The following is a 113,513-nucleotide window of genomic DNA, read 5'->3' as shown; positions in this document are numbered from 1 at the left end:
TGACGGGGGGTGACCCCGATGCCGATGCCGGGCGAGCCGAAACGGTGGGGGAAGAGGCCGTAGGTGGCACGACACCAACCCCAGAGCAAAATGATGTTGACGCCCTTGCTGACGCTGTGGGCATTAGCACTCAGCCCGAGCACCCCGTCGGTGTCCTCAACGAAATGAATCGGCGGGATGACCAGCGGTTTGAACTCGATCCAGACTCTAAGGATCCTGAGTCTTAATTAGCAGCTATGCCCTATCGTTTTTTCGCCGACAGCACCGTAGAGGCCAATGTTCAACGCATTCTCAACGAGCAGATCGAGAAAGCAATCCAAGAGCTGAGCGAAGGCCTGGAAGATGCCCCTGAGCAAGCGATCCACAATACTCGCAAGCGGCTAAAAAAGGGGCGATCGCTGCTGCGATTGGTACGAAAGTCCATCGGCGAAAAAACCTACCGACGAGAGAACGATCAGCTAAGACGTATTGGTCAAGCTCTTGCCCCAGCCCGCGATGGTGCTGTCTATCAAAAAACCTTGGCTGACTTAATCAACGTCTACGGCGTATCGCTTGAAAATAAGGGCATTTCTGAGCTGAAAGACAGCCTGACAAATCTCTATAAATCTGAACTCAAGGCACTGCTCGAGCGCGATAACGCGATCGCACCCATTCTGGTTGATTTAGAAGCGAGTCAGGCTCGGCTCAGCCAGCTTACCCTCCATCAGACAGGATGGAAAGCCATCTCAAAAAGTTTAGAACACATCTATCGTCAGGGCCAGGATCGATTCCATGCTGCCTACAAAGACGGCAGCGACGAAGCGTTTCACGACTGGCGTAAGCGGGCCAAAGATCTATGGTACAACTCCTGTTTGCTAAAGCAGATTTGGCCCCCCGTTATGGAGGCCTTGGGCTCAGAAGCGCAGTACCTCTCTGAACTGCTGGGCGACGGTCATGACATCGCCGTTCTAAAACACTTTTTACAGCATTGTCCTTCAGAAGTGGCGCTTAGCGATACTCCCTCGCAGGTGCTCGTGCCCCTGTTGGTTCATCGCCAAGACAAGCTGCACCGGCAGGCCAAGAATTTAGGCAACAAACTCTACAGCGAGAAGCCCAAAACATTCATCAAGCGTATTCACAGCTATTGGCAGAATGAGTTTTTGTGTTCGAGTTAGTCTTAGAAATACAGCGCTGGCTCCATAGAAGAACGAATGCTGTAGAAATACCCTTAATCGGTTTCTCCGACCCCAGCTTGGCCAGGTAGGCGAAAGATATCAGCAAATATCGCCTTGGGGCCGGGGCGGCGCGTATCGTCGGGCGAGTCGTAGACTATCATCAGCCCATCGTCGTAGCCTAGACAAGGCACCAGCGCCAAGCCTTCGGCATGGTCAGAGCCGATGGTAAACGGTAGGTCAAACAAAACCTTGAGCCGACCAGAGTCTTGGCTCCACAGCGTATCGTTGGTGTGCTCAAGCACGTCCTCAAGGCGGAACATCTGCATGGCACCCTCTAACTCCATCGTTGGGCCAGCTAGCAGCAGCAGATCGCCCTCATGCAGACACAGTTCGCGAATGCCCTGCCCGTTGAGGTCAAGAAAGTGTTTGCGGTAGAGACAACCCTCACCCAAATCTTTGAGCGTGAGCACACCGGGTTCGCCGTCCTCTACTTCAATTTCAAGAATAATGGCCCACCCGCGCAACACTGGGCCGCGCAGGCCCAAAAAGATTTTGCTGCCGCTAACGGCGAGGCCCTCGACATCAAAGCCGTTGTCTTTAGAGGGCAGCTGCATCTTGAGAAATAGCCCCAGATGTTCGTCTTCGGCGAGAGCCTCTAGCAGCAGATTGTGGCCACTCACATGCTTTAGGCTGGCTGCGGTCAAGGTATCGCCTTCGTTGTTACGGGCGTAGGTTTGCACAATTTCGCCGTTAAGAACGGGTAGACGAGCCAGCAGCGATCGGTTGGGGTCATGCTCAATTTCGGAGAGCCGCTGAATGTCTTTGTGCTGCTTTTTGCCCTTGGCCTGGGTGCGTTTAAAGCTGTGGGAACCCACTACCCAAAGATATCCGTCACAGTAGTCGAGGCCTTCAATGTCGATTTCAGACTCGTCATCAAAGAGCTGAATAAAGTCTTGGAGGTGAAAGGTTTTGTGGTTGCCATAGACCCCATTCCCCATGGGAGTCAGCCGCTCTAGGGTAGTGAATTCATCAGAACCGAGCCAGAGATGCCCATCGGGGGTGCGGGTCACAGCAGATAGCTCAGCTAGTAGATCGTCGTTGTCAGATTGAAACTTAAGTAGAGCGCGGCTGAGCAAAAAACCATTGGGCATAGTGACAAACCGATCGCTGATTTGAGACTCTCACTCTAAATAATTCGGCTGATAGCGCCCTCTTTCAAAGGAGGGAAAAGTGCAGTGTGTGGTTAACAGTCTATACCCAGATAGAGGACTAAAAAATTAACCCTGCGTAGGTTTGGGAAACGTAATTCTTTTAGGCAGGATTTGAGAGCAGTGGTAGGTCGCTTGATTGAGCCGACCAGTCTGTTGGCTTGGCAGCACGATAGCCGTAACAGTTACCTTGACGGCGCGGGATCTTATCGTACGCCAGGTCGCTTCCCTGTCTTTCTTGAACGCTAAATCTCAGGCCCAACCCCTAACTGGTTTAACCATCCTTCTTCTCCATGTTCAACTGGATCACGACCTGGATTGAGTCGCTTGGCTATGTCGGCATCTTCGGACTGATGGTGCTAGAGCATCTGTTTCCGCCCATTCCGTCGGAGTTGGTGATGCCGCTGGCGGGGTTCGTCAGCCGCAACAGCTCGAATATGAACCTGGTTGGGGTGATTTTATCGGGATCCCTTGGCTCTTTAATTGGGGCATCAGCGTGGTATGTGGCGGGTCAGTTGATCAGCCATGAGCAGATGATGGGCTGGGTAAGACGCTACGGTCGCTGGCTGACGCTCAAGCCGAGGGATATTGACAAGGCGATGGATTTTTTTCACAAGAGTGGCGGCGGCTGGATCGTAGGGGCAGGCCGCATGGTGCCGGGGGTGCGCACCTATGTGTCGGTGCCAGCGGGGCTGAGCCACATGCCGCTGCTGCCCTACCTGGGCTACTCTGCCCTGGGCACTCTGCTGTGGACAGGGGCACTGGCGGTGGCGGGCTACATTTTGGGCGCTCAGTTTGAGCGGGTGCAGGTGTTGCTTGGCCCAGTCAGTAAGATTGTGCTGATTAGCTGTGCGATCGCCCTGATTCTCTGGGTCGCTGCTCGCCGCCGCCGCCAGAGTTGATCTGGCGGCTCTATTGCCCCGGTAAACAGCATCGCCAGAGACAACCCTACTCCGCCTCACTGCGGCTGTAGAGAATCTGCATCACGCGCGAACCGGGTTCGCAGAGGGCGTCGCGGGCGACGACAGCGACTTCGCCAGCCACGCTAGCCCGATACTCGGCTACCACATCCCCAAAGGCGTTGCGCTGAATCGCTACGGATTGGTCAGGGATGACGCGATCGCGCAGATCTACCAGCAGCTCCAAAAAGCCGCCCGTGGTGGCGCGAATGGTTTCCAGCGCATCGCCATAGACCGTGCCTACGTCGGCGGCAGTGCGCCCCAGGGGGCCATCGACTAAGCCGTAGTGCTTGAGCACGTTGCAGGTACCCTCCACCGCCAAGGCAATTTTGCTGGCATCAAACCGTCTGGGGCCGCCAATTTCCACCGTCATGGCCGGAACGTCTGCCGCTACCAGGGCTGTTTCGAGGGTACCGACCAGCCCTGGATCATTTTGGATTTGCTCGACCGGAAACAGTTCGGCCATTTGCCGTACCGTGGGCTGCCGCAGGTCGGCAAACAGAAACAAGGTAAAGTCGCTGCCCGTCGTCACCGTGTGGTAGTCGATCACCATATCGACATTGGTAATCAGCAAGCGATTCCACAGCAGCCCGGCATGGCGGGTGGCGGCATTGACGCCGGTTTCATCCCCCGGCCAAACCCGATTCATATCGACCTGGGAGCCACCGCCCTGGGCCGTCAGCCAGTGCGATCGCGTATACTCCACCGCCGGGCGCGACACCCCTAGCACCGCCACCACACTGCCCGCCATCGCCGCTGGGTCGAGCTGAGCCATCACCCGCTGGGCTGCATCAATGCCGCTCACCTCGTCCCCATGGATGCCCGCCACCAGACCGACGCAGGGGCCGGGACGGCTGCCCTTGGCCACCACCACCGGCACATACCAGTGCTGGCCCGTCGCCATCTGCACTCCCTCAAAGAAAAACCGATGGCTGTGCCCTGGAGTCAGATCGCCCACCCCCAGGTGGCTAATCACCGGCACTCCCTGGAGGACATCGCCGGTATAGATGGTCTTAGCAACGTCGGAGACGGAACCTGGGTTGATGAGAGTCGTCATAATGGCTCAGCGGAATTTATGGACACCAGCGGTTGCATAACTGCCTTGACCTAACGCGCCTCGGCAGGGCCGGAAGCAGTGGGCAGCTTGTCAATTTTGAAGCCCGTAATGCTGTAGAACAGCGACGGAATGGGGCTGGCGATGTTAAAAACCGCAAAGGGAAAATACAAACGTAGAGACTCCCAGCGTCACCGCCATAAACGCACCGCAACAATTCCACGGTATCGGGGCTGAGGTAACAGTACCCGCTTCGGCGGCCAGACGCGACAGGTTTTGGGGCTGCACCCCCCGTTGAAACTCGATGCGAAACCTACGGGCGGGCAGAGCCAGGGCCATGTACTGGTCGCCCGCAGCCGCACTGGGTTAATCAGTTTGGTCAGCATCCCAAACCCTTCCATGATGGTGCCAAAGTTCACGGCCCTAATGATAGTCCACAGGGCGTGAAGCATGCTGTCTATGCCGTCACAAGACATCAGGCGACGACATCGGCAGTGCCAGAGTTTCCGCTAAACCTGCACTGGGCCATCGATGGTGCGAGTAACTACACGAGCGGAGTCTGGGTCTTAAGGTTATAGCGGTAGCCGTGGGGCAAAATGTGCAGCTTGACGTCACATAGGGCAATGGGTTCATCCTTGAGCAACCCTTCCAGGTTGTTGTGGGTGGCGGTGGTTTCATCGACCACGGTGATGGTGCCTGCCCCCACGACTTGAAACTCATCGCCAGTGACGATAATAGCCGTGTTCTCATCAATGCCCAGGCCGAGGACGGCGGGCTGCAGCACGAGGGCCGCCAACAGCCGACCCAGTCGTCCCCGTTGAGCAAAGTGCTGGTCGACCACAATACCCGGCAGGAAACCCATACCCGGCCCCATTTCCACCGCATCGACACTGGGGTTTGACACCGAAGCGCCTTCTATAATCATCTCGTCGGGCATCATCGCGGCCCCGGCGCTGGTGCCGCCGATCACGGCCCCTTCCCGATGGCGTTGGTGAATCGCGTCGTCTAGGGGGGTGCCTTTAATATATTCAACAATGCGAGACTGGTCACCGCCGGTAAAGAAGATGCCGGTGGCCGCTTTAACTTTTTCTAAATTGTCCTCGCGGTCAGAATCTTCGCGGCGATCGGTGTGCACTACATCGACGCGCTTAGCCCCCAGTCGCTCAAACACACGAATGTACTCATCGCCCACTTCTCCGGGCAGGCTGGTGGCGGCGGTCATCACGGCAATCTCGGCTTCAACCCCGCCAGCGGCCCGGATAAATTCCCGCAGGACGACGCAGTCGCCTTCTTTATCCTCTGCGCCGCCAATGATGACCAGTGCGCCCAGCTGTTGTTCGTTACCCATGGTGATAATTCCTTAAAGTGTCTGTTGTTACAGTATTTCAAGCATCTCAGATGGATGGGCTGGTCATGCTATACCCATTGGCTGAGTCTTACGAGAAAACGGTGACAAGGACTAGGGGGCTGGAGCTGGAATGATCCCCTCCAGGCACCGACGGGAGAACAGCGTTTAGTCGGATACGGCACTTCGTCGGGGACATAGCCAGGCCGTCGCTGGGAAAACACAATCACCAGCAGTTCGAGGGCTGAATTTCGGTCAGCTCCAACCCAAAGTTTTTGCCGTCAAAGGTCAGCGCTACATTGGCGTTACGGCCTCGGTTAAAGGCCGCCCCCTGGGCTACTCCCCGCCCCTGAAACACTGGGGTCGCAGCCGGGCGAGAGGGCGTAGGAATGGTGGGTTGAGCTATAGCCTGGGGCCACGCCAGACCGACAACGGTGACAACACCAATTAATCCAACAATCCAATCAGTAAATTTCTGTGCTTAAACATTGGGCTGACCGGTTTCTATCCTTGCGAGATGATTAACGATGAGATGCCGGGCAGTCAGCGAGGCGGCATCTCATCTGCTACAGAGGGGCTGTGCCGTTAAAGCTCAGCGCCAAAGTCTTCACGCAGTTTAGCCTCCTGCTCAGCGCTCAGGTTCGACTGAATCAATTCCCCCACCTCGTCGGGCGCAAAAGCCTCACTGACCTTATCCACCGTCACCTGGCCGGTGAGCAAAAACAGGGCCGAGGTGCCCTCAGTCACCTTGTCGCGCAGATCTTTAATAAAGTCGTCGTTGATGCCGTAGTCGGTAAATTTGCCCGACAGCGCCCCCGCCGCCGCGCCTACCAGCAGGCCAAACAGCGGCACCAAGAAAATCAGGCCAAACAACATGCCCCAAAACGCGCCGCCCAAGGCACCGACACCTACGGTGCTCACGGCCTGGTTCGTCTTTGGCTTGCTGCGCCCTACGGGCCAAGACACGATCGCTGCGTCTAGCACCTTAACAATTTCCTGCTTTTGCAGATCGCCCAGCTTGGCCAGTGCCTTTTCGGCCCCCTCAGGGGTGTTAAATTTCCAAACCGTCAATGTAGACATAGATATTCTCCTAAATACTGTTCATTGATTGGAAAAAAGTACGCAGAAATCCCCTTGACTCTTCTCAGTCAAGGGCTAACTAATCAGTAGTAAATGACAGACCTTTCAGTCAAAATCTAAAGTGAAATCCTGACACAGCAGATCAAGTATTAGGGTTTTCTGAGGCCGTGAGGCGATATACCTGAGATGACAGGATGGATGGGTTGAAAGGTTTGCTAATTGTTCCAGAAAATCCCATTTGATGAAACTCCTTTAGGGTGAACCAATTGGCCTTAGAGCTAATCAGCAAAAGAGATACTGATTGCCTTGAGGAATACTGCTTTAGCTGCTCAACCAGAAGTATCGAATCATTTTCAGAAATAGATGCGTCGATCAAAATTACATCTGGCCGTTTTTCCTCGCATAGTTTAATGCCTTCTTGAACAGACCCCGATAGCCTAATCTCCCAGCCACCCAGCTCCCTAAGGCAATCACCTAAAACGTCTCGAAGACTGGCTTCGTTCTCAATTAAAAGGATTGAATTGCTGGGCATAGCTCGCCCCTTTAGCTTCCCTAAGAAGGAACGCCCTACGCTTGGAATAGATTGCTTTCCAAGCATAGGAAATTGAGATGACTTGAAAATAAGAGTAAAAGAATCCTATAGGAAAGTTATAGGAGTAAACAGATGGTTTGTGTCTAGCCTCACTCGGGTTGAGTAGGCGATCGCGCCCTCCCAGTCACCATCCCAAAATAGGCACTAGCCCCTAAAATCAAGGGTGTCAAATTACCTCTGAGGAAGCGTTGTGGCCCCCAAACGACTGATTATTGAAATGGGTATGGGCGTCGATCAGCACGGTCAAGACCCTACCGTGGCGGCAGCGCGAGCCGTGCGCAATGCGATCGCCCACAACGCCCTCCCCGGCGTTTGGGAAGTCGCGGGACTCAGCCACCCCAACGAGATGCTGGTTGAAGTGCAGGTCGCCGTCCCCTTTCCCGACCAGGTGCGGCAAGAGGATGTGCTAGCCGTGCTGCCCTTTGGCCAAAAGACCCTGGTGCTCAAGGAAGGCGGCATGGTGGTGGCTGGGCGCGCTATTCCCGAATTCGATGATAAGAACGACGATATGTATGTTGCGATCGCCGCCGTCACGGTATCAATCCCTGTGAGTGAAGGGTGAGGGGTGAAGGGTAAGGGGTGAGGGGTGAGGAGTAAGGAAGCACCATCCGCCCCCTACCCCTTACCCCCTACCCCCTACCCATCCACTCCCTACCGCAGCCTCGCCCCCCGGTACCGCATCTCCTTCTTGATCGCGTTCTGCTGGGCAAAGTTGGGCATATCCCCCTGGTGACCCATCAGAATAATCGAGTCGCCCAGGGTCAGATAGGTCGCCCGACTGGGGTGAATGATCACCTCACCATCGGCTCGGCGCAGGGCCACGGTGATAAACGTGCCTTGGCCCTTGACCTCAATGTCGCCAATGGTGCCGCCAATGAGCGGTGAGGTGGCATCAATCACCAGTTCGTTGAGCTGAATATCTAGCTCCGCCAAAAACTCATTCAGCCCGTGCTGGCCGTCGGTCTGCGATAAAAAGTCCACCGCTGAGGGGTGGCTGATCAAGTGGGCCATCCGCAGGGCGCTAATGCTGGCGGGCAGCACCACATGGTTGGCCCCGGCCAGCCGCAGCTTTTTCTCGGTGGAGGGCATTTCACCCCGAGCCAAAATCATTAGGGCTGGGTTCATCTCCCGCGCTGTGAGGGTAATAAATACGTTGGCGGCGTCGTTGGGTAGCACCGTGGCCAGTGACTTGGCTCGGTGAATGCCTGCCGCTTCCAGGGCGGCTTCGTCGGTGGCGTTGCCCTGATACATTAAGTAGCCCTGCTCTTGGGCCAGGGCCACTCGCTCAGGGTCGTTGTCAACAATGATAAAGGGCTGGCGATCGCGCTTCAGCTTGCGGGCCACTAGCTGGCCGATGCGGCCAAAGCCGCAGATAATCACGTGGTCTTCCAGGCTGGCAATCTCGTTAGTCATACGCTTCACATTCAGGGCTCGATGAATCTCCCCTTCAGTAATCATCTGCACGAAGCCCGACACGGTGTAGGCCACCGACAAGGCTCCCGCGATAATCACAAAAATCGTAAATACCTTGAGCGGTGGTGAGCTTAGGGGCTGCACTTCTCCATAGCCCACCCCAAAGATAGTGATCACTACCATATAGATGGCGTCGAGGAAGTTCCAGCCCGCCACCATGTAGCCGATTACCGCCCCCACCACCGTCAGCGAGAAGAAGATAATTCCCGCAACAATCCGCCGAAACGAGCTATTTGGCATCAACACCTCAGACAGGGCTCAGGCCTCGACAGAAATCGGATCAGTTCTCAAATAAAGGCTATGGTAATTGACAGTCTGCCCCTCAAAGAGTGCGGCACATAGCAAACTGAGATACACTATAAAACAAACTCATAATGACTTCGACTAAACCCACTACCTACTAAAATGTTTGCCGTTTAAATGGCGGCCCTATGGGCTTTGGGGCGTTGGCAAAGCCTCTCCGGCGGAGAATCGTCCCGGCCCAGTCAGTTTTATCGTTTTTGTCCCTCCTACCTCCATTGATTCTGCGACTATGACAGCTACCGTCTTGCAAAACCCCCTGCTAATTGGTGCCGGTCTACCTCCCTTCGACAGCATCGACACTGCCCACATCGTGCCGGGCATCACTACCCTAATTGACGACCTCGCCGCCGCCCTAGAAACTTTAGAAGCCCAGGTCATCCCCACCTGGGACGGCCTGGTGGAGCCTCTCACCCGCATCGAAGAGCGTCTGGGCTGGAGCTGGGGCATCGTCAGCCACCTGATGGGGGTAAAAAATAGCCCCGAGCTGCGCGCTGCCTACGAAGAGGTGCAGCCGCCCTTGGTGCAGTTCGCCACCCGTCTGGGCCAGAGTAAGCCGATCTACGAAGCCTTCAAACAGCTCCGCGCCAGCGATCAGTGGGCCAGCTTTGACCCGGCCCAGCAGCGCATTGTCGAGTCTTCGATTCGCGAGGCCGAGCTGTCGGGGGTAGGCCTAGAGGGGGCCGAAAAAGACCGCTTCAACGAGATTCAGCAGTCTCTAGCTGAACTCACCAACAAGTTCTCCAACAACGTGCTAGACGCCACTAAGGCTTTTAGCCTCACCTTGACCACCGCTGAAGACATTGACGGGCTGCCCCCCAGCCTGCTGGCCCAAGCGGCTCAAGCCGCCCGTGACGCTGGCGACGAAAGCGCCACCGCCGCCGCTGGCCCCTGGCGAATTACGCTGGATTACCCCAGCTTTGGTCCGTTTATGCAGCACAGCCGCCGCCGCGACCTGCGTGAGCAGCTCTACCGCGCCTTTGTCACCCGCGCCTCTGAGGGCGATCTCGACAATAGCCCCAACATTGAGAAAATTCTTGAGCTGCGCCACGAAATGGCCAACCTGCTGGGTTATGCCACCTACGCTGACCTCAGCCTGGCCCGCAAGATGGCCCCTTCTGTAGAGGCGATCGAAAAGCTGATGGGTGAGCTGCGCGTCGCCAGCTACGACACCGCCGTGAAAGAGCTGGAAGAACTCAAAGCCTTTGCTCAAGCTAAGGGAGCTGCCGAGGCCGACAGCCTCACCCACTGGGATACCGCCTTTTGGGCCGAGCGCATTCGCGAAGAAAAGTACGGCCTCAACGACGAAGAGCTGCGCCCCTACTTTCCGCTGCCCCAGGTGCTCGACGGCCTGTTTGCCCTGGCCCACCGCATTTTTGACGTCACCATTGCCCCTGCCGACGGTGAGGCTCCGGTGTGGCACCCCGACGTGCGCTATTTCCAGGTGCTGAATGGCGCTGGCGACCCCATTGCCCACTTCTACCTTGACCCCTACAGCCGCCCTGCTGAAAAGCGCGGCGGCGCTTGGATGGATGACTGCATCAACCGGAGCAAGCGCAATGATCAGGTACGGCTACCTGTGGCCTACCTGGTCTGCAACCAGGCTTCCCCGGTGGATGGCAAGCCCAGCCTGATGACTTTCCGTGACGTGGAAACCCTGTTCCATGAGTTTGGCCATGGTCTTCAGCACATGCTGACCCAGGTTGACTTCACCGGAGCGGCAGGCATCAACAATGTGGAGTGGGACGCCGTCGAGCTGCCCAGCCAGTTTATGGAGAATTGGTGCTACCACCGCGACACGTTGCTCACCCTGGCTCGCCATGTCGATACGGGCGCGCCCCTACCCGAAGACCTGTACCAAAAGATTGTTGCGGCCCGCACCTTCATGACTGGCAGCGCTATTCTGCGTCAGGTGCGCTTTGGCTGGACTGATATTGAGCTGCACCACCGCTACCGCCCCAGCAGCGGCGAAACGGTGACCACCGTTAGCCAGCGGATTGCCGAGCAGTCTTCTATTCTCAAGCCCCTGCCTGAGGATGCCTTTCTCTGCGCCTTCACCCATATCTTTGCGGGGGGCTACGCGGCGGGCTACTACAGCTACTTCTGGGCCGAAGTGCTGAGCGCCGACGCCTTTGCCGCCTTTGAGGAGGCCGGGCTGAATGATGAGGGTGCGATCGCCGCCACCGGTCGCCGCTTCCGCGACACTGTGCTGGCCCTGGGCGGCAGTCGCCATCCGATGGAGGTGTTCAAAGCCTTCCGGGGTCGTGAACCCAGCACCCAAGCGCTGCTCCGCCATCGCGGCTTGATAGCTGCTTAGAGCCTGCCCCTAAACAGACTAGAACCCAGGGTTTTTGTAAAAACTCTGGGTTCTTTTTGAGCTTAAGGATTTTCGCTTGGGCGGTGGCGCTGGTGAAACCCATCGATCGCACTCGGCAGCGTAAAGAAAATATGCTCGGTACCGATCAGCTCTAGCAGCCCGCTGCGCTTAAGCTGGGCGTAGAGATCTTGTTTGACCCGCGCTAAGGCCAGGGTAATGCCTTGCTTCCTCAGCGTTTCGTACAGCTCCACCAGCATATCGGCAGCGGTAATGTCGATCTCGACCATGGCTTCGGTGTTGATCACAAACCACTCCACTGGCGCGGCTTCGGCCTCAATCACCGCTAGGGCGCGGCGCTGGAAATTTGCCGCATTGGCAAAAAACAGGGGGGCATCGTAGCGATAGATCACCAACCCTGGAATTGTGGTGGCTCCCGGCCAGTCCGTCACATCGTGCAGCCCAGCAATATTGGGTACCCTACCCATCACCGCATCGTGGGGGCGGGCAATGCGGGCAAAGAGTTCGATTACAGAGAGGCCAACGGCGATCGCTACTCCCATCAGCAGATCTGTTGCTAGTACCCCCACCGTTGTGGCCAGCGCCAGGGCAAAATCTCCCTGACGAAAAGCCCTCAGCCGCACAAACTCGGGAATATCCACCAGCTTAGTGGCGGCAAAGATCACCAGCGCCCCCAACGCCGCCGTCGGAAACATCGCCAACAGGGGCCGCAAAAACAACAGCACCCCCAGCACCACCCCAAAGGCCGCCAGCGAATAGACCTGGCTCTTGCTGCCCATGGAGTCGCCAATGGCCGCTCGGCTGGCGCTGCTGCTTACCGGAAAGCCCTGCATCAGCCCGCCGCCCAAGTTGGCCACCCCGAGAGCAAATAGCTCCTGGTTGGCGTCAATCGTCTGGTGTTGGCGGGCCGCCAACGCCCGCGCCGTCAGCACATTGTCTGAATAGCCCACGATCGCAATCCCCACCGCCGCCGTCAAAATCTGTAGCATCTCTTGGCGAGAGGCCAACGGCACCACAAACCGGGGCAGTCCCGCCGGAATTTCGCCCACCACCCTGACTCCCTGCTGGTCTAGCCCCAGCCATGCCACCAGGGCCGTGGCCAACAAGACCGCTAGCAGCGGCCCCGGCACCCGAGGAAACCAGGCCTGTACCGCAAACAAAAACACCAGAACAAAGCCCGCCACCGCCACCGTGGGCCCGTGGGCCAGACCCAGGTGACTTCCAAACTCCCCCAGCTGCCCCACCACCGACTCCGCTTCAACCGGCACCCCGCTCACGCGGCTGAGCTGCCCGGCAATCATAATGACGGCCACCCCAGCCATATAACCAATCAAAATTGGCTTAGAGAGCAAATCGGCCAAAAACCCCAGCCGGGCCGCATACCCCACCAGACACAATATCCCCACCGCACAGGCCAACAGTGAGGCCAACATGGGGTAGCTGGTGGCAGAGGTCGCGGCTAGGGGGGCGATCGCCACCGCTGTCATCACCGCCGTGCTCGACTCTGGCCCTACCGAAAGCTGGGGCGACGTGCCCACCAAGGTGTACAACAGCAGCGCCGGTAAAATTGCCCATAGCCCTTGCACTGGCCCCACCCCCGCCAATTCTCCGTAGGCCATGCACTGGGGAATGAGATAGGCGGCCACAGTGACCCCCGCCAGGCTGTCTTGGCGCAGCCAGGCATTCGGGTAATGACGCAGGCGCGCTAACCCAGGCATTAGAGCAGAGAGCGGAAAATACTTGGGTTTAACAGCCACCTTGGTTCTCAAATTAAAACAGACTCAGTAGCTTACCGCTTAACTCAGCACAGAACGAAAGCCCCTGGCAGGAATAGAGGAGCCATTGCTGAGGCGATCTCAAAGCTACAGACCTTCTGCCGCTGTTGATTTAGCAGCTGCCGAAAGATAAACCCCTGAATGGGGTGAGCTGCCAAAAACAGAAGAAGAAGTATGCCTATTGAGAATGCAAGCGTCTTTCCATTGACCGATAAGACAAATGAATCTGGGTTCTAGTATGACACCAAGACAAATTTTCAGGAGGACTTAAATATGGCTTTGTACCATCTCAAAGATTACTACCCGAACTACAAAGAAACCCTAGCTGACGGGCAAATGGGAGACATTGATTCCTACTCTGTTTATGCCCAGGGTGAAGACAAAGTTGGCACCGCAAAAGATCTGCTTGTAGACGAATCGGGTCGCTTTCGTTATCTAGTTGTTGACACCGGCCCGTGGATCTTTGGCAAAAATGTTTTAGTTCCCGTTGGTGTGGCCCGGTTTGATTACGATAAAAATCGCGTCTATGTGAATGGTCTGTCTAAAAGTCAGGTTGAAAACCTGCCTGAATATAAAGACGATACCGTAGTAGACGAGCGCTATGAAGAGCAAGTTCGCGGTCAGTATCGGCCCATGGCTCAGAGACGCTCTAGTCGTCAGTTTCTAGGTAACACCTATGTTGCGCCTAATGACGCCACCAACATGAATCCCCTAGATTCTGACCGCATGAATCCTCTAGAGGTAGACCAGCAGCGCACCAAAACCACTGTTGGCAACACCCAAGGAGTTAACAAGATTCGCGAAACCATGGCTAATCAGAACGTTGACCAGACAACGCCTACGCCGTACGATCGCGAACCCAGCTTCTATGGCTTAAGCGATGAAGACAACCACGGTCCGCTGCGGCTGTATGAAGAGCGCCTAGTTGCTCACCGCAACCGCGCCAAAGTGGGCGATGTAACCGTGGGCAAACGCGTTGAAACTCAAACTGCTGAAGTCTCTGAGCCGATTGAGAAAGAACGCGTTGTGATCGAAAGACGCGAAGTTACCGGTCAGCCCGCCGTAGGCACCGACCACGTTTTTGAGAACAAAGAAGTGGCTCGCATGGAAGTCTACGAAGAGCAGGTAAATGTCGAGAAAGAGGCCTTCGTTCGCGAAGAAGTCGACGTCCACAAGGAAACTGACCGTGAGCTCATCCGATCGCGTGAAGAGATCCGTCGTGAAGAGCTAGATATCAACACCGACGGTAACCCTAGAATCGATCGATAGGGTTTGAACTAGGAGATAAACGTTAGTATCTCCGTTTAACCTAAGAGGGCGTAGCTACGGCTGCGTCCTCTTAATATCTATGGCAAATATTAGTCATTAGCTTACCTGCGTCTCAAAATGTCTCAACAACACCTCATTAACAGTGACGTCTTCGATCGCTCAGGATATCTAATCGGCAATGTGGTTAGAGTTCAGCCTTCGACAGCCACCGATTTTTCTCTTATTGTGCAGCTCATAGGCCGTGATGGCGAAACTAGTCAAGCCACTATTCCCAGCGCCTCCATCTCAACTATAGATTCCGAAACGAAGACCATTTATATCGATCGGGATCAGCGTGAATTTTCCCCCAATGCTGGTCAGGCTATTCAGCTAGTTGAAGAGCGTTTAGTCGTCAACCGCAAGCGCGTCAAGGTAGGCGAGGTTAGCGTCCGCCGAGTAGTCGAAACCGAGATGGTAGAGATTCCCGTGCGGCGAGAAAAGCTCGTGATTGAAAATATTGGTAGCAACACTCCCCCCATTGAGGTGAGCCTAGGCGAAACTCAGATTCTAGGTCATGAAGTTGCGGTTCAGCCCGACGGCAATCGAGATGCAACTGCTAGCGGCATCTTCGAAACGATTCAAGACGCGATGTCTTTTCTTGGCATCACTGAACAAAGACCAGAACTCCACTGCGAGAAAATTAGAGTAGCGATTCTCCTCGACGGCAAAAATGGCCTTAAAGGAACTATCTACGAGTTTGAAACCCCCCAGACCGCTATTCAAAAGCTTTCTCGGTTAGACAAGGTGCTTTTCAACCAGTGCAGCCACGTTCGTTTAGAGCTGTTTCTGAGCGATCCCAACCTAGTACAAACCTATCAAAATTTAATTGCTGAACATACGGCTGCCTAAAACTTAGTCCAAAAAATCGGCGTTTTTCGGCATTTTAAGGAGTGAGTTAAGGAATAGACAGCTTAGCCGCCACTCAAATCTACGCTGTTGTAGAGACTCATGGCTTTTTCGACCCCGTCGGTGAGGGCTTTTTCAATTGTGCGCAGAGTCGTGTCAACCACCCCATCCAGCGTGCTGCGTTCAGCTTTAGAAAAGTTGCCCAGCACGTGGGAAACCACTGCCTGATCCCCAGTTCGGTCGCTCGCCCCAATACCAATCCGCAGCCGGGGAAACTCTTGGGTACCGAGGTGAGCGATCGCCGACTTCATCCCGTTGTGCCCCCCAGCAGAGCCCGACAGCCGCAGCCGCAGCCGCCCCACTGGCAAATCCATATCGTCGTAGACCACCAGCACCTGACTCGGCTCCAGCTTCAGCCAGTCGAGCACCGCCCGCATCGACTGACCTGAGCGGTTCATGTAGGTCAGCGGCTTGAGCAAATACACTTTCTGGCGAGTTGGCCCAAACCCTGCTCCATACTCGCCCTGAAACCGCCGCTCCTCTTTGAGAGAAACAGCCCAGGACTTAGAGAGGCGATCGATTACCTCAAAGCCAATGTTGTGGCGGGTGCCTGCATATTTGTCTCCTGGGTTGCCCAACCCCACAATCAAGCAGGGTAGTGCAGGTGATACTGCGTCAGCCATAGGTCAACAGCCCTATCACCTTAAGCAGGAGAATCGGTTTCAGCAGGCTCAGCCGCAGGGCCGCTGCCATTGGCACCACTGGATTCCAGCGACGCCATTTCGGGTTCAACCTCCGCGATGGCCTCAGGGGGTGTTAGCACTTTGGGCGCTTCAGGTTCTAGGGTCGCCTTCATCGGCGCAGCCACAGACTTTTCAATTTGTTGGGCTTCCTTCTTGAACTCCTCTTCAAACTCCCGAGAAGCCTCTTGAAAGCCCTTGATGGCTTTTCCCATGCTGCGGCCAATTTCGGGCAGCTTTTTTGGGCCAAAAACCAGCAGCGCTAGCACCATGATTAGCGCCATCTCTGGCAAACCCACACCAAATACGTTCATAGGTCAACTCCCGAGTAACGACGGCTGTGCAAACTACAGGCTGCGGTGCATCAACTATGCGTGCATCAAACGGCAAAAGAGGCTGGGTAGTCAAGGGTCTACCCAGCCTCAGATTAGTAAATTTTGGATGCCGTATCCAAACTTATGCTGGCCAAATTTGAAATCAACCTGTGATGGATTGATCCCAAAACTCCCTAGAGCCCTACGCTGCGCCAGTCCACATCAAAGCTTTCCAGCACGATGGAAGAATTATAAAGCTGCAAAATAATCAGCAGAAACACGAAGAACAGACCGATAAAGACCGCCATCACCGGGGTAGTGCCCCAGCCGGGAGCGACCTTACCGTACTCGGAGTTGAGGGGCTTTAACACGTCTCCTAACCTAGTCCGTTGTGCCATGGATCCTTCCACAATCAACACTTTATAGTTCGTAATATTATAGGATGGGGTGGTTTCCTATTCTCATAAACCCCATGGAACCTGCAACAGTTCTTATCATTTCCGTGGCTGCCGTGGTGGTAGCCGTGACTGGTTACTCAGTGTACATGTCCTTTGGCCCCCCGTCCAAGCAGTTGGCTGACCCCTTTGATGACCACGAAGACTAGGGTTTCTCAGGGCGATGCCCCAAGTTTTTAGAGACATCGCCCTAATAGCCTCAAGCTTTTGGGCCAAAATTATTGATTCCAAAGGTCTCTAGTGGTAGGATTAGAAACCTGTGGATTTATTCTGGCTGTCCTGCCGCAATCCGTACAGGTCTAAACCTTTCAACCTCAACGACGTTGCTCTAAACCCTATGATTAAGCTTCGACTCAAGCGTTTCGGCAAAAAGCGGGAAGTCAGCTACCGCATCGTAGCCATCAATAGCGATGCCCGTCGCGACGGCCGCCCTCTAGAAGAAGTTGGCTTCTACAACCCTCGCACCGACGAAACTCGACTCGACGTTGACGCCATTACGCGTCGCTTAGAACAGGGTGCGCAGCCTACCCAGACCGTGCGGCACATTCTCGAAAAAGCCAATCTGCTTGAAAAGCGTAAGACCAACTTCAAGACCGAAGTTAAGGCTGAAGCCTAGCTCACCCATTGCTTTTAGCCCTTGCCCCCACCATGAATAGCCCTGATTTCCCAGGACTGGTTCGGTTTTTGGTAGAGCCTTTCTTAGACTCGCCCGCTTCTTTGCGTATCGATTGCGAAGAGAATGCTGCGCTGTCTAAGGTTTGGATCCGAATTGCCTTTAAGGGTGATGAGCGGGGCAAGGTGTTTGGCCGGGGCGGGCGCAATATTCAAGCCATTCGCACTGTTGTGCGGGCTACGGCAGCGTTGTCGGGTTGGTCGGCCTATGTAGATGTCTACGGAGCCTCAGAGCAGGAAACTGGGACTGATCATAGGTCTCACAGTGGCCCTTCTCAGCGATCGTCGGGCAAGCCTAAGCCCCAGCTTCGGCCAAAAGTGTAGGGTTTAGGCATACGCACTCTAGGCCCGAATTATTCTGGCAATCTTTATAGATGGATTCTCCCCTGCGGATTGAACTGCCTACCTCAGAGGGCGCTGTGGCCCTGGCAGGCTACCGAGACGAAAATATTAAACTCCTGGCCAGCCAAACTGGAGCATCTCTAGTACTGCGCGGCCAGGAGTTGTTTATTTCGGGTACTGACAACGGTGCTGCTCTAGCCCAGCGGTTGGTTATGGCTCTAGAGCCTCTGTGGAGCCAAGGGCAGCCAGTCACTACCGCCGACATTATGACGGCTCGCCAAGCCCTCGACACCGATCGCATCGACGAGCTTCAAGCCATTCACCAGGATGTGGTGGCTCGCACTCGACGAGGTGAGGTGGTGCGGGCCAAAACCTTTCGCCAAAAGCAGTATGTCAAGGCCCTGCGCAGTCAGGACATGGTGTTTTGCATCGGCCCGGCGGGCACCGGCAAGACCTTTCTGGCGACCCTAGTAGGTATTCAGGCACTGCTCAACAACGAATTTGAACGCCTGATTCTGACTCGTCCGGCGGTCGAAGCGGGGGAACGGCTGGGCTTTTTGCCGGGGGATTTGCAGCAAAAGGTCAATCCCTACCTGCGGCCCCTCTACGATGCCCTCCACGAGTTGGTAGACCCGGAGAAAGTCGCCAACCTGATGGAGCGCAACATTATCGAGGTGGCCCCCCTGGCCTACATGCGGGGGCGCACCCTCAACAACGCCTTTGTGATTATGGATGAAGCCCAGAACACCACTCCGGCTCAGATGAAGATGGTGCTGACCCGCCTGGGCTTTAAGTCGCGCATGGTGGTAACGGGCGATGTTACCCAAACCGACTTGCCAGCCGACCAGACCTCGGGCCTGGCCGTAGCTCAGCAGATTCTCAAAGGGGTAAACGGAATTGCCTTTTGTCAGCTCAACCAGGCGGATGTGGTGCGTCATCCGCTGGTGCAGCGCATTGTAGCCGCCTATGAAACCTATGAGAGCCGGGTGACAAAGCGAGAGAATCGATCGCGATAGCCTCCTCGTTCTTCACTCACTCACTTGATGGATAAAGGCAGACAGCCAACAATCGAAAAGACAAGGATCAAAAAAACGTCAGTAGATGCCAGTACTCCAGCTCTTGAATGGGTTGTTGGTTGGCGATCGCCCCAAAAACCAAAGACTCTCCCTGCTCCAAAACCACTAGCAGGCGAGAGTCCTTGATTAGAAATGCTGGCCTAAGTAGCCCAAGCCATTAGACAGTAGCGAACTCTGGTGCAGCCGCAGCCACAGCATCATCTGTCGGCACCGAGGCATAAACTTCCGCAGAATTGTTGGGACTCTCGATCAGCTTGACCTTGTGAAGGCTGGCACCCAAGTCAGCGATCGGGCCTTGCAGCAGGTCGCGAATGTGGACAGCGATGTTCTCCGCCGTGGGCACTACTTCGGCAAAGTAGGGGATGTCTTTGTTGAGGAAGGTGTGGTCGAACGGTTCTACTACGTACTCGTCAATAACTGCCTGGAGCGCGGCTAAATCGACCAGCATGCCAGTGCGAGGATCGATTTCTCCTTTGACAGTGACTTCTAGGTGGTAGTTATGACCGTGGCCGTGAGGGCGGGCGCACTTGCCGTAAATTTCGCAGTTTTCTTCATAGCTGAGACGAGGTGAGGCCAAGCGGTGGGCGGCGCTAAAGTGAGTGCTGACGGTGAGAAAGGCTTCCATGGCGTTACCTGAGTAGTCGGACCAGAGTTCGGGATGTTCGAAAAGCTGAATGTTGACGATGGGCAGGTGGGGTGCGAGGCGATCCCAGATCACCTTGGCTACGTATTCGGTGGTGGGCAAGGTGTGCTGAAATTCGGGCCAGACTTCGTTGAGGTAAGCAAAGTCGAGCTGGGCGGTGACTTCTTGCTTAATCATGTGTTTCACATCGGACAGGTTGAGCACCATGCCGTACTCGTCTAGGTCACCTTCCATGGCTACGTAGAGCACGTAGTTGTGACCGTGACCGGGGAAGTTGATGCAGGGGCCAAACCGCTGGATGTTTTCGGCATCACTCAGCTCGCTCAGCCAGTAGCGGTGGCTGGCTGAAAACTGCGCCCGGCGATTGATAATGCATTTCATAGAGCTGCGAACCCCTGCGGGAGGCGATGGTTACGTTAAGCAACCGTTACATACTCAGCATAGTGTAAATTGCTTGCCGTTGCGGAGTCGGCACGGGCGGGCGATCGCTGCAAAGAAACAGTAAAGATTTGCGGTAACCCCATTGCCCTCCCAGTCCCTCAAATCCTTAGCTGGCAGGCTATTCCCTGAGATAGATCTTCCTTTAAATTAAATGACATGGCTTGTTGACATCGAAAGGATTTAGTAAAATTGAATACAGAAAGTACGTTGACGTTCATCTGAGGCACCCTGGAGACTACTCCACTACGCCCTAGACGGAAGTAAGGAGATTGGCTCCCGAAGGAACGCACCCTGCTTAGGCAGTTTGTTAAATCCTTTGTCAACAAGAGGCGTGACATGAAACTTTGCTATCGCGGCGTAGATTACGATTACAACCCGCCTTCTCTAGAAGTGCGTGAAAGTGAGCTGACCGGATGCTATCGGGGCCGTCCGATGAAATTTTCCTACGTTAGGCATCTACCGGTAACCCAGCCCATTGGCAACTACACCTATCGTGGAGTTAGCTATAGCACCAATTGCCATGGGCAAGTGCAGGCTTCGACTGTGGCTTCCGATCGCCAGCCTGTGCTTCAGTCTGAGCGAGTTGCGGTAGCTAAAGGGCTACCTGCCCGGCGGCACCTGCTGCAAGAAGCGGCTGAAGCTCATCGCACTAACATTCAGCAGTCGATTCAGCATCGCATTGAAGTGGCCCGTGCCCAAGGCAACGATCAACTGCTGAAGCAGCTTGAGGCCGAACTGCACCAAGTGGTCTAGGCTTTGCATTCGCAACTCCGCTTTTTGCTGTAGCTGGAGCAGTGAGGGACATCCCCAAGGGGGTGTCCTTTTCTTTGCGATCTTTTTGCAGCAGTGCCCAAAATCTGCCCTCTGTCTCGGTATGAGGGGCGATCGCCCCCATGGGCTGCTGCAAAATAATTTATTTAGGGACGTGATCGGAGGTTAAGTAGGGGATTCACGAGCTGAGTCCTGTTCACAGCTAGGCTAAGGCGTCGTTTTTTTGACCAAAGCCCCCAAGGTTCCCTGAGTCGCAGTCAGGTAATCGTTTGGGGCCAACCACAGCATCAGGCCCCGTTTGCCCGCCGATACGGCCACAGTTTCAAAGGTGAGGATCGATTCATCTACATAGACTGGATAGGCCTTTTTGGTGCCCAGGGCCGTGACGCCGCCGCGAATGTAGCCAGTGAGAGGCTGTACGTCTTTGAGGGGCACGGTGTCGGTTTTGCGATCGCCCGCCAGTACTGCCAAAGCCTTTAGATCGAGCTGGGCGCTGCCAGGAATGACGGCGAGGCAGATGCCCGTGCGATCGCCCTTGGCCACCAAAGTCTTAAACACCTGTTCGGGCGGCAGGCCCAGCTTCTCGGCGGTGCTCTCAGCGGCCAGGTCGTCGGGATCTACCTCGTACTCCAGAATTTGGTAGGGCAGCTTGAGGCGATCGAGAATGCGGGCGGCGTTGGTCTTGCTCACGGGATGACGGGAAGACTTTGAAACGTCAAATAAAAAAGGGCTTAAGGTAAAAGGTATCAGGTTCAGGGGGGTGTGCCCTAAACCGTAAACCTGATACCTTAAACCCTTTTCATTAACTTCTTTGCCCCTACTTGATGAACAGCATCTCCTGGTAGGTGGGCAGCGGCCAGAGGTCATCGGCCACTTCGCCCTCTAGGGCATCGGCATACTCGCGCACCTGATCCATTAGGGGGCGAATGGTTTGGGCACAGAACTGCATGTGCTCTTCCACCGACATGAAGTGCTTGGTTAGCATGTCGCTCAGCTCGCCCACTGAGGCCATCATTGCCTTGGTCAGCTCGGCCACTTTGACGACGCTGTCTTTGTCAAACTCAATGCCGATCTCATCGAGGCTGTCGATGGTCTTGGCCAGTTCGCCTAGGTAGCGCACGGCGGCGGGGTAAATGATGGTCTTGGCCATGCTGAGCACCAGCTTGGCTTCGACCTCAATGTGCTGGATGTACTGCTCAGAGTAGGCCTCAAAGCGGCTACCCAGCTCCACTGGGGTGAGTACATTCTCTTTGGCAAACAGGTCTTCGATGTACTGCTCGCGCAGCACGGGCAGAGCATCGGCGGTGGTGCGCAGGTTGAGCAGCCCCCGCTCGTTGACGGCCATTTCGTGCCACTCGGTGGAGTAGCCGTTGCCGTTAAACACCACGGCCCCGTGGTCGCGAATCACGTCGCGCAGAATGTCGTGGATGGCGACGTTGAGTTCGACGCCGCTGCCCAGTTTGGCCTCAAGCTGGTCAGCCATCCAGTCGAGGGAGTCGGCCAGAATCGTGTTCATCGCCACCAGCGGCCCCGAGACTGACTGGCCCGAGCCCACGGCGCGAAACTCAAAGCGGTTGCCGGTAAAGGCAAAGGGGGAGGTGCGGTTGCGATCGCCCGCATCCTTGGGGAACACTGGCAGGGTGGGCACGCCCAGATCCATATCGCCCTTTGACTGAGAGCCGGTCACCTCGCCCGAGGCAATTTGGTCAAACACATCCTGGAGCTGGCTGCCCAGGTAAATCGAGATAATGGCTGGCGGCGCTTCGTTGGCCCCCAGTCGGTGGTCGTTGCTGGCGCTGGCGATCACCGCCCGCATCAGCGGCCCATACTTGTGCACGCCGCGAATCACTGCACCGCAGAACACCAAAAACTGCGCGTTGGAGTGAGGTGTATCGCCGGGGTCAAGCAGGTTGCCCTGGGTGGCGTTGCCCACCGACCAGTTGACGTGTTTGCCCGAGCCATTGATGCCCGCGAAAGGCTTTTCGTGGAGCAGGCAGAGGAATCCGTGCTTTTTGGCGGTGTTGCGCAGCACCGTCATGATGAGCTGCTGGTGGTCGCTGGCGACGTTGGCCGCTTCAAAGAAGGGAGCGATCTCAAACTGGCCTGGGGCCACCTCGTTGTGGCGGGTTTTGGCCGGAATGCCAAGGCGGTAGAGCTTTTCCTCCACATCCTGCATGAAAATTTGGACTCGCTCGGGAATGGCCCCAAAGTAGTGGTCGTCGAACTGCTGGCCCTTGGCCGGAGCTTTGCCAAACAGGGTACGGCCCGCCAGCAGCAGGTCGGGACGGATGTTGGCAAAGCTAGCATCTACCAAGAAGTACTCTTGTTCAGCGCCGCAGCTAGAGTTGACCGGAGCGACCTCGCTATGGCCCAACAGCTTGAGCACGCGGGTGGCGGCTTTGCTCATGGCGGCGTTGGAGCGCAGCAGCGGGGTTTTTTTGTCGAGCGCTTCGCCAGTCCAAGAGACGAACACCGTGGGAATGCAGAGGGTAACGCCGTTCTCGGTTTCCATCACGAAGGCAGGGCTGGTTACATCCCAGGCGGTGTAGCCCCGGGCCTCAAAGGTGGAGCGAATGCCGCCGTTGGGAAAGGAGGAACCGTCGGGCTCGCCCTGCACCAGCACCTTGCCAGAAAATTCTGAAATCACCGACCCGTCGCTCTGCACCGAGATAAAACCATCGTGCTTTTCGGCGGTGGCGTTGGTCAGGGGGTAAAACATGTGGGAGTAATAGAGTGCTCCCTTAGAAGTAGCCCAGTCTTTCATGGCCACGGCCACGACATCGGCCACCGACACATCCAGCGGTGCGCCAGTGGTGATGGTTTTTTGCACCGATTTAAATACCGACTTGGGCAGGCACTCCTGCATCTTGCTGAGGCCAAAGACGTCTTTAGCCCATAGGTCTTCGAGCCGTCCGGGAGCGGTCACCGCCACCTTAGGACGACAGGCAATACTGGCGATCGCCTGGGCCCGCAATTCGTTTCCGCTCATAGAAGTCTCCTGGTTAAATGGGAAGTTAAGCAAAGCTGTCACTGGCACGGGGCAACTCTAAAGCCGCCAGCATCAGAAAGACCCGTAATGAATAAGATTAGCGCCTGGGGCGATCGCGATCGCCTTCCCCACGAGAAAAGCCTGGGAGACTTAGCTGTTAGACATGCTTAGAAAAACCCCATGGCTAAACCAAAAACCGGCAACCCCAAGCATAGGGAGTTTCTGTCTACAATACTTATCGTCTCAGTAGCCCAAAAAAATCTCTCAGACAATGATGAAGGCCTCAAAAGAAAAGTGCTGAGGGTAGATGGATCGTGGGCCTATATCTAATGCCTTTGAACCACGGCTAACGCTATCATCCTCAATCGGTTCTGAGGAATTAAAACCTGAATATTTAACTAGAATCTAACCAAACATATTCACCTTTCTAGCCCCGCTTAGCCTGGAGAATTGGTGCCCTGAGAGTAAGCCAAAAGACACCACTGCCACCCGTTAGCTTTTGCCAGCGATCAGTCCTAAGCACCCATAGAAATTTCCATTATGGATAGTAGAGGCAAAGTCAGGGGGCTTTTGTAGCTATCAATACTTTTACCCGCTAATTCAGATTCCCTAAGACTTGTTGTCTGATCGGGCCTAGCCCTCAAATTGGTTTAGAGGCAGCCGTTTTGTCGGTGCTGAGCCCCCTTTCAGGGCCGCTGTGGGTCAGAATAGTTAATATTCCGCATAAACCTACTACAGACTGAGCAGAGCTATGCCCCGCATTCGAGACATTCTGCACGCTGGCGAACCGGGCCAGAGCACCACCATCCAGGGCTGGGTGCGTACCAAGCGCGAGGCCAAGGGCATCACCTTTGTGGAGGTCAATGACGGCTCCTCGATGGCGGGCTTGCAGGTGGTACTGAGTGCCGACCTGGCGGGCTACGACGCAGTGGTTAAAGACCTAACCACCGGCTCATCGGTCGAGATTGGCGGCACCCTGGTGGAGTCACCCGGCAAAGGCCAGCGCGTAGAATTGCAGGGCGAATCCATTACGGTCTATGGCACGGCGGACGGCGAGACCTATCCGCTTCAGAAAAAACGGCATTCCTTTGAGTATCTGCGATCGCTGGGGCATCTCAGGTCGCGCACTAACACCCTCGGCGCGGTCTTTCGGGTACGCAACGCCTGCGCCCAGGCGATTCACCAGTTTTTTAATGAGCGCGGCTTTTTGTGGATGCACACCCCGATCATCACCGCCAGCGACTGTGAGGGGGCGGGGGAAATGTTTGCCGTTACGGGGTTAGATCTGGCCAACCCACCCAAGACCAAAGAGGGTGCGGTGGACTACAGCCAAGATTTCTTTGGCAAGCCCGCCTACCTTACCGTCAGCGGCCAGCTCGAAGCCGAGATCATGGCGATGGCCTTTAGCAATGTCTATACTTTTGGCCCCACCTTTCGGGCTGAGAACTCCAACACCTCCCGCCACCTGGCCGAGTTTTGGATGGTGGAACCGGAGATGGCCTTCTGCGATCTAACCGGCAACATGGATTTGGCCGAAGAATTTCTCAAATACATCTTCCACTCAGTGCTAGAGCATTGCCCGGAAGACATGGCCTTCTTTAACGATCGCATTGACAACTCGGTGCTGGCTACCGCCGACAACATTATCAACAACACCTTCGAGCGCATTACCTACACCGATGCGGTGAAGCTGCTAGAAAAGACAGACCGAAAGTTCGAATTTCCGGTCGAGTGGGGCATCGATCTGCAATCGGAGCACGAGCGCTACCTGGCGGAGGATCTGTTCAAAAAGCCGGTGATTGTCACCGACTATCCCACTGGCATCAAAGCCTTCTACATGCGCCTCAACGACGGCGGCGAGACGGTAGCGGCTATGGACGTGCTAGCCCCCAAGGTGGGCGAAATCATCGGCGGCTCCCAGCGGGAAGAGCGGCTAGATGTGCTGGAGCGCCGCATTCAGGAGGCCGGTTTGCCCTTAGAAGACTACTGGTGGTATCTCGATCTGCGCCGCTTTGGCACCGTGCCCCACGCGGGCTTTGGCCTCGGCTTTGAGCGCCTGGTGCAGTTTATGACCGGCATGGGCAACATCCGCGATGTCATCCCCTTCCCCCGCACCCCCGACAGCATCGAGTTTTAGTGCCTTGGAGGCTTTGATAAAACCGGCTGAGTCAGAGGATTCTTAAGGCAATTGGTCACCTTAAAACACCAAGACTAGCTCTATACACCAGTCCTTATCCTGTCTCACGATTTGGATGTCGCGGATGAATTCGCGGAAGAAAAAGCGCCGCTCGGCCTCAGACAGGTCGAGCCAAAATTGGGGAATTGACACCGACTGGGACAGCTCTTGCAGGTTCACCGGGGGTAGCTGAGCGAGCTGCTGGTGCAGGGCCGAGATTTCGCCCCTCAGCTTGTAGCGGCGTAGAGCGGCGGTTTCGGCATCGAGAATGCCAGAGTCTTCTAGGGTGGGGAGCTGGGCGATCGCGGCTTCTTTGGCGGCGATCGCACCCTGCAAACCGGCGGCGGGAGTAGGGGCACCGGGGGGGATTTTCGCTGTGAATTGAGCCACCGCCGGGGGCAACTCCTGACAAATCTGACTCACAATGCGATGTAGCGCGTCGTCGTAGGGAATGGCGGGGCAGCGGGGAGCTTTAGGGCAGCCGCTAGGCCGCAGGTAAAGATAGCTTTTGGCCTGACCCCGAGGGGCGGTTTTTGAGATGGTTAGGGGTTGAGAGCACGCCTGACAGGTGACGAGACCGGCTAGCGATCGCGGTGCTCCCGCTGTTCTGGGCGGCAGGGGCCGATTGCGGCGCAGCAGGCGATCGATTTGAGCAGCCTCATCGCGGCTGATGATAGCGGCATGGGTGTCGCGCAGAACGTTGCCATCCTGGTATTGCAGGTCGCCCCGATACACCGGGTGGGTGAGCCAGCGCCGCCCGGTAGACACCGAAATTCGCTTGCCCAGTTTGCCCTCGATGAACCGCACCGCCCCCCGCAGCGAGCCGTAGAGCAAAAATTCGTTGACAAAGGCGGTGACGACTGGGGCCGTGGCGCGATCGATCAAGTAGCGGCCCTGTCCTCGCCGGTAGCCATAGGGGGGCTTGCCGGGGGGCGGTAGCGCCTGCAAGCGGCTGCGGGCGTGGCCCTCGCGCAGGCGGCGGCGACGCTGATCGTTAGCCAGGTCAGCACCCTGCAAAATGCTGTCTAAGTCAATCGCGTCATTCGTTAGAGCGACTACTTCAACCCCAACCGATGCGAACGCCTGTACCCAGTGGCGAATATCTTCGGAGTCGTTGCCCAAGGTAGCGAGGCTATCCACCAAAACCCGATCGGCGGGATGGGTTCGTAGGTCGGCTAGTAGGCGATCGCGCTCTGGCCGATACCCCGGCTCCGTCGGCAGGGCGACATCGGTGTAGACCCGTTCCACCGCTGCCAGCATCTCCTCCCCCAATGCGTCAGGGGCAGGGGTGGTGGAGCCATTGACCTCTCGGTAGCGGTAGGCGACGATGCGCATGGCCTAGAATGCCTGCTTCAGCGCTTCCCGCAGGGCCAAGGCCTGTTCGTCGTCGTCACTGGCTACGACCACCATCACCGTGGTGGTGGCGGGTTGGCTCTCGAGACACACAAACATCGCTGTCACTGTCTCAGAGCGCCCGGCCACGCTGGTGGCATCGTTTTGCATCGGCTCTAGCCCCTGGGACTCTAGCGCCTGACGGGCCTGGCCTAGGCATTGGGCGGTATTGATGCCCAAAACTTGCCAGGCGTAGTGCACGCCGGGCGGAGCCGCCTGGGCAACGGAAGTTGTTGCCATCAGCCCCAGCCCGGTCAGCAACGCCGTCAGCAAGTAGGTCATTGAGATCATTGGTGTTTCCTCATCGCTGCGGCTGTGGTGGATGGCTTGGAGCAGAGATCATCGCCCTGTGTCGATGATACTGCGTGGCTTTAGTTTCTATCGTTGGCTCCGGCTATTGGCTCTGAGGCGTGGCAAGATAGGTGGGTAGGCTTGGGGCTGTGGCTTGCCCCCTGGCTCGTTGCGTTTCCCAGAGGCGGTTTCTTTGCAGATTACATTTTTGGGTACCAGTTCTGGCGTGCCAACCCGCGCCCGCAATGTGTCGAGTGTGGCTCTACGGCTGCCCCAACGAGCTGAGGTGTGGCTGTTCGACTGCGGTGAGGGCACCCAGCACCAGTTTTTGCGCAGCGAGTTTAAGTCGAGCCAGATTCGCCGCATCTTCATTACCCACATGCACGGCGACCACATTTTTGGTCTGATGGGGCTGCTGGCTAGCTGTGGCCTGGCGGGCAATCGGCAGCAGCGCATCGATATCTATGGCCCGAAGCCCCTCAACGACTACCTGCAAGCCAGCCGCCGCTACTCCCAAACCCATTTTTCGCTGCCAATTAAAATTCACACCGTCGAGCCGGGACTGGTGTTTGAAGATGACGACTTTCGCGTGTTTTGCGATCTGCTAGAGCACCGAGTGCCCGCCTACGGCTATCGCATTGAGGAGCGCGATCGCCCCGGCCATTTCGACGTGAAGCGCGCCCAAGCCCTAGGCATTCCCTCTGGCCCCATCTACGGGCGGCTGAAGCAGGGGCAGCGGGTCAAGCTCGATGACGGTCGCACGATTAATGGGGCCGACCTCTGCGGGCCAGACCTGGTGGGGCGCAAGCTGGTGTATTGCACCGATACGATCTACTGCGATCGCGCCGTAGACCTCGCCGCCAATGCCGACGTGCTGATCCACGAGGCCACCTTTTCCCACCGCGATGCCGATCTGGCCTACCAACGGCTGCACTCCACCTCGACCATGGCGGCCCAGGTAGCCCTCAGCGCCCAGGCCAAGCAGCTAATCATGACCCACTTTAGCCCTCGCTACGCTCCCGGCAACGACATTCAGCTAAGCGATCTGCTGGCCGAGGCTCGGGCCATTTTCCCGAATACCGCTATGGCCCACGACTTTATGATCTACGACATTCCGCGCCAAGACGATAAGGTGCTGGCATCTGCTTCGGTTTAGGTCTAACGAGGGGTAGGTCTAGCGGTTAGCGGCGGGTTTGCCTGGTGCCATGGTTAACCGCTGCCTTAGCTCTGTCAAATGGTGCTGGTTATCCACAGCTGTGCGGGGCATAGGTACCTCTGTGCTAGGCCAGGTAGCTAGGTCATTGCAGGGGCAGAGCTCCGTCATCGTACCGGCGGTGGGAATGACGATGGGCATGTCACAGCGGGCGCAGGGGGCCACATCCCAGGCGGGCGACAGCATTACAGCAATGCTCTGGCTGGTGCCTTTGAGATGGCAGTCTTGGCCGCTGGTCACCATAATGCGGTGCCAGCAGTCTTCAAAAGCTGGGCTATAGCGCCCGTTTTGAAAAATTGGGTCAGGCAGACATTCGCCTCGCCCTTCGGCCAGCACTACTGGTTTGCCTAGCTGAAACCAGTGGGCTAAAAAATTTCTAACTTGGTCTTGGGATGCCATAGCGGGGAGATTCCTAATGATGTTGGCGGGGGCTTTTTGGGGTCTAACCCGGCATTGATCACCTGGCACAGCGTGCTCTGCCAAGGGGATGAAGCGTTGCCAATGCTCCTGATAATCAGCCCCAGCGTGATGGCTTTATCCTAGCGGCTGCCTGGTTTGGGCCACCGGTATCTACCGATATTCTTCGGAAATTGAATCTGACAAATCTGCTCTGGGGTAGGTTATTGTCCCTATCCCCGGCAAGGAACCCTCTTTGTCTACCGCCTCTGGAATGTCGCCCACAGTCCGCTCGATACGGTTTTGCACGTAGCGGCCAGAAAAATTGAGCCAGGCTGAGCCAGACCGGGAGGATGAGTGGCGATCGCCATCCCCTACCGCTGCCCATCCCTTAGGCGATGGCCCTTTGCCCTGCTTAACGAAAGTTTGCAGGGTGCCCTTGCCAGCGCTAAAAGTGCCGCGTAACCGGATAAAGTAGCCCTATGTATGACGACGATCTCTCCACCCTAAACCCCGACCTGGAGTTTGCCGACCCCCTCGATGCCCTGGGCCCCGTAGACGAGGAACAAGCTCCCCAGTTCGACCCCGAGGCGATGCTGCCCCTGCTAACCTCCGCTGACCCGCAGCATCGCATGCTGGCGGCGCGGGCCTTTTGTGAGGTAGAAGACGAGCGGGCGGTGGTTCCCCTGACGGCGCTGCTCAGCGATCCCTGCCCCCTGGTGCGGGTCAGCGCCGCCTACGCCCTGGGCCGCAACCCCGATCGCTCGGCGGTAGAACCGATCATTGCCCAGCTAGACACCGACTGGAATGGCTACGTGCGCAAGGGCCTGGTGTGGGCTTTGGGCAACGCCCACGATGCGCGATCGCTGCTGCCCCTAATCGAAGCCCTGCGTACCGATATCGCCGCTGTGCGGTTATGGGCGGCCAGCGCCCTAGCCCAAATGGCCCAGGTTAACTACGAGTCGGTGATTGCCGCCATTCCCCCCCTGATCGAAGGGCTGCGCCGCGACCCAGTGCCAGCGGTGCGCAGCAACTGCGCCTGGACTGTAGGGCAGCTCTGCCGCGAGCTGCCCTCTAACGTGGTCTATCACACGGCGATCGATGCCCTAATCGAAAGCTTCGCCGAAGAGGACGATCTCGGCGTGCGTGAAGACGCCCGCACCGCCCTACTCAAGGTGGGTGATACCCGAGGCCTGCAAACCATCGAAGAAATCGAGCAGGACGGGTTTTTCTTCTAGGTTCTGTAGACCCTTGCGTTAGCCATCAACTCCGTAGGGGCACAGCATGCTGTGCCCCTACCATCCCTATTTAGACGCCCGAAACAGTAGATATAGGCCAATCGCCAACCCCAGCAGTGTCGGTAGCCAGGCCGACATAAACGGCGACAGCACCCCTACCTCGCCCATGGCGTTGGTGATAAACGACAGCAGGTAATAGCCAAAAATAATCACAATGCTGATGCCAAAGCTGGTAGCGCGGCTAGTGCGCTGGGGCAGCACGCCAATGGAGGCTCCCACCAGGCCAAACACCACGCACACGAAGGGCAGCGCGTACTTCTGCATGATGCGAATTTGCCAGCGGCGAATCATCTTTTCGTCGCCGCTCTGGCGCACCAGCTCTAGCTGCTGGGTGGCCTCGGCAATGTTCATCTCGGTGTCGTTTTTGGTGCGGCTCGCTAGGTCGAGGGGGGTGCGAGGCAGCTGTAACTCCTGGGTTTCAAAGGTGATGATATTGCGGAAGGAGCCGTCGGGGGCCACCACGTAGATAGTGCCGTTGTAAAACGTCCAGGCGTTGCTCTCCACGTCCCAATTGGCTGACTCGGCGCTGACCACCTGGTTGAGCCCCTTCTGGGAAAAGTCGAGGATTGTCAGCCCGTGCATGGTAGTGCCGTCGAAGCGGCGAGCATAGAACTGGCGCTTCAGCTCCTGAGCGGCGGGGTCGTCGCTGGCGGGCTGAAATTCTTGGTAAAAGATGTTGCGCTCCTGAAACGGGGGCCGCTCCGACTTTAGCGCCTGCTCTAGGGTAATGGCGGCCCGGTAGTTGGCGGCGGGGGTAATCAGCTCGTTAAACACAAAGGTCAGCCCCGTCACCAGCAGACTGAGCACCACGGCGGGGGTAATGATGCGGCGAATGCTCACCCCCACCCCCCGCAGGGCAATCAGCTCACTGTCGCTGGAGAAGCGGCTGTAGGTCATCATGGTGGCTAGCAGGGTGGACATGGGAAAGGCCAGCACGATGAACTCGGGCAACTTGAGCAGAAAGATCTGCGCCGCCAGGGTAATGGCCAACCCCGACTCGGTGATGCGGCGAATCAGCTCAAACAGCGCCCCAATCGATATCCCAATGGAGGAGAAGGCCCCTACCCCAAACAAAAAGGGCATGGTCAGCTCTTTGGCAATGTAGCGATCCATCACCGTTAGCAGTGGGGTACCGAGGCGAGGGCGAACGGGAGTGGTGGAGGCTGAGGCCATGGGGTGGGGGTGTGGAGGGGTAGGGGCGTTAGGGGAGATGGGGAAGGCTGGGGAAGATGTTGGTGGCTGCAACGCTGGGAGAGTTGGCCCCAGGATAGCTAGATGGCGAAGTCTTTGCCCAGGTAGTGCTCGCGCACTAGCGGATTGCTGGAGAGATCGTCAGCGTTGCCCGAGGCGAGAATTTGACCGTCGCTCATGATGTAGGCGCGATCGATAATCCGCAGGGTTTCGCGGACATTGTGGTCGGTGATCAGGATGCCCATGTCGCGATCGCGCAGCTTAGCCACAATTTCCTGAATTTCGTTGACGGCGATCGGGTCTACCCCGGCAAAGGGTTCATCCAAAAATAAAAAGCTGGGGCCTTCGGGCCCAGAGGCCAGGGAGCGGGCCAGTTCGGTGCGCCGCCGCTCTCCTCCTGACACCTGAATGCCCAGGGTGTTGGCTACTTTCTCTAGGCGAAATTCTTTTAGCAAGTCTTGGAGGCGATCGCCGTATTCGTCGGGGGGCACCCGCGTCTGCTGCATCACCAGCAAAATGTTGTCAGCCACCGACAGATTGCGAAAAATGCTCGGCTCCTGGGCCAAGTAGCCAATGCCCAGCCGCGCTCGCTGGTGCATGGGCAGATCGGTAATGTCAATCTGGTCGAGGCAAACCTTGCCTGCGTCGGGTCGCTCTAGGCCGGTCGCCATATAAAAGGTAGTGGTTTTGCCTGCGCCGTTGGGGCCCAGCAGGCCAACGATTTCGCCCTGGGCCACTGACAAGCTCACCCGGTTTACCACCTGGCGTTTGCCGTAGGTCTTTTGAACGTTGTCAAGTACGATTTTCAAGGGCGCGCCTGGGCCGAGGTAGTGCTACTGAGCTTAGCAAATTGTATCAAAGCTCTTACTCAGTCTAGAGGTCAGCGCTGCTCAGCCGGGGCACTCAGGTTGACTTCACAGAGACCTGTCGCCGCTGCATCAGGAGGGTGGCCCAAGACCTCTGGCGGGGCTGGCTGAGGCGTTGGGAGTGGCCACTGGCGGCGAACAGCCGGGCTAGACTATGCGCCTCACGGTCAGCACTGTGCTGCTGGGCCACTTTTTTAAGCCCTGCCTGCCCCATAGCCTCAAGGGAAGGCGCTGTCGTGGTCAGGGCCGCGCCCATGGCCTCAACTAGAGACTCTACCGAGCCGGGCACCACTAGCCAGCCGTTTACTCCGGTCTCCACCAACTCAGGAATGCCGGCAATGGTGGTCGTGATCACCGGTCTGCCCAGAGCTAGCGCCTCCATGATCACCACCGGCAGACCCTCGGCAAAACTGGGCAGCACTAGCGCTTGAGCCCGCAGTAGCTCAGCCTTAACCGCATCACTAGAGGCCCACCCAGTAATCGAGACGCAGTTTTGCAGCTCGTAGGTGGTTACAATCTGCTCAATTTGCGATCGCATCTCGCCATCGCCCACCAGCGCCACCGTAAAGTTGTACCCCTTCTGCAACAACTGCCGGACGGCCTCTAGCAACAGCAAGTGACCCTTTTGCTCGCTGAGTCGTGCCACGCAGACAAAGTGAGATTTTTTGGGGATGGGCCTAAACTCTTGGGCCAGATAGGTCTGATCTAGCCCGCAGCGCACCACGTGAATTTTGGGCCAGTCTTCTAGCGCAGACCAGCGATAGAGCTGACTTTTCCCAAAGGAGCTAATGGCCACCACAAACTCGGCCCGCTTGATTTTTTCAGTTAAGGAGATGGCGCGTACCCGATCAAACTCCTCAGGGCCGTGGACGGTAAAGCTGTAGGGCGGGCCACCCAGGGCTTGGCACAGCATCGCCACCGTCGTTGAATTGGTACCAAAGTGGGCATGTACATGGTCGATGCCGGCTGACTCAAACCAGCCCAGCAGCACGCAGGCTTCGGCCAGGTAAGCCAGGTGATAAACCGTCCCATTTTCGTTTTTAAAGCCGAGCCTCAAGGCCAAACCGAGAGCCATCAAAAAGGCTAGCGGTCGCTGCACCACAACGCGCCCAGCCCCAGCCAGCAAATTGATCCAGCGCTGGTCTAAAACAACTTGAGTTTTGTCTAGCTCGTCAATATCGTCGGCATCTACTAGCTCATGGGCACAGGAGCGAATCGAAAACCGAGCGACCGTTATCCCCTGGGCCTCTAGGGCCGCAATTTCACGGCGAATAAAACTATGGCTAACCTTAGGGTACTGATTAGTCAGGTAGGCTATTGTTTTAGGCACCTGCTCAGTAGCGTCAAGTTGAGCGATCGACATTTCTATTTATTCCTAGCAGATACGCCTTGAACAGGGCGGGTAAACAGGGTGTAGCCAACTCCATTTTTTGAAGGCCCGTATTCTGAATATGGGTTGGGAATACAATGGGCCAGGCTTCTACGAACAAAATTGCTTAAGCGTTCAAACATTACAAATCCTAGAAATACCAAACCCGATAGGGGGTAATGCCAAATTCTAGCTGTAGGAGCAATCGAGCCTGGTTGGTAGGTACAGTGCCTTTGTGTAGGCAGTACGGATCGCCTGCAAACCCTAGTCCGGCGGCACCGGTAACCACCTGAACGCGATCGCGGCCATAGGTTTGTACCAGGGTTTCGTCGGCGATCGCCGCGCAGCCCTGACCCATGCGCTGGTGATCAAATGTTCGCGTGCGGTGGGTGCCCCTCATATAGACGTGGGGGCCTTCGCCCTCACCCACTTCGGTAAGGTAAAAGAAAAATTTGATCGTTTTGAAATCGTTGATATCGCAGTGATAGACCCGCGCCGTTTTGATTTTGTCATCCAGGGTATTAGGCGCAGGAAATCCCCAGGCTAGCTCGCCCCGCAGGTACACCGCCGGGTGGTTGAGGTACTGACTTGCGATCGCTAACAGGTAAGGATCATGCTTAATATGTTGATAGGCTCGGCACGATTCATGGTCGTCTAAATAGCCAGCCACCAGCAGCGGAGTGCCCAACTCTTGCTCTAGTTTGTCTTTGTGCTGGATGTAAAACGGCTGAGAGGGGTTGCGGTTGGCATAGCAAGGCGTTGTCTTGGCAAAGGTCAACAACTCTTGCAAAATACTGGGCCGAAGCGAAAACCCAACATAGTAGCCGTTGGCATGCATGAGCCGCGCTACCTGATCTGGGCTCATCAGGGGACAGGTCCCCTCCGTTTCGTGAATAACTGTTGAATCAATTACTGCTGGAGAAATATAGTTGCCGCGACAGGCGACCCACTCCCGAATTGGAATAAATCGAGCCAGCCAGCTCATGACTAAAAACCGAGGATCGCCCCACAGGAGCCGCAGCATAGACCCTATTTTTTTAGTCGATCGTTGCACTAACTTAACGGCAGGAGTCTCTTCTGACAAAAAAGGAACGCGAGAAAAATGGGTAAGCATGTTGATTTAACTAAAAAATGCTATTCGCAACGTTTCCTGGGAGTAAGGCAAACCCCTAACCACTGACAAACAACAAAGTCGCCTCCAGGACATCTATAAAGACCTAGAGAAATAAGACTGCATTATTCTTAAAAAAGTGTCGAGACACCGCAAGCCAGCCGACACTAAAGGTAGATTTAGCGTCGAGATAGTATTGCAATCTCAGGAACCCAAAGGTCTAGAAATCACAACCATTTGTTAACCCACAAAACCTAGTCAGCGGTTTATTCTGGAGGAAGCAACACGGCTTTGTTAATTGTCGAGCAGTCTCTAGTCATACAGGGAACATCCAACGCGTAGCCAACTTTGAATATCAATACCGATCTGTAATACCGCTTTGCTACTGCGTGTGCTCAACCTATGCTAGCTAGACTTGGGACAATAACTTGCGATCGCAGGAAAAGACTTCTTAAACCATCCTTGATTCATAAGAACTTGATAAAGTGCAGCCCCAAAAAACGCTCTGCGATAGTAAGTCGTTGGTAGTTAAAACCAACTTTAAACAGCCTATCGAGCGTAACATTATGCTTGTTTGCGTCAAGTGGGTCAGACCCCTCACCCACCTAGACATAACTTTTCAGTAGCGCTTTATACTTTCTAAAAAGTTGTTTGGGCGTTGAGAAACAGCCTTTATCGACTGGGGTTGGCAGGCTGAGTCTCGCCGTCAACGGGGCTGACATCTAGCACCACTGGGGGTCGTGGGGCCGGAGCGCGATCGCCCGTTCCACCGCTAGATGTCGGCGCAGGCGGCGACTCCGGCAGAATATAAACCGCTTCCACCTGGTCATTGGGGCGAGGGGTAGCCACAAAGCGATCTTCTTCAATCAGGTAAGTGACGACCTCGGCCCGCAGCGTGTTGCCCTGCTGAGTGACAACAACGTTGCCGCTGAGCACAATGCGATCTTCATTGCTGAAATAATCGGCCTGGGCCGACGTAGCTTGAATGCCGCGAGATGGGTAATCGATCTGCACATTGCCCCGAGCGGTAATGATACCCGTAGCCGCATTGGCTTCTTGGATGTCTGAGCGCAGGGTAATGGTGCCGCCATCCTGGGCCTGGGCCGGTGCTCCTCCCAACGGAGCCAGTGCACCCCCATCTAGGGCTACCGAGGCCCCAGCCACCGCTGCTACTATCCAAATCCAGCGAGACCTACGCACCATAGCCCAATACCCAGTTCTGTTGCGGTTTAATGCTTCCATAGCCCCCAATCTTACTGCATCCCCTTTCTTCTCACGTCCCTCCCCTAGTCCACTCCCCTCGCTGTCTACCCCATCGCCCCCCACGCTACCCTCAAAACACCCCACCCCCCGCCATGTTCACCGCCCCACCACCCACCCGCCCCCTCCAGTTCGCCAGCGACAACTACTCCGGCATCTGTCCCGAGGCCCTAGATTATTTCCTCAAAGCCAATCAGGGAGATGTGCCTGCCTACGGCGACGATGAATGGACTCAAAAGGCTTCAGATGCCTTTCGCAATATCTTTGAAATCGACTGCGAAGTATTTTTTGTCTTCAACGGCACCGCAGCCAACTCCTTGACCCTGGCGTCGCTGTGCCAGTCGTACCACAGCGTGATTTGCCATGAGCTGGCCCATGTAGAAACCGATGAGTGCGGTGCCCCTGAGTTTGCCAGCAATGGCTCTAAGCTGTTGCTAGCCCAGGGCGACAACGGCAAACTCGATCCCGCCGATGTGGAGCGCCTGATTACCAAGCGCACCGATATTCACTACCCCAAACCCAAGGTGATTAGCCTGACCCAGGCAACGGAGGTGGGTACGCTCTACACCACCGACGAGCTAGCGGCCCTCAGTGGTCTGGCGCGCCACCACGGGCTCAAGGTGCATATGGATGGGGCTCGCTTTGCCAATGCCCTGGTGGCCTCTGGCAAAACCCCCGCCGAGCTGACCTGGCAAGCAGGCGTTGACGTGCTGTGCTGCTGTGGCACTAAAAACGGCATGGGCATTGGTGAGGCGATTCTCTTTTTTGACAAAGCCCTGGCCGCAGACTTTGCCTACCGCTGTAAGCAGGCGGGGCAGCTGTGCTCAAAGATGCGCTTTATCTCGGCCCCGTGGCTGGGGTTGCTCGAAACGGGCGCGTGGCTACGCAACGCGGAGCACGCCAACCGCATGGCTGCCTATCTAGAGCAGCAGCTAGGGCAAATTCCTGAGCTGAAGATTTTGTTTCCGCGCCAGGCCAATGGGGTGTTTGTGCAAATGCCGCAGCTCCTGATTGATGAGCTTTACCGTCGGGGCTGGAAGTTTTACACCTTCATCGGCAGTGACGGGGCGCGGTTAATGTGTGGCTGGAACACGACCATTGAAGCGATTGATGAGCTAGTTGCAGACATCCGGGATGCAGTGTGCTGATTCCGCTAAAGCCTGCAATCGCCGGTTGGCGGCGGCTAAATCAAACCGTTCGGGGTCGAAATCGTAGCCGACTTTTTGCCAGAGAGCATCGATTTCCTCAGGGTCATCGCCATCGCCCAGGCGATCGATCAGGTCAACGTAGTCCCACACGCCGTTGCAAAACTCTGGTGGGCATTGCCGTTCCCCGGCAGTGCAGTGGGGTAGGGGATGGTCAACGGGGGCGATCGCCTCTAGCGTGATTTTGTGCAGCCAACCCTGGTCAGGAGCATAGTTGTAAATCAGCGCTTCGCCGGGCTGGGTGAGGAGGGCAGAGAGCACCCGTTCTTCCCCAGCCTGTAAAACTTCACCCTGTCCCTTAAACACATGGTCAGCCTCCCCCGACCATCCCATCACCGCCGCCAACACGCGGTGGAACTCCGCCAGGGATATATTGCCCCGCACACAAACCTGTCGCCAGATGTAGGGGTCGCTGTCGAGCAGTTCGACATATAGGTGGTAGGTTTCAGCAGTCAAGTCAGTTTCCATGGTGTCCATTGGTTTCCTTACTGCCCTCGACTCGATAATCCGTCTCCGGCCAAGCGGCCTGAATCTCCTCAGCCTGGTGGCGGGCGGCGAAGCGCTCCCAGGTAATACCGTTAACGTCCACCTCGGTGGTAAATGTCTCGGCCTCGTTGTCTTCCCAGCCCAGGTGGCGCAGCTGCCCTGGTGCCACTTCAGGGGCGTGGCGAATGGAAAGATTTAGCGTCTCCGTACGCCACAGGGCATAGGCACCCTCAATCACCAGCGCTGGACTGCATCCCAACCGGGCAGAATAATCGGCTACGGAGGCAGCAATATCACTAGATGAGAGCGCTAGGTGGAGCTTTTTCATCGTGGTCTTTTCTGACGGTCTTTCGTCAAACCTGTAAACTAGGGTCAACCTTACCACGATGATTTCTAAACCCATCCATGACCCACGTCACCGACATTCACACCCTGGCCCGCTGGATGGCGGCAGACTTTAGCAACCAGCAGCAGGCTTTCGAAAACCCGCCGCTGTTTGCCCACATTCGCGTCTGCATGCGCCCCCTGCCCACCGAAACCCTTGGTGGCCTAGGGTTTTACATTGAGCAGGCCTACGACTTTATGATCCAGCAGCCCTACCGCGCCCGAGGCATGAAGCTTATTCCCCAAGGCGATCACATTTTGATTGAGAACTACACCCTCAAGGACGCTGAAGCCTTTTACGGAGCCTCTCGCAACCTCGACCAGCTCTCAAAACTCACCGCTGACCATTTTGAAAAAACCCCCGGCTGCGACATGATCGTCCACTGGACAGGCCACAGCTTTAAAGGAGCCGTCGAACCCGGCAAAGCCTGCATGGTCGAGCGCAACGGCAAGACCACCTATCTAGACAGCGAGTTTGAAATCGACGCTGACCAATTCGTTAGCTGGGACCGGGGCCGCGACCCAGAGACCCACGAGCACCTGTGGGGGTCGCTGGCGGGGCCGTTTGAGTTTAAGCGGCGAGCGAGCTTTGCCGATGAAGTGAAGGGATAGCAATGGGAAGTTTTGAGTTTTGAGTGCTTAGCTCTGAGTGTTTGCGGCAGAGCAATAATTCAAAACTCAAAATTCAACATTCAAAACTCTCCACTCCCTTACTCCCTACTCCATCACGCCAACTTGCCTCCCCGCCGCCACTGATCGCTATGATGGGGAACATCGCACCAGTGCAGCATTAGGAGTCAAGGACGTGGAGTCCAAATACAACCCCGCAGACATCGAGAAGAAGTGGCAGCAGACTTGGGCCGAGCAAGGGCTAGATCGGGCGATCGAGAACCCCGACCAGCCTAAGTTCTATGCGCTGTCGATGTTTCCGTACCCGTCGGGGAACCTGCACATGGGCCATGTGCGTAACTACACCATTACCGACGTGGTGGCGCGGGTGCGGCGCATGCAGGGCTATCGGGTGCTGCACCCCATGGGCTGGGATGCCTTTGGCCTACCGGCGGAAAATGCGGCGATCGATCGCGGCGTTCACCCCGCCCAGTGGACCTACGCCAACATTGACCAGATGCGCGCCCAGCTGCAAGAACTGGGCCTCTCCTACGACTGGGAGCGGGAGGTGGCGACCTGCGCCCCCGACTACTACCGCTGGACCCAGTGGATTTTCATCCAGATGCTGCAAATGGGGCTGGCCTACCAAAAAGAGGCGGCGGTTAACTGGGATCCCATCGACCAGACGGTGCTGGCCAACGAGCAGGTCGATAGCGAGGGGAAATCCTGGCGATCGGGGGCGATCGTCGAGAAAAAGCTGCTGCGTCAGTGGTTCCTCAAAATTACCGACTACGCCGAGGAACTGCTACAAGACTTGGATAAGCTGCCCGGCTGGCCCGAGCGGGTGCGCACCATGCAGGCCAACTGGATTGGCAAATCCACCGGGGCTCAAGTCGTATTTAAGACCGAGGCGGGGGATGCGCTACCGGTGTTTACTACCCGGCCCGACACCCTGTGGGGAGCCACCTTCATGGTGCTGTCGCCGGAGCATCCCCTGGTGGAAAAGCTGACTGCGCCCGATCGCGTCGCAGCTATAGACGACTACCGCAAGGCCGCCGCCGCTAAAAGCGAGATCGATCGCACCGCCGAAGACCGCGAAAAAACGGGGGTGTGGACGGGCAGCTACGCCCTGAACCCGGTGAACGATGCAAAAATCCCGATCTGGATCGCTGACTATGTGCTGATGGGCTACGGCACCGGGGCGATCATGGCCGTACCAGCCCACGACCAGCGTGACTTTGAGTTTGCCCGCAAGTTTGGCCTGCCCGTCAAAGTGGTGGTACAGCCCGAGGAAGAATCCTTCGATGGCGATACCTTGACTAAAGCCTGGCCTGGAGAAGGCGTCATGGTCAACTCTGGCCCGCTGAATGATATTCCAGCAGGTAAGGGCGAGGCCGAGAGCGTCCCAGCAGCCATTCACTGGCTTGAAACCAACCAAAAGGGCAAAGGTGAGTCAAACTACCGCCTGCGCGACTGGCTAATTTCCCGCCAGCGCTACTGGGGTGTGCCGATTCCGGTGGTGCACTGCCCCGAGTGCGGCATTGTGCCGGTGCCCGACGAGCAACTGCCGGTGACGCTACCCGAGGATGTGGAGTTCTCCGGTCGCGGCGCGTCGCCCCTGGCGCAGCTAGAGCACTGGGTGAATGTGCCCTGCCCCACCTGCAACCGCCCCGCCCGGCGCGAAACCGACACCATGGACACCTTTATCGATTCGTCCTGGTACTTTTTGCGCTACACCGATGCGAAAAACCCCGCATCGGCCTTTGCCCAGGCCCAGGCTAACGGCTGGATGCCGGTGGATCAGTACGTGGGTGGTATTGAGCACGCCATTTTGCACCTGCTGTACTCACGCTTTATTACCAAGGTGCTGCGCGATCGCGGCCTAGTCTCCTGCGATGAACCCTTTGAGCGGCTGCTGACCCAGGGCATGGTGCAAAACACCGCCTATAAGAATCCCAAAACTGGCAAGTACGTCGCCCCTGAGGAGGTGGCCGATCCGGCAAACCCCGTCGATCCTCAAACGGGCGAGCCCCTGGAGGTGTTCTACGAAAAAATGTCGAAGTCGAAGTACAACGGCGTAGACCCCAAATCGGTGCTGGCGAAGTACGGGGCCGACACCGCTCGCATGTTTATTCTCTTCAAAGCACCCCCCGAAAAAGACCTAGAGTGGGATGACGCCGATGTAGAAGGCCAGTTCCGCTTTCTCAACCGCGTCTGGCGACTGGTCACCGAATATATCACCACTGTAGGGGCGAACGGTGGTTCGCCCTCCGGAGACACCGCCGCCGATCTCTCCAAAGATGAGAAAACCCTGCGCCGCGCTATCCACACCGCCATTCAGGCGATCACCGAAGACATCGACGGCGACTACCAGTTCAACACCGCCGTGTCAGAACTGATGAAGCTCAGCAACGCGCTCACTGATTCTGCCGCTAAAGATTCCCCCGTTTATGCCGAGGGTGTGCGCGCCCTGGTGCTGCTGCTGGCCCCCTTTGCCCCCCACATGGCCGATGAGCTGTGGCACCAGTTGGGTAACCCCGACTCGGTTCACCGCGCCCCTTGGCCAGTGTTTGACCCCACTGCCCTGGTAGTGGATGAGATCACGCTCGTTATTCAAATTATGGGCAAAACGCGCGGCACCCTGGAGGTGCCCGCCGACTCCGACAAAGCCGCCCTGGAGCGGTACGCCCGTGAGTCGGAAGCGGCCCAGCGCTACCTGGAAGGCAAGGAGATCAAGAAGGTGATTGTGGTGCCGGGCAAGCTGGTCAACTTTGTGGTGGCGGGGTAGCGGGCCATGCCAAGGGCATAAAAAGTTAGGGATTCCATCTGGCTAACCCAATTGGTAGGAGCATTGCATGTAATGCCCCTACGAGGTGCCTACTTTGAATTAGGGGTTTCACATCAAAACGGCTGACATCCGACAAACCCGCTTCTATCAAGAGATCTTAGCCGAAGGCCGTGAGGGGCATTATCGCTGGTGCAGCTAGACCAGCTATCTGACGAGTTTTTTGATTGGGTTGATTTGGATGACTCAAACAGATGGTGGCGAGCTATCCGGCAGTGCCCGCTCAGGCGATCGCCCCAGAAGAGGCTATAGAGGGCTAGACAGCCACTCGCATCTAAAGAATGGTTACTGAGTATAGCCATGCATCTTCTGGCGCACGGTCAAACTGGGTTGTAGGCCTGGGTAACTAAGTGTGTGGATGTGCAATTTTCATGAAACCAGCGGGCACAATGAGCACAATGGCGGAGGTGCTAGAACGATAGATCAGTACGCACTCTCTGCTTGGCCTGTGCCCGATTGTGGTTTAAATCTTTGCCCCCACCATGTCATCTTCCCCTAGCGTTGTTTCAAACTCGCCTCCCTCCTGCTTTGCCCAGCTAAAAAATCGCATCACCACCCACACCGCTCAAGTCGCCGTGGTGGGTCTGGGCTATGTCGGTCTGCCCTTTGCGGTTGAAAAAGCCAAAGTAGGTTTTCAGGTGATTGGCATTGAGCAAAACCCCAAGCGGGCCGATCGCGTCAACCGTGCCGACAACTACATCAGCGATGTGGACGACACGGAGCTGAAGGCGCTGGTGGAGGCGGGCAACATCCGGGCATTCACCGGCTTTGATCGCATCATTGACGCCGACGTGGTAGTGATCTGCGTGCCCACGCCCCTGACTAAAAACCTCACTCCCGACCTGTCTTATATTGAGGGCGTGACCACCGCCATTGCCCACCACCTGCGCCCCGGCCAGCTAATTTCCCTAGAGTCCACCACCTATCCGGGCACGACTGACGAGGTGATGCGGCCCATTCTGGAGAGCATCAGCGGCCTGAAGCAGGGGCGCGATTTTTTCCTGTCGCACTCGCCGGAGCGGGTGGATCCTGGCAACCAGCGCTACACCACGAAGAACACCAATAAGGTGGTGGGGGCGTCGGACACGCTGTCACTGGAGGTGGCCACGCTGTTTTACCAGCAGACCATTGACCACGTGGTACCGGTGAGCAGCGCCAAGGCGGCGGAGCTGGTGAAGATCTTTGAGAATACCTTTCGGGCAGTAAACATTGCCCTGGTGAATGAGCTGGCGCTGCTGTGCGATCGCATCGACATTGACGTGTGGGAGGTGCTCGACGCCGCCAACACCAAGCCCTTTGGCATCATGCCCTTCTACCCCGGCCCCGGCGTGGGCGGACACTGCATCCCCATCGACCCCCACTACCTGGAGTGGAAGGCCAAAGAGGTCAACTTCAACACCCGGTTCATTGCCCTGGCCGGGGAGATCAATCGCCGCATGCCGTCCTTTGTGCGCAGTAAGGCGTTTCGGGTGCTAAACCAGTTGGGTATTGCCCCCTCGCGATCGCAAATCCTCATCCTCGGCGTCACCTACAAAAAAGACCTGGCCGACTGGCGCGAGTCCCCCGCTCTAGCGGTGATGGAGTCGCTGGCGGCGGAAGGGGCCACCTTGCACTACCACGACCCCTACGTGCCTAGCCTCCAGGTGGGGGGCCACTGGTTAGAGAGCGTGGCCCTCACCGATGAAGTGTTAGCCAGCGCCGACCTGGTGATCGTCACCACCGAGCACAGTTCTATTGACTTCGAGCGAGTGCTGCACCAGGCCAAGGCCATTCTCGACACTCGAGGAGCCACCCGACGCCTGCCCGACCCCAACCATAAGGTGACCTTGTTATGAGCGATGTAATTGTGGTCGGCAGCGGTCACTGGGGCCAAAACCTGGTGCGCAACTTCGAGCAGCTTGGCCACCTCGCAGGGGTAGTGGAGGTCGATGCCGCCCTGCGCCAGCGCCTGCAAACCAACCACCCCAAGGCCACAGTCTACGATAGCTTTGATGCCGCCCTTGCCAGTGCTGCCCCCGCGATCGTATTGGCCACCCCAGCACCCACCCACTTTGAGCTGACCCTAGCGGCGCTGAAGGCGGGCAAGGACGTATTTGTAGAAAAACCCATGACCCTGCGGGCTGCCGAAGCGCGGCAGCTAGCGGAGTATGCTGACGCCCACGATCGCATTTTAATGGTGGGGCATCTGCTGCTATACCAGCCCGCCATTGCCTGGATGCGTCACTACCTGCGATCGGGGGAAGCTGGGGCTGTACACCACGTTGCCACCCAGCGCCTCAACCTCGGCAAAGTTCGCTCTACCGAAAATGTGTGGTGGTCGCTAGCCCCCCACGATATCTCTATTATTCTCGACTTGCTGGGGTCGCCTGCCCTTGAGGCGGTGCAGGCAGTAGGGCACGCCCGTCTACAGTCTGCGATCGCCGATGAGGTGCAGGTAGATCTTGCCTTTGCCACCGGGCAAACCGCCCATCTCCACTGCTCTTGGCAGTGGCCCCTCAAGCAGCGGGGCACTGTGGTGGTTGCCGACCGTAAAATGCTGGTATACGACGAAATTGAGCAGGTGGTCACGGTGCACCACAAGCAATTCGACAGCCATCTCAATGCTGTGGATGAGGGCACCCAAACCATTGATATTGCCGATGCCCAGCCCCTTAAACTGGAGTGCGAACACTTTTTAGCTTGTGTGGCTAGCCGTCAACGCCCTCACTCAGACGGGTGGAATGGGGTGGCGGTGGTGGAGATTTTAGAACGGGTGGAGGCAGCGATCCATGGATAACTTTTTTGCTCACCCCACTGCTGTTATCGACGCCGGGGCCAGTATCGGCGAGGGCACTAAAATTTGGCATTTTAGCCATGTCATGGCCAGGGCCACCATTGGCCAAAACTGTTCTCTGGGGCAAAACGTCTATGTGGCTAACCAGGTCACCATTGGGGATGGCTGCAAAATTCAAAACAATGTCTCCCTCTACGAGGGGGTGATCTTGGAGGACTATGTGTTTTGTGGCCCCAGCATGGTGTTTACCAATGTGAAAACTCCTCGTTGTGAGTTCCCGCGCAACACGTCAGATGCCTATCTCACTACATTGGTTAAGCGAGGCGCCAGCATTGGGGCCAATGCGACCATTGTCTGCGGGGTGACGCTGCACGAGTGCGCCTTTGTGGCGGCAGGGGCGGTGGTGACAAAGGATGTGCCCGCCTATGCGATGGTGGGGGGGGTGCCCGCTAGGCTCATCGGCTGGATGAGCGCCTACGGCGACGTGCTGGAGTTCGATGCTGAGGGTTTTGCCGTAGATTCAACTGGAACCCGATATCAGCAAATTGATGCCGTAACCGTGGAGATGCGCTGATATGGATTTGACAGGCAAGAAGATTTTAGTGATTGGCGGTGCGGGGTTTATTGGCAGCCATGTGGTTGCAGAACTACTAAAAACCAGCGTCGGGCAGGTGGTTGTTTATGACAACTTTACCCGAGGGAAATACAGCAATGTAGAACCCTACCTAAAGGATGATCGTTGCATGATTTATCCCAACGGTGGAGATATTCGAGACATCGACGTGCTCAACGACGCCATGCAGGGGGTCGATGGAGTTTGTCATCTCGCCGCCATGTGGCTACTCCACTGTAAGGATTTCCCCCGTACTGCTTTCCATGTAAATATCGAAGGCACCTTTAATGTCTTAGAAGCCTGCGTCAAAAATAATATTGAAAGGCTGGTCTATTCTTCCTCAGCCTCGGTCTATGGAGATGCTGTCGAGGTGCCGATGACAGAGGCACACCCCTTCAATAACCGCAACTTTTATGGGGCAACTAAAATTGCTGGGGAGGCTATGTGTCGAGCCTTTGCCGATCGCTACGGATTGAGCTACGTGGGTCTGCGCTACATGAATGTGTATGGCCCTCATCAAGATCAAACCGCTGCCTACACTGGGGTTATTCCCATCATGCTCAATAAAATCGATGCCCACGATGCACCCATCATCAACGGTGATGGTAGCCAGGCCTATGACTTTATTTCTGTGCAAGATGTGGCTCGCTGCAACGTCTTAGCCCTCAAAGCTGAAGTCACCGATGAGTTTTATAACGTTGGCACCGGTGTGCAAACAAGTATTCGCGATCTGTGCAATCTGATTTTGGAACTGAAGCAGTCAGATCTAGAGGTCACCTACCGTCCCTACAGCGAAGACGACGCGCGACGACTCGTACAAAATCGCATTGGCTGTCCTCAAAAAGCGACGCGCGATCTGGGGTTTACCTACCAAGACTCCCTCCGAGAGGGATTGCTAAGCTTAATCCACTGGCGTGACACCCACAGAGGGCAATACTGATGGATCAACCGGACTACGACTATGTGGTGAATAGCGTTGTGAGCCTAGCCTATCTATGTGTGGTGTAGCCGGTGTGATCAATCTGCGGGGAGAGCCTGTACCCTCTGGACTGGTGCAGGCCATGACTGATGCGATCGCCCATCGCGGCACTGATGGCGAGGGGCAGTGGGTGGAGGATAACGTGGGCCTTGGCCATCGCCGGTTGGCCATCATCGACCTGTCGGCGGCGGGGCAACAGCCTATGATCAGCGCCGACTACCGCTATGTGCTGAGCTACAACGGCGAGGTCTATAACTTCCTACAGCTGCGATCGGAGCTAGAGCGAGCGGGCTACTGGTTTCGTTCCAAGACTGATACTGAGGTGGTGCTGTACGCACTGATTGAATGGGGAGTCAAGGCATTTGACCGATTCAATGGCATGTTTGCCCTAGCCCTGTGGGATCGCAAAGAAAGAACGTTGCTGCTAGGGCGCGATCGCTATGGCATCAAACCTATCTACTACGCCACCTTTGGCAGCACGTTTCTCTTTGGGTCTGAGCAGAAGGCCATTCTTGCCCACCCCGATGCCGAACGGCAACTCGACAAAGCAGCACTGCTGGAATATTTCACCTTCCAAAATATCTTTACAGATAGCACCCTGCTCCAAAACGTCAAACTTTTACCTGCTGGGCACTACGGGGTGCTTAATCTCAACGCAGGTGCCGCCGCTACCCTAGACCTAACGCGCTATTGGGACTACCGCTTTCGCGAACCCGAGGGAAAAGTAGACGCCCAGGCCTATCGCGAAGAGCTAGACCGACTGCTGCAACAGGCGGTAAACCGACAGCTAGTGGCCGATGTGGAAATGGGTGCCTACCTCTCGGGGGGAATGGACTCGGGCACGCTGACGGCGCTGGCGGCCAGGGAAATGCCTTACATCAAAACCTTTACTTGTGGGTTTGATCTCAGTTCTGCATCGGGGATAGAGCTAGGCTTTGACGAACGGATCAAAGCTGAGGCCATGTCGGCCCGGTTCAAAACTGAGCACTACGAAATGGTGCTCAAGGCGGGAGATATGGAGCGCTGCCTGCCCAAGCTGGCCTGGCACCTGGAGGAACCCAGGGTTGGCCAGAGCTATCCCAACTACTATGTGGCCCAGTTGGCCAGCAAGTTTGTCAAGGTAGTGCTGTCGGGCAGCGGTGGGGATGAGCTATTTGGTGGCTATCCATGGCGATACTACCGGGCGGCGGTCAACCAAGATTTTGAGCACTACATCGACCAGTACTATCTATACTGGCAGCGCCTGGTTAACAACTCAGAGCTAAAACGCATGTTTGCCCCTGTCTGGCCTGAGGTGGAACATGTATGGACAAGGGATATTTTTCGCGATGTGTTTGCCACCCACGACAATGCCCTAGATCGCCCAGAGGACTACATTAACCACTCGCTATACTTGGAAGCTAAGACGTTTTTGCACGGGCTATTTGTAGTAGAAGACAAGTTGAGCATGGCTCACGGGCTAGAGAGTCGGGTGCCATTTATGGACAATGACCTGGTGGATTTTGCTATGCAGTGCCCGGTGGGGTTAAAGCTTAACAATCTGACAGAGGCAATCCGAATCAATGAAAATGAGCCGGGGGGCAAACGCGCCAAATATTTCCAAAAGACTAACGACGGCAAGCAAATTTTAAGAGATGTGATGAGTCGTTATGTGCCAAAGGAAATTATTAAAGCAACTAAGCAAGGGTTTTCTTCGCCCGACGCCAGTTGGTTCAAAGGCGAAAGCATCGAATTTGTCAAGCGAACGCTCTTAGATAACGAAGCCAGAATCTATCAGATAGTAGACAGAGAATCAGTCACCCGTTTGATTGACGATCATTTACAAGGCACGGAAAACAGAAGACTTCTGATCTGGTCTTTGCTAAATATAGAGCAGTGGTGCGAAAGCTTCCTTTTGTCATCAAATTCATGAAAAACCTGAATTGAATCACAAAATGCTTGAATGGCCAGCTCCGAAAAACTACTAGAAACGACAAGGCTTGATTGTGATTTTCTTTAAAGAGCTAGTAAAAACAACTCTCTACTTAATTATTATTGTGTTTTATCCTTTAACCGGATTTGTTGTTGCGTATTTTTCAGGATTCTCAAGAAAAAAAACTGATTTCTCTCTGGTTTGGGGTAGCACACCAATCCTTAACAACAGCTATTGGTCTCGGGCAATGCAGGCCACAGGCTATGACAGCCAAACCTTTACCCATGACTTTTATTCCGCCATCAATCGCAGAGAAGATTGGGATAGGGTGCTGACAGAGGAGTATAGATTTTTGCCTGATTTTGTGAAGCCCTTTCTGGCTTTTTTAGATGCTCTGCTCCGCTATGATGTTTTTTTTATCTCATTCGACGGCTTTTTCATTGGCAATACTCCTCTGTGGTGGATGCAGGCACCCTTTCTAAAGCTGGCGGGCAAGAAAATTGTGGTGATACCCTACGGCAGTGATGCCTACGTTTATCAACGCATCAAATCTACGGGGTTGCTGCATGGGCTGCTGATGTCATACCCCCTACCAGCCCGAGATCAGGAAAGGATAGCCAAGCGCGTAGACTACTGGTGCAAACACGCCGATGCGGTCATTACTGGTTTGATGGGGCCTGATGGGTTTGGCCGTTGGGATGTGCTTCTGCCTTCAAATCTCTATATCGATCTCGATCTGTGGCAAGCCTCAGATCGAGTGAATGATGCTGATGGCAAGATGGGTTGGGTGACAATTGTCCATGCGCCCAACCACAGAGGATTCAAAGGTACAGAATTTATTATTGATGCGGTTAACAGGCTCAAGCAAGAGGGATTACTTGTTAAGCTGATCTTGTTGGAAAAAGTTCAAAATTCTAAAATCCGCGAACAACTTAGGCATCATACGGATATTCTTGTCGATCAAGTTATAGCTACTGGACATGCCTTAAATGCCTTGGAAGGCTTGGCATCAGGTATACCTGTCATTTCTAACCTCGAAGACGAAGCCTACATCCTGCCGTTTCGCCGCTGGACTTATTTTGGTGAGTGTCCCATTGCCTCAGCAACTCCAGAAAACCTAACTGACGTACTTCGCAAACTGATAACTCGCCCAAAATTGCGGGCACAATTAGGACGAGCGGGGCGCGAATATGTAGAAAAATATCACGGTCTAGATTCAGCCCAATATCTTTTCAATAATGTCATCGATTATGTCTATGGCCGTAAAGAATCTTTGATGAATCTCTATCACCCACTACTAGGCGAATATCCTAAGCGAAAGCCCCCTATTCAGCATCCGTTAGTGAATAATCGGATCGTAGATTAATGATATTCCGCCAGCTTGCCAAAGACACAGCTATCTACGGGGGAGCAGATTTTGCAGGCAAGATTGTCAGCTTTATTTCCTTCCCCATCATTGCTGCAGTGCTCTCCCCCCTCGCCTTTGGCACCCTAGAGCTTATTGGCACTAGCACCACCCTTCTAGGGCTATTCATGAACTGCGGCCTCAACAACGCCATCCACCGCTACTACTGGGATCAAGACACCCCCGAAAACCAGCGCCCCACCCTAGTCTCCTCGGGTTTGACGGCCCAAATCGTCTTTGGCTTGGCCACCCTGGGTCTCGGACTCTCGCTCCTGCCCTGGGCTCTACAACAGGTTCACCAGGCAAGCCTGCCCCTCAGCTGGGTGGGGCTGGTAGCCGCCCTGCTGTTCATGGTGGCGTCTCAGTGGCTTCAGTTCAACCTCGATGTACTGCGCCTCCACTTCGCGGCTGTGCAGTTTCTCATCGTTACCTTCCTCAGCCGCATCTGTAGCGTTTTGTTGGCTCTGCTGGTAGTGGTCAAATGGCATGGCGGAGTGGACGGGCTGCTGATGGCCCAGGCCGTAGTGGCCTTTGCGGCGCTGCCCCTCGCTCTGTGGATGGTTCGCAAAGACATCACCCTAGCCATCGACCCCGTCTGGGTGCGAGAGCTGGTTCACTTCGGCTACCCCTTCATTTTTGCCAGCCTGGGCTACTGGCTGTTTGGTTCCATGGATCGCTGGATGTTAGCCTCCATGAGTTCCGTCACCGAGACAGGCATCTACTCCGTTGCCTTTCGATTTGCCTCCATGGTGTTGTTCATCTCCACTGCCTTTGGTCAGGCCTGGAGCCCCATAGCTATCAAAGTCCGCACCGATCACCCCGCCCAATATCGCACTATCTACGCCCAAACCCTATTGCTGCTGCTGGCAATCATGCTCGTTATTGGCGGTGGACTATCGCTCTTTGCCGGAGAAATTATTGTTGTATTGATGCCTCCGGAGTATGCCCATAGCGCCCTTCCCTTAGCCATCCTCTGCTTTGGCATCGTCCTTCAGTCCACCCAGCAGATCACGGCCATTGGTATTGCCCTAGAAAAGAAAACTTCTCTCTTTGCCAACCTCACCTGGCTAACCGCAGGTATCAACCTCGCCCTCAATTGGGTTTGGATTCCTCAGTACGGTGCTGCTGGTGCGGCCTGGGCCACCGCTATTTCCTATTTCACCTTGACAGGTAGCTACCTGCTGTTTACCCAGCGCCTACACCCCCTGCCAATTCAGTGGGGGAGGCTGGTGCTGCTAACCATGGTTGGCGTAGCCATAGCAGTAGTGTCTCTCTATTTCCTGGCCAGCGCCATCATCTGGACAACCATAGTATTCAAACTAATGATGTTGCTCACGAGTACTGTGCTTCTGTGGATGCTGCTCCCCACTAAAACCCTTAGCTATGGAGGTATGCCATAATATGCCATCCTCGCTATTGCTGACAGGCACAACCGGGCTGCTAGGTCGCCACCTCATTCGGCACCTCGCGGCTACGGGGGCAAACATTCATGGGATAGTGCGATCGCAGCCTAAGCATTTAAATCCCCAAGTCGCCTACCACACCATCGATTTGAGTATTGATTGGTCTCAGTCCACGCTGCCCAAGCAGGTAGATACCGTTATCCATTTGGCACAATCTGATCATTTCAGAGACTTTCCTGACAAAGCACCAGATATCTTTCAGGTCAATATCGCCTCCACCGCTCGTTTACTGGACTATGCTCGCAAATCAGGAGTAAAAACTTTCATATATGCTTCCTCTGGCGGCGTTTATAGCAACAGTCACCACCCCCTACACGAAAACTCACCCATCATTCCCCCTGGTCAACTCAGCTACTACCTGGGCAGCAAACTCTGTGGCGAAGTGCTCGTCCAGAGCTATGCCGCCTATTTTCAGGTGATTGTCCTCCGCTTCTTCTTTATGTATGGCCCTAGCCAAAAGCGTTCCATGCTCATCCCAAGACTGATGGACAGCGTTAAGCAGGGCCGTCCGGTCATCCTACAAGGCCCAGAGGGTCTGCACCTCAATCCCGTGCATGTCGAAGATGCTGCCGCTGCTACCGTCGCCGCCATGACCATCCCCGAGAGCGCAACGTTCAACATTGCAGGCCCTGACGTCCTCTCCCTGAGGCAAATTGTTGAAGCAATGGGAGAGTTTCTTAAAATGCCGCCCTGCTTTGACACCATCGATCAAGAACCCCATGACCTGATTGGGGATAATACAGCTATGAAAACTACCCTAGTAGCTCCCACTCGACACATGAAAGACTCCCTCACAGATGTCGAAGTATGATGGCACCGCTTGCAGCTCTAGCTATCTCTACTGATGTTGCCACCTGTACTCTCAAGCTCTAACTTGAGACAGCTACAGTACATCCATAAAGTATTCCTGAGCCATGAAGTTGACCCTGTAAATCTTGTGAGTACACCCAGCATGAAAGTGCTTCACTTACCAACCACCGTAGGCGGCAATCCTCAAGGGCTGAGTCGTCACCTGCAAGAGCTCGGGGTCGAGAGCGAAACGTGGACTCTCACTCAAAACACCTTCGGTTATCCTGCGGACAGAGTAATTCTACAGCCAACCGACTCTAGGGTTTTGTGCCGTCTAAAAAAGCTGTTAGCCCTTCGTTACATTTTTCAAGATTACGACGTCATTCACTTTAACTTTGGCCAAACTCTATTAAGTCCAGGCCTACCCCTACATCGCCAGAGTTCGTGGGTAGGGAGAATTCAATCCCTCTTAGCCAACGTGGCTCAGTGGCTAGAATTCAGCATCCTCAGATTTCGCAAAGTGCCAATTTTCGTCCATTATCAGGGAGACGACGCTCGACAGGGAGACTTTTGTCGCAAGCATTTTGACATTACTATTGCCAAGCAGGTCGATGAATCTTACTACAACCGCAGGTCAGATGACTACAAGCGCTGGCAGATTCAGCGACTCAGTCATTTTTGCAGCAAAATTTACGCCCTAAATCCAGATCTTCTATACGTGCTGCCCCCCCAAGCAGAGTTTATACCTTATTCTCACATTTCTCTCCAGGAGTGGATTCCTGTCTATAATCAGCTTGAGAACAGACCCCTGCGGATAGGTCACGCGCCTAGTCATCGCCAGGCTAAGGGTACAGATGTTTTAATCAACGCTCTGAATAATTTGAGCAATCAGGGCTATGACTTTGAACTTATATTAGTTGAGAATAAGCACCATGCTGAGGCCATGCGCTGCTACCAAGAGATCGATATTTTAGTCGATCAGCTATTTGCAGGCTGGTATGGCGGGTTGGCAGTTGAGGCCATGGCTCTTGGCAAACCAGTTTTAGTCTATATTCGTGACAACGATCTGAACTTCATTCCCCCAGATATGAGGCAAGAATTGCCCTTTATACAAGTTGACGCCAGCAGTCTAGAGTCGAGGCTAAAAATGGCACTCGAAATGCCTAGACAGGAGCTTTATGAGCTCGCTCAAAAAAGCCGTGCCTTTGTGGAAAAGTGGCATGACCCGATCGCTATTGCCCAGCGGATAAAAACAGACTATGAACAGGCTCTGATCCAGGGTGGCAAGCTCTAATGTGCGGCATTCTTGGCATCTATACGCCACCATCTGCTCCCGATGCATCAGGGCGTCTCGGTGCAGCTCTAGATGCCCTGGCCCATCGAGGGCCAGACGATCGCGGTCAACTTGTAGATGCTGTCGCCAATGGTACCCTCTGCCTGGGCCACACTCGCTTAGCCATTATTGACCTCTCTCCTAGGGGCCACCAGCCCATGCATGGGGCAGGCCAGCGATTCACAATTGTCTTCAATGGCGAGATCTACAACTATCGGGAGCTGCGCGACGAGCTCCAAGCATTGGGCTATTGCTTTAGCACCGACTCCGATACAGAAGTGCTGCTGACTTGTTGGGAAGCCTGGGGGGAGGACTGCCTGCCTCGTTTACAGGGCATGTTTGCCTTTGCCATTTTGGATCGCGATCGCCAAACCCTAACCTGCGTCCGCGATGCTTTTGGCATCAAGCCACTTTTTTACCAATGCGATGGAGATAGGTTTATCTTTGCCTCGGAGTTACCTGCTCTCTTTAAGCTGCTGGGGCAAGACCCAATACCCAATCTTCAAAAGGCTTATGAGTACTTGGTGTTTGGCTACTACGACGATCGAGAAACCACTTTTTTTCAGAACGTCTACGGGCTGATGCCGGGGCACAGCCTCACTATCTCCCTAGGCACAGACCGCTCTACCATCAAGCGCTGGTGGTGGCCCAGTATCGCCGAGCAGAGCAACTGGTCCTGTGAGGCAGCAGCCGAGCGCCTGCGGGAGATTTTCCTGCACAATATTAGCCTGCATCTGCGAAGCGATGTGGCTTTGGGGTTTGCTCTCTCCGGCGGCGTCGATTCTTCGGCGGTGGTGTGTGCCGCTCGATACCTGTATCCTGACCTCCCTATCCACACCTTTAGCTTTATTGCTCCTGGCACATCGGTCAGTGAAGAACCCTGGGTAGACTTGGTCAATGGTGCTGTCAATGCCACTGCCCACAAAATTGTGATTGACCCAGGGGAACTAGCTCTCGATCTCGACGACATGGTGCTCTCCCAAGGGGAACCCTTTGGTAGCACCAGCATCTATGCCCAATATCGAGTATTTCGCGCTGCCAGGGAGAAGGGTATCACAGTAATGCTAGATGGCCAGGGAGCGGACGAACTTTTAGCTGGATATCACGGATACCCCGCTGCTCGCATGCGGAGCCTGGTGGAGCAAGGATCAGCTGCCGAACTCACTGCCTTTATGTATCGTTGGCCTGCTTGGCCAGGTCGTTCTTATCGCCAGGCGATTGTCGCCCTCGGGTCGATACTCTTGCCTAGCCCGCTGCGCCGCTGGGCCCGTGGTTGGGTTGGGCAAGACTTCCACCCCCCTTGGCTTAGGCTAGATGTCTTAGCTAACCAGGGTGTTGGGTTGCGTGCACCGTCGATCGATCGCACCTCAGAGGGCAAGCGTCGCCGATTAGTGGAACAGTTGCGATCGGCGCTGACGGGGCAGGGGCTACAGCCGCTTCTACGCCATGGTGATCGCAACTCCATGCGCTGGTCTATCGAAAGCCGGGTTCCCTTTCTCACCACAGATCTAGCCGAGTTTGTGCTGACTTTACCAGAAGACTATCTACTCTCTAACCAGGGCGAAACCAAGCGCATCTTTAAGATGGCAATGCGAGGGATTGTTCCTAACACCATCTTAGATCGGCGTGACAAGATTGGGTTTCAAACCCCAGAACGACAGTGGTTAAATGCGCTGCGCCCTCACATTTCAGATTGGATGGCGATCGCCCCTTCTCTTCCTTTTCTTAACGCCGATCTGTGCCAGAAGCAGATCAACAGTATTTTGGATGGAGATGACGATCTGAATTGGCAGGCATGGCGGTTAATCAATTACTGTCGATGGGCGCAGATTTTCAATGTTCAATTTTCAAACTGTATTTAGACGTCTAGATGCCTTGAGATAGAATCATCAGCCATGAAAACAAGATGTTTGGTATTAACCCTAGCTGATCTCAGTAGCAACCCTCGCCCCCGAAGAGCTTTTGAGCTTTTAACATCTATGGGGTATATCGTAGACATAGCTAGCTTTTCTATGAAGGAGGACTTAAGCCCTCAGCGCTACTATGAAATATCAAAAGGATTGGCAGGATTTTTACATCGTTTTACCAAGCGCTGCTTGGCCGTCATCAACCTGGCGATTATTTATCTACCCATACCTATTAGTTACTTTGAGTCAATTCTATTACGACGCTTTAATTTAGTTACCTTAGATCGAGCACTGGCGATCGCTGACTATGATCTGATGGTAGTTGAGAATATAGAGATACTCCCACTGGCTCTAAGACGCAAAAAAAACGCTAAAGTCCTTTTGGATGCTCGCGAATACTATCCCCTAGAATTTGGTAACAGCCTAAAATTCAAGCTAATTAATGCACCTTTAATGAGATTTTTATGCGATCGCTATCTAAAAGCTTGCGATCAGGTCATTACTGTATCGCCTGGGATAGCCCAAGAGTATGACCGTAAATTTTGCATCTATCCAGCGTTGATTATGAGCACGCCTAAGGCTATAGACCTAGCACCTTCTCCAGTCTTAGAAAATCGTATTCGACTGGTACACCACGGTGCTGCTAACCCAGATCGCCGTCTTGAAAATATAATTGATACTATGGATTATTTAGACGATCGTTTTTCTTTAGATCTTTATCTGACTGGCAATCCTAGATATATCACCCGTCTTACACAGTTAGCCAGCCACAATCCTCGTGTTGTTTTCCAAAAACCAGTCAATTTTGCAGAGATTGTAGCGATGTTGAATGCCTATGATATCGGATTCTATTTGCTAAAACCCACTAATTTCAATACTAGACATTCTCTACCTAACAAGTTTTTTGAATTCATTCAGGCTCGACTCATGTTGGCTATTGGCCCTTCTCCAGCCATGGCTAACTTGGTCGCTCAATATAAGTGCGGCATTGTAGCCCATGACTTTACACCTGCCTCCATGGCAGAGTTGCTAAATGTGCTCACCGCAGCAGACATATCGCAATACAAGCTAAGGAGTAATGCTGCCGCCAGGGAATTAAGTTGGGAGCATGAAGGAGAAAAATTAAAAGCATTAGTGCAATCATTAGTTTTATGAAGAATTAAAGAAATAAATAGGTATTTTGAAATCATTAGATTGTGAGGGTTCTTATAGCTGACAACACGCACTCCTCAAACGGCTAAGCAAATTACGTAGAAATACTAGGGCATCTTCGTATGCTTAAGCTTTTGACAATCGTGGGAGCTAGACCACAGTTTATTAAAGCATCAACAGTATCTAGAGTTGTGGCGCAGTCCCCATGTATCAAAGAGATTATCCTTCACACCGGGCAGCACTACGATCGCGCTATGTCTGACGTGTTTTTCGCTGAACTGGCTATCCCCCAACCTCAATACAATTTGGGCATTGGTTCTGGTTCCCACGGACAGCAGACAGGCCAAATGTTAGCGGCGGTGGAGCAGGTTCTACTCCAGGAACAGCCCGACATAGTGCTGGTTTACGGCGACACCAACTCTACTCTGGCTGGGGCATTGGCCGCCGCCAAGCTGCACATCCCCATCGCCCACGTCGAAGCAGGGCTGCGATCCTTTAACCGCAGCATGCCCGAAGAAATAAACCGGGTGTTGACCGATCACGCGGCTGACCTGCTGTTTGCACCCACTCAGGTAGCCGTCGATCATCTCCTGGCTGAAGGCATTACCCCAGCAGCCATCTACCGCTGCGGCGATGTGATGTACGACGCTTCTCTATACTTTGCCGCCAGAGCCGAAGGCGAAAGTACGATTCTGGAGCATCTGGCACTGGGGCCAAAACAGTACTGCCTGGCCACCATTCACCGAGCCGAAAACACTGACGACCCTCAGCGGTTGGCCAATATTTTTAGTTCCTTAACTCGGCTGGGCCAGGACATCACCGTGGTGCTGCCCCTGCACCCTCGCACTCGCAAGGCTCTGGGGAAGATGCAGTTATTAGATCAGGTGCAGGCATCCCTGCGTATCATCGATCCGGTGGGTTATCTGGATATGATCGCCCTAGAGCGGCAGGCTAGGCTAATTTTGACCGACTCGGGCGGCGTGCAAAAGGAGGCATTTTTCTTTCGGGTGCCCTGCGTTGTGCTGCGGGACGAAACTGAGTGGACAGAGCTAATTGATCTTGGCTGCAACCGCCTGGTGCCGCCTACCACCCGCGATGAAATGCTGGCGGGAATTTTAGACCACCTCAGGGGCGATTATTTTCCCCCTACCCTGCCCTTGCTCTATGGCGATGGTAGGGCGGCTCATCACATCGTGGCCATTCTGCATCAGTTGCAGTTATGAAAATCCTGATTATTGCCTTCTACTACCCCCCCGAGGACAGTTGGGCCAAAATTGCCTCACTGCGACCCTACGCCTGGGCCAAATATTGGTCGCAGTTGGGTCATCAAATCTATGTAATTACTGCCTACCGGGCAGATCGCCACCCATCTAGCCCTAACCCTAGGGTGGTAGGGGTACCCTATTGGCCTTCCAGGCCTATTATGGCGATACCAACAGTTCTAGTAGATAGTGCGGCGGCACCTAGCACCATCAAGTCTCTTAAATCCAAGGTGTTGAGCGGGTTGCGATCGCTGCTCCAGACCACCCGCCAGGGTTTGAAATTGGGTAGCTTTTTTCAAACCAGCGACTTCTGGCAAGCGCCAGCCTACGCCAAGGCGTTCAGCCTGCACCGCCAGATCAACTTTGACCTGGTGATAAGCACCTACGGCCCCCCAGCTAATCATGCGATCGCTGCTCGGCTAAAGCAAAAAACCGGGCTGTTTTGGGTGGCCGACTACCGCGATCTCTGGCATGGCAACAGTTACGTACCCACTAATGCGGCCCTAGGTCGATTAGAAGACTGGCGGGAACGCCGTTGCTTAGGGCGGGCCAATCTGGTCACTGCTGTATCAGATGGTTTAGCAGAAGCCCTAACTGCTAAATTACAAACCCCTGTCACTACAGTCGAAAATGGCTTTGACACCGATGATTTGACCGGTGTAGAACTCTATCGCTGGCCTGACGGCAAAGTGCGTCTGCTCTACACAGGCACAGTCTATCCCAGTAAGCAAAGTGCTGTGCCTCTGTTTGCTGCTCTGGATCTGCTTCGCAGCAACCACCCCAATCTCAATCAAAAGCTGGAGGTTTTGTTCTACGGTTGGAACCTTGACCATTTGGGGGCGGAGGCGGAAGCACACAACCTGAGCAGCATAGTGAGACTGGGGGGGGCGCTGCCGCGATCGCAGATATTGGCCATGCAGGGCAGGGCCGACGCGCTAATTTTCTTAGATTGGCAAGACCCAACTGCCAAGGGCATTTTGACTGGCAAACTATTTGAGTACATATTTGCGGGCAAGCCCATTCTGGGCATTGGCGCTACCCCCGCTACCGCCGCCGGTCGCCTTATGCTCGACCTGGGTATTGGACATCCTGTAGGCAACGACCCAGCGGCGATCGCCGCCCTGCTCAGTCCCCTACTGGCCGGTCATGCCCTGCCCTACACCCCTCACCACGACAAGATCCAGCAGTACACCCGCAAAAATTTGGCCCGCCGCCTGCTGGATATCATCGTTGAAGCTAAGGCGCGATCGGCTAATCCCTAACCAAATCTTCCATAACGCATTGTGCTTCTAGTTGTGAACTATGTCCCTTCCCCTAAGCGTTGTCATCACCTGCTACCGCGAGGGCGACCTGTTGCTAGAGGCGGTAGCCAGCGTGCGGCAGCAGACCCAGCCGCCCCTAGAGATTGTGATTGTCAACGACGCTTCGCCGTGCGATCGCACCAACCAAATCTGCCACCAGCTTGAGGCTGAGCCCGACATTACCCTGGTGTGGCAGGCCATCAATGGTGGCCCCTCGGTAGCCCGCAACGCCGGGTTCGCCGCCGCCCAGGGAGAAATTTTGGTGCCCCTCGATGCCGATGACCTGCTGCCTACCGACGCCTTAAGCCACATTCAGCAAGCGTTTATCGCTCATCCCGATGCCGGGTTTATCTACGGCAGCTATCTGTGCCAGCGCCACCCTGGTGACACCCACACAGTCAGAGCCGCGCCGATTTCTCTCAACTCGCTGCTGCGGGCCAGACGGTTTTCGCTAAGTACGAACTGGACGCTGATTGGCACCGCCCCGCTGCGCAAGTCGCTGTGGGAGGCGGTAGGCCACAGCGACCCCGAACTCGGTACCGAAGATCTGCACGATCTGGAGTTTTGGGTGCGGGCGATGGCGCTGCCCTGCGGCTACTACGGTACCCCAGCCGTAATTTACATCTGGCGTAAATACTTAGGCAGCAACAGCCGCAAAGTCAACCCCATGTCGTGGTATCGCGTAGCTCAAAAGCATTTTGAGGTCTATCGCCAGAATGGATTGGAATATCGGGCTCACGAACTGCTGCTGCTGGGCAGTAAGTGGAGCAATCAGACGGAAGAAATTCGTTGTCATCGCTGTGCCCTGCTGAACTGCGTTACGCACGGCAATTTTCAGCTCTCGTCGCTAATTGCTTTGGCCATACCCGCTAGTTTATTTCAGCCGATGGCTCACCTGGCGAAGCGGTTTCGCTGAAACTCATAGCTAACCTCTAATCCCAAATCCTGTTTAGATATTTGCCTGTTGGGGGGGCACAGTAGCTTGTGTCTCTACAACAGCGTGCATAAAAGCGGAATATACGCACAACAGCATTTTCAATAATTCAGTAATTTCACAGTAGAAATAATTAGCTTCACTCAAGCTTTACGTAGTATTTGGAACCTTAGGGCCGTCAGTAGGGGTCTATTAATGTGACTCGTTTGCCTATGGATTACACCACAATGAAACAGCGACATGGGGCGTTTAGTCTATTAGGAGCAGCGGCCATTAGCACGCTGGCGCTACCTGTTTTTGCCAACACTGACACTCAGCAAACTGGCACACAGTCTGCAACTATTGATGGCAGCAATAACCAAGTGATTCAAGTTATTAATCAAGTCAATATCAGCCATCCTGGCCTGGGGCGAGGTTTGGGTAATAACGATCGCCGGGGCACGGTACAGGGCACTGTGCAAGACAGTTCCCAGAGCGCCACTGTTGATGGCAATGGCAATAGCGTCTACCAAGAAACCAATCAAATTAATCAGCAACGGACATCGGGCCGCGCCGAACCAGGGCGGGGCAATGGCCGGGGTCAGCAGCGGGGACATGACCGCGATCGCGATGATTAAACGGCTGGGTAGCTAGCCACTTAGCCCGCCTTGGCAGTTCCCAGAGTTGTCAAGGCGTCAAGCAGATCTCCCTGCCCCCTGCTGACTAAAGGGAAGAACCGCGTCAGTTATGGGCTGCTAAGTCAGGGGTCTCTAAACTGCCCTCGATCTATTCCCCGTAATTGAGAGACTCGGTTTGCGATCGCTTTTTGCTGCTGGCGCAACCAGTTCACAACGGAAAAGCGGAGAAAGCTAGAATTTTTAGCCATAGACTATTGCCATTTTTCTAAGTCTAGAAGACTTAGAAAAATGGCGATTTAAAAACTTGAATTCTCTCCTGGGGTTGACTTTAATCCCCAAAGGTTTTTGCGCCTTTGGGGATTTTTGTTGTCCACAAAATCACAAAACTTTATTTTTTATTTTCCGGAACCTTTGCGTAATTCCACGGGTCATAGGAGGTGTGAATCGATGAAAAAGGATGCTGTTTAAGAAGCACAGAAAGCTGCTCTTAAGATTGACTCCTTAATAGTTGAATTCACGAGTTCACTCATTTGCACACTTAATCTTTGAGGACGTTTCAATGTTGAAGCACATCTCTACTCTGGGTCTACTGGGTTTTGCTGCTCTGGGTTTTGTGGCCATGCCCGCCAGCGCTGATACCGCCGTAGTACAGCAAGGCACCCAAGATATCTATATCCAAGGGGATGGCAACGCCACGGTGCAGCGCAGCCAGCAGGTCAACCGCGTTGAGACCCGTGGCCCCGCTGGCCGCCGGGTAGAAAGCACGGGCATTGTGCAAGACATCTACCAGACCGGCACCGTGGTGGGTGACGACAACGCCGCTTACCAGGAGAGCAACCAGGTCAACGTTATCCGCGAAAGCCGTCCTGACAACCGTGGTCACGGTCGCGGTCATGGCCGTGGCGGTGCCCGTATCGACGTTCGGAACTAGCCCTTAATGGGCCACCGCTCCCAGAGTCTCATCTGGGGGCGGTGGCCCCACCGTATTTTTCCTGCTATTGCAAGGAGACGACCATGATGATTTCAACGCTCAAGGTGGGATTGGTGGGGGCGATCGCCCTTGCTACCCTCACCCCCGCCGCCCTGGCTAGCTCGGTGTCGATTAATACCGGCCGGGTGCAGCTTCAGGTGGGCAACAACGGCCAGGTCTACATTCGCACCTTGGCTGACAATGACGGCCCGCTAAATCTGCCGCGTCCAGCGGCGATCGCCCCCCAGTCCGACTCAGCGCCGCTGCCTCGGGCTAACTTTGCGCCGGGCTGCACTGCGCGATCGCACAATTCCCGCGTCACTCGGTCTACACCGGGAGGCAACGTGGTCTACAGCGAAAACCGCAGCACCACGCGGGTGTGCCAGTAGCCCCGGCCCCGTTCAAACCCTCTATATCGTGCCGTAACTATGATTAAACCTCAGTACTTCCTGGGGCTCCTCTGTGCTGGGGCCCTAGGGTCGTTTGCCCCAGGGGCCTCGGCCCAGTGTGTCGTTGCCGATGTGTCAATCCAGGCGGCCATCCACGGCGGCAGCAGACCCGCTGAGCAGGTCAACGATGTCGCCATTGACGCCGAAGACAACTGCGTGGGCAACACCAGCGTCAGTACCAACCGCCAAATTCAGGTGGGGGGCACGGGCGACGTGCGTCAGACTCGCCAAAGCCGCCACCAGCTGCGCGGCTCTGAGCGGACGGGTGCCGCCGCTGCCTCCGGGCCAACGGTGGCTGTGCCCGTCAATGTCCAGGTGGATGTGTATAACCCTGCCGATCGCCTGCGGCGGTAGTAGAGTCTGGGGGAGGGAACCTGCTAGCCCGAGACGGTGTCTATCTAGCCTGACTTGGTCAGAGGGTATGGGCACCAATTTCTAGAGGCTATATCGCTCGTTTCTGGCCGTGCTACCCTGGCCGAGCAACCGCTGCTATGGCTAGTCCTGGTACGGCTTTCCCCTTTTCCTGGAGATGTCATTGTGATGAAACATCCGTCAGCCCTTGGGGTTGCTCTGTTGATTTTGGTGGCGGTTACTGCGGCGGTGGGGCCTTCCTCAGCCAATGGTAATCAGTCGTTTGGGGTCTCCTATCAGGCTCTCAGCGCCATCTTGTCTCGGGCCAGCGCTAAGGATGTTATGGATTCATACCAACGCCAAACCAATACGATTAGCCTCGATCGCGCCAATCTAGACGAACCCCATCTGCTCTCGGTCAGCGTGCCGGGGGGCGCATCGCTCCAGGGCTATATCGAAATCGATGGCCACACCCGAGTGCCCCTGGGCACCAATTCAGAATTTGTTGATGTCAGCCCCTACCTGAGCGAGTCGATTACCCGCGTCACCATCGTGGGCAGCTATTCGCCCGCCTCAGCTTCCGTGGCGATCGCCTTTAACGGCCCCAATACAGTCGTACAGCAGCAGACCGGCGGCACTGGCCGCATCAACTATCAGCTCAATTTGCTGGTGCAGTAGGTGCGATCGATAGCTTGAGACAGAGCCTGGTAAACCTCTATTCAAGTGCCGCTGCGGGATGCTGTCGGGCTGCCAGGTAAGCTTGGTAACCCTGGCGGGGGCTCCAGGTAACGGCCCCGTCGCGCTCGGTGCAGAAAACCTCAATCCCCCGCCGCTTGAGGTTTTCTTCCGTAGCGGGGTCAATGGTGGGAGCTGACGCGATCGCCACCTTTGGCCCGATCGCCGCGATTACCTCCTCCGCCAGCGCCTCCCCATGCCACCACAGCACCTCGCTTTGCAGGCCAGGGTGCGCCGCTACCCAGGGCATTTGCTGCTCAGGGGATAGTTCGGGCAACAGCAGCCAGTTCTGCCGATTCAACAGGTCTAACCGCAGCCCCCGCGCCCCATCTTGTAAATATTGCACCCGCTGGCGGTTCACGGACTGCACCTGGCCTGCGGTCAGGGGGTGAAACTGTTTGACTGCCGGGGCTGCCGCCAGAGCGGAACTGGCTCCGTAGAAATTGCCAATGGGAGTTTTCTCAGCAATGGTGCGCCAGTTGTCGCGATCGCTGTCGTCGCCGTGAATAGCGCTGGTGAGCTGGTTGATGCCCGCCTGCCGCAAAAAGGGCACCACAGTATAGAAGGCGGTGTCGTCGGTGCCGCTGTTGATGACTAAGGGCGATCGCCCGTCCTGCACTACCATCACCGCATCGTTGCCCGCTGCTAGCACCGTCACCTGAGCTAGCGTTGCCCCTCGGTAGAGCAGCGGCCCCAGGGCCACCACCACAATCAGCAGGGCAACCAGCCCTCGCCGCCGCACCGCGCCCCATCCCCAAATCCAGAAAAGCCCGTAGAGCCCAACCATTTGTATTAAAGAAATGTGGCCCGTTGCCAGGGCACTGCCAGGTAAGCTCACTTCCCACCGCACCAAAGCAATGAGAATCTGGGTGGGCAGCCACAGCGGCCAGGCTAGTAGGCTACCCAGCCAGGGCCACACCGCCGCTGCTAGTCCGCTGGCCATGCCGCCCAGGCTGATCACCATGACTAGGGGGGTGGCTACGATATTGAGCAGAATGCTGTAGGTGGTGAGGGTGTTGAAGTAAAAGAGCGCCAGGGGAATCGTCCACAGGTAGGCGGCCAGGGGCACCGCCGCCACTGCCGCCAGCGTGGTCGGCAGCCACTCCAGCTTTTCGGTAATCGGCGTCACCGCCACCATCAGCCCCAGGGTGGCCATGACGCTAAGGCGAAAGCCAATGTCATCGATCCACGTCGGGTTGACCAGCAGCAGCAGGGTGACCGCCAGCAGCAGACAGCCCAGGGGTTTGATGCTGCGCTCTAGGGCAATGCCCGCCAACACCGCCGCTCCCATCACCGCCGCCCGCATGACGCTGGGCTGTACGCCAGTCAGCAGCACAAACACCCCCAGCGCGATTGCCCCGGCGATCACCTTAGTTGTCACCGGGTAGGGCAGGCGGGATGCGATCGCCCGCTGGCCCATGATCGCTAGCACCACTCCCAGGATCAGCGACACCTGAAATCCGCTGGCCGCCAGGGTATGGGCCATACCAGCTTGCATAAACATATCTTGAGTGGCATAGGGTATATTCACCGCCTGGCGACCCAGGGCCATAGCGCTAACCAACGGCCCGACTGGGCTGCCCAGCCGCTCTGCTTGGGCGCGGGCGATGCGCTGTCGCAGTTTCCACAGTGCTAAAAGCGGCGGCGATTGGCCTTTCTCAGGTATGACTTTATTGCCCGCCAACCCGGCAAAACAGCGCTGGCTAGCTAAATACTGCCGAAAGTTAAACCCGTTGGGGTTTTTAGGCAGGGTTGGTTCGTAGAGCTTGCCCTGCACCTGCACCCGCTGCCCCGGAAACAGGCTCTCACTTTGCTCCACCGGCACGGTGACGTAGAGCTTGCCTCGAACCAAACTGGGGATACCCAGGGGATTATTTTCGGTATCTAACCGGCGCACTTGATTGGTGGTTAACCAAAACTGCCCTCGACCACTGCGGCTTAGGCGCGGCAACGTTTGCACCTCGCCCCAGACGATCTGCTGCGCTCCAGCCGCCTCGCCCTGGCTCAGCAGGGAACTGATATCGAGCGGGCCAGGAACTGGGTAGCGCAGGCCGTAGTTAAGAGTCGCCAGCAGGGCGATCGCCCCCGCTCCCAACCACAGAGCCGCCGTCGGCCCACGCCGCCAGCGACCCGGAAGTATGACCGCCGCCAAACCTGCTGCTGCGATCGCCCCGCCCCCAGCCACAGCTACCCCAACCCAGAGGTTCAGCCCCAGATGACGCACCCAAAGACTGACCCAAAGTAGCCCAACGCAGTATGCGCCAGCCCCCAGCGATCCCGCAATTCCGCCCATAGAAAACTCTCTGCACCCTGCACCCAGTTGTTACCTTTAGAAAGCCCGAACCCAACGCCTGACTCCCAGCCTGCCAGACGCTAAATGGCTCCTAGATCGAGCTATCCCTTTGAACATAGAAAATCGGCGTTGCTGATCAGCAGTATGATTTGCCCCCCTAACCCCCCAATTCTGGGGGGAACCAGACAACCTCAAAGTCCCCCAAAATTGGGGGGCCGATGCATCAACCGTTGCTTTTGCAGATTCATTCCTCAATTCAGCAACGCCAGAAAATCTTGTAGTTTGCTTTTCTCGATTTTTAGTTGCCAACTTTTGAGAAATCAGTAGTATTAATCAGTGCTACATCCAGGGAGATGAGAACCATGACGCAATTGCCCTCTGGTCTATTCACCAGACCCGAGACTTTTGCCCCCGCCAGCGAGTCAAACCTTCGCCTGCAGCGGGCGGTAGAAAGTCTCAACCTCAACCTGGATGACGAGCTGCACCGCTACCGACAAGCGCGATCGGGTCAGGCTACCCCTACCCCAGCTCGCCTACAGCTACGGACTCCTCCCCGTAAGCCCATCGATCTCATCACGGTTAAATCCACAGCGGCAGCAGCGCCAGCGGCAGCGGCGGCTCCACCCCCGCCCCCCAATGCCCGTCTGCAAGAAATTTTTGGGCAGTCGCCAGCACCCAACGCGCAGACCTACCCACCACAGGCCTCCGTCCACCAGGTGCGCATGAGCCACGGCGGCACCCTAACCACCTATCGCCCGTCCCCAGAAGACTATTTAGAAAGCACTGAGGCGCTGTTGGGCAGCTGGCCCACCGCTGCCCCCCGCGATCGCGAGCCAGACTATACGCCCTCTCTAAGACGCCAGTTAACCACTCCCTTGGGGGTCGGCGCTCTGCTGCTACTGCTGGTAACCAGCGCTGGCTTTGGCTACCTAGTCACGTCACCTGAGGCCATCCAGCACCTGACCGATAATGCCATTACCCGCCGATTTAAGGGCGACCCCAGTCCAGCAGAGAATGCTGACTCTGTAGCTCTAGATAGCTTAGGTAGTCAGACCGAGTCAGGCTTCAAGCCCCTCGGTCCCGATCTGTCAGAAAAAGAGTTCGCCTCCCTCGATCTGAACAACATCAGCACCCTACCCTCCGCCGATTCACCCAAATCGCCTGCCGCATCCGCAGCTTTACCCCCGACCACTGCACCCGCAATGGTCGGGGGGCAGCCCTTGCCGACCAACGGCCAGCGCCCTGGTGAGCCCAGAACCACAGGCCCTCGCCCCGGCGTGCTCACTCCGACGGGGGGCAGCGGTGGAGTGCTGCGTGCCGAAATTGTGACCGCTCCTAGAGCGGCTGTTAGCCCTAGGCCTGCCTCGACCGCAGCTCCGGCGCGATCAGCCCCTACCCCGGCTGCGTCTCCTGTTCGGGTAGCACCCCCGGCAGCCCCGGCCCGACCGCCTCAACCGCTGGCCGCAAATCGAGCCCCAGCAGCGCCTCCGGCCCCGCTGGCTCCTGCTGCTGTAGCACCGCCAGCCCCCATTACCCAAGCTCCGCCCCAGGCGGCAGCGCCTAGCTACTACGTGGTGACTGACTACAACGGCACCCAGTCGCTAGAGTCAGCCCGCAGTGCGGTGGGTGATGCTTATGTCCGCAATTTCTCCAGTGGCACCCGCATTCAGATGGGTGCGTTTTCTCAGCCGTCATCGGCCCAAAACCTGGCGGATCAGCTCCAGGGTCAGGGGATTCCGGCCCAGGTGATTTCGCCCTAGGGTGGGGAGTAGGTGAGGGAGATAGGGGAGATGAGGGAGATGGGAAAATAGGCGGATTGCAGATCTTTAGGATTTGGGGATGTTTGAAGTCTCCACAGCCTGTTGTTCTAACCTTCCTCAACCCCCTCACCTTCCTTATCTCCCCATCTTCCCTATCTCACCACCCCTCTACTCGCCTGTTATGCTGAAGCAAATCACCGTTGTGGGAGAGGCTCGATGGGGTTGTTTGATCGGGTATGGCGAGTTCTGCGGGCTAATCTAAGTAGCGCCGTCAACCAGGCCGAAGAGCCCGAAAAAGTGCTAGAGCAGGCGATGGCCGATATGCAGGCCAATCTGATTCAGCTGCGTCAGGCGGTGGCCCAGGCGATCGCCACCCAAAAGCGCACCGAGCGCCAGAGTGCCCAGGCCAAATCAACCGCCCAGGAGTGGTACAACCGCGCTGAACTCGCCATTGCAAAGGGCGAAGAAGACCTGGCTCGCCAGGCTCTTACCCGCCGCCAAACCTACCTGCAATCGGCCCAGGCGATGGATGCCCAGCTCGACCAGCAGCGCGATGTGGTTAACGGCCTCAAGGACAATATGCGGCGGTTAGAGGCCAAAATTTCTGACGCCCGCACTAAAAAAGACTTGTATATCGCTCGCGCCCGCTCCGCCGAGGCTTCTCAGCGCATTCAAGACATGCTCGGGCAGACGGGCACCAATGGCTCGATCGCCGCCTTTGAGCGTATGGAGGAGCGAGTCATGGAGTTAGAAGCCAAATCTGAAGCCCTTGAAGAACTCAGCGGCGACCCCCTAGAACGTCAGTTTGCGGCCCTTGAAGGCGGCTCAACCACAGTGGATAGTGAGCTAGCGGCAATGAAAAACCGCCTGGCAGGTCAGAGCGACACCCAAGGGAGTTTGCCGCCAGCCTCCTAGACGATGCTGGGTTAGATCTCAAGATTTTAGGAATTGACCTGAACGAAGACAAGGGACTCTAAATCTCTGCGAACTTTGCTTACCTAGCAAACAGTCAAAAATAGCGACTGCCTAAATGTTTTTTGAAACACTGTTTGCGCTTTGGCCTATCTTTACAATGCGGCCAAAGCGTTCTTTGAACCCATGTCTACTACTACCGAACCTTTTGTGTCCCAGGGCTCAGCGGCTGAAGACTATCCGTTGAGCCCCGTGCCAGAGATATCGCGGCGATCGCTGATTTCCCTGGCCCCGCTTTTGGCAGGGTTTACCCTGTACTCGGGCACGCTGTTTGCCGGTGGGTTAATCGGTCCGTCGTTTCAGTTTTGGCCAAACCTGGTAGCGCTGATTGTCATTGGCAACCTGATTTTGGGGCTATATGCGGCGTTGCTGAGCTACATCGCGGGTCAGACCGGGCTCTCGACGGTGCTGATGGCGCGGTTTAGCTTTGGCAATGTGGGCTCGCGCTGGGTCGATTTTATTCTGGGCTTTACGCAGATTGGCTGGTATGCCTGGGGCTCGGCGCTGATGGCGCAGCTGCTCAATACCCTGGCCGGGGTGCCCGAGTCTTGGAACTGGCTAATTATTCTATTTTTCACCTACGCCTTTTGCTCGACGGCCTACTTTGGCTATCAGGCGATGGACTGGCTGAGTCGGGTGGCGGTACCCGCCATGGTGCTGCTCATGCTGATAAGCTTGACGGTGGCCTCGCGGGATGTGGGCGGCTTTGCGGGTTTGCAGCAGGCGGCGATCGCCGACCCCCTGCCCCTGGGCGCAGCCATTACGATTATCGTGGGCACCTTTGTCTCAGGCGGCACCCAGGCCACCAACTGGAGCCGGTTTGCCAAAAACGGCAAAATGGGCTTTATCGCCACCCTGATCGCCTTCTTTTTGGGCAACGGCTTTTTAATTTTTTCGGGGGCATTTTGCGCCAAGGTCTATGGCGAGCCCGACATTGTCAAGGTGATGGCCCAGCAGGGTCTAGTGGTCGGCGGGCTGATTCTGTTCTTTTTGAATATGTGGACGACCCAGGACAACACCATCTACGCCTTCTCCATCGCCGGGTCAAATATGTTTCGCTCTAGTCGCCGCACTCTGTTTGTGCTGGGAGGCGCGACCATTGCGCTGTTTATGGCCTGGGGCGGCATTTACGAAGGGCTGGTGCAGTATCTAATTTTGCTTGGCACCTTTATTCCACCCATTGGGGGCATTATCATGGCCGACTACTGGATTTATCGTCGGGGGCAGTTTCCTTCGCTAGAAACTTCTCAGCCCGCGTTTAACTGGGCAGGGGTGATCGCCTACCTGGGGGCTTCGGCGATCGCCTACTTCACCGGACTGGCGGGCTGGGGCATTGTGCCCATCAACGGCATCGTCTCGGCCCTGGCAATTTATGTGGTGCTGAGTCGGGTGCTGCCATCGCAGTCGGCAGCTTAATCAATTGTCGCTGAAGTGTCTACGGCCCTAGGGCTGTTCCTCTAGATAGAGATGCTAGATGCAGCTAAGTGACTATGCTGGGGGCTTAGTGTCGTCACGGTAACAATTGCGATGCCTACCTCGTCCGAAGACTCAGACTCTGATGGAGAGCCTCCGCCTGTGTGGCTGTGGTGGCTAGCGATAGGGCTGGTGCTGCTGGTGCTGGTGCTGGTGCTCTATGGGTATCTCAGGGGTAGCTTTCGCCAGGTCTCTACCTGCACGATCAATAACGTACCCAGCTTAGATGATCCCTGTTTTGCCCTTTGTCTAGAAGGGCTGGCCAACTCCGCAGATACTACTGGGCACCTGGTTGGTTTCTGGAGTGAGATCGATGATGTCTATGCCGCTCGCGACACCGCCATGGCTGGTGCCGAGCACCTGATTCAGTATGAAACCTACTTTATGACGCCGGGTCGCCGAACCGATGCCTTTGCCGAGGTGGTTGCCGATCGCGCCATGGCCGGGGTGACGGTGCAACTCCTGCTCGACCACCAGGGCACCAAGGCCATGCCCGAAAAATACTGGCAGCGGCTGAGAAATGTCGGGGTCGAAATCCAGTTCTTTCGGCCCCTCGACTGGCGTGCGCCGCTGGAATACAACTCGCGATCGCACCGCAAACTGCTGATCATCGACGGTCGCCGAGTGTTTATCGGCGGAGCTGGCGTATCTGACTTTTGGGATGGGGTCGCCTTTGATCACGATGATGGCCCCTGGCTTGACTTTGAAGTGGCCTACGAAGGCGAAGTGGTCAGCCTGCTCCAGGGCAAATTTCTGCAAAACTGGTCCTGTGCTGGAGGGTGCATCGACCTCAAACAAGGTCTGCATTCGGTACAAAAGCAGGGGTCTACGCCGCTTTACATTACCGACAACACCTCTAGCCTCAACGAATCTTCCATGCGGCTGCTGATGCAGCTCCACATTCTAGCGGCCAAGGAGCGGCTGTGGATTGGCAGCCCCTACCTGGTGCCCGACGACGACACTACCCAAGCCCTGATCCGCGCCCGCCAAAAAGGGGTTGATGTTCGCATCCTCACCATGGGGGCCGCCACCGACAAAAAAATGGTTCACCTGGCCAGTCGCGGCCTGTATGGCCCCCTGCTCAAGGCCGGGGTCAAAATTTGCGAGTATCAGCCCAGCATGATGCACGCCAAGTTTGTGCTGGTAGATGACGGTTGGGTCAGCACCGGCAGCGCCAACTTTGACCCCCGCAGCTATTTCCACAATGACGAGCTAAATATTTCGGGAGCTTATCCTGAGTTAGCCCGCCAGGTCGAGCAGTTTTTTACCGATGCCCTGGAAAGAAGTCTCTGCCTCACCTATGCCGAGTGGCTAAACCGCCCGACTCCCGAAAAAATCAAGGGCCACATGGCACTGCTGTTTAGGCAACTGCTCTAGGCGCTGCGCCCCCACCTCCAAGGCTGGCGCTAAAACTCAGGATATTTATTTAAGCAAGCGGCTAGCCCATGACTGCGTGGCGTTTCGCCAAGCTTTAAGGGAGTCGTCTGGCGAGGAGACTACCCCAAGTCGATCGCAAATACCCAGTCTTTATAGTCGTCGTCGCGCCCTTCGGTGATGGCGGTGAGTTTTTCCCGCAGGCGATCGGTGACGGGGCGGCTTGTGGGCAGGTTGTACGACTCCACCTTGCGAACCGGGGTGATTTTGGCGGCTGTACCGCTGAGAAACACCTCATCGGCGATCAGCAGCTCTGACTTATCGACCGGGCGCTCGACCACCTCAATGCCCAAATTGCGGGCCACGGTGAGAATGCTGTCGCGGGTAATGCCTTCAAGAATATCTTGCTCATAGCCAGGGGTGATCAGCTTGCCGTGGCGCACGATAAACACGTTCATGCCCGAGGCTTCGCTGACTTTGCCCTGGGAATTCATTAGAATCGATTCGTCAAAGCCCGATTCAACGGCTTCGGTTTTAGCTAGCGACGAGGTGATGTAGGCCCCGCTAATCTTGCCGCGCAGGGGCAGGCTGCGGTCTTCTTGCCGGTACCACGAGCTAATCCGGCAGGTGACGCCCTCGGGCGAGAGGTAGTCGCCCAGCTCTAGGCCATAGACAAAAAAGCTCTTCTCGACGTTGTGCAGCCGGGGCGAAATGCCTAGGTCTGAGGTGTAGACAAAGGGCCGAATGTAGAACGACTTGTCAGGGCTGTTTTTGCGAACGAAATCTTCAATCACCGCCCGAATTTTGTCGGCGGGCAAGTCATAGTTGAGCAATCGAGCGCTGGTGCTGAGGCGCTGGCAGTGGCGATCGAGGCGAAAGAGCAAAATACGCCCACTCCCCGCCGGGTCAGGAATGCCACGCAGCCCGCCAAAGGCCCCGGTGCCGTAGTGCAGGGCGTGGGTGGCAATGGAAATCTTGGCGTCGCTAAAATCGCAAAACTGGCCTTCGAAGTAGGCGACGGGTAAAAAGTTGTGCATGGCTACGGCTGGGCAAATTCGGCATCTTTATCAGAATAGACCCAATCCACAGCCTTATTAAACTAAGGTGTGGCGACTTGCCTCAATGAAATCGGGCCTGACAAGGCTTTAAACTGAGCCTCTACACAGCTCTCGGTTAGGGGCAGAAGTTCTGCGTGGCGAAGCACAGTTAGCTGGTCGGGCATGGTTTGATGAAAGGCTAGAGTAGCCTTTGCCTCGTCATATAGGGTATGGCGGCGGATTGGCGATCGCGCCTGTAGCCCCCGGTGCTCTTGCCCGCCCCAAGGGACAGACGTAGGCGATCGCTCAACCCAGCGCCTCACTCTCCTAAAACGCCGCCATCGCACCAGCATCGTCGGCCCACGTCCAAGCCACCGATCAACACCGAAGGCTGTTGCAAACCATGCGAGCTGCTCCCCAGGGGATAGGGCTATAGTCTAATAAATTTTCCTGAGAATCTCTATCTTTTGAGTTAGGGCATTTTTTACCACTACCCACGTAATGAGGGATATCAATTCAAAGACGTTTGCGCAAAATATAGAAGTGATGCGCCCTCCCAGGCGAGCCGGAATGAGTATTGAGATTTCAGTACTCTCAGTACTTATTTATGCCTTTTCTAGAGTTGCCTTTGCGGTCTGTAGTTTTTGGTGTTGCAAGATAGCTGTAAGCATTGCTTCGGAGCGGGTTGAGAGGGCCACTGTTGTATTAAAGTAGGCCACGCGATGAAATTACGCATATCTCGTCCCAAATATCTCGTTTCCCTTTCTATCCTGCTCGTTGCAATGCCGCTAACGGCCTGTCGAATTCAACAAGAAGAAACCGGCAGCTTGCCCGATGTAGATGTTCAGGTAGAACCCGGTAGCCTGCCTGAGTACGACATCCAAGGCCCGGATGTGAATATCGGAGTCACAGAGCGAACGGTGACTGTTCCTAGGGTCGTTGTAGTTCAGGAAGAACAAACCATCGAAGTTCCCTACATCGATGTAGATGTGCCTGGTGCGGAGCGAGTCGAGCGCACCATTACCCCAGAGGTCGAAGTGCCCTCCGGGGGATACAACCTGGCCATCCAAGGAGTACACGTTGTTGACAATGAACTCTGGGTTGTTTCTCTCTTAGAAGAAGTAGATCCCAATGCCCTCGCAGAAGCCGAACGGGTTTCAGACCGAGTTGTGTTAAATGCGCCAGACATGCCCATACGGCACTTTATCGTCGGGGAACGCCCTGAGGGTAGCTTCAATGAGCAATACACCTTCATAGACAACCGTGACGAAATTGCTCCTGAACTCAGTGCTGGCCGTCAGATCTACGACCGAACCACCTAAACGTGAGCTAGCCCCTTCGCGGCAGCAATACGCAAGCGTGGGGGAACCAACGTTGACAACGCCGCTGGAGTGTCTCCTCAACCCGCAGGTCTGTGGAGAGCAAAAAATTCCCAGAGACAGGAGCCTTTTTGTTCTCCACAGTCAACCAATGGCTACCAGCAGTAAGCATCTTTGGTAATTCAAAACCGTTATATCCACAGAAAGCTAGGGCTACGGCAGAAGACCTGGGCTAGGGCGCTGCACTGGCCCAGGAGTTTTCGCGCTTGGGAACTCAATTGAGGCTGAAGTTTGCGGCGAGGGCTGTCGACCTCAGTGCGAAGAATTATTGAGGTATCACGCATCACACCATTTTTCCTGGGCATCTTGGGAGAGAACCCATCCAGGCCGCGCGATCGCGCCTTTACTCGCTATGAACAATGCACTACTCGCCTCTGTCCGTGAAGCCGACGGTCGCTACCTGAGTGATGTTGAGCTACGCCCCTTCGAGCAAATGATGGAGGCTTTTCAATCTCGGGTCAATCTCTACAACCACATCAGAGAGCACAGCAAAGACCTAGTGCTCAACACCCTGCGGCGGCTCATGCAGACCCCCCATCGCCAGGTGGTTCAAGAGCATGCTCAGCAGTGCCAGCGCGACATGACCTACACCCTGGAGTATGTGGCCAAAGGCGTTTTGCTCCACGACGAAGACGGGTTTATGGAAGAGTATCTGGTGTGGATGCAGAATATTATTCGCGCCTTCCATCGCCAGTCGGCCTGTGTGGTGGCCTATCGTCTACTCAAAGAAGAAGTGCGCACCAGCCTGCCCAGCGACCAGAGCAACCTCATGATGATCTATCTCGACAAACTGACTGAGGCGCTTGAGAGCGGCATCTAGCGCGAGGGTCAAAGACCGATCGCACCCTTTTGGGCGGCTACCCTGCCACTGCTCTGCAAAGTGGTTGGCTACCCCCCAGTAACATTTCCTTGCTAAAGGCCATTTGACTCCCCAGGTGCCTAGTTTGAAATTAGACTAGGGTCAATCCCGTTTATTGATTTCTTGCAGCGCACCCCATGGGAAAGTCTCGCCTTAGCCCCCGTCAGCGATCCTACGAAGCTGACCTGATCAACCGTCTGTCGGACAACCACCAGCTCAACCAGGCTCAGCAGCGCATTAGCGGCCTCAGCGACAAAGACCGCAACCTGGTGTCTGAGCGCCTCAGTGGTCGCACCCGAGGCCGTCTGCGGCAAAACTACTAACCCATCGCCCAACGTTAACTATGGCCAAATTGTTCAGGCCGTAGAAGGTTGGCGGTGGGTTTTGTGTGGCGGCTAGGGCTGTCATCCTCGGGGTGTTGATGAAATGTCCTCAAGGAGCGATCGCACTTCAACCTCGACGTACCAGCGTCAGCCGACAGCGCTCACCTATAGCTTGGTATGGCTACCGTCGCAGAAGGGCGCATTTTGGGTGTGCTTGCAGGCGCACAGCGCCACCTGCTTTTTCTCTTCCAGGGTAAATTTCATTGGCGTAAAGTCGGTACCCTTGTGGGCACCATTGCAGAAGGGCTGGTTGGTTGACTGGCCGCAGGTGCACCAGTAGTAGTCGCCCGCTTCCAGCTCCATCACCACGGGCTTAGTGTCGGCAATTACAGGTTCAGCCATCATTCTTTCCTCTCTTTAAGAACACGTCTTGTCGCGGGCATCCGGCGGCGGTAGGGGAAATTTCCCTTGCCGCCGCAAGCTTGTTAGGCAGCCATATCAAACAGCAGCACCTCGGCCCCATCGGCAGCCCCGGTCAAACTCAGGGTGTCGAGGTCGCTGACGGCAGCGCCATCCCCAGCGGTGAGGGCGTGGCCATTGAGGCTGACCGCTCCACGGGCCACCTGCACCCAGGCCACTCGGCCCGGAGCGAGGGTATGCGCTACTGCATCGCCATCACCCAACGCGGTGGCGTAGAGGCTGACATCTTGGTGGATGGTGACGGAGCCTTCGCGGCCATCGCGGGAGCCGACCAAGCGCAGTTGCCCCTGCTTTGCTTCGGGCGCAAGGGAAATCTGCTCGTAGCCAGGGTCAATGCCCTCCGTTTCCGGCAAAATCCAAATTTGCAAGAAATGCACCGGGTTGGTGTCTGAGGCGTTGAACTCGCTGTGGCGAATGCCTGTGCCCGCCGACATCCGCTGCACATCCCCAGGGCGAATGACGGAGCCAGTGCCGAGACTGTCTTTGTGCTCCAGCGCGCCATCCAGCACGTAGGTGATGATTTCCATGTCGCGGTGGCCGTGGGTGCCAAAGCCCTGGCTCGGCGTCACCTTGTCTTCGTTGATCACCCGCAGGCTGGCAAAGCCCATGTGGCGAGGGTCGTAGTAGTTGCCAAACGAGAAGGTGTGGTGAGAATCGAGCCAGCCAAAGTTGGCGGCACCGCGTTCATTAGCAGGACGAACCGTAATCATTAGAGACACCTCCTAGTAGCGTCAATGGATTGGAAACATCCGAATGAATTAAAGATATACTGAATCCAATTAATAGACAATACTCAGTTTTATAAACACATTGTCTCTTTTTAGGAGGCGATAGAGCGATCGCCCTGTTCTAAGAAATCTCTCAACCCCCACCCCCTCACCGCCCCCATCTCCCTCAACACCCCACCCCTCTCATCTCCCAACCATGGACAAGCTCGAAAGCATGCGCGCCTTCACCCAGGTCGTCGAAGCCGGTGGTTTCGCCGCTGCCGCTCGCCAGATGGATCTGTCGCGATCGCAGGTCAACAAACTAGTGCTCAACCTCGAAGAACACCTGCAAACCCAGCTCTTGCAGCGCACCACCCGCAAAGTCTCCCCCACCGATGCCGGGCGGGCCTACTACGATCGCTGCCTCGCCATCTTCGCCGACCTCGAAGAAGCCGACCTGGCCCTCACCCGCCTGCACCAAGAGCCGCGCGGCAGCCTGCGCGTCAATGCCCCCATGACCTTTGGCACCCTGCACCTGGCCCCCCTAGTGGTGGAATTTATGGCCCAGTACCCCGACCTCTACGTCGAGCTGGTGCTCAACGATCGCCGCATCGACCCGATTGAAGAAGGTTTCGATATCACCATTCGCATTGCCGCTCAGCCGCCCGGCCCTGGGCTCATCGCCCATAAGCTGGCCCCCTGCCCGCTGGTGGTGTGCGCGGCCCCCGGCTATTTGCAACGGCACGGCACTGCGACCCACCCCGACGATCTCAAGCAGCACGACTGTCTGCACTATGGTCACCGTGCCCAAGACAATAGCTGGACTCTGGTGGGCGATGAACCCCACACGGTCACCATCAACGGGCCGCTGTGCTGCAACAACGGCGAAGTGCTGCGAGCCGCCGCTCTGGAGGGTTTAGGCATTGTGATGCTGCCCAATTTCATCGTGGCAAAGGATGTGAAGGCAGGGCGTCTGCGACCCATCCTGGCCGATTATCCGCCCCCGGCAATCAATATCTATGCGCTGTATCCGGTGAATCGCCACCTGTCGGCGAAGGTAACTCGGCTGGTGGAGTTTTTGACCGAGAAAATCTAGAGTTTCGTCAAATTACGCGCATCCCCGGGGCGTGGGGCAATCTAACGAATCATTACCATCTTCAGGGTTTTAGGCTGGAGGGGTTGAAGCCATGATCATCTAAACAGTTGAGGTGGAGTGATGTTAGCCTCTCAGCAGCATTGGCTCAAACGCTTCGGAGCAGGTGCTTTTTTGAGTTTAATAGTCAGCGGTGCAGGGCTATTTTTGGCCCCCGGTGTAGAGCCTGCCATGGCCCTCACAAACGAAGAAATAGCCTTACGGGTGGCAAGTTTTCGCCAGTCCAATGAGCGCTGGTTCCAAATCGATCTGTCAAGCCAGCGATTGACCGCTTGGGAGGGGGGTACCCCGGTCTATGCAGTCATTGTCTCAACGGGGAAACGCTCAACGCCAACGGTGACGGGAGTGTTTGAAATTCAGTCGATGCATCGAACGACTAGAATGCGGGGCGCAGATTATGACGTGCCCAATGTACCGTGGACGATGTATTTTTACCGGGGCTACGCGATTCATGGGGCTTACTGGCACCACAATTTTGGTACGCCCGTAAGCCATGGCTGCGTGAATGTGGCGGTTGACCATGCCCAGTGGTTGTACAACTGGGCCGATCTAGGGACACCCGTGGTTGTGCAACATTGAACGGCTGGCCCAAAGTTTAGTTAAGGGAATCTCAAGTTTTTCTACGGCAGACGGGTGTTGAAAAGCTGGCGGCGATCGCCGCCAGGATACTCATGCTAAGCCGTTCCCGTTCTTGGGATGCCGCAATTCATAACGTATGTAAATTCCATGGTTCATCCCAGGGCGAAATTTTTGGCCAGAGGAAAGATTTCCCTGCCATGGCACTCGTGAAAATTTAGTGCGTCAACCCCCGCCATGTGGAACGTGATGGAGTAGGGTGCCGGGGTAGGCGATCAAATCTAAGGCAGTCGGCCTCGGCACCACCTACGATTGATCTATCGATTTGCTCTAGCTTAAGAACTGGGTTGAGGGCAAACTTGCCTAGTCCTACATTGCCAGAGGCCATGGAACATGAAACAGATTCAGCAATTTACAGCACTGATTGAACGGGAAGACGACGCCTATGTATCCTTGTGTCCAGAGCTAGACATCGCTAGTCAGGGTGACACTGTTGAAGAGGCTAGAACCAATTTGATTGAGGCGATCGAGCTATTTTTTGAGGTTGCCGACCCGTCTGAAATCGCGTTGCGTCTCAAGTCTGAGGTCTTTATTACTCGGCTGGAGGTCAGCATTGGGTAAGCTCAGAACCTTGTCTGGCAAAGAGGTCTGCAAAATTCTAGAACAGCAAGGCTTCGCTCAGGTGCGTCCAAAAGACAGCCATGTTGTCATGCAAAAACGTACTGAAGAAACAACCATCACTGTTCCTGTACCTGACCACAAGCAGCTCAAGACATGAACGCTGTTATCAATCATTCGCCAATCGCAGCTAGCACGATCCCTCTTCGAGAGTTAACTCTCTCCTTCCCCATGGCGCTTACCCTACTTCGCACGGCTAAAGGCGATCGCCGCCGCAATGATTAAGCTGAGTAATGCCAGAGGCACCCAGAGGTCATTTGCCATCATCATGGGGCTACACCGTGTAGAGCGTGGGTGAACTGCCATGACTGTATCCGACCGGGTGATCTTTTTACAGGAGCGCACCCCCCTCAGCGTGCTGCCCGAGCCTACTCTAGAGCCCTTAGCTCAAGCCATTCAGACCATGACCCTGGCCGCTGGGGAAACCGTCGTTGAAGCCGATCAACCTCCCCAGGGTCTCTACATTCTTTGGGAGGGCAAGCTTGGCACCGAGGCCACCCTCGGCGGTGCCAGCTTCTTGCCCGGCGCGGTGTTAAACCTAGAACCTCTGCTGCTCGACCAGCCGGTTGAACAAACCATTCAAACCCTCTGCGACAGCACCCTCTGGTTTATCGATCGCGACCCATTTCAATCCCTGGTGCAGCAGTACCCCGACATTTTGCAAACCTTTACCCGGCAGCTAGTAGACGTAGTTAAGCGGCTGTCGTCTGAGGCCGAGCTAGAGCAAGAGCGCCAGGCCATTCTGCGCCCCTACCTGGTGGCCAAGGCCCGGCGGGGAGTAATTGGCCGCAGCCGCTACGCCACCCGGCTGCGGGCGCAGCTGCGGGAAGCTGCGGGCGATCGCAAATCAGTGCTCATCTTTGGCGAACCAGGCCTAGAGAAAGACAACCTGGCGGCACTAATTCACTTTGGCTCTGAGCAGCGGCGGCTACCAATTATCAAAGTCAACTGCGGCCAGCTCCAGGCCAGTGGTGCCGACCTGTTTGGTCGAGCCGGGGGGCGCATGGGGCTACTGGCGGCTTTGGGCGCAGGCACCCTGGTGCTCAACAACCCCCGAGAACTGGGGGCTGATCTGGCTGAGGCGATCGCCGAGCTGCTAGAGACTGGCCAGTATCGCCCCGTCAGCCGCGACGGCGAAACTGCCCCAACCGTCACCGCCGAAGCTCGAATTATTTTGCTGGCTGAGCAAGCCGTGCCCGCCCTAGACGATCGCGTGGGTGAAATCATCAAAGTGCCTCCCCTGCGGGTGCGTAAGGCCGATATTGAAGACTGGGTCAACTACTATCTCTCACTGATCAGTCGTCGTCGCAGCACTGGGCGACTGATGCTCACCCCAGAGGCCGTCCGCCGCTTGCAGTCCTACGACTTTCCTGACAATCTGCGCGAGCTAGAGAATTTGGTCGAGCGAGCGGCAGCCCAGCTCTCCGGCGGCGGCCTGATCACCGAAGAGATCATCTGGCCCGCCCAGAGCAAAAAGAAACAGCTACGGCTCAACCTGCTCAACCGCTACCCCAACCTGCGGCGGTTTTTGCGCAGCCCCTGGTGGCCCGATCGCATCAACTACGGCGTTACCCTCACCCTGTTCGCCGTCGTCATCGCCGTGCTCTGGTTTGGCCCCCAGCAGCGCCATGAGAATGTAGCACTCACCGTGTTTTGGGCCTGGTGGTGGCCCCTGGTGCTATTGAGCTTCCCCTTTGTGGGGCGGCTGTGGTGCGCCGTGTGCCCCTTTATGATCTATGGCGAAGTTACCCAGTGGATCTCGCAAAAGCTGTTCCCCGGCAGGCTCAAACGCTGGCCACGCGAGGCGGCAGAGCATTGGGGTGGCTGGTTTCTCTTTGGCCTATTCACCCTAATTTTAGTGTGGGAAGAGGTATGGCACTTAGAAGATGCCGCCTACCTCTCCGCCTGCCTGCTGCTGCTGATTACCGCCGGAGCGATGATCTTCTCGGCCCTGTTTGAGCGGCGGTTTTGGTGTCGCTATCTGTGCCCTATTGGTGGCATGAACGGTATGTTTGCCAAACTCTCGATGACCGAGCTGCGGGCGCAACAGGGCACCTGCTCGGCGGAGTGCACCACCTACCAGTGCTACAAGGGCGGCCCCCAAAAAGGGGAAGGTCAAGAAACTAACGGCTGCCCCCTGTATTCTCACCCGGCCCAGCTCGAAGACAATCGCGACTGCGTACTCTGCATGACCTGCCTTAAAGCCTGCCCCCACCGCTCCGTCGAGCTGAACCTACGCCCCCCCGGCATTGAGCTGTGGACGACGCACCGGCCCCGCGCCTCTGAGGTGGCGCTGATGTTTCTACTGCTGGGGGCGGTGTACCTGCACCGCCTGCCCGAGCTAGAGGCGCGCCTGGGCATTCAGCTACCGATTGATACTGTCATTGGTCACAGTCTAGTGGCCTTTGGGGTGCTGGCGCTGCCCGCCCTACTGCCGCTCACGGTCGAAGGCGCGCACTGGCTCTGGCGCAAAACCCAAGGGCTGCCCCGGCGTCCGGCAGTGCGGCTGGCCTATGGCTATTTGCCCCTGGTGTGGGCGGCCAATTTGGCCCACTACCTGCGTCTAGGGCTAGGGGAGGGTGGGCGCATTTTGCCCGTGTCTTTAGCCACCTTTGGGGCCTCAGGGATAAATCTGCCGGTCTGGGTTGCCCACCCCGCAGTGGTAGCCTTTCTTCAGGGTGTAACACTGCTGTTGGGCATAGCGCTGTCGGTTTGGCTGACGGTCAAAATTTGTCGCCAATCTGGCCCCCAGCGGTGGATTCAGCACGCCTGCACTGGGCTGCTGGGGCTAAGTCTATGGTGGCTAATTCCAGGATTTTAAGTAGATTAAATTAGGGCAATGGCCCCTGTCGATTGAGCTGCGTCTGCCATGTAAAGTTTCAATGTAAGATCGCCCCTCGGTAGTTCCTCCCACAGTCGCCCTGCGGTTAAGTCTGGTAGGGTTACTGCTACCTCAAGCACACGCTCTGTACCCCCGGTCGTTTCCTCCAGGTTGTCACGTCGCCCCGAGTTCCTTTTCATCGGTCTCGCCCATGTTCCAGGAAAGTTCGCTGGACTTCAAGCTGGTTCAACGGGTCTGTCTGTTGCAGCAGGCCCTTGACCAGGCCAGAGAAACTATAGAAGACATGCAGGAGCAGGTGGAAAATCACCAGATGCTCCAGGCCCACCTCTCCCAAACTGAGGAATATTCCAACGTTCAGCAAAAGATTATTGTCAACCTCAAGCAGCAGCTAGATGCCAAAGATGAGTGGCAAGCTCAGGTCTTTGAGCAGCTATTGGTGGGTGTTAAGGGGCTGGTGGTTGACCAGCAGCTAGAGCTAGAGCGGCTGCGATCGCGCATTCACCAGGGCCAGGCCGAGGTGCAAGACTACCTGGTGCGGCTGAAAAACTACTACCAGAGTTTGGCGATGGGCCGCGTCACCGCCCAAGATCTCGATTTGAACTCTGAGGTCATGATCGCGCGATCGCTCACTGTCAGCCTCAGCAGCCAGCTCCAGGCGGCCCAGCAGCACGTTCAGCATCTCGACAACACCCTCACCCGCCATCAGGTCACCCTGGCCCGCATGCAGGCCTACGTCAACGGTGGTAGTCAGACCATGGGAGAGCCGGTCGAGTCGTCTAGCGCTCCTCTCGCCCTGCCGACTGCCGCTCAGGAGCTAGATGACGACCCCATTGCCCTCAAAGCTATTGTTGAAGCCCAGCGGCAAAAAATTGCCGAGCTGAGCAGCCAGCTCGGCCAGCAGTTTCACCAGCAAACCAGCCTCAAGTACCGCTGCCAAGAGATCGCCGCCGAACGCGACGGCCTCAAGCAGCGGGTCGCTGCCCTGAGCTTAGAGAACGAAGCGCTACAGGAGCAGATTCGGCACCAGAATTTAGATAGCGTGGGGTGAAGTAAACGTTTTGAGGTTTAAGTTTTAATTCAAAATTCAAAACTAAATATTCAAAACTCTCCCTAGTGGACTTCCCCCAAGCGATCGGGCAGCACCTCTTCCATCAGTGGTGTCAGGGTGTTTTTAAGCTGCCCGGCACGAATGAACTCGGCGTAGGTGTCAGACTCGATCGCCAGCAGTTCTTCCCGCATCTGATTTGAGGCGTATTCGCGGATGCTGTCGTTTTGCTGCTCTAGGGTGGCCAGTTTCTGCTTAACTTCATTCAACTCTCCCTGCACTAGGGCCATCTGGTAGCCGACAAACTCGGGGTCAAACTCTTCGTTGGCCTGCATCTCGTCTAGGCGCTGCATAACGCGGGTAAGGGCAACGCGGTGGGCAGTCATTTGGCTATATTCCACCCGCAGGGGCTGATCGCCCAGCAGGCCCAGATATTCCAACAGGGGTTTGGTGGTGAGTCCCTGCACCAGCAGGGTAAAGAGCATGACGCCGAAAACAATGGAGATGATTTCTTGGCGATCGCCCAGCACGGCGGGCACGCTCAGAGCCAAAGCCACCGAGACCGACCCGCGCAGGCCGCCCCACCAGAGCACAGTCTGCCCCTTGAGTGGCAGATCCATCTCGGGGCCGGTGACGACGTTGCTGATGTAGCCCAGGCCGTAGATGCTGATGGCGCGGGCCATGATCATCAAGACGATGGCGATCGCAATCTTATCCAGCTCATTCACCAGCTCGGCAAAATTGGCCTGGTCGCCAATCAGCAAAAACACAATCGAGTTAATAAAAAACGACAAAAACTCCCAAAACTCCGACACCACCAGGCGAGTGCGGGGGTTCATGCCAATGCGCGAGCCAAAGTTGCCGAGAATCAACCCTGTGGTCACGACTGCAATTACGCCAGAGCCGCCCAACTCCTCCGCCACCAGGTATGTACCGTAGGCCGATACCAGGGTGAGGGATTGCTCGACCAGGGGAATGTCGAACCGCTGGGTGAGAAACGAGAGGCCAAAGCCAATCAGCCCGCCGATGCTGATGCCCACCCCGGCAAATACTAAAAAGCGCGCGATCGTCACCGACACATCGAACTGTTCTAGGCCCAGGGCAATGCCCAGCAGCAGGTTAAAGGCCACTACCGCCACGCCGTCGTTAAACAGGCTTTCGCCCTCCATCACGGTGGTGAGTTTTTTATCGACCCCCAGTTCGCGAAACAGGGCGACTACCGATACAGGATCTGTCGCTGACAAACTTGCTCCTACCAGCAGGGCAGTAGCGAGGGAGGCTCCAGCGAAGGTCTGCAAACCCCACACCAGGCTGGCGACGCAGATCACCACGCCGACGATCGCATAGAGCACCACAGGCACCGCGAACTGCTTCAGACTCTTCCAGTTGAGGTTCCAGGCGGCCTCAAACAGCAGCGGCGGCAAAAAGATAAACAGAATTAGCTGGGGCGACAGGTTGATCAGCCGCACATCCAGCACCGCTAGACCGAGGCCGACGAGCAGCAGCAGCAGGGTGTAGGGAATGTTGCGCAGCACGCTAAACACCCGCGACAGGGTGGCCACCCCCAACGACACCGACAGCACCAGGCAAAACTGCCGCAGATGCTCTTCAATGGCGGGGTCTTCTAGCAGCAGAGACGGATCCTCTAGAAGGGGTTCGATGGTAAGGAAGAGATCCATAACTGCTGGCCCCAATTTTAGAACGCGACGGCTTGAGGCTGATTTTCAACGACGAAAGCAAAGTCTGGACAAGACCTAACAGTGATTTAAGACCATCACAGCTTTTTGCGAATGCTGTCGGCCTGGGACAGCAACGCCTCGGCAAAGGAGAGCGATTGCTGGTGCGACTCGCCCCCGGCGAGCTGGGCCAGCTCTTCGCGGCGATCGCTCAGCGACAGCGGCAGCACCCGCACTACGGTGCGCTCGGCCTCGCCCTCCCCCGCCTTGGCTCCTTTCGCCAGGACGGCTTCGACCACATGTTTACCCACCCGAAAGTGGGCATCGGCCAGGGCCGCCACCATGGGCTGGTGGGTGACGCAGAGCACCTGATGCTGGCGACCGAGCTGGTAGAGCTTTTCGGCGATCGCCTGGGCTACCCGGCCCGACACTCCCACGTCGATCTCGTCGAACACCAGCGTACCCACCGGGTCAACCTGGGAAAAGCAGGCCTTCAGCGCCAGCAAAAATCGGCTCATCTCACCGCCCGAGGCGGTTTCGGCCAGGGGTTGCAGGGGTTCGCCGGGGTTGGGGCTAAACAAAAAACGAATGCCATCGGCCCCGTTGGCGGTGGGGGCGATGGGGGTCAACTCGACCTCAAACTGCACCCGATCCATGGCCAGGGGTTTGAGTTCGTTGACTAGGCGGGTCTCTAACTTCTGGGCCACGCCCTGGCGCAGCTGGGTGAGTTGGGCGCAGGCCTCCGTCAAGACGGTCTGGGTCTTCTCGACCTCGGCCTCCAGGGCTTCGATGGACTGGCCTTCACCGGAGAGTTCGGCTAGGGCCTGGTTGACCTCGTCGCGGTAGGCCACTAGCTCGGGCAGGGTGCGGCTGAAGCGGCGGCACAGAGCCTTAAGCTGGCGCATGCGTTCTTCCACTTCTTCGAGCCGCTGGGGGTCGGCCTCGACGCTGGCCCCGTAGGCGTTGATGGCGCGCCCGGCTTCTTCGATCTGGGTGAGGGCTTCGCTGACCATGCCCAAAATTGAGGTAATGGCTGGGTCGTAGCGCTCCATGTCGATCAAAATGGCTTCGGCCTTGCCCAGCAGGTCGGCGCAAGCGCTTTCCCCCGCGTCGCTCTCGTAGAGAATTTGGTAGGCGGCGTAGCTGTTTTGCTGGAGGTCAACGCTGTGGTTGAGGCGATCGTGCTCCTGGGCGAGGTTTTCGAGTTCTTGGGGGTCGTCGAGCTGGGCTTGCTCTAGGTCTTGGCGGTGCATGCGCAGCAGGTCGAGCTGGTCGCGGCGCTGCTGGTCGGCCTTGCGGCGGGTGTCTAGCCGTTTTTTGGCTTGGGCCGCTGCCTCGTAGGCGGTGGCAACTTTCTGGCGCTGGGTGACGAGGGGGGCACCGCCAAAGCCGTCGAGCCACTCTCGCTGGCGATCGCCCGAGCCGAGCAGCACCGTCTGCCCCTGGGCGGTGATTTCGACCAGCTTTTGCCGCAGCCCCTCTAGCTGGGGCCGGGTGGCGGGGCTGCCGTTGAGGAAGGAGCGGCTGCGCAGGGTTTTGCCCAGGGTCAGTTCGCGCCGCAGCACGAGGGCACCGTCAGCGGTGGGGAATTCCTGCTCGGCTAGCCAGGTGTGGATGTCTTGGGGTACGTCGAAGGTGGCTTCTACCAGGGCTTTTTGGCTGCCCGATCGCACCAGTCGCTGGTTGGCTTTGCCTCCCAGGGCGGCATCGATGGCGTCGAGAATGATCGATTTGCCTGCCCCGGTTTCGCCGGTCAGCACGTTTAGGCCCGCCTCTAGCCGCAGATCGAGGTGATCGATCAGGGCAAAGTTCTCGATGTGCAGGGCCGTTAGCATGGGGGCAGCATGTTAGTACCCACGTATTTTAATGGGAAGTCCTGTGGATACGCCGCTGAAAATGCGTAAGCCTTTAAAAGGCTCGCCGTTTTGTCGGTAGAGAATCGGGTGAGGCCGAAACGATCGCGATGGCTTTGATGCGCTGGTAGTGGCTAGAGGCGGGCATGCCTTTTACAGTCTGCTGCATTCTATCTCTAACTCCCTGATTCTCTTCTCCCTTACTTCTGCTAAAACTGAGGGAACGTTGCCGCCGCGCCCGTAATGCCCCAAGATGAACTGCTGCGCCTGATTGACCAAGCCGCTGCCGAAGGCTGGAAAACCCTCGATCTTTCTGGCAAAAACCTCACTGAGCTGCCGCCTGAGATTGACAAGCTCACCTTGCTCCAATTGCTCAACCTCAGCTCTAACCAACTCAGCAGTCTACCGTTGGAAATCACCCAGCTCGCCTCGCTCCAATCACTTAACCTCAGCGATAACTGCTTTGAGCAAGTTCCAAACGGTTTAGAGGCTCTGCCGCAGCTTCAAAAATTAGACCTGCGACGCAACCCACTGCCCATCCCTCCTGAAATATTGGGGCCACCAGAACTTCATCGCGATCCTGGAGCAATCGAGGAAGTCTTCAACTACTTGCGGCTGCTGCGTAGCGGCGAAGTCAAGCCCCTGAACGAAGCCAAGCTGATACTAGTTGGACAAGGCAGCGTCGGCAAAACATCGCTTGTCAAAAGGTTGATCAACAATCACTTGAATAAAAACGAACCTAAAACAGACGGTCTCAACGTCAGCGATTGGCTGATTCACGTCAACAGCAAAGATGTGCGCCTCAACGTTTGGGATTTTGGTGGGCAAGAAATTTACCACGCTACTCACCAAATTTTCCTCACAAAAAGCAGCCTGTATCTGCTAGTCTGCAACTGCCGCGCTAGCGAAGAAGAAAATCGTCTGGAATATTGGCTAAAACTTATTGAAAGCTTTGGCGGCGCATCGCCCGTCATCATCGTCGGCAACAAAAAAGACGAGCAGCCTCTCGACATCAACCGTAAGGCCCTGCGAGAGAAATACCCCAATATCCGCGCCATTCTTGAAACCTCTTGCCAAACCGGAGATGGTATCGAAGAACTACGTACGGCCATTTATGAAGAAGTTGCACAGTTGCCTGAAATCTACAACCTGCTACCGCTTTCCTGGTTTGAGGTTAAAGAGCAACTCAAAGCAATGCAGGCAGATTTCATCTCATACAGCAAATACATTGGCATCTGCTACGAGAACAAAATTCCTGAAGAGCACAACCAGGAACAGCTTATTGAGCTGCTTCACAACCTAGGGCTAGTGCTCAACTTCCGTGAGCATCCTTTGTTAAAAGACACGAACGTTCTCAATCCCGATTGGGTGACAAAAGGCATTTATGCCTTACTCAGCGATGAAACCTTAAAAACTGAGACAAAGGGTATCCTGACTTACGAAGACCTTAGCCGCATCCTCGATTCTGAGCGGTATCCTGCTAACCGCCATCACTACCTCACAGACTTAATGCAGGAGTTTCAGCTTTGCTTCGCTCTACCCGACTTTGCTAACCCAAAGTTTCTAATTCCTGGTTTACTTCCTAAAGATGAACCTCACGGAACGAGCCTAGAAGGCGACACATTGGATTTCCAATATCACTATCGCATTTTGCCCGAGGGAGTGATATCACGCTTTATCGTTCTCAGTCACAAGCAGATTCACGAGCAGGTTTGCTGGCGCAGCGGTGCCATGCTGGCCTACTGTGAAGGCGACGAAGTTTACAACCTTGCTCTTATCAGAGCTGATTCTGAAGATCGCAAAATTTTTATCTCCGTCAGCGGCAAAGAGCAAACCCGGCGCAGCTACCTCTCTCAAATTCGCTATACCTTTAACAAAATCCATAGTAGCTTTGCTGATCTCGCCGTCACCGAATATGTTCCCGTTCCAGGTCATCCGGAGCATAGACCGATAGAGTACCAAGAGTTGTTGGGACTTGAAGCTATGGGTGAAAAGACTTATCCACTTGGAACACTTAGGATAAAAATAAATTTAAGACAGTTACTAGACGGCTATGAATCTGTAGAAGTAAGACGGAATGTCGCTGCTCGCAAAAACAGCTTAGCAGGAATTGAAGATGACTCAATTGAAATTAAAGTTTTTTCATCTCTAGACAACACTTGAGTATATGTCACAGATATTGAACTATTTACGGATTTCATAAATGAATGAAAAACCTTGTCGAGTATTTAGATCAAGAAAACCTGAACCCCAAAGATATATATATTATTTTTCCCCATGAATGGCATAAGGCTTGCGATTTTATTGCCCATCAAATTTGCAAAAAACTAAAGGTAAGATGCTTTTCTATCAAATATAGAGCTTTGAACAGAAGTCATGTAAAACAGATCTCCGGCTTTCTGAAACAAGGCTGTGTATTAGTAATCGGATACGAAGGAAGTATGATCGATGAAAATTACTACAAATTAGGTATAGCAAATGCCTTCGATAGACAAGTCATTTTGGTAGACCTGAACGCTTCCAATGTACCTATTTATATCCCTGAGTATATAAATTATCAATTTCATATCAAAAGAAAAGATGAATCAAGTGAATATTACATGCGATTGGAGCATGCTATCGCTCAGGTCTTGAGCGGAGATATCAAGGCAATGCTATATGAGAAGGTGATGCAAAAATGCGAATTGATTGAAGGCAAAACCGGAAAGACAATTAAAAAGGTGGACGAAGAAACTTTCTTCTCAAGACTGCAAGATCAATTAACTGAAGAGCATACAAGCTTTGATGAGGACATATTGTATTCGTTATACTTAGACGATGATGATGAGGCTTTGGCTAAACTTTTAGACCTAATATCTCAAGATAGAATAGAAGTCTTAGATGCATTGAACCCGGATTTAAAGAAGTTGAACGAGACTGGCAAAAACAAACAAAACACTTATATTTCAGGTGATTACAACGTTTACCAATACGGTCCAGGCGATAACGTGGCAGGTGACTCAATACAAGGCGATAAACACAGCTAGCCATGCAGCTACCTAACGCCGCATCCGCATTCATCGAACTCATCAAACTACGCAATTACAGCCTTAATCCAAACCATTCTCGTGGCAAACACAAAGCCCGCTTGTTTACCGCTATCTTAGGACTAACTAGTCAAGACGCTGAGCTGCTAAGGTCTGCGATTTTGAAAGCGATTCAAACCCAGGATGCCACGCCAGGTGAGATTGACGAGTACGGTCAGCGCTATCGAGTAGACTTTGCCATGACTCGCGGCCAAAACACGGCTACCGTCCGCACTACGTGGATTATCCACCCCAATGAAACCTTCCCTCGACTCGTCAGCTGTTACATCGTGAGGTAACCCTATGGTTAATATGGCAACTCAGTTTCAGCTACTCGATGCCGTTGCGCTCAAACATGATCTACCCCAGCATCACCTCACTGCTGGGCAGGTCGGCACCCTGGTTGAACCCCTAGCACCTGACGTCTACGAAGTTGAGTTCAGCGACGACGACGGGCAAACCTACGCCATGCTGCCGCTACACACCAGCCAACTTCTAAAGCTTCACTACACGCCTAATATCGTTTCATCATCTCTTTCAGCTATGGAAAACACAGTTCACCAGTACGGCAATGGCGACAACGTTGCTGGCGATAAAGTCGCAGGCAACAAAATCGGCAGCCAAATTTCAGGCTCCAACATTGGCAACGTCGTCAACGAAGCCAAAGACAACGCTCAGGTCAACGCTTCCGGTTTTACCCAAACCACTGGCGCTAGCGTGGCCGAGTTACTACAACTCATTGCCAACCTACGTCAGACAGCCTCTCAATTTCCACCAGACGCCCAAGATGATCTGATTATCGATATCGACGACATTGAAGAGGAAGTCAAAAAGCCAGAAGACCAACGCAGCATGCCTCGCTTGAAAAAGCGGCTGACAGCACTGCTCACAGCAGCCACACTATTGTCGGGGAGTGTCACCGCTGCCAACAATTTTGTTGACGAGGTAGTCGAGCTAGGCGACAAAGTTGGCATCGAGCTACAGCTTCCCCCATCTCCATAAGTTAATCAAAACGTAGTCAAAAAGTAGGGTGGGCACTGCCCACCGCCCCACTCATTCACCCACCACCATCCCATCCCCTCAAATATCCAGCGATCGCAGAAGGCAGACGATGAGCGGCGTTCACCCGATGGGTTTGGCTTGCGATTCCTTCGGATAGCTTCGCTAACGCGTGGGTACAGGGTGGGCGATACCGACCCTACAGCTTGATACCCAGGCAGAGCATGGGCACCAGGCACGCGAAGCAATCGCGCCCTGGTAACAAGCAGTCGCATCCCGGTGATTAACAATCGCGCCTCGGTAACAAGCAATTGCGCCCCGGCATCAAATAATCACACCTCGGTAACAGGCAATCGCACCCTGGTAACAGGTAAGTACCGGGGTGGTTATGCTTCACTATCATCGCCACTTCATTCAGCAGCGCCAGTCCATATTGTTTCTATAAAGCTGTACCGTTTTTTCCGGGTCGGCGATCGCAGCGGGCACATTGCCCTGAGAGACAGGCGAGCCTCCCCAGCCCTAACCGTTAACCCGATGTTTTAACCACCCTTTTGTATTGCCATCAAGGAGCACTACACCCATGCCCAGCACCGATACTACCCGCCGTTTGCGGCCCGACTACCTCGACCAGGATGTTGCTTCCCTGCGCGGTGCGCGCACCATCGCCGACTACACCTCCGCCCGCCCCGAGACCACCATTGAAGGGCTCCAGAGCAGCTACGCCGAGATGATTGCCGCCCAGGATGAAGAGACTGCGATCATGGTGCGTGCCAGAGCCGCCGCCGATAAGGCCCGCCTGGCCGAATGGCAGTTCCACCAAAACGTGCTGGCCATGAAAGAACTGGTGCGCGGTGTCTACGGCTCCGACAGCAACGAGGCCCAGGCCATCGGCTACAAGAAAAAGTCTGAGCGCAAGCGCCCCCGGCGATCGGCTGCGTAGTTATTCATAGCCAGTTTGCCGTCCCAGTTTTAGCTACAGGCAGTAGCAATGGCCTAAGCGAACTGGCCAGCGCTATATTTGATTCAAACCGCATGCCCCTCAAGTCTTTTGAGATTTGGGGGGCTTGCCTTGTCTAGCTATTGACAGAATCCGATCGGAAGAAGTAGGGAGGTCACCACCGGGGATTCGGAGACTATGCCGTTACAATAGTTTACGGGAGTGGTTTAGGCGATCGCCCAGTCTCCCCGACTCTCAACTCCTCGGTTCTCAATCCTCTCTCTGAGCGCGCTATGGCTTTAAATACCACCCAGGATTCGGCTCAGCACTTTAGTGGCGCTATCGATATCATCGACGCTGAAGTCATTACGGTAACCGGAGAGGAGATGACTCCGACTGCGGCGACTGTACCTGAGCCCGTCCTGGCTGCGCCCCGGCCTCGCACCCTGGCCACCAAAGCCCAAGATCCCTTTGAGTCCTATGGCTATGACCCAGAGGCGATCGCGGCCCACTACCGCCGCCGCCCGTTTCAAGTTTGGGCGCGGTTTGTCGGCATTTTCTTGCCGCTGATTAGCTTTTTTGCCCAGCTTTGGCTCGATGCCCGCGCCGGGCGCACTGCCGAAAACGAGAGTAAGCGGGCCGCCCAGTTGCGTACCATGCTCACTAACCTTGGCCCCGCCTACATCAAAATTGGCCAGGCTCTCTCTACCCGCCCCGATCTGGTGCCACCGGTCTTTCTCGAAGAGCTGACCACGCTGCAAGACCAGATCCCGCCCTTTGCTAACGCCACCGCCTACCGCTTTATTGAAGAAGAACTGGGCGCACCCCCCAGCCAAATCTACGCCGAAATTTCCGAAAGCCCGATCGCAGCCGCATCCCTAGGCCAGGTCTACAAAGGCAAACTGCACAGCGGCGAAGACGTAGCCATCAAGGTGCAGCGCCCCGGCCTGGCTCGGAACATTGCCCTTGACCTACATATTTTGCGGGGGCTGGCTCGCTTCGCCACCAACCGCATCAGCCAGATTCGCAGCGACCTAGTCGCCATTATGGATGAGTTTGGTGAGCGCATCTTTGAAGAGATGGACTACACCCACGAGGGCGAAAACGCCCAGCGGTTCGCAAAACTCTACGGCCATATCTCCGATATCTACGTGCCCCACATCTACCCCCAGTACACCGCCCGCCGGGTGCTGACCATGGAGTGGATCGAGGGCACTAAGCTGACCAACATCGACAAGCTGAATAGCCTGGGCATCGACGCCACCCACCTGATTGACGTGGGGGTGCAGTGCTCGCTGCGGCAGCTGCTAGAGCACGGCTTCTTTCACGCTGACCCGCACCCTGGCAACCTGCTGGCCATGGCCGACGGCAAGCTGGCCTACCTTGACTTTGGCATGATGAGTGAGGTCAAGCCCTACCAGCGCTATGGCCTGATTGAGGCGGTGGTGCACATGGTCAACCGCGACTTTGAGGGGCTGGCCAACGACTACGTCAAGCTAGAGTTTCTTACCCCAGACACCGACCTGACGCCAATTATTCCGGCTTTGGCCAACGTGTTTAGCAACGCCCTCGGCGCTAGCGTGGCCGAGCTGAACTTTAAGAGCATTACCGACGAATTTTCGGCGCTGATGTACGAGTACCCGTTCCGGGTGCCTGCCTACTATGCGCTGATCATTCGATCGCTGGTGACGCTAGAGGGCATCGCCATCAATGTTGACCCTAACTTTAAGGTGCTCAGCAAGGCCTACCCCTATGTCGCTAAGCGGCTGCTCACGGATCAATCGCCCGAGCTGCGGGCCTCGCTGCAAGACTTGCTGTTTAAAGACGGTAGCTTTCGCTGGAACCGCCTGGAGAACCTGCTGCGCAACGCCCGCAGCAGTGACGAGTACGATATGGATCGGCTGATTGACCAGACGCTGGAGTTTTTGTTCTCAGACCGGGGCTCGTTTTTGCGCGATCGCATCGTCGGCGAGCTGGTCAACAGCCTCGACAACTTTGGCCAAAGCACAGTCAAGAGCCTGACCACCGCCGTGCAGCGCCGGTTTGGCCTCAAGCAAGATCTGCCGCCTGCGGCCACCGTTGCCTCCAATGACCTCGACAACCTCCGCCGCATTCTCGACATTCTCAAAGACACCCCCGGATTCGATGCCGCCCAGGTAGCGACCCGAATTCCGACCCTGTTGTTTAAGCCTGAAACCCAGGCGATGGGTCAGCAGGTGGTGGCAAAGCTGGCTCAGCGCGGCCTGGCCCGACTGATTCGCAACCTGCTGCTAGAGGGAGAACCCGTAGGCCAGCCCCAGCTCAGCCCATCTCGCGCTGGGAGCTAGGCAAACCCAAACTTCTTCTGTCTGGGAAAATTGTCTTCAGCCGCAACTTCAGTTCAGCCAGGGTGGAGTCGAGAGCTTGAAGCGCAAAAGCGCAATGCAGCCGCTAATCCACAGAAAACCAATGCCGTAGCCCGCCAGCACATCCGTTGGCCAGTGCACCCCCAGATAAAGCCGACTCAGGCCGATGCCACTAATTAAAAAGACCGCCCCTGCATAAATAATTAGTTTTTGTTTGGGGAAGCGCTGCGCCAGCAGGTAAGCCGAAAAGCCGTAGAGCACCATCGACCCCAGGGCATGGCCGCTGGGAAAACTGTAGGTGCTCTCAGTAATAATCTGAGGCCAAAGGGCTGGCCGGGTTTTGCCGAACAGCAGTTTTAGCCCAGTGCTGAGCACTGCTCCACCCACGCAGTTAATGGCAAACGCGATCGCAATCGACCGATAGTGCCGCAACCAAAGCCCGATAAACCCAATGCAGGTTAGAGGCACGACCGTGCTAGGGTCGCCCAGGCGGGTAAACATTAGCATGACCCAATCTAAGGTCGGTGTGGCGAATTGATTAATCCACAGCAGAATCGACTCGTCAAAGAAAAAAGCTTCTTGCTCTAGCACTTCGTCGGCCAGGTTGGCCAGCCCGAATAGAATCAGCAGGCATGTCCCCAGCCAGAGCAAACCAACGGCGGCTATAAACGACATCAGGCGCGGATGGATGTGCTGCATCCAGGTTCTGGCCAGCCGTTTTAGAATCTGCTGCATCGTGCCACCTCACCACAGGACTGCCACCAGAATGCCATGCCGCCTGCCTGGGTTGGATGTAGGAGGGCAGGTGTTCACTGTCGGCAGATGCCCCTCAGAGGGTGGGGGAATCCATGCCCGCTAGAGGATTGCTCAGCTCAGTTTACTTGCCATAGTAGAAGCTGTGCCGCCTAGTTTTGTCTGTATTAGTGGCTCATGCCCTAAGCGCAGCGGCCATCGCTATAAGTTCTCTTCTACCCCCAACTGCTAGCGCGCCGTCGCCTATGACCTCCCCAACGCCTGCCCAAGCCACCGTTGATACCCCAAATCTCGGACTGGTCTGCATTACGACCTCGCCTGAGGTGCGCTTTAAGACCATGACCCGCAAGCGGCTGTTGCAGCTAGATGAGGCGGCCCAGGCCCAGGCGGTGCGATCGCTCTACGGCGAAAACCTGAGGCGGCTCAACCTGGCAATCACGTTTTGCCAAGCCAACCAGATTCGGCTCTATCGCCTGATATCGAACATTTTTCCGTTTTCGGATACACCCCTGGGTACAAGAATTCTAGAGGAGTTTACCGAAGCCCTGAAGCAGTTGGGCGATCGCGCCCAGGCCAACCATATTCGGCTGGTGCTGCACCCCGACCAGTTTGTGGTGCTCAACTCCGACAACCCCACAGTGATTGAAAACAGCATCACCATCCTGACGGCCCACGCCCGCTGGTTTGACCTGATGGGTCTACCGCAGTCGCCCTGGGCGTTGATGAATATTCACGGCGGCAAGGGCGATCGCCGCGATCGCCTGATCCAGACCATCCGCGATCTGCCGCCGCCGATTCGCTCTCGCCTCACCCTAGAGAACGATGAGCACACCTACAGCGCCGCCGCCATTCTAGACATTTGCCGCGCCACGCAGATTCCCATGGTGTTCGACGCCCACCACCATTTAATTCACGAACGACTCGACAGCTACGACCATCCCAGTGTTGAGCAGATGTTGACAGCGGCTCGCTCCACCTGGCCCGACCCGGCCTGGCAACTGGTGCACATTTCCAACGGGTGCAGCGCCCTCCACGACCCTCGCCACAGCGATTTGATCACCGCCATGCCCAGTGCCTTCCGCCAGGCTCCCTGGATTGAGGTGGAGGCCAAGCACAAGGAGTTAGCGATCGCCCATCTGCGCCAAACCTGGCTATCGGCCTGAGACTTGGTGCCCATTCATCACAACCCCGTCATCAGCTCGTTTTAGCAACAGCTATTAAGCGTAAGTAAGCTCCAGCAGGTTGCCTCAATTACCGTTGCTACAAGTTGCTATGCACCCTCAATGCGCTGGCCACCCAAAGTCCATCTGGGCAAGACCCAAATGATCCAGAACCCGCTCAGATCGCTACGCCAGCCACAAGTGGTTGACAATCAAGACAATCGCTAAATCCCTGAATTTATCGGCTAAATCCAAGCCAGTAGACTGCTCAAATCCGTCTGGTAGTTCGGTCTTCCCTCCTGTAGAATTAGACGATTCTGGTTAAGATAGCTATTCAGGTTAAGGGATCGTGTTACCCCGGTAACGCGGTCTACCACCGGCCTGGCTTGTACCAGCGCTCTGTTGTCTCGGTTCACGAGATGGATTAAACATGACCTTAGACAAATATCGTCTTCGCTCCGACTTCTTGGGCACCCAGGTAATCACCCGCAACTCTGGCCAGCGGCTGGGAATTGTCAGCCAGGTTTGGGTCGATGTAGACCAGCGAGAAGTCGTGGCCATTGGCCTGCGCGAAAATATTATGTCTGGGCTGGTATCGAGCACCCAACAGGTCATGGCGCTCACCAACATCCGCCAGATTGGCGACGTCATCCTGGTCGATGATGAAGCCGTTCTAGACGACGAAATGAGCGTGGCCCCCTACAGCACGCTGGTCAACTGTGAAGTCATCACCGAGACGGGGGAACCCCTGGGGCGAGTGCGGGGTTTTAAGTTTGACGTTACCACCGGGCGACTGGAAACCATTGTGATTGCCTCCTTTGGGCTGCCCCAGATTCCCGACCAGGTGATCAGCACCTATGAGCTTTCTATCGATGAAGTTGTCAGCAGCGGCCCCGATCGCCTGATTGTCTTTGAAGGTGCCGAAGAGAAAATGGTGCAGCTTAGCGTGGGCCTGCTAGAGCGCCTGGGCATCGGCAGCGCCCCCTGGGATCGCAACGACGACAGCGAATACATCATGCCGGTGTCAACCGCCAACCAGCTGCCCTCGGGGGTGCAGGTGCCCGCCGAATTTAGTAAAGCCCGCCCAGCTACGACCGAAGAGCGCTGGAGCGACGACGACTGGGGCGAACCCGAGCGGGTTGAAGCCCCCCTCCAGGCCCAGCAGCCTGCGGAACGCTACCAGGCAGCTACCATGGATGACCAGAGCAGCTACAAAGCCTACGATGCTGACTTCCAAGACGTCACCGAAGATGTCTGGACAGAGGAAGACGAGGGCCAACCCTACGAGGCCAAGCCCCTCAATATTCCTCAAAAGAAAAAAGTCACCGAGTACGAAGAAGAACTGGACTATTAAGCCTTACGGGTCTGCATTCCCTGAATCGGGGTCGCTCGTAATGGCGTCTAGCTGGTTCACCAAAAATGTCAGCCTATAGGAGCGACCCAGCTCGCGCGCCAAAAACTGCTCCAGTAGCTCAACCTGCTTAGGCGATATCGGTTCTGCGGTTCTCACCGTGAGCGAGATTTCGGGCGGCTGGGTCAACCAGTTAGCGTCCATATCCACTAGGGTGACCCGCTGAAACGTGAGGGTGCGATCGAGTAGAGCCCTTTTCACGCTAGCCTCTAGCTGGTTTTGCTGGAATAGTCGCAGGGTTGTAGCCCCCAGGGGAATCACTAGCAACGCCGTGAACAGCAGGGTAATACCGAGGGGGCGGCGAGCCCGACGAGCCATGGAGTAGCCAAACACCACAAAGACCGCCATGCAGGCCAGGGTGATGCCAAACAGGTTGGTGAAATAGAGCAGCAGTGCCCCCAAGCTAAGCTCCAGGTTGCCTCTACCCAGCCACAGACCGACAACGCAGATGGGAGGCATGAGGGCCACGGCGATCGCTGTCCCCGCCACGGTACCCGCCACCTTAGGCTCAACTTTGGCCACCCCCGCTATCGCCCCCGCCGTGATCGCAATGCCCAAGTCAAGCAGTGTGGGCTGGGTGCGAGCCATCACCTCGCTGCCAAACTGGGCCACTCCGGTGACTGCGCCTAGCAGAGCGGCGATAACCACCGATAACACAGAGCCTATGGCCAAGGCCAAGAGGCTAGCCCGAATGAGGGGGCGATCGGCCTCTAGAATGCCAAAGGCCGCGCCGCGAATGGGCAGCATCAGCGGCGCAATGATCATCGCGCCAATAATGACTGCTGCACTGTTGGAGAGCAGCCCCAGGGTCGCAATAATGCAGGCCCCCACCACGAGCACCAGGTAGTGCCAGCTCAGCCGCGATTCGTCCAGCAGATCCTGCCGTAGCTGAGTTAGGTCATCGGCGGCTACCGATCGCCGCATTGGGGCGATTGTGCTCTCGACCCAGGCGGCTGTGTTTAGCGTCAGATCCCAGAGGAATGACTGAGCCTTAGTCCAGCCCTGGTGGCCGCGCTGCATTAACCGCCGAACTTGCCGCCAAAACTTGGCTTGATTAAACTTCAAACTCAACCCCCATAGCGATCGCAGTGATGGTTGAAATCCAGCGGTGACGAATGGCGGGAGCGGTTATGCCGATCGGGATAACCACTCCCATCACTCATGAATACTGCCATCGGGCATGGTAGTGCCCGTCAGCGTGACGTTGACTAGGGTGGTGCTGCTGATTTCGGCCCGCTCTAGAATCGCTTCGCTCAGGTCGGCATCGGTGAGATCGGCCCGGCCCAAATAGGCTTCAACCAGCAGAGCTTTAGTGAGAATAGACCGGCGCAGACTCACCCGAGACAGGTCAGAGCGACTAAAGCGAGCCCCGACTAGGTTGCAGTCATCCATCTGAGCCAGGGCCATCGTGGCCTCGGTGAAGTCAACCCCTTTGGCGTTGATGCGGTTAAGATTGGCCTGGCTGAGGTTGCTGCGAGGCAAACGGCACTGGGTGAGATCGGCTGATTCTAAACAGCTCTGGCTCAGGTCAACATCGCTGAGGTTGGCATTGCACAACAGCGCCCCCTGCAAATTGGCCCCCTTGAGGTTGGCATCGCGCAGCACCGCCTCGCTGAGATTAGCGCCGCTGAGGTCAACGTAGGCCAAATCGGCCCCTGACAGATTGGTGCCCCGCAGGTCGGCCAGGTGCAGCTTAGCCCCCCGCAGATTGGTGGCATACTTGCGGTTTTCTTGGCGCAGATTGGCCCCGCGCAGGCAGGCTCCGGTGAGGTTGGCACCGCTGAGATCGGCGTTGCGCAGGTCAGCCCCGGTGAGGTTGGCATCGAGCAGATCGGCCAGGGTCATATTGGCGCTGCGCAGATCAGCCCCCTGGAGGCTGGCCCCGTGCAGGTCAGCATCGCGCAGCATGGCCGCCGACAGGTCGGCCTGGTTGAGGTTGGCTCCCCCCAGTCGCGCCCGCGACAAATTGGCTTGGCGAAAGCGCACCCGCGTCAAAAACGCCAGCATGAGGTTGGCGTTTTCCAGATCTGCCTGCACCATATTGGCCCCAATCAAATCAGCCCCGGCGAGGTCAATGCCCACCAGGGTCTTACCCTTAAAGTCCATATCGCCACGGGCATAGGCGTCGAGCAGTTCGCGGGCATTCATAGCGAAGACCAAGGGGCTTAGGCAGAAAAGCGGGCCGATACAGGGGCCGCCACAGTGGAACGATCGCCAGCATTAGCCGACTCAGAAACAACTTCAAGATGGGTTGTTGTGCCGACTACTGCCTCTGCTGGCTCTAACAGACTATTGGGGTCTTGGGGATAGTAGGCGCGCATCGCCTGAGCGATGGCGCTGGCCACCTGCCCCCCGTCGCCGACTTGGCCCAGACAGTGGGCGATAATGGATAGCTTACTGTCTAAGTCGGAGTAGGTGGGACAGTATTCAAAGGTTTGCTGCAATAAGTCGTCAAGGGTGCGTCGGCTGAGGTTCGACCAGTCTTGGGTTGTATAGCCGAAGGGGCCGTAGAGACAGGAGTACAGCAAAATTTTGGCCCGCAGCGGATTAGCATACTGAATAATATCGCCCCGCAGGTCAAATAGCGATGAGCGATCGCGCCTTGGGCCGCCCAGCTCAGACCCGCTATTTATGGGGTTAGAGAGGGTGCCGTGGAGGGTAGTCAAATCTGCTGGCTGGTCGTAGCCACCGCTGGCGAGGGTTGTATAGACTTCGGCGATCGGACTGGAGGGGCCAGAGGGGTCAGCCAGAACGGTAGATTCGGCCAGAACCGTCGATTCTACTAGAGCCGTGGCCTCGGCTAGGGCCTCAGGTTGGGTTTGGTAGAGGGGCTGGAAGCCAACCATAATCTGGTTGGCTAGGCGGGTGTACTGCTGGCGGCGGTTGAGATATTTAACAATGCGGCCCAGCCGATAGCGCAGATCCTGGGGCCGAGGTGCCAGGGTGAGAATCTGCTGAATTAACCCTGGTAAATAGGTCTCGCTGAGACGGCTGGGGTCGTTTTCCCAGCCGCCATGACAGAGACAGTGCAGCAGCTTGCGCAGTCGCAGGGCCTCGGGGCTTTGGTCAAACTGGTCGGCAATAGCTTGGCAGCGCTCTTCTAGAGACCGCACGGTGAGCTGGGTAGCTTCGGGAGTGGTCTCAGGATTTTGAAACAGCGATCGCCCGTACCAGGGCTGAAGCTGCTTAACGATGGTTGCGGCCACTTCACTGTAGAGATCTTGGCGGTTGAGCCCGGCCACCACCCGCTTTAGCTGATCTTCAAAGTCAGTCAGGGTCGGGCAGCGATCGCGCAGCGACAGCAGCAGCGATCGGAGGTCGAACTGATCCAGCACCGCCGGGTCATTTTCCCAGGCCTGCTGATAGGTGGCAAACACCAGTTTTTTGATGCGCAGGCTGTGGGTGTGGGTGCTGAGGTGGCGCAGGGCGTTGGCCAGCAGCGCCTCCGAGGTCATGGGTAGGGTGCAGGTATGATCCTCAGAGCCCTGGGGGCCAGACTCGGTATCTTCAGCGTGGAGCGCTAGCTGGTAGGCGGGTACCGCCTCCTCAATATTCTTGAGTTGCAGGGGGCCTAAAAAGGTCGCGTGAAGATTGAGGCGAGCCTTGACCACATCGTAGATGGTGCGCGATACGCACAGGCCTCGGGGTTTAGAAAAGGTTTGCAGGCGGGCGGTGATGTTGACCCCGTTGCCCATGACATCCTGCTCACTGACCAGGATATCGCCGAGGTGCACGCCAATGCGGTGATCGAGATATTGGTTGGGCTCCAGGCCCTCGGCCAGGTCAACCAGTCGCCGCTGCATCTCTAACCCGCAGGAGACCGCCTCGACAGCGCTGAGAAAGTAAATCAGCAGCCCGTCGCCGGTCGATTTGAGCACGGTGCCGCCAAACTCTCGGCAGATATCGCCAATCAGCGTCAGATCGCGATCGATCAACCGCAGAGTGCATTCCTCGTCGGTTGACATGCGGGTGCTAAAGCCTACCGCATCAGTAATCATGATGGCGGCTAGCAGGCGTTGCCCCTGGGATAGCGATGACACTCGACGTTCCATGGCGACTCGCGATGGTGCATGTTAGGGATCGGCTGCCTCTAGGGCGGGGATCAACCGCTAGAGATTCATACCTTACATATTGCCCGTCTAGACCCCAAGATGCGCTAAATAGAGGCCGGAAGTCGAACGGTTTACCCAGTCTTCATATCGGCGATCGCGCCCCGAGCCATAGAAGCAATGGCCTGATCGGTGGCTTTGGGCAGTTGGTAGTAGCGGCCCCCAGCGGTCTTAGCCAACTCTTTACCAAACCCCGTCGAGACAAACTTGCGCTCGGTGTCAATGATCAGCAGTTGATACCCCACGCCGCGAATGCGCCCGGCAATCTCCAGCAGCTCTTGCTTGATGTCGGGCTTGGGGGCATCGGGGTCGGGAAGGTCGCCCAGAGAGCGCGACAGCGGCACGTTGCCCCGACCATCGGTAATCGCCACAATCACCACGCTGCCCACATCCCCCGACTGCTGGGCGTTGATGCCCACCCGCACCGCCTGGGTGAGGCCGTGGGCCAGCGGCGAGCCGCCGCCGCAGGGCATGCGCTCTAGCCGCCGCCGCGCCATGGCGATCGAGCGGGTGGGCGGCAGCAGCACCTCGGCCTGCTCGCCCCGAAAGGGAATTAGCGCCACCTGATCGCGGTTTTGGTAGGCTTCGGTCAGCAGCTCTAGCACTGCCCCCTTGGCGCTCTGCATGCGGTTTAGCGCCATTGAACCCGAAGCATCGACCACAAAAATAATCAGTGAACCGGCCTTGCGGGCCAGTCGCTTGGCGCGAATATCTCCCTGTTCGACGATGACTCGGCGACCGGGCTCGCGATCGCGACGGGCCTTTTGGTAGGGGGCGGCGGCCCGCAGGGTGGCATCGACCGCAATGCGGCGCACCGGACCCTGGGGCAGAAAGGGTTTGATATAGCGGCCTCGTTCTTCAGAAAAAATCAGGTTGGCATTGCCTGACTTGCCCTGGCGGCCCATGGTCTGGGCAAACAGCAGCATGGAGGGGTCAATGATCACGCCCTCGGGGTCAAAGACAAACTCCTCCGGAATGCTGGGGGGGCTGTCGTCCTCGTCGGGGGTATCGTCCTCGTCGTCGTCGTCCTTGTCTTGATCTTCCGTGTTGTCCTGAGGCTCCTCTTGATCCTGATTGGAGGGCGGCGGGGGTGGGGGCGGCGGTGGCTCCTCGGGCATGTCTTGCGGCAGTAGGGAGCGGGGCACGATCACCAGCTCCACCGCCACCCGTAGGTCGTCGGCGTTGACCTCGGCGCGCCCCTCTAGGGCGGCATGGGCCTTGGCCACCCGCACTGCAAACAGCTCGGCCCGGTGGCCCTGAATGCCGCCCCGCAGCGCCTCGGTCACCAGGTACTGAATCTGCTCCCGGCTGATGGTGACTTCTTTGAGCCACTCGCGGGCCAGAATAATCTGGGTTCTGAGGGCATCGATCTCGTCGGCGTAGGCGGCAATCACCGCCTGGGGATCGTTGGCGAACTGGGTGGATTGCTCGACGGCAGCCACCCGGTCTTCTAGGGCCATAGCGCTGTCTGCCGACAGGGCGATCGCAATCCGGTCTAACAAATGCTGCCGCAGTGGCCCCGCCTCGGGGTTGTAGGTGGCGATCAGTAAGGGCTCGCAGGGATGCTGAAAGCTCAGGCCCTCGCGCTCGATCTGGTTGCGGCGGGCGGTGAGGGCAGCCAGCAGCAGGTTAGCCACCTGGTCATCGAGCAGGTTGATGTCATCGACATAGAGCACGCCCCGGTTAGAGGCGGCCAGCAGCCCCGGCTGAAACACGCTCTCCCCCGCCTGGATGGAGCGGGCCACATCCACCGAACCCAGCAGCCGATCTTCGGTCACCCCCAGCGGAATTTGCACAAAGGGAGCGGGCACGACGCGGGTGGGCAGATCGGGATACTCATGCAAATCGCCGAAGCGATCGCGGGTTTGGTCATCCCATAGTTGCGGGTTGGCCGGGTCGGCGTTGCAGCAGGAGCCCTCGACTACCTCAATGGGGGGCAACAGCTGGTGCAGCGCCCGCGCCATCACCGATTTGGCGGTGCCACGCCGCCCGGCAATCACCACCCCGCCCAGGTTGGGGTCTACCGCCGCCAGCAGCAGGGCCATTTTGATCGCCCCCTGCTCGACCACCGCCGCCAGGGGAAATACAACCGGAATTGGGGAATCTACTGTGGCCATCATGGCGTGGTCAACGTACTCAGAAGGGGCAAGGGTTCAGTCCTTCACCATATCAGGAATTGCCAAACCCTAGCCCGGTATGGCTTACCAACGGTGAAGTATTCTGCCCTGACGCGCGATCGCGCCACCGCCACACCGCCGATTTGTGTTGCAGTTTGTTGCAAACTGCAAAAAGCCTCCGTATTCTCCCCTGCCGATGCTCTTCTAGATCAGCAAAACCTCCGTTATTTCAACATTGGGAAAATACTGACCATCCCCCATGCTGTTGAGTAACCTACTGTGTTACTGGGATAATCTCCAGTAACGGCCCCACCCACTGCAACCTCTACTGCCCTATGAGCGTTTCCCCTCGCCTCGATCAGGTTTCCCTGGCCCCCGCCCCGGCCATGGCCTGTAAGCTGCTGTTTGACCGCGATCTGTATACCCCCTGCCACGTTCGGGTGCCCGATGTCGACCATCGGCTGTCGGCGATCTACGTCGACAACCAGTTTTACAGTTTTCTCAAGATTGTGCCTGAGGCTCACAAGGCGTTAAATGTCGTGGCTCGCCTAGGGAAGCGAGACCATACGGCGGCAATTACGCAAACCCGGCAGGGCTATGCCGTGTGGGCCCATGAGCCTGCGGCTGTCTACGCCGCCCCAGCTAGAAAGCCGGGCTATACTATTCGCCCCGTGTTTGGGCCCCAGTCCTGCCTGGTGGTGACCGACGAAACCACCTATCAGACCTGTCGGTTGCAGGTGCCTGACGTGACTAAACCGCTGATGGCGCTTGCCCATAACGATCGCTACTACAGCTTCTTTAAGCAAGATACCGATGCGGCAAAGGTGCTCGATATTGCCGCTAAACTAGCCCGTCGCGGCGATGAAACCCTGCTGGTGATTGAGCCGCCGACCTTTACGCTGGCGCTGCTAGAGCCCAGTGGCCGACTGGTTTAGTTGGGCGGTGGTGGACTGTATACACAAAACTGTGTCGGGGGTAGCGTGATCCTCTAAGGTGATAGCTTGAGAACCTTTTCACGCTATCTCTGGCACTGGAACGCTCGCCATGACTGACAAACCCGAAAAGATTACGGTCTTCATCTGTGGCTCGGCCCTGCGCGGCCAGCCCGATAATCAAAATCTCCAGGATGCAGACTTTCTCGGAGCGGCGGCAACGGCCCCCATCTATCGGCTGCACGCGGTAAAAGACGGCTGGCACCCCGGTATTTATGAGGTCGAGACAGGGGGGATTTCGATTCCCGGCGAGCTGTACGCGATGACGCCGGAGCAGTATGAGTACTTAAAGGACAACGAACCACCGCACATGTACCCCCACGCGGTGCAGTTGGGGGATGGGGGCACGGCGATCGCCTTTCTCTATCCCAAAGACTTGATTGACGAGTACGGCTGGCCCGATATCTCGACTCATGGCGGCTGGGCGGCCTACAAGGCGGCAACCGTGTAAATTGCCCAGTCACTATCAGGGGCAGACCCGACCTCACCAACTTGGATCGCAGCGCTGTAGCCTCGGCGGTGGAGAGCATCTAGGCAACGCTGGGCAGCGTCCGCTGGTACGGCAGCCAGCAGCCCGCCAGCGGTTTGAGGGTCAAACAGCAGAGGATAGAGGGGATGGTCTGCTCCAGCGGGATCGATCGATGCTGCGGCCTGAAGATTTTGGGGGTGAAGAGTGCTGAGGAAGCCTGCGCTCAAGGTATCGGCGGCACCGGTCAGCACGGGCAGGGCATCCATCGCGAGGGTGGCGGTGACGTTGGCGGCCCGCACCATTTCGAGCAGGTGCCCGGCGAGGCCAAAGCCAGTGACATCGGTGCAGGCAGTGGCTCCGTGGGTGCAAAAGATCTCAGCGGCAGCCTGGTTGGGGGTGAGCAAGTGGGCGATCGCTTCCTCAATCCATCGTCCCTTAGCCCTGCCCTGCATATCGGCGGCAAACAACGTCCCACTCCCCAAGGGCTGAGTGAGAATCAGAGCATCACCTGGCTGCATTCCCCCTTTGTGTAACAGTTTGGCTGGATTTGCAATGCCGTTGCAGGCGAAGCCAAGGGCTAGCTGAGGGCCAACGGTGGTGTGGCCGCCCACCAGCGGCGCATTGGCGGCCAGTAGGCCTTTGAAGGTGCCCGCCAATATTTGGTAGAGCATTTCAGCCTGCTTGGCGGGGGTGGCGTAGGGCACCTGCACCAGGGCCAGCACCGTGTGGGGCTGAGCACCCATGGCATAGAGATCGCCTAGGCAGTGCTTAAGGCAGATCTGGGCAAAGATAAACGGGTCATTTATCAGCGCGGTGAAGTAGTCGACGGTCTGCACCATGACCTGTCCCGGCGGCACGGTAACTACGGCGGCATCGTCCGGAGCATCTAGGCCAATCAAGACGGCGTCGCTGGAGACTTCAGGGAAGTCTTGGCGCACCCGGCGGAGAGCCTCGGATAGGGCGGTGCTGCCGACTTTGGAGCCACAGCCTGCGCAGTGGGGTTGGGGGGTGAGGGGGTGAAGGGGTGAGGGGGTAGGGGAGTGAGAGGGAGACATTTGCCCCACGGGTAGATTGCAGAAGCGGGACATGAATTTGCGATCGATGTGGTCTTTCCAGCGGTGGGCCAGGGGGTACTCGATCGCAAAGGGGCCGCGATCGGCGATCGCCCTACCATTCCCCGTCTCGATCAAGCTGAGAAACTGGCGCTGGGGGCGAAAGGGTTTGAGCGGCTGACCCTGCACAAAGCGGCGCAGGTTGTCGGTTAGAGGTGGCCCCTGGCGCACCGCAAACACTCCGGCCTTGGGGCGGGGGTGATGTACCATTGTCGCCACATCCCCGGCGGCAAACACGTTGGGGTGGGATAGGGTTTGCAGGGTATCGCCTACCTGGATAAAGCCTTCGTCAGTGAGGGATAGTCCCGAAGTTTTCAGCCAGTCGGGGGCGGCGGCGCTAGTGACCCAGAAGATGCGATCGCACTCCACTTCCAGCCCTGACGAGCCTCTTACGATGCGTTGCCTGGTGGATTCGTCGAGGCATATCTCGGTCACATCTTCGTTGAGGTGCAGGTGAATGCCGCGATCGCGCAGCACCCGCTCCAACCGGCGGCGCGTCCAGCGATTGCGCTCGGTGGCCAGTTCTTTGCCTCGGTGGAACAGGTGCAGCGTCAGGGTGTTTGTGGGTTGACCCAGCCCCTCAAGCAGCCCTACCAGTCGTTCATGGATGCCGATCGCCAGCTCCACCCCCCCTACGCCGCCACCGACCACTGCCAAGGTGAGCGGTTTTTGAGGATTCGTTGCAACACTGTCAACCAGCTGTTGCCACTGGTGCAGCAGAGCGGGTACGGGTTTGGCGGCGATCGCATACTCCGCCGCCCCCGGCACCGATAGCGTCGCCGGGGTGCTGCCCGTATCGATAGACAGCACATCGTAGGCCAGGGGTGGATGGTTGGCGCACAGCACGCGCTGCTGGGCCAAGTCAAGCCCCACGGCGCGATCGACCACCAGGCGACACTGGGCAAAGTGCGTCAGCGGACGCAGGTCAATGTGAGCCTCGTCAAAGCTATAACGCCCGGCTACATAGCTGGGCAACATGCCCGAGTAGGGCGTATCGACCAGGTCGCTCAGCAGCGTCAGCCGCACCCCAGGGATAGGGGCCATACCCCATCGCCGCAGCACCAGAGCGTGGGTGTGGCCACCCCCCACCAGTACCACGTCCGTTGAAATCGTTGGTTCAGTCTGCATCATGGCCTGTGTCTAACCCACACCATTAATGTATGCCTTCTGAGGTCAAGCCCGTCCCTCTGTTGGGTGATGGAGAAGTCGTATAGTTTCGGTAATTTTTAGGTAAGACAAACTGAAGGAGGCTTAATTATGCCTTTGCATCGACTGAAAGATTACTACCCTAACTACCGTGAGACTTTAGCTGACGGGCAGATGGATAGCATAAGTTCCTATTCTGTCTATGCTCAAGGCGAAGACAAAGTAGGTTCTGCTAAAGATTTGTTAGTAGATGATTCGGGACATTTTCGCTATTTAGTGATTGACACTGGCCCATGGATTTTTGGGAAAACTGTACTGTTGCCCATCGGCCTAGCCCGGTTTGACTACGACAACACCCGCGTTTACGTCGATGGCTTGACCAAACCCCAAGTTGAGCACCTGCCCGAATACGACAGCGACATGGTGGTCGACGAGCATTACGAAGAGCGCGTCCGAGGAATTTATCAACCCATTGCCCAAGGCCGTTCTAGTCGTCAGTTTTTGGGCCACAATTACATCCCTGCTGAGGCACAAAACGACTCTCGGGCGGGCGATTTGCGCCAGATGCCGCCTCTGGGCAATATGGCTAGCGCCACGGCTACCCCTGCCGATGCTGTGGCTGGAGATCTGCGGCGCATGGGGCCGATCGCGGCTCCTACGCGCACGACTACAGAAACCTATCCCAGCAGTCTTCGCCATGACGCCAGCATTTACGACCAAGAAACGGGCTTTTATGGGCTAAGTGATGAAGACAATCATGGCCTACTTCGCTCCTACGAGGAGCGTTTAGCCGCCCATCGCAGCCGCAACTGGGTTGAGTAGAAGCGGCTCACTCTTTTAGAGCAAATCGATCGGTTCTGGGGTTGCATTACACAACTTACAAAGTGAAGTTTGACGAACCCTTAGAATGAAAAACACCAATCGAAGTTACAACTTCGATTGGTGTTTATGTCTGAAATTGTGAATCTCTGTTCTGGTTTTTTACTTAAGTTTTGACGAAAGTAACGCGCTTTAAAAATCGACCCCGCGCTTTAGGTCAATGCCTTTTTCGGCGTAGTGCTTGTGGTTAAACACCTCCGAGTGGGTGCTGGCCAATTCAAAATAGGCGGGGCGATTTTTGCAGCGTCCGGTGATAATTACCTCCGTCCCGCGAGGTTTACGCAGCAGAGCTTGGAGAATTGGCTCCTCGGGCAGCAGCTCTAGATCAACCGTAGGGTTCAGCTCGTCGAGGATGATGGTTTTGTAGAGGCCTGAGGCGATCGCCGTCCGAGCGATCTCCCACCCCCTTTCGGCTTCCACATAGTCAATCTCTTGTTGCTGCCCGCGCCAGACGATCGCATCGCGGCCACAGCGCTGGTGATCCACCAGGTTGGGATAAATTTTGCGCAGGGCCGCGATCGCCGCATCTTCGGTATAACCATTGCCCCCTTTTAGCCACTGAATAATCAGCACCCGGTGGGAAAGATCTTGGCTAATGCCCCGCCCAATGGCCTGGAGAGCCTTGCCCAGGGCGCTGGTCGATTTGCCCTTGCCCGAGCCGGTATAGATTTCGATGCCCTCAATGCCCTCGATGCCCTCGGGTTTGGGCTGGGGTTTCATCTCGGAGTGCAAGTTGGCCACGTCGAGCAACGGTTGGGGGGCACCGCGCCCGGTGGCAATGATCTCTAGGTGGTCGGGCTTGTTGCGTAGGGTTTTGGCTACTTCATCGACGTTGAGCAGCCCCAGGTCGAGCACCGGGTTGATTTCGTCGAGCACCACCACCGAGTAGAGGCCTGAGGCGATCGCCCCTTTGGCCACATCCCAGCCCCGCTGGGCCTCTTGCCGGTCAAATTTGGTGATCTCCTCCGGCCCAAAAAACTCCGCCCGCCCGGTGCGCACCTGGTCAATTAGGTGGGGAAAGCCCCGCTGGAGCGCTTCAATGGCGGCATCTTCGTCATAGGTGCGGCCCGGCCCCTTAAGAAACCGCAGCAGCAGCACCCGGCTTTCTAAAAAATGTTGAATGCCCAGGCCAATGGAGCGTAGCACTACCCCCAACGCCACCTGCGACTTGCCCTTGCCCTCGCCGTCGTAGACGTGAATTTGCCCCGTGAGCCGCTCGTTGCCCTGCTGGGCGGTGCGGATGCCAATGCCGGTTCTAACCATAGATGTTGCGGATTGCGTACTAGGTGTGCGTATTCTTGAGCGGCCCGATCTTAAGATCTTAGCGAAAGCCGGGCCGAGGTTATACCCTTGAGAGTGCACCGGGAACCCCCCATCAGGGGTCGAGATTTGCGACCCACCCTCAGCGCCCCATGCCCATCAACGACTTGCTATCAGAACTTGGCGTTTTGCCGCTGCGGGCGATCGCCGTGCAAAGCATGCTGCTCATGGTGGCCATTGTGCTAGAAGCCATGGTGCTGCGCCAGCAGCTGCGCCTGGGCTACCGCACCAGTATGCAGTATGCTGCCACCCTCAACCTGCTGGCCACCAGCTTGGGCTGGATCGCGTTTCTGGCCCTTGAGGCGGTGCTGCCCCTAGAGCTGCGCAGCCAGGTGATTAGCTATGTGCTGTTCAACCGGTTTTACGCCAATAACTGGCACGATGCGCTGCCGGTGGTGGTGGTAATGGTGGCGATCGCCGCCTTCTTCGTCACCTATTGGATCAAGCTCCAGGGGCTGCTCTGGCTGCTACAGCTACTCGGCCAAAAGCCCGTAGAACACACCCCCGAGGCGATCGAAGGCGATCGCCGCCAGCGCTACGAACGGGCCAGGCGAGCCCAGATTGAAGGACGCCAAGGCGGCACTTCGCCTCGGGCATTGGCCATGCTCCAGGCCAACGCCGCTAGCTTTACCGCCATCTTGGTGCTGCTGCTGCTGATCAACCAAAGCGGGGTGCTGGGATGGTAGGCTTCTTCGGCTTTTTGCGTCAAACCCTGATTGAACTGTGGCAAGCGGTGCTGCCGCCGCGCTACTTTTCCTGGCAGACCGTCATCTACATGAGCTTGTTTTCGTGGCTCGTGTCACTGCTGGCGCGCCTCTTGGCCGCCACCCCCTTTACCGTAGGGCTGCTGGCCACCATCAGCTGGATTTGCCTGGCCCTGGGGGTGGGTTGGGCCTTAGAGGCTAACAAAGCGAGACTTTTTGGCATTCCCGTGGCTCCCTGGGTGTCAGGGGCCATTCTATGCCTCTTTTTGTTTGGTTCCTGGGGCGGGCGGTGGCTCCAGCCCGCTCTAGTATCCTGGCCTCTGGTATCCTTTGCGGTGATTGCGGTGCCCAGCCTGGTGAGCTGGGACTTTGACCTAAAAGCACCACCGCCGATGGTACGCCAGCAGTTGGCGCTGCTGTTTTGCCTCAGCCTGCTGTTTAGCAGCTGGTTCCAGTTTTACTTTCGCATTCAATCCTGGGTGCGCGACTATCCTAGCCTGGTGGCTGACAGCGTTGACCACAGCGCCTTTGTCTACCGCTTTCCGGGGCAGGAGGTGGCGCTGCCCGCCGGGGTCACCCACCTCACCATGGCCGAAGAAATGCTGCGGGAGCAGATCGACAACAAGCCCTGGCCCTCGGTAGAGCGGTGGCTGCTCAACCTCGAAGGCCAGCGCCAGGCTTTGCAACAGCGGGTGCAATCCCAGACGGGTCGCGACGCTGACCTAGAAGATTCGCTGTGGCAGCTCGACTTTCAGCCCCTGTCTAACGGCGATGGCTACACCCTCAAACTGTGGGCGATTTGGTCGGGGCCAGCCGCCAACCCAAGTGGCTACTACCTAGAAAAAACCTGCCTGCTGATGCCCATCAACCGAGGTGGCCTGGCAGATACCGAAACCACCGCGCCGGGGTATGCCACCACCCAGTGGTCTACCCTCACCTGCGACTTACAAACGCCGCGCCAGGCTGGGCATCCTAGGGGCACACAACAGCAAGGCTAATTTTAAGAGGTACGGAAGTGGTTAAGCCAATGGTGTTATCGCGGGTAGGGGTCATTGCCCGCACCGTATTTTTGGAGGTAATTCGCGATCGCATTCTGTACCTGGTGGCCCTGTTTGCCCTGCTGCTGGTGATCGCGCGGGTGCTGCTGCCTGACATCTCCGCCGGTGCCGAAGACAAAATCCTGATGGATCTGGGCCTGGCGGGCATTCATCTGCTGAGCGTAGTCGTGGCTGTCTTTGTTGGCACCGGCCTGATCAACAAAGAAATTGAGAAGCGCACGGTGTTGGTGCTGATTGCCAAGCCCGTCAGTCGAGCCGAGTTTATCGTGGGCAAGCATTTGGGTCTGACGGCGGTGCTGGCGGTGCTGATTGCCGCCCTCGGAGCCATTTTTGTGCTGGTGCTGGCCACCAGCGGCGTGCCCTTCTCCCTGGGCAGCCTGGTGCTAGCGCTGCTCTTTACTATCCTAGAGGCGGCGCTGCTGGTGGCTGTAGCCATCCTATTTGGCGTATTTACCAGTTCGCTACTAGCCACCATGCTCACCTTTGCGGTGTATCTGATGGGTCACCTGAGCCAGGATCTGGTGGCCTTTGGCAAACTCAGCGAAACCCCAGCGGTGCAGCAGCTTACCAGTGTCCTATATCTGGTGCTGCCCGACCTAGAACGCCTCAACCTGCGCAACGCCGCCGCCTACGGCATGGATCTACTGCCCACCGCGCCAGAGCTTTTTGGCCATGCCCTCTACGGCCTGCTTTATACAGCACTACTGCTGGCCGTGTCGATCCTAATTTTCTCCCGCCGTCAGTTTTAAGAAGGTGTTTAAGTAGCCCTCTTCCTCTCAGCGGGTGTTTGAAACGTGATTTGCTGTGGTTTTAATCACCTGCCGATCCTCCCTAGTCCCTCTTTTAGGGGGACTAGAGAGACTGCCATTTTTGCTACAAGAAATAGGACGTTTCAAGCATCCTCTCAGACCCTACATAGCGGCAGGGTTGATACCAAATACAATCACGGCTGCCATTGTTCCAGCCAAAACGCCATAGCAACAGGCGATCAACGCTTTAAACTGGCCCCGATATTTGTAGCGCCAGAGCATGGCGGCCAGAGTCAAGGAGTAGAGCAATTCTTCAATTGGGAAGTAAGCGGTTTCGTTGTTAATATCAACACCGAGCACCAGCATCGTCCACAACAGGAAGACGATAAAACTGTTAATAATAGGAGCACGGCTCTCCCGAGTGGGGATTTGAATTCGTGCAATAAAGCCTAAATAAATTAAAACTGTGAGCGGAAACAGCGCTGCTGCAAAGCTACGGGCACCAGCGCCAGAGGAATAATTTATGGCAAACAGCACGCTAGAAGCGAGCTGGTACAGCAAAAAGCCCAAAGCTAAAAAGAGCACAAAAAAACTGATTACGCCCTTTGAGCCTTTAGTCCAGTCATTAGAAGGTTGCCTTCGACGAGTTTGCATGGTGATCCCAAACATGATTCGGACGTTGAAGATGCCGTCGCTGCTGGCCGCGCAAAGGTTTGGCACTGCGTCTAGGGCAAATTTGGGGAGTGAACGTTTTAGCTGAGGTTGCGATCGCAGCCAACCGGCGTCACCCCTCTGTTTTATACACCATCACAATCCAAACAGTACCAGTCTGGGTTTTTAGGAAGGCTCTAACCCTACCCGCGATCGCCGTAGGTACCCGCAATATTTAACTATTGGGATGCTTGCGGCAGCTCTGGGCGAGTATACCAGTAGGCCCAGGCGATCAGCACCAGCTGAAACGGCAGTCGAATCGCCTGAAACCACCAGGTGTTGGGAATGCCATCGATTTGAATGTGATTGATGGCCATGTTGAGATTGGCCGGAAACACCGCAATAAACAGTGCAACCAGCCCCCAAGCCGAGATTTGGTGCAGAGTCGGCACCAGCAGGCCAATGCCCAGCATGATTTCTATCACACCGCTGATATAAACCAGGGCAGCCGGGGCGGGCAAAAAGTCCGGCACAATGCGAATAAATGGGTCGGACTGGACAAAATGTAAAACCCCGGCCACTACCATACAGACGGCCAAAACGCCCCGGAGAGTAGTTTTGCTGTGCTCAATACGGTGCATAGGTCGGGCAGTAAAGGTCACTACGGAACAGCCTACGGGCGACTGTCGTGGGGGGATAGGAGGCTATGAGAAAATGCCCGTGTCCTGCGCTCAGAGTAAGAAGTTGAGCCTTACTGAGGAGTTGGCCTCTGTTGCAGTTTATAGTCTGGATTAGTCCAGCACTCGGGTAGGGCTTCGCCCGAGGGAAACTGAAGGCGCGATTTTTCGTAAGCTTGGGGGGGCTGTTCTTCCTCACCCGCCTGCTGTCGCCCCTGGATTTCGTTGTTCTGCGGATTAATTAGATCAGTGACATCGAGCACTTTAATGAGCGTTTGATCTTGAGTGTCTTTAACAAACATAGTTTTACGGTTGGGTAGAGAGGGCGACGTTTTATGACCGGCGCCATGTATGGCCCTAGGCTATCTAATTAGAAGGACTAAGGCTTCTGTCTAAATAAGTAACTGTTGCGATGCTGAGATTCGTTAGGGGCTTAACCCAATGGCATCGGAGCTGTTAGAACAAAGCTATTGGCCCGATCGCTTACTCATCGTTACGTTGGGTGGGCTTGGTGCCATTGGGCTACTGCTGGCTTGAGGGTGACCCGTCAGGTTAACTAGGAGATATTTATGGCACGGCTGGACGGACAGATTGCGGTGGTGACCGGGGCCACTAGGGGGCTAGGTAAGGGCATTGCGACTGGCCTAGGAGAAGCTGGGGCCATAGTTTATATTACCGGGCGCACCCTTACTGCCTCAGCCGACTCGATGGGGTCGCTGGAGGAAACGGCGGCGGCGGTGAACCAGGCGGGCGGAACGGCTGTGCCGGTACAGGTCGATCACAGCGACGACGATCAGGTCAAGGCCCTCTTCGATCGCATCCAAACCGACCAAAATGGCCGACTCGATCTGCTGGTGAACAACGCCTACGCTGGGGTGTCAGCGCTCAAGGCCGCCTACGGCAAGCCCTTTTGGGAAGCCGAACCCACCGAGTTTTGGGATGCGTGCAATGCCGTAGGGCTGCGGAGTCACTATTTGGCCAGCGTCTATGCCGCTCGCTTGATGGTGCCGCAGCGACGGGGGCTAATCTGCACCCTGTCGTCGTGGGGCGGGCTGTCTTATATTTTTGGGGTGCCCTACGGCGTGGGCAAGGCAGCCTGCGATCGCCTGGCCGCAGACATGGCGGTAGAACTCAAACCCCACCAGGTGACCTCGCTCTCGATTTGGCCGGGCATTGTCGGCACTGAGCTGATGACCCAGTTTGCCGCTGAGATGGGGTTAGGGAACGGGCAACCCTCTGGCACTGGGGAAGATAGCTCTCCACCCGATCGCTACAACTGGGAAACGCCGCTGCTCACTGGTCGGGTGATTGCGGCACTGGCCAGCGATCGCCACCTGCTGCGCCGCACTGGGCAGGTGCAGATTGTCGCCGAACTAGCCAGAGAGTATGGCGCAGTTGATGCCGAGGGCAATCGGCCAGCATCGCTCAGGTCGCTACGGTTTGTGCTGCCCTACGCGGTGCCGGGGCTGCG

At 56.2% G+C, this 113,513-nt stretch carries 107 protein-coding genes, 1 pseudogene and 1 riboswitch (2 of these 109 cut by a window edge); of the genes and pseudogenes, 65 read left to right on the top strand and 43 right to left on the bottom strand.

The features are described from left to right. Together H6G07_RS06805 and H6G07_RS06800 are read left to right on the top strand one after the other, a co-directional pair. Nucleotides 1-227: the 3' portion of a DUF6335 family protein gene (locus H6G07_RS06805; RefSeq protein ID WP_073607635.1), read on the top strand. Its footprint begins 199 nt before the window's first position; only the last 227 of its 426 coding nucleotides appear in the window; its start codon lies beyond the left edge, outside the window; the stop codon is at nt 225-227. A gap of 9 nt (nt 228-236) precedes the next feature. After that, nucleotides 237-1,154 (top strand): CHAD domain-containing protein, encoded by a 918-nt coding sequence (locus H6G07_RS06800; RefSeq protein ID WP_073607634.1) that lies wholly within the window; start codon nt 237-239, stop codon nt 1,152-1,154. Between the two features lie 53 nt (nt 1,155-1,207). Here the strand turns inward: H6G07_RS06800 and H6G07_RS06795 are convergent, their stop codons facing one another. Next, the gene (locus tag H6G07_RS06795; RefSeq protein WP_073607633.1) at nt 1,208-2,305 is read right to left on the bottom strand and encodes a DUF3616 domain-containing protein; all 1,098 of its coding nucleotides are present in this window, start codon (nt 2,303-2,305) and stop codon (nt 1,208-1,210) included. Nucleotides 2,306-2,655: 350 nt separating this feature from the next. Between H6G07_RS06795 and H6G07_RS06790 the strand changes: the two genes are divergently transcribed. Continuing rightward, a complete protein-coding gene (locus H6G07_RS06790; RefSeq protein ID WP_073607632.1) occupies nt 2,656-3,264 on the top strand; it encodes a DedA family protein in 609 nt (202 codons plus the stop codon). A gap of 46 nt (nt 3,265-3,310) precedes the next feature. On the opposite strand, the gene H6G07_RS06785 is transcribed toward H6G07_RS06790, so the two are convergent. The 6 genes and pseudogenes from H6G07_RS06785 to H6G07_RS06765 all read right to left on the bottom strand — a co-directional run bounded on the left by H6G07_RS06785 (nt 3,311) and on the right by H6G07_RS06765 (nt 7,332). Next, nucleotides 3,311-4,378 (bottom strand): M14 family metallopeptidase, encoded by a 1,068-nt coding sequence (locus tag H6G07_RS06785; protein WP_073607631.1) that lies wholly within the window; start codon nt 4,376-4,378, stop codon nt 3,311-3,313. 144 nt (nt 4,379-4,522) lie between these two features. Then, nucleotides 4,523-4,723, bottom strand: a pseudogene (locus H6G07_RS26040) (Na+/H+ antiporter NhaC family protein); the annotation flags it as partial. A gap of 196 nt (nt 4,724-4,919) precedes the next feature. Further along, entirely contained in the window at nt 4,920-5,723 is an 804-nt protein-coding gene (locus H6G07_RS06775; RefSeq protein WP_073607630.1) for a cyanophycinase, read from the bottom strand. Nucleotides 5,724-5,946: 223 nt separating this feature from the next. Beyond that, complete coding sequence (locus H6G07_RS26630) at nt 5,947-6,078, bottom strand: hypothetical protein (RefSeq protein WP_277882054.1); 132 nt, start codon at nt 6,076-6,078, stop codon at nt 5,947-5,949. Between the two features lie 227 nt (nt 6,079-6,305). Next, on the bottom strand, nt 6,306-6,800 hold the full coding sequence (locus H6G07_RS06770; RefSeq protein ID WP_073607629.1) for a DUF1269 domain-containing protein: 495 nt from the start codon (nt 6,798-6,800) through the stop codon (nt 6,306-6,308). A 142-nt stretch (nt 6,801-6,942) separates the two neighbouring features. Continuing rightward, nucleotides 6,943-7,332: a response regulator gene (locus tag H6G07_RS06765; protein WP_073607628.1), complete on the bottom strand. Its 390-nt coding sequence runs from the start codon at nt 7,330-7,332 to the stop codon at nt 6,943-6,945. Nucleotides 7,333-7,582: 250 nt separating this feature from the next. Between H6G07_RS06765 and H6G07_RS06760 the strand changes: the two genes are divergently transcribed. Then, entirely contained in the window at nt 7,583-7,954 is a 372-nt protein-coding gene (locus H6G07_RS06760; RefSeq protein WP_073607627.1) for a Lin0512 family protein, read from the top strand. Nucleotides 7,955-8,043: 89 nt separating this feature from the next. Here the strand turns inward: H6G07_RS06760 and H6G07_RS06755 are convergent, their stop codons facing one another. Continuing rightward, nucleotides 8,044-9,105: a potassium channel family protein gene (locus H6G07_RS06755; RefSeq protein ID WP_073607626.1), complete on the bottom strand. Its 1,062-nt coding sequence runs from the start codon at nt 9,103-9,105 to the stop codon at nt 8,044-8,046. A gap of 292 nt (nt 9,106-9,397) precedes the next feature. Here H6G07_RS06755 and H6G07_RS06750 point away from each other — a divergent pair, with 292 nt between their 5' ends. Next, complete coding sequence (locus H6G07_RS06750; protein ID WP_073607625.1) at nt 9,398-11,482, top strand: M3 family metallopeptidase; 2,085 nt, start codon at nt 9,398-9,400, stop codon at nt 11,480-11,482. Between the two features lie 62 nt (nt 11,483-11,544). Here the strand turns inward: H6G07_RS06750 and H6G07_RS06745 are convergent, their stop codons facing one another. Further along, entirely contained in the window at nt 11,545-13,257 is a 1,713-nt protein-coding gene (locus H6G07_RS06745; RefSeq protein WP_244901905.1) for a SulP family inorganic anion transporter, read from the bottom strand. A gap of 291 nt (nt 13,258-13,548) precedes the next feature. Between H6G07_RS06745 and H6G07_RS06740 the strand changes: the two genes are divergently transcribed. Next, nucleotides 13,549-14,544: a DUF2382 domain-containing protein gene (locus H6G07_RS06740; protein ID WP_073607623.1), complete on the top strand. Its 996-nt coding sequence runs from the start codon at nt 13,549-13,551 to the stop codon at nt 14,542-14,544. 117 nt (nt 14,545-14,661) lie between these two features. Further along, nucleotides 14,662-15,432: a YsnF/AvaK domain-containing protein gene (locus tag H6G07_RS06735; RefSeq protein WP_073607622.1), complete on the top strand. Its 771-nt coding sequence runs from the start codon at nt 14,662-14,664 to the stop codon at nt 15,430-15,432. Between the two features lie 62 nt (nt 15,433-15,494). On the opposite strand, the gene pth is transcribed toward H6G07_RS06735, so the two are convergent. From pth to psbH, 3 genes are all read right to left on the bottom strand, one after another. Continuing rightward, a complete protein-coding gene (pth, locus tag H6G07_RS06730; RefSeq protein WP_073607621.1) occupies nt 15,495-16,112 on the bottom strand; it encodes an aminoacyl-tRNA hydrolase in 618 nt (205 codons plus the stop codon). Nucleotides 16,113-16,132: 20 nt separating this feature from the next. Next, a complete protein-coding gene (locus H6G07_RS27025) occupies nt 16,133-16,483 on the bottom strand; it encodes a TatA/E family twin arginine-targeting protein translocase (protein WP_073607620.1) in 351 nt (116 codons plus the stop codon). A gap of 194 nt (nt 16,484-16,677) precedes the next feature. Continuing rightward, complete coding sequence (psbH, locus tag H6G07_RS06720; RefSeq protein ID WP_073607619.1) at nt 16,678-16,881, bottom strand: photosystem II reaction center phosphoprotein PsbH; 204 nt, start codon at nt 16,879-16,881, stop codon at nt 16,678-16,680. A gap of 74 nt (nt 16,882-16,955) precedes the next feature. Between psbH and psbN the strand changes: the two genes are divergently transcribed. From psbN to H6G07_RS06700, 4 genes are all read left to right on the top strand, one after another. Then, the gene (psbN, locus tag H6G07_RS06715) at nt 16,956-17,087 is read left to right on the top strand and encodes a photosystem II reaction center protein PsbN (RefSeq protein ID WP_073607618.1); all 132 of its coding nucleotides are present in this window, start codon (nt 16,956-16,958) and stop codon (nt 17,085-17,087) included. 188 nt (nt 17,088-17,275) lie between these two features. After that, the gene (gene rpsP / locus H6G07_RS06710) at nt 17,276-17,554 is read left to right on the top strand and encodes a 30S ribosomal protein S16 (protein WP_073607617.1); all 279 of its coding nucleotides are present in this window, start codon (nt 17,276-17,278) and stop codon (nt 17,552-17,554) included. 32 nt (nt 17,555-17,586) lie between these two features. After that, complete coding sequence (locus H6G07_RS06705) at nt 17,587-17,934, top strand: KH domain-containing protein (protein ID WP_073607616.1); 348 nt, start codon at nt 17,587-17,589, stop codon at nt 17,932-17,934. A 50-nt stretch (nt 17,935-17,984) separates the two neighbouring features. After that, a complete protein-coding gene (locus tag H6G07_RS06700) occupies nt 17,985-18,968 on the top strand; it encodes a PhoH family protein (RefSeq protein WP_073607615.1) in 984 nt (327 codons plus the stop codon). 217 nt (nt 18,969-19,185) lie between these two features. On the opposite strand, the gene H6G07_RS06695 is transcribed toward H6G07_RS06700, so the two are convergent. Beyond that, nucleotides 19,186-20,052 (bottom strand): 6-carboxytetrahydropterin synthase, encoded by an 867-nt coding sequence (locus H6G07_RS06695; protein ID WP_073607614.1) that lies wholly within the window; start codon nt 20,050-20,052, stop codon nt 19,186-19,188. A gap of 269 nt (nt 20,053-20,321) precedes the next feature. Then, a riboswitch (Glutamine riboswitch) is annotated at nt 20,322-20,403 on the top strand. Nucleotides 20,404-20,448: 45 nt separating this feature from the next. On the opposite strand from H6G07_RS06695, the gene pirA reads away from it, so the two are divergent. Next, nucleotides 20,449-20,865, top strand: coding sequence for an arginine synthesis PII-interacting regulator PirA (gene pirA / locus H6G07_RS06690; RefSeq protein ID WP_073607613.1), 417 nt, complete (start codon nt 20,449-20,451; stop codon nt 20,863-20,865). 225 nt (nt 20,866-21,090) lie between these two features. On the opposite strand, the gene ybaK is transcribed toward pirA, so the two are convergent. Next, a complete protein-coding gene (ybaK, locus tag H6G07_RS06685) occupies nt 21,091-21,573 on the bottom strand; it encodes a Cys-tRNA(Pro) deacylase (protein WP_073607612.1) in 483 nt (160 codons plus the stop codon). Nucleotides 21,574-21,700: 127 nt separating this feature from the next. Then, complete coding sequence (locus tag H6G07_RS06680) at nt 21,701-23,872, bottom strand: glutamine synthetase III family protein (protein WP_073607611.1); 2,172 nt, start codon at nt 23,870-23,872, stop codon at nt 21,701-21,703. Between the two features lie 751 nt (nt 23,873-24,623). On the opposite strand from H6G07_RS06680, the gene asnS reads away from it, so the two are divergent. Beyond that, nucleotides 24,624-26,009 carry an asparagine--tRNA ligase gene (gene asnS / locus H6G07_RS06675; protein WP_073607610.1) on the top strand — a complete coding sequence of 462 codons (1,386 nt, stop codon included), beginning with the start codon at nt 24,624-24,626 and terminating at the stop codon, nt 26,007-26,009. A gap of 60 nt (nt 26,010-26,069) precedes the next feature. Here asnS and H6G07_RS06670 read toward each other — a convergent pair whose 3' ends face one another. Together H6G07_RS06670 and H6G07_RS06665 are read right to left on the bottom strand one after the other, a co-directional pair. Then, nucleotides 26,070-27,383 (bottom strand): recombinase family protein, encoded by a 1,314-nt coding sequence (locus H6G07_RS06670; protein WP_073607609.1) that lies wholly within the window; start codon nt 27,381-27,383, stop codon nt 26,070-26,072. A 3-nt stretch (nt 27,384-27,386) separates the two neighbouring features. After that, nucleotides 27,387-27,722 (bottom strand): hypothetical protein, encoded by a 336-nt coding sequence (locus H6G07_RS06665; protein ID WP_190740694.1) that lies wholly within the window; start codon nt 27,720-27,722, stop codon nt 27,387-27,389. A gap of 202 nt (nt 27,723-27,924) precedes the next feature. Here H6G07_RS06665 and H6G07_RS06660 point away from each other — a divergent pair, with 202 nt between their 5' ends. Beyond that, the gene (locus H6G07_RS06660) at nt 27,925-28,887 is read left to right on the top strand and encodes a ribonuclease Z (protein WP_073607607.1); all 963 of its coding nucleotides are present in this window, start codon (nt 27,925-27,927) and stop codon (nt 28,885-28,887) included. Nucleotides 28,888-28,905: 18 nt separating this feature from the next. Here H6G07_RS06660 and H6G07_RS06655 read toward each other — a convergent pair whose 3' ends face one another. Next, on the bottom strand, nt 28,906-29,343 hold the full coding sequence (locus H6G07_RS06655; RefSeq protein ID WP_073607606.1) for a hypothetical protein: 438 nt from the start codon (nt 29,341-29,343) through the stop codon (nt 28,906-28,908). 479 nt (nt 29,344-29,822) lie between these two features. On the opposite strand from H6G07_RS06655, the gene H6G07_RS06650 reads away from it, so the two are divergent. Then, nucleotides 29,823-30,578 carry a HEAT repeat domain-containing protein gene (locus H6G07_RS06650; RefSeq protein WP_073607605.1) on the top strand — a complete coding sequence of 252 codons (756 nt, stop codon included), beginning with the start codon at nt 29,823-29,825 and terminating at the stop codon, nt 30,576-30,578. Nucleotides 30,579-30,644: 66 nt separating this feature from the next. Here H6G07_RS06650 and H6G07_RS06645 read toward each other — a convergent pair whose 3' ends face one another. From H6G07_RS06645 to H6G07_RS06625, 5 genes are all read right to left on the bottom strand, one after another. Next, complete coding sequence (locus H6G07_RS06645) at nt 30,645-31,811, bottom strand: LptF/LptG family permease (RefSeq protein WP_242026654.1); 1,167 nt, start codon at nt 31,809-31,811, stop codon at nt 30,645-30,647. Nucleotides 31,812-31,909: 98 nt separating this feature from the next. Then, nucleotides 31,910-32,638 carry an LPS export ABC transporter ATP-binding protein gene (gene lptB, locus H6G07_RS06640; RefSeq protein ID WP_073607604.1) on the bottom strand — a complete coding sequence of 243 codons (729 nt, stop codon included), beginning with the start codon at nt 32,636-32,638 and terminating at the stop codon, nt 31,910-31,912. Nucleotides 32,639-32,732: 94 nt separating this feature from the next. After that, a complete protein-coding gene (locus tag H6G07_RS06635) occupies nt 32,733-34,058 on the bottom strand; it encodes a glycosyltransferase family 4 protein (RefSeq protein WP_073607603.1) in 1,326 nt (441 codons plus the stop codon). Nucleotides 34,059-34,215: 157 nt separating this feature from the next. Next, nucleotides 34,216-35,088, bottom strand: coding sequence for a hypothetical protein (locus H6G07_RS06630; RefSeq protein ID WP_073607602.1), 873 nt, complete (start codon nt 35,086-35,088; stop codon nt 34,216-34,218). A 759-nt stretch (nt 35,089-35,847) separates the two neighbouring features. Next, entirely contained in the window at nt 35,848-36,378 is a 531-nt protein-coding gene (locus H6G07_RS06625; protein ID WP_073607601.1) for an LptA/OstA family protein, read from the bottom strand. Nucleotides 36,379-36,530: 152 nt separating this feature from the next. Between H6G07_RS06625 and H6G07_RS06620 the strand changes: the two genes are divergently transcribed. Continuing rightward, nucleotides 36,531-37,583: a threonine aldolase family protein gene (locus H6G07_RS06620; RefSeq protein WP_073607600.1), complete on the top strand. Its 1,053-nt coding sequence runs from the start codon at nt 36,531-36,533 to the stop codon at nt 37,581-37,583. On the opposite strand, the gene H6G07_RS06615 is transcribed toward H6G07_RS06620, so the two are convergent. Then, the gene (locus H6G07_RS06615; RefSeq protein ID WP_073607599.1) at nt 37,551-38,108 is read right to left on the bottom strand and encodes a plasmid pRiA4b ORF-3 family protein; all 558 of its coding nucleotides are present in this window, start codon (nt 38,106-38,108) and stop codon (nt 37,551-37,553) included. The two genes, H6G07_RS06620 and H6G07_RS06615, sit on opposite strands and share 33 nt — an antisense overlap. Next, entirely contained in the window at nt 38,098-38,454 is a 357-nt protein-coding gene (locus tag H6G07_RS06610; protein ID WP_073607750.1) for a VOC family protein, read from the bottom strand. The genes H6G07_RS06615 and H6G07_RS06610 overlap by 11 nt, the downstream gene beginning before the upstream one ends. Before the next feature lie 77 nt (nt 38,455-38,531). Here H6G07_RS06610 and H6G07_RS06605 point away from each other — a divergent pair, with 77 nt between their 5' ends. The 21 genes from H6G07_RS06605 to H6G07_RS06505 all read left to right on the top strand — a co-directional run bounded on the left by H6G07_RS06605 (nt 38,532) and on the right by H6G07_RS06505 (nt 62,852). Then, nucleotides 38,532-39,122 carry a chromophore lyase CpcT/CpeT gene (locus tag H6G07_RS06605; RefSeq protein WP_073607598.1) on the top strand — a complete coding sequence of 197 codons (591 nt, stop codon included), beginning with the start codon at nt 38,532-38,534 and terminating at the stop codon, nt 39,120-39,122. A 193-nt stretch (nt 39,123-39,315) separates the two neighbouring features. After that, nucleotides 39,316-41,907, top strand: a complete 2,592-nt coding sequence (leuS, locus tag H6G07_RS06600; RefSeq protein WP_073607597.1) for a leucine--tRNA ligase — start codon at nt 39,316-39,318, stop codon at nt 41,905-41,907. 539 nt (nt 41,908-42,446) lie between these two features. Beyond that, nucleotides 42,447-43,799, top strand: coding sequence for a nucleotide sugar dehydrogenase (locus H6G07_RS06595; RefSeq protein ID WP_073607596.1), 1,353 nt, complete (start codon nt 42,447-42,449; stop codon nt 43,797-43,799). Continuing rightward, a complete protein-coding gene (locus tag H6G07_RS06590; RefSeq protein WP_073607595.1) occupies nt 43,796-44,740 on the top strand; it encodes a Gfo/Idh/MocA family protein in 945 nt (314 codons plus the stop codon). Before H6G07_RS06595 ends, H6G07_RS06590 begins: the two co-directional genes overlap by 4 nt. Next, nucleotides 44,733-45,311 carry an acyltransferase gene (locus tag H6G07_RS06585; protein WP_073607594.1) on the top strand — a complete coding sequence of 193 codons (579 nt, stop codon included), beginning with the start codon at nt 44,733-44,735 and terminating at the stop codon, nt 45,309-45,311. Before H6G07_RS06590 ends, H6G07_RS06585 begins: the two co-directional genes overlap by 8 nt. Before the next feature lies 1 nt (nt 45,312). Next, entirely contained in the window at nt 45,313-46,290 is a 978-nt protein-coding gene (locus H6G07_RS06580) for an NAD-dependent epimerase/dehydratase family protein (protein WP_073607593.1), read from the top strand. A 55-nt stretch (nt 46,291-46,345) separates the two neighbouring features. Then, nucleotides 46,346-48,241 carry an asparagine synthase (glutamine-hydrolyzing) gene (asnB, locus tag H6G07_RS06575; protein WP_073607592.1) on the top strand — a complete coding sequence of 632 codons (1,896 nt, stop codon included), beginning with the start codon at nt 46,346-46,348 and terminating at the stop codon, nt 48,239-48,241. A gap of 73 nt (nt 48,242-48,314) precedes the next feature. Continuing rightward, a complete protein-coding gene (locus tag H6G07_RS06570) occupies nt 48,315-49,607 on the top strand; it encodes a glycosyltransferase family protein (protein ID WP_139296957.1) in 1,293 nt (430 codons plus the stop codon). Then, nucleotides 49,607-51,046: an oligosaccharide flippase family protein gene (locus H6G07_RS06565; RefSeq protein WP_073607591.1), complete on the top strand. Its 1,440-nt coding sequence runs from the start codon at nt 49,607-49,609 to the stop codon at nt 51,044-51,046. Before H6G07_RS06570 ends, H6G07_RS06565 begins: the two co-directional genes overlap by 1 nt. A 1-nt stretch (nt 51,047) precedes the next feature. Continuing rightward, nucleotides 51,048-51,920: an NAD-dependent epimerase/dehydratase family protein gene (locus H6G07_RS06560; protein WP_084172953.1), complete on the top strand. Its 873-nt coding sequence runs from the start codon at nt 51,048-51,050 to the stop codon at nt 51,918-51,920. A gap of 456 nt (nt 51,921-52,376) precedes the next feature. Continuing rightward, nucleotides 52,377-53,192, top strand: coding sequence for a glycosyltransferase family protein (locus tag H6G07_RS06555; RefSeq protein WP_199311950.1), 816 nt, complete (start codon nt 52,377-52,379; stop codon nt 53,190-53,192). Continuing rightward, a complete protein-coding gene (gene asnB, locus H6G07_RS06550) occupies nt 53,192-55,093 on the top strand; it encodes an asparagine synthase (glutamine-hydrolyzing) (protein ID WP_073607588.1) in 1,902 nt (633 codons plus the stop codon). Before H6G07_RS06555 ends, asnB (H6G07_RS06550) begins: the two co-directional genes overlap by 1 nt. Nucleotides 55,094-55,210: 117 nt before the next feature. Then, nucleotides 55,211-56,293, top strand: coding sequence for a glycosyltransferase family protein (locus H6G07_RS06545; protein ID WP_073607587.1), 1,083 nt, complete (start codon nt 55,211-55,213; stop codon nt 56,291-56,293). A gap of 119 nt (nt 56,294-56,412) precedes the next feature. Next, nucleotides 56,413-57,513 carry a non-hydrolyzing UDP-N-acetylglucosamine 2-epimerase gene (gene wecB, locus H6G07_RS06540; RefSeq protein WP_073607586.1) on the top strand — a complete coding sequence of 367 codons (1,101 nt, stop codon included), beginning with the start codon at nt 56,413-56,415 and terminating at the stop codon, nt 57,511-57,513. After that, nucleotides 57,510-58,814, top strand: a complete 1,305-nt coding sequence (locus tag H6G07_RS06535) for a glycosyltransferase (protein WP_073607585.1) — start codon at nt 57,510-57,512, stop codon at nt 58,812-58,814. Before wecB ends, H6G07_RS06535 begins: the two co-directional genes overlap by 4 nt. Before the next feature lie 40 nt (nt 58,815-58,854). Next, nucleotides 58,855-59,769: a glycosyltransferase family 2 protein gene (locus H6G07_RS06530; RefSeq protein WP_073607584.1), complete on the top strand. Its 915-nt coding sequence runs from the start codon at nt 58,855-58,857 to the stop codon at nt 59,767-59,769. A 245-nt stretch (nt 59,770-60,014) separates the two neighbouring features. After that, nucleotides 60,015-60,404: a hypothetical protein gene (locus tag H6G07_RS06525; protein ID WP_073607583.1), complete on the top strand. Its 390-nt coding sequence runs from the start codon at nt 60,015-60,017 to the stop codon at nt 60,402-60,404. Nucleotides 60,405-60,963: 559 nt separating this feature from the next. After that, entirely contained in the window at nt 60,964-61,335 is a 372-nt protein-coding gene (locus H6G07_RS06520; RefSeq protein WP_073607582.1) for a hypothetical protein, read from the top strand. Between the two features lie 83 nt (nt 61,336-61,418). Further along, nucleotides 61,419-61,763 carry a hypothetical protein gene (locus H6G07_RS06515; RefSeq protein WP_073607581.1) on the top strand — a complete coding sequence of 115 codons (345 nt, stop codon included), beginning with the start codon at nt 61,419-61,421 and terminating at the stop codon, nt 61,761-61,763. Nucleotides 61,764-61,802: 39 nt separating this feature from the next. Continuing rightward, nucleotides 61,803-62,177, top strand: coding sequence for a hypothetical protein (locus H6G07_RS06510; protein ID WP_073607580.1), 375 nt, complete (start codon nt 61,803-61,805; stop codon nt 62,175-62,177). Between the two features lie 186 nt (nt 62,178-62,363). Continuing rightward, on the top strand, nt 62,364-62,852 hold the full coding sequence (locus H6G07_RS06505; RefSeq protein ID WP_073607579.1) for a hypothetical protein: 489 nt from the start codon (nt 62,364-62,366) through the stop codon (nt 62,850-62,852). 37 nt (nt 62,853-62,889) lie between these two features. On the opposite strand, the gene H6G07_RS06500 is transcribed toward H6G07_RS06505, so the two are convergent. Beyond that, nucleotides 62,890-65,202, bottom strand: a complete 2,313-nt coding sequence (locus tag H6G07_RS06500; RefSeq protein WP_073607578.1) for a ComEC/Rec2 family competence protein — start codon at nt 65,200-65,202, stop codon at nt 62,890-62,892. A gap of 362 nt (nt 65,203-65,564) precedes the next feature. Here H6G07_RS06500 and H6G07_RS06495 point away from each other — a divergent pair, with 362 nt between their 5' ends. The 4 genes from H6G07_RS06495 to H6G07_RS06480 all read left to right on the top strand — a co-directional run bounded on the left by H6G07_RS06495 (nt 65,565) and on the right by H6G07_RS06480 (nt 70,784). Beyond that, nucleotides 65,565-66,962 carry an SPOR domain-containing protein gene (locus H6G07_RS06495; RefSeq protein ID WP_073607577.1) on the top strand — a complete coding sequence of 466 codons (1,398 nt, stop codon included), beginning with the start codon at nt 65,565-65,567 and terminating at the stop codon, nt 66,960-66,962. 216 nt (nt 66,963-67,178) lie between these two features. Then, on the top strand, nt 67,179-67,877 hold the full coding sequence (locus H6G07_RS06490; RefSeq protein ID WP_073607576.1) for a PspA/IM30 family protein: 699 nt from the start codon (nt 67,179-67,181) through the stop codon (nt 67,875-67,877). Nucleotides 67,878-68,060: 183 nt separating this feature from the next. Then, on the top strand, nt 68,061-69,350 hold the full coding sequence (gene codB, locus H6G07_RS06485) for a cytosine permease (protein WP_073607748.1): 1,290 nt from the start codon (nt 68,061-68,063) through the stop codon (nt 69,348-69,350). Between the two features lie 111 nt (nt 69,351-69,461). Beyond that, a complete protein-coding gene (locus H6G07_RS06480; RefSeq protein WP_073607575.1) occupies nt 69,462-70,784 on the top strand; it encodes a phospholipase D-like domain-containing protein in 1,323 nt (440 codons plus the stop codon). Between the two features lie 119 nt (nt 70,785-70,903). Here H6G07_RS06480 and H6G07_RS06475 read toward each other — a convergent pair whose 3' ends face one another. Both H6G07_RS06475 and H6G07_RS06470 read right to left on the bottom strand, forming a co-directional pair. After that, nucleotides 70,904-71,818: a branched-chain amino acid transaminase gene (locus tag H6G07_RS06475; RefSeq protein WP_073607574.1), complete on the bottom strand. Its 915-nt coding sequence runs from the start codon at nt 71,816-71,818 to the stop codon at nt 70,904-70,906. Nucleotides 71,819-71,880: 62 nt separating this feature from the next. Then, nucleotides 71,881-72,141, bottom strand: a complete 261-nt coding sequence (locus H6G07_RS06470) for a hypothetical protein (protein ID WP_139296955.1) — start codon at nt 72,139-72,141, stop codon at nt 71,881-71,883. 459 nt (nt 72,142-72,600) lie between these two features. On the opposite strand from H6G07_RS06470, the gene H6G07_RS06465 reads away from it, so the two are divergent. The 3 genes from H6G07_RS06465 (at nt 72,601) to H6G07_RS06455 (ending at nt 74,379) form a co-directional block, all read left to right on the top strand. Further along, complete coding sequence (locus H6G07_RS06465; RefSeq protein WP_199311949.1) at nt 72,601-73,140, top strand: hypothetical protein; 540 nt, start codon at nt 72,601-72,603, stop codon at nt 73,138-73,140. 409 nt (nt 73,141-73,549) lie between these two features. Continuing rightward, nucleotides 73,550-74,017, top strand: a complete 468-nt coding sequence (locus H6G07_RS06460; protein WP_073607572.1) for a bilin-binding protein — start codon at nt 73,550-73,552, stop codon at nt 74,015-74,017. Between the two features lie 176 nt (nt 74,018-74,193). Further along, entirely contained in the window at nt 74,194-74,379 is a 186-nt protein-coding gene (locus H6G07_RS06455; protein ID WP_073607571.1) for a hypothetical protein, read from the top strand. 165 nt (nt 74,380-74,544) lie between these two features. Here H6G07_RS06455 and H6G07_RS06450 read toward each other — a convergent pair whose 3' ends face one another. Both H6G07_RS06450 and H6G07_RS06445 read right to left on the bottom strand, forming a co-directional pair. After that, the gene (locus tag H6G07_RS06450) at nt 74,545-74,781 is read right to left on the bottom strand and encodes a CDGSH iron-sulfur domain-containing protein (RefSeq protein ID WP_073607747.1); all 237 of its coding nucleotides are present in this window, start codon (nt 74,779-74,781) and stop codon (nt 74,545-74,547) included. An 83-nt stretch (nt 74,782-74,864) separates the two neighbouring features. Continuing rightward, on the bottom strand, nt 74,865-75,569 hold the full coding sequence (locus tag H6G07_RS06445; protein ID WP_073607570.1) for a pirin family protein: 705 nt from the start codon (nt 75,567-75,569) through the stop codon (nt 74,865-74,867). Between the two features lie 214 nt (nt 75,570-75,783). Here H6G07_RS06445 and H6G07_RS06440 point away from each other — a divergent pair, with 214 nt between their 5' ends. From H6G07_RS06440 to H6G07_RS06425, 4 genes are all read left to right on the top strand, one after another. Further along, the gene (locus H6G07_RS06440) at nt 75,784-76,662 is read left to right on the top strand and encodes a LysR family transcriptional regulator (RefSeq protein ID WP_073607569.1); all 879 of its coding nucleotides are present in this window, start codon (nt 75,784-75,786) and stop codon (nt 76,660-76,662) included. A 228-nt stretch (nt 76,663-76,890) separates the two neighbouring features. Beyond that, nucleotides 76,891-77,298 (top strand): L,D-transpeptidase, encoded by a 408-nt coding sequence (locus H6G07_RS06435; protein WP_242026653.1) that lies wholly within the window; start codon nt 76,891-76,893, stop codon nt 77,296-77,298. 390 nt (nt 77,299-77,688) lie between these two features. After that, complete coding sequence (locus tag H6G07_RS06430; RefSeq protein ID WP_073607567.1) at nt 77,689-77,916, top strand: type II toxin-antitoxin system HicB family antitoxin; 228 nt, start codon at nt 77,689-77,691, stop codon at nt 77,914-77,916. Continuing rightward, nucleotides 77,909-78,073: a type II toxin-antitoxin system HicA family toxin gene (locus H6G07_RS06425; RefSeq protein ID WP_073607566.1), complete on the top strand. Its 165-nt coding sequence runs from the start codon at nt 77,909-77,911 to the stop codon at nt 78,071-78,073. The genes H6G07_RS06430 and H6G07_RS06425 overlap by 8 nt, the downstream gene beginning before the upstream one ends. A gap of 83 nt (nt 78,074-78,156) precedes the next feature. Here H6G07_RS06425 and H6G07_RS26625 read toward each other — a convergent pair whose 3' ends face one another. Beyond that, nucleotides 78,157-78,279 carry a hypothetical protein gene (locus H6G07_RS26625; protein WP_255524844.1) on the bottom strand — a complete coding sequence of 41 codons (123 nt, stop codon included), beginning with the start codon at nt 78,277-78,279 and terminating at the stop codon, nt 78,157-78,159. Between H6G07_RS26625 and H6G07_RS06420 the strand changes: the two genes are divergently transcribed. Further along, the gene (locus H6G07_RS06420; RefSeq protein ID WP_073607565.1) at nt 78,278-80,794 is read left to right on the top strand and encodes an AAA-type ATPase lid domain-containing protein; all 2,517 of its coding nucleotides are present in this window, start codon (nt 78,278-78,280) and stop codon (nt 80,792-80,794) included. The two genes, H6G07_RS26625 and H6G07_RS06420, sit on opposite strands and share 2 nt — an antisense overlap. A gap of 211 nt (nt 80,795-81,005) precedes the next feature. After that, nucleotides 81,006-81,863 carry a coiled-coil domain-containing protein gene (locus H6G07_RS06415; protein WP_073607563.1) on the top strand — a complete coding sequence of 286 codons (858 nt, stop codon included), beginning with the start codon at nt 81,006-81,008 and terminating at the stop codon, nt 81,861-81,863. Between the two features lie 62 nt (nt 81,864-81,925). On the opposite strand, the gene H6G07_RS06410 is transcribed toward H6G07_RS06415, so the two are convergent. Beyond that, complete coding sequence (locus H6G07_RS06410; RefSeq protein WP_073607562.1) at nt 81,926-83,539, bottom strand: cation:proton antiporter; 1,614 nt, start codon at nt 83,537-83,539, stop codon at nt 81,926-81,928. 95 nt (nt 83,540-83,634) lie between these two features. Next, the gene (gene recN / locus H6G07_RS06405) at nt 83,635-85,371 is read right to left on the bottom strand and encodes a DNA repair protein RecN (RefSeq protein WP_073607561.1); all 1,737 of its coding nucleotides are present in this window, start codon (nt 85,369-85,371) and stop codon (nt 83,635-83,637) included. 261 nt (nt 85,372-85,632) lie between these two features. Between recN and H6G07_RS06400 the strand changes: the two genes are divergently transcribed. The 6 genes from H6G07_RS06400 to H6G07_RS06375 all read left to right on the top strand — a co-directional run bounded on the left by H6G07_RS06400 (nt 85,633) and on the right by H6G07_RS06375 (nt 92,717). Beyond that, nucleotides 85,633-87,552, top strand: coding sequence for a COR domain-containing protein (locus H6G07_RS06400; protein ID WP_084172951.1), 1,920 nt, complete (start codon nt 85,633-85,635; stop codon nt 87,550-87,552). A gap of 44 nt (nt 87,553-87,596) precedes the next feature. Next, a complete protein-coding gene (locus H6G07_RS06395) occupies nt 87,597-88,415 on the top strand; it encodes a hypothetical protein (protein ID WP_073607560.1) in 819 nt (272 codons plus the stop codon). Nucleotides 88,416-88,417: 2 nt separating this feature from the next. Then, on the top strand, nt 88,418-88,753 hold the full coding sequence (locus H6G07_RS26830; protein WP_073607559.1) for a DUF6883 domain-containing protein: 336 nt from the start codon (nt 88,418-88,420) through the stop codon (nt 88,751-88,753). Nucleotides 88,754-88,757: 4 nt separating this feature from the next. Then, on the top strand, nt 88,758-89,456 hold the full coding sequence (locus tag H6G07_RS26825) for a DUF4926 domain-containing protein (RefSeq protein WP_338420682.1): 699 nt from the start codon (nt 88,758-88,760) through the stop codon (nt 89,454-89,456). Nucleotides 89,457-90,033: 577 nt separating this feature from the next. Next, nucleotides 90,034-90,393, top strand: a complete 360-nt coding sequence (locus H6G07_RS06380; RefSeq protein ID WP_073607557.1) for a hypothetical protein — start codon at nt 90,034-90,036, stop codon at nt 90,391-90,393. Between the two features lie 383 nt (nt 90,394-90,776). After that, nucleotides 90,777-92,717 (top strand): ABC1 kinase family protein, encoded by a 1,941-nt coding sequence (locus H6G07_RS06375; RefSeq protein WP_084172975.1) that lies wholly within the window; start codon nt 90,777-90,779, stop codon nt 92,715-92,717. A 48-nt stretch (nt 92,718-92,765) separates the two neighbouring features. Here H6G07_RS06375 and H6G07_RS06370 read toward each other — a convergent pair whose 3' ends face one another. Then, nucleotides 92,766-93,470 carry a phosphatase PAP2 family protein gene (locus H6G07_RS06370; RefSeq protein WP_199311947.1) on the bottom strand — a complete coding sequence of 235 codons (705 nt, stop codon included), beginning with the start codon at nt 93,468-93,470 and terminating at the stop codon, nt 92,766-92,768. A 263-nt stretch (nt 93,471-93,733) separates the two neighbouring features. Here H6G07_RS06370 and uvsE point away from each other — a divergent pair, with 263 nt between their 5' ends. Together uvsE and H6G07_RS06360 are read left to right on the top strand one after the other, a co-directional pair. Then, nucleotides 93,734-94,651 carry a UV DNA damage repair endonuclease UvsE gene (gene uvsE / locus H6G07_RS06365; RefSeq protein WP_073607555.1) on the top strand — a complete coding sequence of 306 codons (918 nt, stop codon included), beginning with the start codon at nt 93,734-93,736 and terminating at the stop codon, nt 94,649-94,651. Between the two features lie 427 nt (nt 94,652-95,078). Beyond that, complete coding sequence (locus H6G07_RS06360) at nt 95,079-96,002, top strand: PRC-barrel domain-containing protein (RefSeq protein WP_073607554.1); 924 nt, start codon at nt 95,079-95,081, stop codon at nt 96,000-96,002. Between the two features lie 3 nt (nt 96,003-96,005). On the opposite strand, the gene H6G07_RS06355 is transcribed toward H6G07_RS06360, so the two are convergent. From H6G07_RS06355 to bchD, 4 genes are all read right to left on the bottom strand, one after another. After that, a complete protein-coding gene (locus H6G07_RS06355; RefSeq protein ID WP_084172949.1) occupies nt 96,006-97,124 on the bottom strand; it encodes a DUF389 domain-containing protein in 1,119 nt (372 codons plus the stop codon). Nucleotides 97,125-97,214: 90 nt separating this feature from the next. Continuing rightward, nucleotides 97,215-98,207, bottom strand: a complete 993-nt coding sequence (locus H6G07_RS06350) for a pentapeptide repeat-containing protein (protein WP_073607553.1) — start codon at nt 98,205-98,207, stop codon at nt 97,215-97,217. Nucleotides 98,208-98,224: 17 nt separating this feature from the next. Continuing rightward, nucleotides 98,225-100,111: an adenylate/guanylate cyclase domain-containing protein gene (locus H6G07_RS06345; RefSeq protein ID WP_073607552.1), complete on the bottom strand. Its 1,887-nt coding sequence runs from the start codon at nt 100,109-100,111 to the stop codon at nt 98,225-98,227. Nucleotides 100,112-100,242: 131 nt separating this feature from the next. Beyond that, nucleotides 100,243-102,288, bottom strand: a complete 2,046-nt coding sequence (gene bchD, locus H6G07_RS06340; RefSeq protein WP_073607551.1) for a magnesium chelatase ATPase subunit D — start codon at nt 102,286-102,288, stop codon at nt 100,243-100,245. 332 nt (nt 102,289-102,620) lie between these two features. Between bchD and H6G07_RS06335 the strand changes: the two genes are divergently transcribed. After that, nucleotides 102,621-103,220, top strand: a complete 600-nt coding sequence (locus H6G07_RS06335; RefSeq protein ID WP_073607550.1) for a hypothetical protein — start codon at nt 102,621-102,623, stop codon at nt 103,218-103,220. A gap of 109 nt (nt 103,221-103,329) precedes the next feature. Further along, complete coding sequence (locus H6G07_RS06330) at nt 103,330-103,728, top strand: allophanate hydrolase-related protein (RefSeq protein WP_073607549.1); 399 nt, start codon at nt 103,330-103,332, stop codon at nt 103,726-103,728. Here H6G07_RS06330 and H6G07_RS06325 read toward each other — a convergent pair. Next, nucleotides 103,707-105,989, bottom strand: coding sequence for a slr1591 family oxidoreductase (locus H6G07_RS06325; protein WP_073607548.1), 2,283 nt, complete (start codon nt 105,987-105,989; stop codon nt 103,707-103,709). The two genes, H6G07_RS06330 and H6G07_RS06325, sit on opposite strands and share 22 nt — an antisense overlap. A 126-nt stretch (nt 105,990-106,115) precedes the next feature. Between H6G07_RS06325 and H6G07_RS06320 the strand changes: the two genes are divergently transcribed. After that, nucleotides 106,116-106,826 (top strand): PRC-barrel domain-containing protein, encoded by a 711-nt coding sequence (locus H6G07_RS06320; protein WP_073607547.1) that lies wholly within the window; start codon nt 106,116-106,118, stop codon nt 106,824-106,826. 189 nt (nt 106,827-107,015) lie between these two features. On the opposite strand, the gene H6G07_RS06315 is transcribed toward H6G07_RS06320, so the two are convergent. After that, complete coding sequence (locus H6G07_RS06315) at nt 107,016-108,146, bottom strand: cob(I)yrinic acid a,c-diamide adenosyltransferase (RefSeq protein ID WP_073607546.1); 1,131 nt, start codon at nt 108,144-108,146, stop codon at nt 107,016-107,018. Between the two features lie 149 nt (nt 108,147-108,295). Here H6G07_RS06315 and fraC point away from each other — a divergent pair, with 149 nt between their 5' ends. Genes fraC through H6G07_RS06300 form a run of 3 tightly spaced genes read left to right on the top strand, consistent with a single transcriptional unit; the run spans nt 108,296 to nt 110,714 of the window. Continuing rightward, nucleotides 108,296-108,889, top strand: a complete 594-nt coding sequence (fraC, locus tag H6G07_RS06310) for a filament integrity protein FraC (RefSeq protein ID WP_073607545.1) — start codon at nt 108,296-108,298, stop codon at nt 108,887-108,889. Beyond that, a complete protein-coding gene (locus H6G07_RS06305) occupies nt 108,883-109,905 on the top strand; it encodes a DUF5357 family protein (RefSeq protein ID WP_073607544.1) in 1,023 nt (340 codons plus the stop codon). The genes fraC and H6G07_RS06305 overlap by 7 nt, the downstream gene beginning before the upstream one ends. A gap of 29 nt (nt 109,906-109,934) precedes the next feature. Further along, nucleotides 109,935-110,714 (top strand): ABC transporter permease, encoded by a 780-nt coding sequence (locus H6G07_RS06300; RefSeq protein ID WP_073607543.1) that lies wholly within the window; start codon nt 109,935-109,937, stop codon nt 110,712-110,714. A gap of 162 nt (nt 110,715-110,876) precedes the next feature. Here H6G07_RS06300 and H6G07_RS06295 read toward each other — a convergent pair whose 3' ends face one another. From H6G07_RS06295 to H6G07_RS06285, 3 genes are all read right to left on the bottom strand, one after another. Continuing rightward, nucleotides 110,877-111,368 carry a hypothetical protein gene (locus tag H6G07_RS06295; RefSeq protein ID WP_139296954.1) on the bottom strand — a complete coding sequence of 164 codons (492 nt, stop codon included), beginning with the start codon at nt 111,366-111,368 and terminating at the stop codon, nt 110,877-110,879. A gap of 236 nt (nt 111,369-111,604) precedes the next feature. Next, the gene (locus H6G07_RS06290) at nt 111,605-112,006 is read right to left on the bottom strand and encodes a DoxX family protein (protein WP_073607541.1); all 402 of its coding nucleotides are present in this window, start codon (nt 112,004-112,006) and stop codon (nt 111,605-111,607) included. A 110-nt stretch (nt 112,007-112,116) separates the two neighbouring features. After that, a complete protein-coding gene (locus H6G07_RS06285; protein WP_073607540.1) occupies nt 112,117-112,344 on the bottom strand; it encodes an acetyltransferase in 228 nt (75 codons plus the stop codon). A gap of 267 nt (nt 112,345-112,611) precedes the next feature. Here H6G07_RS06285 and H6G07_RS06280 point away from each other — a divergent pair, with 267 nt between their 5' ends. After that, nucleotides 112,612-113,513, top strand: partial view of an SDR family NAD(P)-dependent oxidoreductase gene (locus H6G07_RS06280; protein ID WP_073607539.1) — the 5' portion only. 82 nt of this gene lie beyond the right edge of the window; 902 of the gene's 984 nt are visible here — the first part of the coding sequence; the start codon lies at nt 112,612-112,614; the stop codon falls past the right edge of the window.

Origin of the sequence: Phormidium tenue FACHB-1052 (assembly GCF_014696675.1) — a bacterium.
Classification (GTDB): Bacteria; Cyanobacteriota; Cyanobacteriia; order Phormidesmidales; family Phormidesmidaceae; genus Nodosilinea; species Nodosilinea tenuis_A.
Note: the sequence above shows the minus strand (reverse complement) of the source record. Positions and strands in the feature narration are given on the sequence as shown.

What these genes read in the sequence shown, in the direction of transcription:
- H6G07_RS06800 (WP_073607634.1), top strand. Translation starts at nt 237, where the DNA reads ATGCCCTATCGTTTTTTCGCCGACAGCACCGTAGAGGCCAATGTTCAA.
- H6G07_RS06795 (WP_073607633.1), bottom strand. Translation starts at nt 2,305, where the DNA reads ATGCCCAATGGTTTTTTGCTCAGCCGCGCTCTACTTAAGTTTCAATCT.
- H6G07_RS06790 (WP_073607632.1), top strand. Translation starts at nt 2,656, where the DNA reads ATGTTCAACTGGATCACGACCTGGATTGAGTCGCTTGGCTATGTCGGC.
- H6G07_RS06785 (WP_073607631.1), bottom strand. Translation starts at nt 4,378, where the DNA reads ATGACGACTCTCATCAACCCAGGTTCCGTCTCCGACGTTGCTAAGACC.
- H6G07_RS06775 (WP_073607630.1), bottom strand. Translation starts at nt 5,723, where the DNA reads ATGGGTAACGAACAACAGCTGGGCGCACTGGTCATCATTGGCGGCGCA.
- H6G07_RS06770 (WP_073607629.1), bottom strand. Translation starts at nt 6,800, where the DNA reads ATGTCTACATTGACGGTTTGGAAATTTAACACCCCTGAGGGGGCCGAA.
- H6G07_RS06765 (WP_073607628.1), bottom strand. Translation starts at nt 7,332, where the DNA reads ATGCCCAGCAATTCAATCCTTTTAATTGAGAACGAAGCCAGTCTTCGA.
- H6G07_RS06755 (WP_073607626.1), bottom strand. Translation starts at nt 9,105, where the DNA reads ATGCCAAATAGCTCGTTTCGGCGGATTGTTGCGGGAATTATCTTCTTC.
- H6G07_RS06750 (WP_073607625.1), top strand. Translation starts at nt 9,398, where the DNA reads ATGACAGCTACCGTCTTGCAAAACCCCCTGCTAATTGGTGCCGGTCTA.
- H6G07_RS06740 (WP_073607623.1), top strand. Translation starts at nt 13,549, where the DNA reads ATGGCTTTGTACCATCTCAAAGATTACTACCCGAACTACAAAGAAACC.
- H6G07_RS06735 (WP_073607622.1), top strand. Translation starts at nt 14,662, where the DNA reads ATGTCTCAACAACACCTCATTAACAGTGACGTCTTCGATCGCTCAGGA.
- pth (WP_073607621.1), bottom strand. Translation starts at nt 16,112, where the DNA reads ATGGCTGACGCAGTATCACCTGCACTACCCTGCTTGATTGTGGGGTTG.
- H6G07_RS27025 (WP_073607620.1), bottom strand. Translation starts at nt 16,483, where the DNA reads ATGAACGTATTTGGTGTGGGTTTGCCAGAGATGGCGCTAATCATGGTG.
- psbH (WP_073607619.1), bottom strand. Translation starts at nt 16,881, where the DNA reads ATGGCACAACGGACTAGGTTAGGAGACGTGTTAAAGCCCCTCAACTCC.
- psbN (WP_073607618.1), top strand. Translation starts at nt 16,956, where the DNA reads ATGGAACCTGCAACAGTTCTTATCATTTCCGTGGCTGCCGTGGTGGTA.
- rpsP (WP_073607617.1), top strand. Translation starts at nt 17,276, where the DNA reads ATGATTAAGCTTCGACTCAAGCGTTTCGGCAAAAAGCGGGAAGTCAGC.
- H6G07_RS06705 (WP_073607616.1), top strand. Translation starts at nt 17,587, where the DNA reads ATGAATAGCCCTGATTTCCCAGGACTGGTTCGGTTTTTGGTAGAGCCT.
- H6G07_RS06700 (WP_073607615.1), top strand. Translation starts at nt 17,985, where the DNA reads ATGGATTCTCCCCTGCGGATTGAACTGCCTACCTCAGAGGGCGCTGTG.
- H6G07_RS06695 (WP_073607614.1), bottom strand. Translation starts at nt 20,052, where the DNA reads ATGAAATGCATTATCAATCGCCGGGCGCAGTTTTCAGCCAGCCACCGC.
- pirA (WP_073607613.1), top strand. Translation starts at nt 20,449, where the DNA reads ATGAAACTTTGCTATCGCGGCGTAGATTACGATTACAACCCGCCTTCT.
- H6G07_RS06680 (WP_073607611.1), bottom strand. Translation starts at nt 23,872, where the DNA reads ATGAGCGGAAACGAATTGCGGGCCCAGGCGATCGCCAGTATTGCCTGT.
- asnS (WP_073607610.1), top strand. Translation starts at nt 24,624, where the DNA reads ATGCCCCGCATTCGAGACATTCTGCACGCTGGCGAACCGGGCCAGAGC.
- H6G07_RS06670 (WP_073607609.1), bottom strand. Translation starts at nt 27,383, where the DNA reads ATGCGCATCGTCGCCTACCGCTACCGAGAGGTCAATGGCTCCACCACC.
- H6G07_RS06665 (WP_190740694.1), bottom strand. Translation starts at nt 27,722, where the DNA reads ATGACCTACTTGCTGACGGCGTTGCTGACCGGGCTGGGGCTGATGGCA.
- H6G07_RS06655 (WP_073607606.1), bottom strand. Translation starts at nt 29,343, where the DNA reads ATGGCATCCCAAGACCAAGTTAGAAATTTTTTAGCCCACTGGTTTCAG.
- H6G07_RS06650 (WP_073607605.1), top strand. Translation starts at nt 29,823, where the DNA reads ATGTATGACGACGATCTCTCCACCCTAAACCCCGACCTGGAGTTTGCC.
- H6G07_RS06645 (WP_242026654.1), bottom strand. Translation starts at nt 31,811, where the DNA reads ATGGCCTCAGCCTCCACCACTCCCGTTCGCCCTCGCCTCGGTACCCCA.
- H6G07_RS06635 (WP_073607603.1), bottom strand. Translation starts at nt 34,058, where the DNA reads ATGTCGATCGCTCAACTTGACGCTACTGAGCAGGTGCCTAAAACAATA.
- H6G07_RS06630 (WP_073607602.1), bottom strand. Translation starts at nt 35,088, where the DNA reads ATGCTGCGGCTCCTGTGGGGCGATCCTCGGTTTTTAGTCATGAGCTGG.
- H6G07_RS06625 (WP_073607601.1), bottom strand. Translation starts at nt 36,378, where the DNA reads ATGGTGCGTAGGTCTCGCTGGATTTGGATAGTAGCAGCGGTGGCTGGG.
- H6G07_RS06620 (WP_073607600.1), top strand. Translation starts at nt 36,531, where the DNA reads ATGTTCACCGCCCCACCACCCACCCGCCCCCTCCAGTTCGCCAGCGAC.
- H6G07_RS06615 (WP_073607599.1), bottom strand. Translation starts at nt 38,108, where the DNA reads ATGGAAACTGACTTGACTGCTGAAACCTACCACCTATATGTCGAACTG.
- H6G07_RS06610 (WP_073607750.1), bottom strand. Translation starts at nt 38,454, where the DNA reads ATGAAAAAGCTCCACCTAGCGCTCTCATCTAGTGATATTGCTGCCTCC.
- H6G07_RS06605 (WP_073607598.1), top strand. Translation starts at nt 38,532, where the DNA reads ATGACCCACGTCACCGACATTCACACCCTGGCCCGCTGGATGGCGGCA.
- H6G07_RS06595 (WP_073607596.1), top strand. Translation starts at nt 42,447, where the DNA reads ATGTCATCTTCCCCTAGCGTTGTTTCAAACTCGCCTCCCTCCTGCTTT.
- H6G07_RS06590 (WP_073607595.1), top strand. Translation starts at nt 43,796, where the DNA reads ATGAGCGATGTAATTGTGGTCGGCAGCGGTCACTGGGGCCAAAACCTG.
- H6G07_RS06585 (WP_073607594.1), top strand. Translation starts at nt 44,733, where the DNA reads ATGGATAACTTTTTTGCTCACCCCACTGCTGTTATCGACGCCGGGGCC.
- H6G07_RS06580 (WP_073607593.1), top strand. Translation starts at nt 45,313, where the DNA reads ATGGATTTGACAGGCAAGAAGATTTTAGTGATTGGCGGTGCGGGGTTT.
- asnB (WP_073607592.1), top strand. Translation starts at nt 46,346, where the DNA reads ATGTGTGGTGTAGCCGGTGTGATCAATCTGCGGGGAGAGCCTGTACCC.
- H6G07_RS06565 (WP_073607591.1), top strand. Translation starts at nt 49,607, where the DNA reads ATGATATTCCGCCAGCTTGCCAAAGACACAGCTATCTACGGGGGAGCA.
- H6G07_RS06560 (WP_084172953.1), top strand. Translation starts at nt 51,048, where the DNA reads ATGCCATCCTCGCTATTGCTGACAGGCACAACCGGGCTGCTAGGTCGC.
- asnB (WP_073607588.1), top strand. Translation starts at nt 53,192, where the DNA reads ATGTGCGGCATTCTTGGCATCTATACGCCACCATCTGCTCCCGATGCA.
- H6G07_RS06545 (WP_073607587.1), top strand. Translation starts at nt 55,211, where the DNA reads ATGGGGTATATCGTAGACATAGCTAGCTTTTCTATGAAGGAGGACTTA.
- wecB (WP_073607586.1), top strand. Translation starts at nt 56,413, where the DNA reads ATGCTTAAGCTTTTGACAATCGTGGGAGCTAGACCACAGTTTATTAAA.
- H6G07_RS06535 (WP_073607585.1), top strand. Translation starts at nt 57,510, where the DNA reads ATGAAAATCCTGATTATTGCCTTCTACTACCCCCCCGAGGACAGTTGG.
- H6G07_RS06530 (WP_073607584.1), top strand. Translation starts at nt 58,855, where the DNA reads ATGTCCCTTCCCCTAAGCGTTGTCATCACCTGCTACCGCGAGGGCGAC.
- H6G07_RS06525 (WP_073607583.1), top strand. Translation starts at nt 60,015, where the DNA reads ATGAAACAGCGACATGGGGCGTTTAGTCTATTAGGAGCAGCGGCCATT.
- H6G07_RS06520 (WP_073607582.1), top strand. Translation starts at nt 60,964, where the DNA reads ATGTTGAAGCACATCTCTACTCTGGGTCTACTGGGTTTTGCTGCTCTG.
- H6G07_RS06515 (WP_073607581.1), top strand. Translation starts at nt 61,419, where the DNA reads ATGATGATTTCAACGCTCAAGGTGGGATTGGTGGGGGCGATCGCCCTT.
- H6G07_RS06510 (WP_073607580.1), top strand. Translation starts at nt 61,803, where the DNA reads ATGATTAAACCTCAGTACTTCCTGGGGCTCCTCTGTGCTGGGGCCCTA.
- H6G07_RS06505 (WP_073607579.1), top strand. Translation starts at nt 62,364, where the DNA reads ATGAAACATCCGTCAGCCCTTGGGGTTGCTCTGTTGATTTTGGTGGCG.
- H6G07_RS06500 (WP_073607578.1), bottom strand. Translation starts at nt 65,202, where the DNA reads ATGGGCGGAATTGCGGGATCGCTGGGGGCTGGCGCATACTGCGTTGGG.
- H6G07_RS06495 (WP_073607577.1), top strand. Translation starts at nt 65,565, where the DNA reads ATGACGCAATTGCCCTCTGGTCTATTCACCAGACCCGAGACTTTTGCC.
- H6G07_RS06490 (WP_073607576.1), top strand. Translation starts at nt 67,179, where the DNA reads ATGGGGTTGTTTGATCGGGTATGGCGAGTTCTGCGGGCTAATCTAAGT.
- codB (WP_073607748.1), top strand. Translation starts at nt 68,061, where the DNA reads ATGTCTACTACTACCGAACCTTTTGTGTCCCAGGGCTCAGCGGCTGAA.
- H6G07_RS06480 (WP_073607575.1), top strand. Translation starts at nt 69,462, where the DNA reads ATGCCTACCTCGTCCGAAGACTCAGACTCTGATGGAGAGCCTCCGCCT.
- H6G07_RS06475 (WP_073607574.1), bottom strand. Translation starts at nt 71,818, where the DNA reads ATGCACAACTTTTTACCCGTCGCCTACTTCGAAGGCCAGTTTTGCGAT.
- H6G07_RS06465 (WP_199311949.1), top strand. Translation starts at nt 72,601, where the DNA reads ATGCCGCTAACGGCCTGTCGAATTCAACAAGAAGAAACCGGCAGCTTG.
- H6G07_RS06460 (WP_073607572.1), top strand. Translation starts at nt 73,550, where the DNA reads ATGAACAATGCACTACTCGCCTCTGTCCGTGAAGCCGACGGTCGCTAC.
- H6G07_RS06455 (WP_073607571.1), top strand. Translation starts at nt 74,194, where the DNA reads ATGGGAAAGTCTCGCCTTAGCCCCCGTCAGCGATCCTACGAAGCTGAC.
- H6G07_RS06450 (WP_073607747.1), bottom strand. Translation starts at nt 74,781, where the DNA reads ATGGCTGAACCTGTAATTGCCGACACTAAGCCCGTGGTGATGGAGCTG.
- H6G07_RS06445 (WP_073607570.1), bottom strand. Translation starts at nt 75,569, where the DNA reads ATGATTACGGTTCGTCCTGCTAATGAACGCGGTGCCGCCAACTTTGGC.
- H6G07_RS06440 (WP_073607569.1), top strand. Translation starts at nt 75,784, where the DNA reads ATGGACAAGCTCGAAAGCATGCGCGCCTTCACCCAGGTCGTCGAAGCC.
- H6G07_RS06435 (WP_242026653.1), top strand. Translation starts at nt 76,891, where the DNA reads ATGGCCCTCACAAACGAAGAAATAGCCTTACGGGTGGCAAGTTTTCGC.
- H6G07_RS06430 (WP_073607567.1), top strand. Translation starts at nt 77,689, where the DNA reads ATGAAACAGATTCAGCAATTTACAGCACTGATTGAACGGGAAGACGAC.
- H6G07_RS06420 (WP_073607565.1), top strand. Translation starts at nt 78,278, where the DNA reads ATGACTGTATCCGACCGGGTGATCTTTTTACAGGAGCGCACCCCCCTC.
- H6G07_RS26625 (WP_255524844.1), bottom strand. Translation starts at nt 78,279, where the DNA reads ATGGCAGTTCACCCACGCTCTACACGGTGTAGCCCCATGATGATGGCA.
- H6G07_RS06415 (WP_073607563.1), top strand. Translation starts at nt 81,006, where the DNA reads ATGTTCCAGGAAAGTTCGCTGGACTTCAAGCTGGTTCAACGGGTCTGT.
- H6G07_RS06410 (WP_073607562.1), bottom strand. Translation starts at nt 83,539, where the DNA reads ATGGATCTCTTCCTTACCATCGAACCCCTTCTAGAGGATCCGTCTCTG.
- recN (WP_073607561.1), bottom strand. Translation starts at nt 85,371, where the DNA reads ATGCTAACGGCCCTGCACATCGAGAACTTTGCCCTGATCGATCACCTC.
- H6G07_RS06400 (WP_084172951.1), top strand. Translation starts at nt 85,633, where the DNA reads ATGCCCCAAGATGAACTGCTGCGCCTGATTGACCAAGCCGCTGCCGAA.
- H6G07_RS06395 (WP_073607560.1), top strand. Translation starts at nt 87,597, where the DNA reads ATGAAAAACCTTGTCGAGTATTTAGATCAAGAAAACCTGAACCCCAAA.
- H6G07_RS26830 (WP_073607559.1), top strand. Translation starts at nt 88,418, where the DNA reads ATGCAGCTACCTAACGCCGCATCCGCATTCATCGAACTCATCAAACTA.
- H6G07_RS26825 (WP_338420682.1), top strand. Translation starts at nt 88,758, where the DNA reads ATGGTTAATATGGCAACTCAGTTTCAGCTACTCGATGCCGTTGCGCTC.
- H6G07_RS06380 (WP_073607557.1), top strand. Translation starts at nt 90,034, where the DNA reads ATGCCCAGCACCGATACTACCCGCCGTTTGCGGCCCGACTACCTCGAC.
- H6G07_RS06375 (WP_084172975.1), top strand. Translation starts at nt 90,777, where the DNA reads ATGACTCCGACTGCGGCGACTGTACCTGAGCCCGTCCTGGCTGCGCCC.
- H6G07_RS06370 (WP_199311947.1), bottom strand. Translation starts at nt 93,470, where the DNA reads ATGCAGCAGATTCTAAAACGGCTGGCCAGAACCTGGATGCAGCACATC.
- uvsE (WP_073607555.1), top strand. Translation starts at nt 93,734, where the DNA reads ATGACCTCCCCAACGCCTGCCCAAGCCACCGTTGATACCCCAAATCTC.
- H6G07_RS06360 (WP_073607554.1), top strand. Translation starts at nt 95,079, where the DNA reads ATGACCTTAGACAAATATCGTCTTCGCTCCGACTTCTTGGGCACCCAG.
- H6G07_RS06350 (WP_073607553.1), bottom strand. Translation starts at nt 98,207, where the DNA reads ATGAATGCCCGCGAACTGCTCGACGCCTATGCCCGTGGCGATATGGAC.
- H6G07_RS06345 (WP_073607552.1), bottom strand. Translation starts at nt 100,111, where the DNA reads ATGGAACGTCGAGTGTCATCGCTATCCCAGGGGCAACGCCTGCTAGCC.
- bchD (WP_073607551.1), bottom strand. Translation starts at nt 102,288, where the DNA reads ATGATGGCCACAGTAGATTCCCCAATTCCGGTTGTATTTCCCCTGGCG.
- H6G07_RS06335 (WP_073607550.1), top strand. Translation starts at nt 102,621, where the DNA reads ATGAGCGTTTCCCCTCGCCTCGATCAGGTTTCCCTGGCCCCCGCCCCG.
- H6G07_RS06330 (WP_073607549.1), top strand. Translation starts at nt 103,330, where the DNA reads ATGACTGACAAACCCGAAAAGATTACGGTCTTCATCTGTGGCTCGGCC.
- H6G07_RS06325 (WP_073607548.1), bottom strand. Translation starts at nt 105,989, where the DNA reads ATGATGCAGACTGAACCAACGATTTCAACGGACGTGGTACTGGTGGGG.
- H6G07_RS06320 (WP_073607547.1), top strand. Translation starts at nt 106,116, where the DNA reads ATGCCTTTGCATCGACTGAAAGATTACTACCCTAACTACCGTGAGACT.
- H6G07_RS06315 (WP_073607546.1), bottom strand. Translation starts at nt 108,146, where the DNA reads ATGGTTAGAACCGGCATTGGCATCCGCACCGCCCAGCAGGGCAACGAG.
- fraC (WP_073607545.1), top strand. Translation starts at nt 108,296, where the DNA reads ATGCCCATCAACGACTTGCTATCAGAACTTGGCGTTTTGCCGCTGCGG.
- H6G07_RS06305 (WP_073607544.1), top strand. Translation starts at nt 108,883, where the DNA reads ATGGTAGGCTTCTTCGGCTTTTTGCGTCAAACCCTGATTGAACTGTGG.
- H6G07_RS06300 (WP_073607543.1), top strand. Translation starts at nt 109,935, where the DNA reads ATGGTGTTATCGCGGGTAGGGGTCATTGCCCGCACCGTATTTTTGGAG.
- H6G07_RS06295 (WP_139296954.1), bottom strand. Translation starts at nt 111,368, where the DNA reads ATGCAAACTCGTCGAAGGCAACCTTCTAATGACTGGACTAAAGGCTCA.
- H6G07_RS06290 (WP_073607541.1), bottom strand. Translation starts at nt 112,006, where the DNA reads ATGCACCGTATTGAGCACAGCAAAACTACTCTCCGGGGCGTTTTGGCC.
- H6G07_RS06285 (WP_073607540.1), bottom strand. Translation starts at nt 112,344, where the DNA reads ATGTTTGTTAAAGACACTCAAGATCAAACGCTCATTAAAGTGCTCGAT.